Source organism: Ruminococcus flavefaciens ND2009, assembly GCF_000621785.1.
GTDB classification, from domain to species: Bacteria; Bacillota; Clostridia; order Oscillospirales; family Ruminococcaceae; genus Ruminococcus; species Ruminococcus flavefaciens_C.
Genome location: NZ_JHXI01000011.1, coordinates 57672 through 165571 on the forward strand (window position 1 = coordinate 57672; position 107900 = coordinate 165571).

Sequence of the window (107900 nt, forward strand, 5' to 3'; positions counted from 1 at the left end):
ATTATATCATATGATTTTTTGATAATCACATTTTTTCTTTGAATTAGTTAAAAAGCGCACCAAAATGTTATCCGATGCGCTTTATATGTTATAATGAGCTTATCTTTCCGAGCAGGAATTCCTGTATTTTCAGGGCATCATTTGAGGTCAGACCCTCTGTGGACTTGTCAACGTCTCCGTTTACCTTGCCCTGAGTCTTCAAGTGCTTGGAGTCTGAGCCCTTTTCGCCGTATTTATCGGGATTTGCAAGAGCCTGCATAATGAGTATGGCGTCTGCCAGCTCCACCTTGCCGTCGCAGTTGGTGTCACCCTTTTTGCCCCCTGATACGGGAGCGGTAGTAGTGGTAGTAACGGGCTTGGCAGTAGTCGTTGTCGCCTTAGTAGTTGTGGTAGTTGTCGCCTTAGTAGTTGTGGTAGTTGTCGCCTTGGTGGTAGTGGTCGTTGCCTTGGTGGTAGTGGTCGTCGCCTTGGTAGTGGTAGTCGTCGCCTTGGTGGTAGTTGTTGCCTTGGTAGTGGTAGTCGTCGCCTTGGTGGTAGTGGTCGTTGCCTTGGTGGTGGTAGTCGTCGCCTTGGTGGTGGTAGTTGTAGTCTCAGGTGGAGCAGTAGTTGTTGTGGTCGTAGTAGTCGGTGTCGTTGTAGTTGTGGTAGTCAGGGCGGTCTCGCCTATGACCTTGAACTTATAGCCGTAAACAGAGGCAAAGCTCTGTGCGGTGGAGCCTGCATAGCCTGCGATTATGGTATTTGCAGCAAAGCACATCATCTCCAGCTCGCACTCGGGATTGAGCACTGTCACCGTAAGGCTTTTTCTGCCGGTGATATTGGCGATATTGTATTTGAGCTTGAAAGCAGTCATGCCGATATATTCAACATTTTCGGGCACCGTCACTTCCGTGAGACCTGTGTCCTCAAAGGCACTTTCGTTTATCTCCGTAAGAGTTGAGGGCAGTGTCACAGTTTCAAGGTAATTGCAGTCATAGAAGGCGCAGGGGTCAATGACCTGTATTCCCTCCTCTATGACCACAGAGGTTATGCCCTTGAGACCGGAAAAAGCCGAGTCACCAATGACTGTCACGGGCTTACCGTCCACTGCGGCGGGGATACGGATGTCTCCCGAGAGGTCATCGTCGCCGTAAAGGAGTTTCGCTGATGTGTCATCTACTTCAAATGTCATTCCGTCCTTTGTCACGCGGGAGCTCTCTGCCGCGCAAACGCTTTGCTCCCCTGCCCAGGGCGCAGTGCTCACAGGCGAAACGCCTGAAATACCGCATATAGCCAGAGCAAGAGCTGCTGATATGAGTTTGTTGAGTTTCATGATTTACCTCCTTAAAAATATTGGCTGTCAAGCAATTATATTAATGTTGCGGCAACAGCCGCCTTACGGCGGTGTTGAGCTTACATTATATTATAACAGAACAGGCTGCTGATTGCAACAAAAAAAGCCACAGCACCTTCGCGGCTGCGCGAGGCGGCTATGGCTTTACATTTCATAGATTATCTGGTAGAATTCTTCGCATAGACAGACAGTATCTGAGAAGCGTCCACCGCATTCACAGCCTCGTCGCCGTTGACATCGGCTTTTGTCCGCTGTACAGCACTGAAGGTCGAAGGCTTTCCCGAGCCCGTGGCAGCATAGTCCGCCAGCACCAGAGAAGCGTCCACCGCATTCACCTTTGAATCGCCGTTTACATCGCCGCTGTCCTTTGCTGAGATAGCCTCGGGATGAGCCACTGTGGTATCTATGAATAGCTGTGCCCAGTGAAGCTTTCCATCGGACTCTGCAACACCGACTCCTATGTACTTGTACTCCGGTTTTAGAATACTATCTCTATGGTCTTCAGAATTCATCCAGCCGTTCACCACCATCTCGGGAGTAGTCTGTCCTTTGGCGAGATTTTCGCCGATACTGCTCCATTTGATACCCAGCTGGCTGAATAAAGCAGTTATGCCGCTTCCGTCGGGACGGGCATGGCCCATGCTTACGGTGATCTCATCAGCTCTGATAGCGGCAGCCCGGCTAAGCCTTGGGAACATTTTCAGCTCGCCGAGACCTCTCTTACTTCTCTCCTGATTAACAAGGCGGACGACCTCGGCGATATAGCCTGATGTGTCCCTTGCTGTGACCGTTCTGTTGGTCACAGGTATTGCCGCCAGTTCGGTTGAAACTGCATAGGCTCTCATCTGAGCTGTTGCAGCAACAGCCATGACAGCAGCGCTGAGCAGAGCGATCATCTTTTTCATACTAAAACCTCCTTTTGCCGCGGCAGAAAACTGCCGTAAACAAAAACTTAGTAAAACGATATCTGAACATATTATAGAATATAAGCGAAGCGTTATGCTATAATCGCCCGATTGCAGGGAGCAGATCTCTGATCTGCGTATCTGCAAGGGCTTTTTGATAGTTTATAATGAATGCTTTGCATTCATTATAGCATAAAAGCGAAGCGTTATGCTATAATTGCCCGATTGCAGGGAGCAGATCTCCGATCTGCGTATCTGCAAGGGCATTTTGATAATTTATAATGAATGCTTTGCATTCATTATAGCATATAGCACTGTGCAAGTCAACAATTCTGCGAATTTTGAAGTATTTTCCACAAAGAGCAGCAACAACACTGAGCACAATAGACAAAGGACCGCACCAGAAGGTACGGTCCCAGTCTGAAAACATCAAAGTAATATAATTACTTGATCTCGATTGTAGCGCCAGCCTCTTCAAACTTAGCCTTGAGCTCGTTAGCCTCAGCCTCAGAAACGCCTTCCTTGATAGCCTTAGGAGCAGCCTCAACTACTTCCTTAGCCTCCTTAAGGCCAAGACCGAGAACTTCCTTAGCAACCTTGATAACAGCCATCTTAGCGTCACCGAAGGAAGCAAGGATTACGTCGAACTCTGTCTTAGCAGCAGCAGCGCCGCCTGCAGCACCGCCAGCAGCAGGAGCAGCAGCGATAGCAGCTGTTACACCGAATTCCTCCTGGATTGCGTCTACAAGCTCAGAAAGCTCGAGAACTGAAAGAGTCTTGATATCTTCAACAAATTTTGTGATCTTCTCAGAAGCCATGATAATAATCTCCTTTTTAATAATATTTGCCCTTGTGGGCGTTTTGATTTAAGCCGCGGAGCATATCTCCGCAAATGTGTTGTGAAGGTTCAGGCAGCTATCAAGCAGCTTCCTCTTCCTTCTTCTTGTCTGCAACAGCGTTGAGTGTAGCTGCCAGCTTCTGAAGGGGACCCTGCAGAGAGCCAACGAGCTGTGCGAGAAGGGTATCCTTTGAAGGGATCTTGGAAAGAGCAACAACTCCAGCCTGATCGTAAACCTCACCCTCAACGTAGCCAGCCTTGAGATTGAACTTGTCGTCGCCTGCATTCTCAGCGAACTTACCGAGGATTCTTGCGGGAGCAGTCTGATCGTCGTTGGAAACAGCGAGAGCAGTTGTGCCGTTGAGAGACTCTTCAAAGCCCTCGATACCGCATTCCTTGAAAGCACGGAGAAGCATTGTGTTCTTCTCTACGAAGTAGTTGACGCCGGCCTCACGGAGCTCCTTTCTGAGCTTGGTATCCTCCTCAACGGTGATACCCTTGTAATCAACGAGAACGCCTGAAACAGAGTTCTTGATGATCTCGGTGAGCTTCTCGACCTTTGCCTTCTTAGCTTCGAGTACTGCATTGCTTGGCATAGTGTGTATTCACCTCCGAATGAATTATGATCGTATTCAGAGAGCAATAAAAAACGCCCATTCCGACAGCGCAGAATGGACAATGATACTTCTATCAATTGCTATTCCTCGGCGGGACTTACTGAGCTTTCGCTCTGCCAGCTGTCTTTAGAATACGATGCTGTTTTTCACAGCTTGATTATTATACCACACTATTTTTACTTTGTCAAGGGCTTTTGCGGATTTTTTCGGAAGTATACAAAAAAAGCTCCCGACCTGGATGTCGGGAGCCTTCGGGATACTTTGGGTTCTGTTATCAGCAGGAGTGCTGCTGGAAGAGCTCTCTGTACTGAGCACCGCATGAGCACTCGTATACACGGTAGATGTATACTGTGCGGTTTCTTACTTCGGTCCTTGTGCCGATGTATCTCATATTGTGAACGCTTGCAGCGTTTGCTGTGATAGCTGTACCGCTGTTTGTAAATGACTTGGAGTTAGCTGCTACTGTACCGCCTGCTCCGAGGAGTGTGAATGCCATTGCGAGTGCTGTTACCTTTTTGATTACGTTTTTCATTTTCTTCTTTTCCTTTCGTAATAGAGATTTTTGTAGTTTCTACAGCTTTTTTGCTGTATTTACCTTACATTCTCTATTATACTCACGAGCCGTCTTTCCTCAATAATTCGGGAGTGAAAAGGCTGAAAAACGGAGTGAAAGGGAAAAAGAAGACTATATGGCATAAAAAGCGGCATACCCATAAGACAGATACCTATATAGAAGTTTTGCCCCTGAGTGTTACAAAGCACTCAGGGGCATTGTGCATATTTATGTTGCTAAGCTAAATCAGAATTTATTTGAAATAAGCGGTATCAAACTCCTCACCACTGTTCAGCTTATCCAGTAATTCCAGCAATCCTTTCTGACCATGAATCTCCATCCATTCGCTGACTTCATGTTTCGCATTCAGATAGCGGAAACGCCTGTCCTCTATAGGATCTGCATAAAATTCAGAACCTGTATCCATATCTTCAAGAGGAACTGTGTTTTTTCCGTTATTAGTCTGTTCAATCCATGCATCCAGCCCATATTGCTCACGAAAATCATTTTGCGTGGCAAGTCCCTCATCAAACCATGTGGGAATACTTTTCAAGGCTTTCATATTCAGGCGAGTATGCAGCTCTGCATGAGTTAATTCATGTGCTATGATGTCGATATTCAGGTATTCATCTGAAACAGAAATGTAGTTTTTCTTCGCATATGAGGTTCGCGTATCATGATCTCCGCCGAGCTTTGAAAGGAGCTTATCATCATCGCAGATAATTATGATCGTTGTATTTGTTTCGGTGCATTGTAATTCTCCGAAAAATGCTCTGTCCCGTTCCAATGCTTCTTCCGTGAGCAGAATCGCATCTTTGATATTACCGGAATAGTTTTTGTTCACATAGATATGATCTGCTGCTTTTTCAAAGGAACTGCGGTATGGAACTGTCATTCGATAGCCTAAAGGCGTAAATTGAAAAAAACAGACAGCCGCCAGCAACACCAGCAGTATCAAAGAAATACAACAGCATATTATGATTTTCTTCTTTGATTTCACTTTCATGTTCATTTCTCCTGTAATTCCGATTTTTGTCAGTAACAATTATAGCACATCATCTCTGTACTGTCAATAAAAACGCCATAGTACTTCTGACTGTAAATCAGAAATACTATGGCTTAAAACTTCTATATGAGTATCTTTCTTAAGGGCACGCCGCTTTTTCTTATTCGATTATGTCCGACACTACCTTGCCGCCTTTTTCAGCGTACATCACAGGGAAGTAGTTACCTATGCTCACCCGCTTGTTAGGGAGAAAGGTATGCTTGCCTGTCTGGAGCTGTCCCCTGCTGTCAGTGAACTGATAGTCGCAGACGCACTGTGTAAAGCCGTCGCGTCCGCCGCCCTTTATGCCCACGTTTGTGATAACGCACTGGGTCTGTGTGCCGTTCTTTATGAGATAGCCCTGAACGCCGCGCTTCAGCATCATCTTTATGACGAGTATGATACCCAGGAGAGCAGAAACAGCAGCACCTGCAAACATAAGTATACCCGCCAGCTTATCGGGCTTTCTGTATACCTCGAAGGGATTGCTCTCGTTTACGTAGCACTTATAGTGCTCACCCACGAATGTGGACTTTCCGCCGATACCATTGGAGATACGGGCGTTGATAGTCTTGCCCTCGGAGTTTACGTAGTCAACATTGACCTCGCTGGTGTTGCCGACTCTTACATAGTCCGTAACAACGCAGTCCGTAAGCACTCCGCCCTCTGGGACAGTCATGGAATTGAGCGCCATGAATATGAGTGCTCCGGGTATCATCAGGATAAGTATGAGTCCGATGAGTATGGGACCTGCCAGTGAATCTTTTTTCATAATAGTTCCCCCTTGAAAAAAATAAGATAATTCAGCTTGCGCTGTAAACATATTAATATAATACATCATTCAGTGAGATTTGTCAATAACTATTATTATTTTTGTACAAAACATAAATCATAATTTGCCGCTGAGCGAGCGGCGGCGCTAAGACGTCCGTGTATCAGCGAAAGGGCAGTTGCTCCTCGACACGGGGAGTGCTTTGGCAGCTGATATAAATCATAATTTTGCATTATGTAGGGGACGGCGTCCTCGACGTCCCACAAAATTCGTATTATAGTGGCGACTATCATCCGCTCAACCAGGGGACGCCTTCTCTTACAAGGCGTCCCCTCTCCCAAAACAGTCCACCGGACTGTTTTGGGATTCACCCCTTGCGAGGCGCCTGACGTAATAAGGGGCTCTGCCCCTTGACCCCCGCCAGAGGCGCTGCCTCTGGACTCTGCCAAAGGAACACAGTCCCTTTGGAATCCCATTCATAGTTGCCGCAAGGTATTACGATAAATTATGATTTTTCTCAGCAAACCCAACATATAAAATGCCCCCGAGCTTTTGAACGCTCAGGGGCAAAAATTCTGTATGATTATCCGTCTGATGCCGCAGCCTAAGATATTACTTCTTGAGAGCAGCCTTTACTGTCTTTACGATGTTCTCGGCAGAGAGGCCGAACTCCTTGAGCAGGTCTACTGCGGGACCTGAGTGACCGAACTCGTCGTTTACGCCTATCTTTACAACGGGAACGGGACAGCACTCTGTAACTGCCTCAGCAACTGCTGAGCCAAGACCGCCGATGACGCTGTGCTCCTCAGCTGTTACGATGAGACCTGTCTCCTTAGCGCACTTGCAGATGAGCTCCTTGTCAAGGGGCTTGATAGTGTGGATATTTACCACTCTTGCAGAAATACCCTCAGCCTCGAGAGTCTTTGCAGCCTCTACAGCCTCGTTTACCATGAGACCTGTTGCAACGATGGTAACGTCCTTGCCGTCCTTCATGACAACGCCCTTGCCAAGCTCGAACTTGTAGCTTGCAGCGTCATTGATAACGGGCACAGCAAGTCTGCCGAAACGCATATAAACGGGACCGTTGAAGTCCAGAGCAGCCTTTACGGCAGCCTTAGCCTCTACGTCGTCGCAGGGGTTGATGATAGTCATGCCGGGGATAGTTCTCATGAGAGCAATATCCTCATTGCACTGATGTGTAGCACCGTCCTCACCAACGGAGATACCTGCGTGTGTAGCGCCGATCTTTACGTTGAGGTGGGGATAGCCGATGGAGTTTCTTACTATTTCAAAAGCTCTGCCTGCTGCGAACATAGCGAATGTGCTTGCGAATGGGATCTTTCCGCAGGTAGCAAGTCCTGCGGCTACGCCCATCATGTTAGCCTCAGCGATACCGCAGTCAAAGAAGCGGTCGGGATAAGCCTTCTTGAAAATTCCTGTCTTTGTTGCAGCAGCAAGGTCTGCATCGAGAACTATCAGGTTCTTATATTCCTCGGCAAGCTCCTTGAGAGCCTCGCCGTAGCTTTCTCTGGTAGCCTTTTTGATAACATCTGCCATTATATTAGTCCTCCAATTCCTTTAACTGCGCATTAAGCTCTGACATAGCCTGGTCATACTGCTCCTTGTTGGGAGCTGTACCGTGCCAGCCTACCTGATTTTCCATGAATGAAACGCCCTTGCCCTTAACGGACTTCTGAATGATAGCCACAGGCTTGTCCTTTACGGACTCAGCCTCTGTGAAGGCTCTGTCGATGTCATCGAAATCATGAGCGTCCATAGTGATAACGTGCCAGCCGAATGCTGCGAACTTATCTGTGATAGGCTCGGGTGAGCATACCTCAGTGATAGGTCCGTCGATCTGGAGACCATTGTTGTCAACGATAGCCACAAGGTTAGTCAGCTTCTTGTGAGCTGCGAACATAGCAGCCTCCCATACCTGACCCTCCTCGATCTCACCGTCGCCGAGGATAGTGTATACCTTGTATGACTTGCCGTCGATCTTTCCTGCAAGAGCCATGCCGCAGGCTGCGGAGATGCCCTGTCCGAGAGATCCGCTGGACATATCAACGCCGGGGATATGGATACAGGGGTGACCCTGAAGGAGAGCACCGATATGACGGAGAGACTTCAGCTCCTCCTCGGGGAAATAGCCCTTCTGAGCCAGTACCGAGTAGAGAGCGGGAGCTGTATGACCCTTTGAGAGTACAAGACGGTCTCTTTCGGGAGCGTCGGGGTTCTTGGGATCGTTGTTCATCTTGTTGAAGTAAAGATATGTCAGGGTATCGCTTATAGACAGCGAACCGCCGGGATGACCCGACTTAGCGTTATAGGTTCCCTCGATAACGCCCATTCTAACCTTGCAGGCTGTTTTCTGCAATTCCTTTTTAAGCTTTGCGTCCATATTGACCTCCATGATTTTATTTAACGGCTTCTGCCGCGATCAGTTTGTATCAGTTGTTAGTTTTTAGTTGTTAGTGCTTAGCTATGCGCTAACAGGTAACTACTAACCACTTTTTTATTAAACGAGTAACTTGACGAATAATTATCAGCAATTACCCGTATTAACCGATATAATTTGCTATCTCATCAACATCTGTCAATCCAGATTTCATGCATTTATACACTATTTCAAACGCACTATAAGCTCTGTGAACTTCATAACGACCATTTTTGTTATAAAATGCAGCCACTAAATCTGGGTTGCTTTCTTCAAGAGTTAGTGCATAAGAATTTCGCAGTGATTGATTTGTGCACATTTTGAACTTACTATCTGACAACAAGAACTCGACCAATTTCCTTTTTGATTCGGCTAACAATGCATTCAACTTCTCAGTCTGTTCACTTAAATACCGATTATAGATTTCGTCTGTGTCATCAGTACCATAAGAATTAACCATTGATATCAACGCGATTTCAGGTTCATTAATTCTTTCTTGTTCTTCTATCCATTTTTCTTCAATGTTAATTGAATAGCAAGAGTTTTCGCACTCTATAAGACACGTTAATCTATATGGTCTATCGAAATCATAAGATCTTATGCCATCATTGTACTTTTCAATCCGTGCCTTCAATTCATCATCCAATTCAATATCTATTGAATCAATAGTTTCTTCCGTAATAAGATACTTTTCAAAATCATAAAAGAAGTATTTATAAAAGACAATTCCTACATTTTTGATTTTTATAAACTCGACGAACTCGTCCAAGCTTATATCTAAAACAAATGGTCTGCGGCAGTTTTCATTGTTCAAATAACGGATAGGTATTACATTATTTGAACTGAATACTTCTCTAAGTTTTTCTTCGCTTATCACATAATCACCCCATTGTTTCTCAATATGACTTGACAATCAAGGCTTGGCTCTATGCACTAATAACTAATCACTATCCACTTAATAATTATAGCGCAAAAAAAGTCGCATTGCAAGACTTTTCTTGCTCACTATCTGAACAGCATCATCACCAGCACTATCATATAGAAGATGAAGAACCCCGTGCACACCACCGCAGGAAATGCTATGAGCATCTTGTTCTGCTTTTCGTGGAGGGTACCTCTTATCCTCAGTGCCTTGATAAGGAAGAGTGCTGCTCCCCACATGGGGAGAGCCCAGATGGCAAGTCCCAGCGTTGCGATGTCGCTGAGGGTAAAGTTTGCCGTGCTTCCCGAGCTGATGCCGCTTACGCTGCTGTATATGAGCAGCGCAAGAAGTCCCAGAGCGATAAGTACTCCGATGACATATATGCTTATTGCCGCCTTCTTTTTCATTGTTCTACTGTTTGCACCTTTCGATTATATAGTCTATGAGCTCCGCGACTGCGCCCTCGTCATTGGTGCGTGAGAGCACAAGGTCTGCCTTTGCCTTTACGGAGTCCTCCGCGTTGGCGGGGCAGGCTCCCACATCGGCTCCGACTATCATCTCTATATCGTTGTCGAAGTCGCCGACGGACACGAAGGTACAGCCCTCCATGCCTTTCAGTCTGCGGTATTCCGCCAGAGCGGAGCCCTTGCTCACGCCCTGAGGGAGCATTTCAAGAAAAATATCCGAGGACTTCACAAAATCCACGTCCTCATAAGCCAGCTTCCTTGTAAGGAGCTGCATATGCTCCACGTCCTCGGGAGCAAGTGAAAAAAGCACCTTCAGCCAGCCGCCGTCGCTGATGTCGGCAAGCTCCGCATAGTTGGGAACTATACCGCACAGCCTTGTGTGGAGCTGCTGATAATCCGTATTGCTGAAAACATAGGTGCCCTCGGTCTTCAGCACCTCTCCTCCTGCCTGAGGCATGAGCTCCAGAAGCTCCGCCGTATACTCCTTGGCGCGGAGGGTGAGGGGGTGGGTATAGAGGGTCTCTCCGCTGATATAATCGTGGATAGCCGCTCCGTTGTACATGATTATGGGATATTTCAGCCCGAGAATACTGCGGAACTGGTCAAAGGACTGGATAGTCCGTCCCGTAGCCACAGTGAAGCGTCCTCCCAGCGCCGTAAATCGCTCGATGGCAGAGCGGTCGGCGTCGGTTATCTCCTTGCGGCTGTTGAGGAGAGTGCCGTCCATGTCGCTGAGCAGCACAACTCTCGATATATCTTCAAACAAAGTATCACTCCTACATTTTCTCAAGCTTGTTCAGCACCGAAACGAAGTAATCGGGCAGGTCGCTCTGAAACTCCATGTACTCCCCTGTTGTGGGGTGTACAAAGCCTATTTTACGGGCGTGAAGGCACTGTCCCTCCAGCCCCTTATAGGGCTTGCCGTAGACGTCGTCCCCGAGAACGGGGTGCCCGATATAGCTCAGGTGTACCCTTATCTGGTGGGTCCTTCCCGTTTCCAGTCTCAGCCTTACATGGGCGTAGCCGCCGTACTGCTTTATGACGCTGTAATGAGTGACCGCATTCCTGGAATTCTCCGTGGTCACGCACATCTTCTTGCGGTCGGTCTTATGCCGCCCGATGGGAGCGTCAACAGTGCCCTCGGTGTCCTTGAAGTATCCGCAGGCCACTGCCTCGTACTCTCTTGTGAAGCTGTGTACCTTTATCTGCTCCGCCAGTTTAAGGTGGGAGGCATCGTTCTTTGCGACGATAAGAAGACCGCTGGTGTTCTTGTCGATACGGTGGACTATTCCCGGACGGATAACTCCATTTATGCCCGAAAGGCTGTCTCCGCAGTGATGCAGGAGAGCGTTCACGAGAGTCCCCGTGTAGTTGCCGTGAGCGGGGTGTACCACCATGCCCTTGGGCTTGTTGACCACAAGGAGGTCATCGTCCTCATAGACGATGTCAAGGGGAATGTCCTCGGGAACAGCGTCCATGGGCTCCGGCTCGGGAATGGTGACGGCGATCTCCTCGCCGCCTCTGAGCTTGTAGTTCTTGCTTACGGCTTTGCCGTCGGCGAGAACCAGCTCCTTTTCGATGAGACCCTGTACTGCCGAGCGTGTAAGCTCCGCAATATTGTCCGAAATATACTTGTCTATACGGCTTCCCTTATCCTCGGGAGCAGCCGTGAGAACTGCCTGCTCACTCATTTGTCTCCGCCTTTTCCGCAGCGGCTTTCTTCTTTTTCTCAAGCTTTGGGTCGATGAACACGGCGTACCACAGAAGCAGCACGAATGCCACGGTAACGCATATATCTGCGACATTGAATATGGCAAAGTGGAACAGCTTTATCTCGAACATATCCACCACATACGCATAGCGGAAGCGGTCGATGAGGTTGCCTATGCCTCCTGCGATGAACAGTGCAAGAGCCACGTCCAGCAGCCTGGAACGGCGGAATACCTTGAAAAGCAGTATCGCGCAGCCTATGACCACAAGGGTGGTGAAGCCGATGAGGAACCAGCGCTGTCCCGACATACTTCCAAATATGGCGCCGTCATTTTCGAGATAGGTAAGATCCACGATCTTACGGCTGCCTATATGGATAAAGTCCATTGAGCCCACAGGCTTCAGTTCATGGACAGCCCAGTATTTCACAAGCTGGTCAGCCCCGATGAGAGCCACGACCATTACCGCAAGAAATATTGCCATATTGTTTTATCCTTTCAATAAGACTGCCTGCCGACCGAGATAGCCGACAGGCAATATAATTACATTTTAAGCTTCTACAGCTATTGCGCATCTCTCACAGAGAGTGGGGTGATCGTGGTTTGTGCCGACGTACTTGCTGTAGCACCAGCAGCGCTCGCACTTTTCGCCCTCTGCCTTAGCCACCTCGAATGTGGTCTCGGCGCCGGATTTCTCCACCTCAACTCCCGAAACGATCAGTATATCCTTGAGCTGGTCAGCCAGTGAAGCGTATCTGTCATAGTCAGCATCGCTGCTCTTTATGATGATCTTAGCCTCAAGAGACTTACCGATAGTCTTGGCGTTACGAGCCTCCTCCAGAGCCTTGTTGGCTCCGAGACGGGTATTGTAAATAAACTCCCACTTGTCCTTGAAGTCGGCACTGAACTCTATACCGCTCTTCTCAGGCATCTGGTTGAGGAATACGCTCTGCTTGTCGTCGCCTGCGGAGTGGGGCATGAACTGCCATATCTCCTCGGCTGTGAATGAAATGATAGGTGCGGCAAGTCTTGTGATCGCACTGATTATGCGGTACATTGCCGTCTGAGCTGCGCGGCGGAGAACAGAGACCTCCTTCTCGCAGTAAAGTCTGTCCTTGATGATGTCAAGGTAGAAGTTGGACATATCTATTACGCAGAAGTTGTGGAGAGCGTGGAATGCGATATGGAAATCGAAATCATCATAGCCCTTCTTAACTGCATCGATGAGGTTATCCAGCTTCATGAGCGCCCACTTGTCAAGCTCTGTGAGCTGATCGTCGGAAACGCTGTCCTTATCGGGATCGAAGCCTGCGCCGTTGCCCAGGTTGCCCAGAATGAAACGGGCAGTATTTCTTATCTTCTTGTAAGCGTCGGAGAGCTGGCTGATAATGGGCTTTGAGATACGGATGTCGCTGTGATAGTCAGAAGAAGCTGCCCACAGACGGAGTATATCCGCACCGTACTGATCGATGATCTCGCTGGGATCGATACCGTTGCCCAGGGACTTGTGCATTGCCTTGCCCTCGCCGTCAACTACCCAGCCGTGGGTGCAGACTGCCTTGTAGGGTGACTGTCCCTTGTATACAACTGATGTGAGGAGCGATGACTGGAACCAGCCTCTGTACTGATCTGCGCCCTCAAGATAGAGATCGGCAGGCCATGAAAGACTTGGGAAGTCCTTGCCCTCCATAACAGATGTGTGAGAAACACCGCTGTCGAACCAGACGTCCATGATGTCATATTCCTTTGTGAATTCACCGCAGCCGCACTCGCACTTTACACTTGCGGGGATAAATTCGCTTGTATCCTTTGTCCACCATGCGTCGCTGCCCTCCTTGCGGAAGAGCTCAGAAATAGCGGAGATAGTCTCGTCGTTGCAGATGGGCTTGCCGCAGTCCTTACAGTAAACAACAGGGATCGGAACGCCCCATGTTCTCTGACGGGAGATACACCAGTCGCTTCTGTCGCGCACCATGCCCTTTATTCTGTCCTCGCCCCACTCAGGGATCCACTTGACAGACTCGATAGCCTTGACAGCCTCATCCTTGAAGCCGTTTACTGAGCAGAACCACTGCTCTGTAGCTCTGTAGATGATAGGGCTGTTACATCTCCAGCAGTGAGGATACTGGTGGACGATCTTCTGTGTAGCCAGCATAGCGCCCAGCTCTGTCAGCTTTGCAGCGATAGCCTTGTTAGCCTGATCTGTGTCCATGCCCTCGAACTCGCCAGCCTCGGCGGTCTGCTTGCCCTTTGCGTCAACGCAGACGATTATGCCGATATCGTCGTAGTTCTTGCACACCTCAAAGTCCTCGACACCGTAGCCGGGAGCTGTATGTACGCAGCCCGTACCGCTTTCAAGAGTAACGTGGTCGCCTACGATGATGGGTGAGAGACGGTCATAGAGGGGGTGCTTTGTCTTCATGCCCTCAAGCTCTGCACCTGTGAAGATATGGTCTGTTGTGTACTCGGTGATGCCCGCAGTCTCCATAGTGGTCTTTACGAGCTCCTCAGCCATAACGTAGTATTCGTCGCCTACATGGACGAGAGTGTAGTTGTACTCAGGTCCCAGACAGATAGCCAGGTTGCCGGGGATAGTCCATGTGGTAGTTGTCCATATAACGAAATAGATCTTGGAAAGGTCAAGTCCCAGGCCTGTGAAGATGCCCTTGTCGTCGGTGACATTGAACTTGACATAGATAGAATAGCAGGGATCGTTTGAATACTCGATCTCAGCCTCAGCCAGAGCTGTATTACAGTCAGGACACCAGTAAACAGGCTTTAAGCCCTTGTACATATAGCCCTTCTTTACCATAGAGCCGAATACCTCTACCTGCTTTGCCTCATACTCGGGACGGAGTGTGAGATAGGGGTAGTCATAGTCGCCCAGTGAGCCCAGTCTCTTGAAGCCCTTCATCTGGTTTGCGACCTGTTCCATAGCGTATTCGCGGCAGTGCTTTCTCAGGTCTACCGCAGGGATAGCGCCGTTCTCAACGCCGATAGCCTTCATAGCCTTCAGCTCGATAGGAAGTCCGTGAGTATCCCAGCCGGGAACGTAGGGCGCACAGAATCCGTTCATATTCTTATACTTCACGATGAAGTCCTTGAGGGACTTATTGAGAGCGTGACCAAGGTGGATCTCGCCGTTAGCATAGGGAGGTCCGTCATGGAGAATATAAGAGGGCTTGCCCTTGTTCTTCTCTACCATCTTGTAATAGAGGCGTTCATCTTCCCATCTCTTGAGAGTATCGGGTTCTCTCTTGGGCAGGTTTCCTCGCATGGGGAATTCTGTCTGCGGTAAATTAAGGGTACTGTTATAATCCTGTGCCATACTATCTGATCTCTCTTTTAAAAGCTCAGAGAGATCCTCCTTTCGATCTTATTGATTATTGATTATTCCTCGGATTCGCCTGCAACTGCTGCAGCGATCTCCTCAGCTGTCTGAGCTTCCTCAGCAGCGCCTGTAGCCTCGTCGAAGGTCTCGGGCATAGAGGAAATGAGCTCAAGGTGGCTCTTGTACATATCGAAGAGGCTCTTCTTGAAGTCAGCTACCTGCTGCTGAGCCTCGATGAGGGCTTCCTTCTCCTTGGCGATCTCCTCGCGGTTCTTCTCCATAGCCTCAGCGTGCTGACGGACAGCCTCATCCTCAAGAGCATCTGCCTTAGCCTGAGCCTCAGCGATGATCTGCTCAGCCTTCTCGTTAGCGTCGTTGAGTACCTGGTGGCCCTGCTTCTGGGCACCGAGAAGAGCGTCCTTGAGAGCGTCCTCATCTCTCATATACTCTCTTACCTTGTCAGCAAGCACCTGTATCTTGCTGTTTGCCTCAGCGCGCTCGCGCTCCATTTCGTCAAGCTCAGCCTCCAGCTGTGAGAGGAACTCGTCGATCTCCTCCTGCTTATAACCAAAAGCTGCCTTTTCAAATCTCTTATTTCTAACGTCCTTTGAAGTTATCATTTCATTCACCTCTAAATATATTTTCTCAGATTAATGTGTATGCGGCCTTTTTTCGTCGAGCCGTCTATACGGGAAAGTACAAATCTTCCGCAGCCTCTGACAGAGAGAATATCCCCCTCCTTCAGTTCATGAGAGACCGAGGAAACTGTAAAATGATTCACATCCACCTTATCAGAGCGGATAAGCACCGCCGCCTTCTCACGGCTTAGATGAGCCGCGAGCCCCACTGCGCAGTCAAGGCGCAGAGAAGCGACAGTTCCGCTTATTTCCTGAAACTTCTGAGCATTTTCAAGTCTGAAGGGTTCATCATCGGTAAGCTTCACACCCACCCGTCCTATCTTGGTGACAGAGCTGCCGATGAGTCTTGCCGCCACGTCCGTGACGAATGCCTGTGCCACGCCCTCGCCGACTACTATATCGCCGATGACCTCACGCCTGAGCTGCTGAGCCATAAAGGAGCCGAGAAAGTCCCTGTGGGTCAGCTTATCCTCGGTACGGTAGGTGAAGGTAAGGCATTTCATGGGGAACTCCTCGGTGATATAGTCGGCGTAATAATCGGGAAAGACAGCCAGTATCCTGCGTCTTGCGTCCTCATATCCGCCGTAGAGCATATACCCCAGGGCGCCTGTATTTCTCCTGCACCATGCCTCGGCGACGGAGCACTGTCTCTCGTCGAGGAAGGAGGAGAACTGAGCCGTTCCGTCCCTTTCACAGAGGGCTGTCATATCCTCGAGCCTTGCGGCAAAAAGCTTATCCGACCTGTCGTCCATCAGATGAATACGCCGTTGTTCTCCAGCTCACCGACGAGGTCTTCGCCGATAAATCCGACATTATAAGGAGTAATGATATATGTCAGGTTAGCAACGGGCTTGAGGCTTCCGCCGTTTGCATATGCAACGCCTACGAGGAAGTCGATTATTCTTCTCTTGTTTTCGGGAGAAGCTGTCTCAAGGTTGAGAACTACAGTCTTCTTGGCGATAAGATGATCAGCGATCTGCTTTGCATCTGTGAATGCTGAGGGCTTTACCAGAACCACCTGGAGCTGTGCTGTGGTCTGGATATTAACGACCTTGTTCCTTCTGCCTGTGCCTGCGCTCGCGCCCTCATTTACGGGAGCATCGTCCTGATCGGAAGGTGAGAAACTGCGCTCACGCTCGTGACGTACCGGAACATCAGCGTCAAAATCGTCGTCCTCTGCAGCAAAGAAAAATTCCTTAATGTTCTCAAAAAGTTTCATCTTAATACTCCTTCTCCGCATTATTTATATTTTATATCTCTTCACAGGATCAATGCGGAGCATCCCGTGTTGATGTTCAGCGTTCCGCTGGAAATTACTTTGAATAGTCTCTTGCGCCGAAGAGCCCCGTGCCTATGCGCACCAGTGTTGAGCCGTATCTTATCGCTTCGGCGTAATCGTGGGTCATGCCCATTGAGAGGGTATCCATTCCCTCATACCGCGAGGAGACGCTGTCATAGAGCTCCTTCATCCTTCCGAGGAAGATGTCGCTGTCGGAGGGCGGCGGTATGGTCATGAGACCTCTTATCCTTATGCCCTCAAGCTCTCTGAGCTCCTCAATAAGCTGATCCAGTTCTGCGGGAGCAACGCCGCTCTTGGAGTCCTCTCCCCCTATGTTGACTTCGCAGAGGATGTCCATGACCCTGCCGTTCTTAACGGCAAGGCGGCTGATCTCCTGTCCCAGCTTCAGGCTGTCCACAGACTGTATCATGCTCACACTATTTATAATGTATTTTACCTTGTTTGTCTGAAGATGACCGATAAACTGCACCTCAGCCGATCTGTCATACTGTTCCGCTTTAGAGAGGTACTCCTGCACCCTGTTCTCGCCCAGAAGATCAATACCAAGCGATACAGCGTGGTTTATTGCCTCGGGAGCCACTGTCTTTGTGACAGCCATGATGCGGATATTGTCGTCGGGGCTGCGGTACTTAGCCTTTGCCTCGGCACATCTCTCTCTTATTATGCGCAGATTCTCGTCGATATAAGCGAGATCGTTACTGCTCATCATCTTTATCGACCTCCTCGATCATAATATCGTCATATAGGGCAAGGAACTCCTTATCGCCCGTGATCTCAGAAAGGACGTAGTCGCTTCCCTCATATATAACGTTGATCTTCTTGAACAGGACCTGTTCTCCTTCGCGGATATAGACGCCCTTCCATGTGGAGGTCTTTGTCTGCTCATTGCCCTGATCGTCGGTGACGGTCTCGGTGACGTCCTTGAAGCGGATAGCCTCACGGGGCACCTTGAGTCCTGTAAATTCGCCCTTGATGAGCTCGACGCGCTCAGCTCTGTGCTGTACCAGATCATAGTTGAACTTGTCGCAGAAGATGATAATAACGCTCCTTGTTGAGCTCTCATCGCGGATATCGGTTATCTGTGCGGGATATGACTCCGCAGCGGAGTCGAACCTGAGCCTTACGCTGTCACCGATAGCGTACTCCTTGCGGGAGTTGTCGGCAACAAGGGCAAGATACCAGCCATAGCCGTCAATGAGCTTGCCCACAACATTAGGGGCAGTGGACTTCTTGTCCTCTATGCTGTCTATCTCCGAGGCGGTGAGCTTATCAAGACCTGCTGTGGTGAGCTTGTCCTCATAGCCGTCGCAGTAGCTGGCGAAATACGCCGAGCGGGGAGCCTGTATCTGCTCCTTTGAGACCACGGATCTGGCGTCAAGCTTTGTGATCTCAGCCTCTATGTCCGAGATCTTCTGATTGAAGTCCCGGACCTCGTTGGTAATGATCTGGTAGGTACTGAGCTGTACGAGGAGATCGTCCTTGACTTTCTCAAGCTCATCGTAATCGCCTGTATCCCTGTAGTAGATAAGGCTTCGGTAGCTTGTATCTATGCTCTCTGACAGACTTGCAGGCTGAGCGGATTCAAGTGTACCGGGATTCTGTATCTTTTTCAGGATATTCAGTTCGTTTTCCAGCTTAGCCTTTTCGCGCTTGATGCTCAGCTGCTCGTCGTCGGGATAGGCTTCGGCGATAATGGTATCGCTTCCCACCTTGCCTCCGTCGGCAACATTATAGCTGAGAACGCCGTTCCCGCTGTAGAGAAGGATCTCCTCGTCCCTGATGAACACGCCCTTGTACTCCTTTGAGGAGACCGCAGAGGCTGTCAGGGCAGAGACCGTATCACTTTCCCTGTTTCGGAAGTTATAGACTATGCTGACAAAAATTATCAGAAGCAGCACCAGCACCACATTTCGCAGTGTTTTTACCAGGAAGCTGCCTTCCGACTTGGTAAATCGCATTCAGACCACCCTTAGTCGTTTTTCTCGGAAGCGTCGAGGATAGATACTGCTCTTGCAGGAATGATGGTTGAGATAGCGTGCTTGTAAACGAGCTGCTGCTTTCCGTCGCAGTCAAAGATGGCAACGTAGCTGTCGAAGCCTCTTACCATTCCCTTGAACTGGAAGCCGTTGGTGAGGATGATAGTCACCATGATCTTGTCTTTTCTGCACTGATTGAGGAACACGTCCTGCAGATTGATAGTTTTGTTCATACACATTCTCCTTTTTTATTTGTTTGCGTGAAGAAATCTGTGGGTAAAATGTTTTGTCAAATATACCGCATAGAAATACACACAGTACATTATATCACATTTCCAGGTATTTGGCTATAGTTTTTTTGCATTTTTCTAATATTTCATTCTTTTTATTAAATCCGTCCATCATTATCCACTCTATACGGTCATTTCGTCTGAACCATGTGAGCTGACGCTTGGCGTATCTCCGCGTTTCCTGTTTGATAGTGGCAATGCAGTCCGCAAGGTCTGCCTCCCCCTCGAAGTATGGGATAAGCTCCTTATAGCCGATGGCGTTGGCGGCGGTCTTCATGCCGCTCTCCTGCCAGAGGGCGCGGGCTTCCTCCACAAGACCTGCCTTCACCATCTCGTCCACACGCAGGTCTATGCGGTCATAGAGGGTCTGCCTGTCGGTGTAGTTAAGCCCGATAATAAGGGACTCATAGGGACTTTCCACGGTTTTGCTCTCTTTTTTCAGCTCGCTGAATTTCCGTCCCGTAACGTGACAGACCTCCATAGCGCGGACCACTCTCACCAGATTATTCGGGTGTATGCCCTCTGCGGCTTCGGGGTCAAGCTCCGCAAGACGGGCGTGAAGGGCTTCGTTGCCATGCTCCTTTGCGAAGGCGCAGAGCTCCGCGCGGTAAGCCTCATCGCTGCCGCCCTCGGAGAACTGAACATTCTCCAGCAGAGAGTCCACATAGAGCCCCGTTCCCCCCACGATAATGGGCAGCTTTCCCCGTGAGAGTATATCCACTATCTTCTCATTTGCCAGCTTCACATAGTCAGCGGCACTGAAGCTCTCTCCCCTGTCAAGGAAGTCCATGAGGTGGTGGGGGATCCCATGTTTTTCGGCTTCCGTGGGCTTTGCGGAGGCTATGTCCATGCCCTTGTATATCTGCATGGAATCGGCGGAGATGACCTCTCCGCCGTATATCTTCGCCAGCTCAACGCCCAGCCATGTCTTGCCCGATGCCGTAGGTCCGACCACCGCCAGCACAAAGGGCTTTTTATTTTTTTCGTTCATTATCGACTTCTCCCGACTGTATACGCTTTATCATTCCGGCTGTACCCGCTTTTCTGACGGCTCTTTTAATTATGATCGCCGCAATTACGATCACCGCAAACAGTATAAACGCCGCAGGCACCAGAACCATCATGAAATATGGCGGTCCTGTATTTACTTCGCAGGACAGACTGCTGCCGTTTGCTTCTATTCTGTAATAGGCAGGTGTATTAAAATGCACCGCTTCAACCCCTGATACATCTGTCACTCCGAGGATATTGCCCTCCTTGTCACAACAGGCAACTTTTATCCTGCGGAAGTGATTGAAAAGCTTGTTGTTTTCTTCATTCAGCTTAAAACTGACGCTTGAATGCTCCGAAAGGTCTGCTTTCTCAAAAACGGCACAGTTATGCCGCAGGAGCATACTTGTATAGCCGTCTTCTTCATATACTGCAAGTCCGCAGTCTTTTTCCACGCCAAGCAGCCTTCCGTTCTCCTCATTGAAGCAGGCGGCATACTTGTCGTTCTTTTTATCCTTTACAAGTATATCCGCAAAGGCTGTGCCCTCGGGCACATTTTTCAGCACGATGTCCTGACTGCGTGTATCAACGTCCCATGCAAAGGCACTGATACCGCCGAAAATGCACATAAAAGTCATGCAATATACCGCAATTAGTGCTTTGATTACCCGTTTCATAGTATATTTTACTCTTCACTATCTGACGCTTCAGACTTTTTTCTTTCCTTGACTGCGATGTCGATAGCTGTTACAAGGAGGATAGCTCCTAATACTCCGGGCAGTACAACTCCCCAGAAGAAGGTCAGCTTTATGTGCGTATCAAGTTCAACCTTGCTGCCGTCCGCCTTTATGGTGTACTCAGGTCTGCCGAACAGCGCGCTTTTCACCTCAGCCTCATCGGTGATACCGAGGATATTGCCGTCTTTATCGCAGTAAGCCACCTTTATATGGTGAATATGGTCAAATATGTCATCATCTCCTGTTTCCAGTCCGAGACAAGCATGGTTGTCCGCTGAGTCGGGAGACAGCTTGTATTCTTCCAGCACTGCCAAGCTATGCCTCAGTATCAGACTTGCATAGCCGTCCTCGTTATACTTTGCGAGTTCGCAGTTTTCATCAAGTTCCAGTGTAGGTGCAAAAGATACATTGACAGCTCCATCAGGGTACCTGTGCCAGTCTTCCTTTACAAGTATATCCGCAAACTCAGTTCCCGCGGGAACCTCGCCGAACTTCATTTTAAGATGAGATGAATCGACAACATATCCGTCAATGTAATTATAGAAGCTGAAAATTCCCAGACCGACCGCCAGTAATAACGGGATAATAACTTTTACTGCTTTTTTCATATTATGCTCCTTATGTTCTCTTGAACTGATGTGAGATATTGCTCTTTGTCATGGTAAACATCACGGGTCTGCCGTGGGGGCAGTGACGTATACGTTCATCGAAGTAGACCTGCTCCGCCAGGGACTGAAGCTCCTCAAGGCTGTTCTTGTCGTTGCCCTTTATTGCCGATTTGCAGGCGACTGTGTGGAGCATATCGTCCAGCACATGGGACTGGGGGTCGTGGCTGTACATACGGAGATTATTGGCTATCTCGGAGATTATGTCCTCCATGTCCAGCTCCATAATGAAGGTGGGCACAGCCGTCGCCACTGCGCAGGGCTTCTCCGAGAAATCAAAGGTAAATCCCAGGTCCGCAAGGAGCTCCTGATTTGTTTCGAGGGCGCTGAACTCGTCCCCTGTGAGGAGGACTCTCACACCCGTAAGGAGCTGCTGACTGTACTGGCGGCAGTTGCGGCTTTTCAGGCGCTCGAAGATTATGCGCTCATGGGCGGCGTGCTTATCTATCATTATCATGGTATCATCGCCCAGCTCCGCGATAACGTAGAGCCCGAATGCCTCGCCGATAACGCGTATCTTCGGCTTTTCTGTCCAGACCGACTCCTCGGGAGCCTTCTCCTCCGGGGGCTGCTGTACGGGAGCTGCGGTGAACGCCTGCTGTGTGATGTAGCTGAATCCCTCCACGGGCTTGGGAGGTTCCACAGGCTCGGGAACTCTCTCGGGCTCACTTACGGGCTCGGGAGCTGTAATGCTCACTGGAGCCGCAGTCTCCGCAGGCTTCTCATAGACGGGAGCAGTGTACTGCACGGGCTCCGGTTTGTCATAGGCAGGGCTGGGAGTAATATCCGCCGTGTAGGGCTGTTCCTCAGCCGCAGTATGCTCCGCCGCGGGAGCCGTATGAACGGGAGGGGCTTCCTCCGCCATTTTCTGCTCTGTTTCCTCTATCTTGTCAACGGGAGTGAACAGGAATTCCTGCTGCTTCATCTCCTCCTGCTCGGGAGTAGCCTTTGTCCAGTCCGCATGGGGCTTCAGCTCGAACTCATAGATGAGACCGTCCTTCATCATGGCGTTCTTCACTGCGAAGTAAATAGCGTCCGAGACGGACTTCTCGTTGGTGAAGCGCACCTCAGCCTTTGTGGGGTGGATATTAACGTCCATGGCGCTGGGGGCTAAGTCCACAAGGAGAACGCAGGCAGGGAATTTTCCCGTCATTATCATGTTGGTATAGGCGTTTTCCAGAGCTGCGGAGCAGAGCCTTGAACGGACGTATCTGCCGTTTACGAAGAAGTTCTGGAAGGCGCGGTTGTTCTTGGAGTAAAGGGGCTTTATGACGTAACCGCCCACCTTTACGCCCTCGTACTCATAGTCCACGGGAATGAGGTCACGGGCAAAGTCTCTGCCATAGACCGCATAAACAGCCGAAAACAGCTCTCCGTCGCCGCTGGAGTTGAACTCCGTGCGGTTGTCGCGGATAAAGCGGAAGGCTATATCCGGGTGGGACATGGTTATCTTCTGGAGGATATTGCTGACCGCGTTCGCCTCGGTGACGTCCTTTTTCATGAACTTCCGCCTTGCAGGCACGTTATAGAAAAGGTCGCGGATAATTACCGTAGTACCGTCGGGACAGCCGCTCTCCTCGTGAGACTTCTCCACGCTTCCCTCGATGGTATAGAGAGTTCCGTACATCTCCTCACGCTGCTTTGTCATTATCTCCACGCGGGCGACTGCCGCAACGGAGGCAAGTGCTTCACCGCGGAAGCCCAGAGTGATGATATTGTCAAGATCCTCTTTTTCTCTTATCTTGCTGGTGGCATGGCGAAGGAACGCCTTGGGAACATCCCCGAAGGACATTCCGCAGCCGTCATCGGTGACGCGCATATAGGTAGTTCCGCCGTTTTTTATCTCCACTGTTATATGCCTTGCGCCCGAGTCTATGGAGTTCTCCACAAGCTCCTTTATTACCGACGAGGGGCGCTCGATGACCTCGCCTGCGGCGATAAGCTCTGATATTTCCTTGCTAAGGACGTTGATAGGGGGCATTGTTTACTTCCTTTCCGAATTGCAGCAGCTCAGACCAGCTTTACCCTTTTGGGAGTGAGTATCACTCCGCCGTATTCGATATGCTCGGCGGTATAATCGGCTGTGTCCATGCGTCCGAACTGCTTTTCCGATACGATGGCGAATGGACAGGCACTTGGAACAGCGCCCTCCCTTATATCCATTTCGGGAGTGATGCCCTCGCCCAGCTCCAGCTCAGTCTGCATAGTGCGTGTCTTCGGCAGTATCCAGAGCTTTGTGGCTATTGCCTTCAGCTTCTCAACTGCTTCCTTTTTGTAGGTATCTCCCTCAACGTGGACCTCCTCCTGAGGTATCAGCAGAGTAAAGATATACTCACCGCGGATGGGCTCCTCGTTGGTGATGAAGCCGCGTACTCCGGAAAAGCCGTCATATTCAAAGCGCATCTGCTTATAGTCGTTGGAAGCGTCCTCGTCGTAGCCCAGCTCGAAGTCCTCCTCCAGCTTTTTCTGGTTCCAGTCCATTATATCCTCCATGGACTCGTTTTCGTAGCCTTTAAGTCCGCTCTTGAATTCAAGCCCCGCGTGCTTGATGTAAGCGGTGAGCTCCTTCATATTGTCAAAATCCAGCTCTGCACGGCTGAATTCCATTATCATCGAAAAATATGCAGGCATAATTGTCACCTCAGATTTAATTCATAATTCATAACGCATAATGCATAATGCATAATTACATTTTCTTTATAACAAAGAAATTAAAAAACAGGCGGCTTTACAGGCAGCACTGAAAAAACAAGCTTGCAGGTCTCACAGTACCATGCTTCATTTTCCTCTGAAAGCTTAGCTTCATTACGTTTCATTTTTCCAATATCCTTTTCGTCAGTCCATACAAGGTCTGACGCAGCAATTGGATTAAGCAGGCTCGCCTTAGACCTTATCCTGCCTTTTTGCATCTTGTTTCCACAATATCTGCACTCCATGCCGTTCCCTCTTTCTTACGGGCGGATAGTATCCGCCCCTACTGTATAGCCTTCAGCATATCCCTGAGGAGCTCGCGGCACTCGCCGTCGGTGAGCTCGTCGATATTGGTCTTTTCCAGCATTTCCAGAGCTGCTTCCCTGCCCAGACTGCCGAAGCTTATCTGTCCCGACTCCTCGCGGACTGCCGCAGAGCGCTCTGCCTGATGAGCCTTTTCCATCTCCTCAAGGAGCTCCTTTGCCCTTGCGACTACCTTTGAAGGCAGTCCTGCCAGCTTTGCAACGTCAACGCCGTAGCTCTCGTCCACTCCGCCGCGGACTATCTTTCTCAGGAAGCGTATGGTGCCGCCGTGCTTGTTTACGGCGATGCTGTAGTTCTTCACGCCCTCCAGCTCGTTCTCCAGACCTATGAGCTCGTGGTAGTGGGTGGCGAAAAGTGTCTTGCAGCCCAGCTTCTTGGAGTTGCATATATACTCCGCAACTGCACGGGCTATGCTGACGCCGTCAAAGGTGGAGGTTCCCCTGCCCACCTCGTCAAGGATAACAAGACTGTCCTTGGTGGCATTTTTCAGTATATCCGAGACCTCGCTCATCTCCACCATGAAGGTGGACTGTCCTGCGGTAAGGTCGTCGGAGGCGCCCACACGGGTAAATATCTTGTCCACCACGGAGATCTTAGCGGAATCCGCAGGCACGAAGCTGCCTATCTGCGCCATGAGGACTATGAGAGCTGCCTGACGCATATATGTGGATTTACCCGACATATTGGGTCCCGTGATTATGGACATACGGTCCGCCTTGTTGTCTATGTAAAGGTCGTTTGGCACGAACATCTCATCGGTGAGCATGAGCTCCACGACGGGGTGTCTGCCAGCCTTGATGTCGATAGCGCCGTCAATGGCAATATCGGGCTTGACGTACTGGTTGCGCAGGGCGACGTCCGCAAAGGAGCAGAGCACGTCCACCGAGGCAACTGCCGAGGCTGTGCGCTGGACCGCTTCCAGCTTGGTAGCCAGGAAGTCCCGTACCTCCGCAAAAATATCCGCTTCCAGCGAGAGAGCCTTGTCCTTGGCACCGAGAATGGCATTTTCCGCGTTTTTCAGCTCCTCGGTGATGAAGCGCTCGGCGTTGGCAAGGGTCTGCTTGCGTATCCAGCCCTCGGGGATAAGGTCATAGTAGGAGCGTGTTACCTCCAGATAGTAGCCGAACACGCGGTTGAAGCCTATTTTCAGGTTCTTTATGCCTGTGGCTTCCTTCTCGCGCTGCTCTATCTCGTCGATAATGCTCCTGCCGTTGTTCATTATGTGACGGAGCTCGTCAAGCTCCTTGTTGAAGCCCTCCTTGATGACTCCGCCGTCCTTTACGGAGATAGGCGGCTCGTCCATAATGGCGTTCTCCACCAGATTCACCAGCTCGTCAAGGGTGGATATCTCGCTGTTATACTTTGCCAGCAGCTTTGAGTCGCTGAGCTTTTCCAGCTCCTGCTTTATCAGCGGAAGCTGCTGTGCTGTAGCGGAAAGGGACTTTAAGTCTCTTGGATTTGCGCTCTTGTACATGACCTTGGTCATAAGGCGCTCAAGGTCGTACACTCTGTCCAGCAGGTCGGTGAGGTCTGCCAGAACCACGCTCTTGCGGTAGAGCGACTCAACCGCGTCAAGTCTCTCGATTATCCTTGCAGGGCTTTTCAGAGGCTGCTCTATCCAGTTTTTAAGCAGTCTCCTGCCCATTGAGGTCTTGGTGGAGTCCAGCACCCACAGCAGTGAGCCCTTTTTCTCCTTGCTGCGCAGGGTCTCCGTAAGCTCCAGATTGCGCCTTGCATTGAGGTCAAGCCCCATGAAGGCGTCGCCGCTGAGGAGCTTCAGCTCCGTAAATCTCGATACCGAGGACTTCTGTGTATCGTTGATGTAGTCGAAGAGTCCGCATACTGCCGCGCAGTCCGCACCGTCCTCGCTTATACCCAGCTCTGCCACGGACTTCACGCCGAATACAGCTGCGGTCATGTCACGTCTTGCGGAGGGAGTGAAGCAGATAGTGTCGCGGAGGGTAACAGCGCAGCTGAGCCTTACCTTCACGAACTCCGCCGCATTTTTCAGGGACAGGAAGTTCTGGGGGAAGATTATCTCCGCAGGCTGACAGCGTGAGAGCTCGTTGATGACGCCTGCCTCAAGGTCCTTGCCCTCGAAGAAGCTCAGTGCAGCCTCACCTGTGGAAAGGTCCGCAGAAGCCACGCCGCAGGTCTTTTCCTCCTCGTCGTAGTATATGCTGCAAATGTAGTTGTTGCTGCCGTCGTCCAGCATACTGCTCTCGGTAAGGGTACCGGGAGTAACTACGCGGATAACGTCGCGGACTACAATACCCTTGGTCTCGGCAGGGTCGGTGAGCTGTTCGCAGACAGCCACCTTGAAGCCCATGTCAATGAGCCTCTTTATGTACATATCCGCCGCATGATAGGGAACTCCGCACATGGGAGCCCTCTCCTCCAGACCGCAGTCCCTGCCCGTCAGGGTCAGCTCCAGAGCCTTTGACACCGCAACAGCGTCGTCAAAGAACATTTCGTAGAAGTCGCCGAGACGGAAGAACAGCACGCAGTCCTGATATTTGTCCTTGACCTCGAAGTACTGCTGCATCATGGGGGATATTTTACTTCTGTCGATTTCCATTGGTTTTGCTCCTTTACACAGGTTTATAGAATTATTATTTCGGGGCAGCTGCGGCAGTATTTTATTCGCCTCCGCAGATCTGCCCGCGGCTTTTTTATCAGTGACAGCCTGCACATGAAGCGCAGCTTCCCGAGCAGCCTGCCTCGGGTATCTGGCAGGTATCGGGGTCCTCGCCGTTTGCACAGAGCTGGATTATCTGCTGCATATTTGTGACCAGCTTCTCAAGAGCCTGCTGAGCGCCTGAGAACACCATCATTCTGGGGTTGCTCATCACCTTCTTGTAGACAGCCTTCAGCTCTGAGTCAAGAGCCTTTATCTCGTCGGAGTCTGGCTCCTCGGAGCTCATGGCTGTACCCAGATTTATGCGGAGGTCCTCAAAGTGAGCGATGTCCTCCTGAAGCTCGGCATCGTTGTCGTTAGCCTGCTTTGCCAGCATATAAGCTGTGTACCTGTCATCCTGCTGAAGAGCCTTTCCAAGCTCTCTTGTCATTTCCATAATATCCATTTCTTTTTTCTCCTTAAAATTGATTATATCAGGCAGTTCTCTGCCATTTTGCGTTTTAATCCTGTCCTCAGCCCATGTAGTCCAGATAGAGTCCCTCTTTCTCGTCAATGGTGCCGTCCGAATGGCAGAACCATGAGGTCACACCTGTTTCGTAATCCGACTGGTAAGCGGACACATGATCCATGTACTTTATGCCCTTTTCCTCCAGAACAGTGTCATAAGAGGGAGTATTCTCGTCCAGTGTGAATTCATAGTTATCCACCGACTTCACGGTGCCGTTGTCCCATTCAAGATATTCTATATCAGCCGCACCCATGTGTCCCCAGATCATAACGAGCCTTCCTGTATTCTCGTCATATCCGAAAGCGGTATGGCCGCCGCCGATAAGACCGCAGTCCTTTATCTCACCCTCGCTGTCAAGGGTAAAAACATTTACCTGATAGTCCGCCTCGCAGGTGCCGCGCTTGAATATAAGCTCGGGTATGCCGTCAACGTCAAGGTCGCGGAATGCAAATTCAATGCTTGCGAGACCGTCATTTTCCGCCGCTATCCTGTCAAACTCGGACTTGATGAAGCCCTCATAGATAGCAGGGTACATATCCATCAGTCCACCTGCGGAAACATTTCCGCCGGGCTCTGTAGTTGTCTCAGCTTCCGTTGTCACCTCTGCTGTGGTCGCCTCGGCAGTTGTCTCTGCGGTTTCCGTAGTTTCAGCGGCAGCTGTTGTCTCAGCGGTCGTTGCAGTCCCGGGCTCCTTTGCGGATGAGCTGTCAGCCTCGGGCTTTCCGCAGCCTGCCAGCACAACTGCTGTCAGGCATAACATAGCAAGTATCTTTTTCATATTATTCTCCTGAAAGTTTTCGTTTTATTCGTAAGACAAAGGGCACCGACGGGCAGCGGTCAGGCTTCCCAGCCAAAAAATTCAAAGCCGAAACCGTCTTTTTCCTCAGTCTTGCCGGTATTGGGATCAATGTATGAAGACTTTATATCGTCGTCCTTTCCGACTATGCTGACATAGGGAAGGTATTTGCAGCCGCCCTCCGCCATAACGTCCTTGGTGACGGTATTCTCGTCGCGGTCGAATTCGGCTGTGTCATCAATGCCGACGCTGCCGTCGGACAGGACGAGATGGTGGATACCGATATAGTCGGGCATTTCATATATAAGCGCAAGATCGCCTGCGTCGCTCGTACAGCCCCATGCAGCAGGACTGGGACCGAAATAGCCTACCTCCTGTACCTCACCGTTCTCATCGCAGGCATACATTCCAAGGTTTCCTTCGATCTTTTCTCCCATGTATTCTTCGTCATAGCTCAGCACAAGCTCGGGAACGCCGTCTGCGTCCATATCATAGAGAGTATATGAAATTCTGATCTCGCCGGTCTGATAATCTGCGAGCATATCATATTTCTCCTGTATCATGTTCTTGTAAGCCTCGGGGTACATAGTCTCTCTGTCCCCTGCTGCCGCGCTGCTTTCGGGCTCTGTAGTTGTCTCCGCCTCTGTGGTGACCTCTGCTGTGGTCACCTCGGCAGTTGTCACTGCTTCAGTAGTCTCGGCGGCAGTAGTAGTCTCTGTCTTCTTTTTGGACGAGCCCCCCGACTCGTTCTTTCCGCAGCCTGCAAGCAGTACTGCTGCAAGACATGATAATGCGATCACTCTTTTCATAACGCAACCTCCTGTTTATCCCTTTATTTTTCCTGTAACAGCCCAGTTCATAGAGCCTGTTATCTCCACGTCCACGAACTGTCCGATAAGAGAGCTGTCTCCCTCGAATTCAACTATGATGAACTCACTGCTCTTGCCTGTGAGCCAGCCATTCTTTTTCTTGGCTGTATCGTCCGCAAGGACTCTCATGGTCCTTCCCACAAAGCGCTTATAGTGCTCTGTGGACACCTCTCTCTGAACCTCCAGCAGCTTTCTCATTCGCCTGCCCTTTTCCTCCTCGGAGGTGCCGTCAGCCATTGTTGCTGCGGGAGTTCCCGAGCGCTTTGAGTAGATGAAGGAGTAGATATTATCGTACTTCACACGCCTTATTATGTCGAGGGTGCCTTGGAAGTCCTCGTCGGACTCGTCGGGAAATCCCACGATAAGGTCGGTGGTAAGCGAGAAGCCGGGGGCGCGGCTGCGTATCATGTCCACTATCTCCATGTACTTTTCCACGGTGTAGCGGCGGTTCATGCGTCTGAGCACCTCGCTGCTGCCGCTCTGGACAGGCAGGTGCAGGTGCTTTGCCACCTTTTCGCAGTCGAAAATGGCATCGATGAGCTCCTTTGAAGCGTCCTTGGGGTGAGATGACATGAAGCGTATCCAGAAGTCCCCCTCTATCTCATTGAGACGGCGGAGCAGCTTGGGGAAGTCCATGTCCTCCTCCAGATCCTTGCCGTAGGAGTTGACGTTCTGTCCCAGCAGCATTATCTCCTTGTAGCCGCTCTTTACCAGCTGACAGACCTCAGCCGCAATGTCATCGGCACGTCTGCTGCGCTCCCGTCCGCGGACGTGGGGCACTATGCAGTAGGTGCAGAAGTTGTTGCAGCCGAACATTATGGGCACCGATGCCTTGAAGCTGCTGTCGCGTACCTGCTCCACCACCTCGGAGAAGTCATCATACTCGCTTATATCCGCCGAGAACTCAGCTCCGCGGAGAGCCTCCAGCAGCAGCCTCGGCAGGGCGCTTATGGCAGAGGTGCCAAGAACTATATCCACCTGCGGATAGGACTTCTTTATCTTCTCGGCGATGTGGCTCTGAGCTGTCATGCAGCCTGCTATGCCGATGATGAGTGAGGGCTTCAGCTCCTTCAGCTTCTTCATGCTGCCCACGATGCCGAAAACTCTGTCCTCGGCGCTCTCGCGGACGGCGCAGGTGTTGAGTATGATCAGGTCAGCCTCATGCTCGTCCTCGGTAAAGGAGTATCCCATCTGTCTCAGCAGTCCCTTTATCTTTTCTCCGTCGGAGACATTCAGCTGACAGCCGAAGCTCCTGATGTATGCTTTCGGCTGATCATCGCCGATAATTTCCTTTATTTCGCTGATAGCCGCGGTATTGTCCTTCAATTCGCAGACCATCTCCTTCCGTGAAAATCCTTTAATGAATTATTATACCATATTTTCAGGAACTTTTCAAGTGCGCAGCACCGAGGTTAACAATATATATTTTTTTTAAAAAAGCGAAACCTTTTCTGTCTCTGCGGTGTATTATATTCAGATAGCCGCAAAAGGAGGACTTTTACCATGAATTTACTGAAAAGAGCAGCCGTGCTCATAGTTTCCATAGCCGCAGGCTTGTGCCTGTTCATACTCATCGGCTTCCTGTCGGACAGGTGGACCATGCACCGCCTCAAGCAGACCGATGCAGACAGAAAAGCTACTCTTGAACTGGCGGAGAAGGCTGTAAACGGTGCCTTTGCCAACATAAAGGACATTGCGGACAGCGGTGAGAGCGAAGACTACGCCCCATTCAAGGACGCCTCCCCGGTTGACGCTGTGTTCGAGGAAGAGATCACAAAAGACGGCAGAGGACCCTATTACGCCATATATCTGCACTTCCTCGGCAATGACAGCGATGATATTTACTGCACCATGCATTACTATCCCGTGAAGAAGGACGCTGCCGAGCACACCTGGTACAGTGAGGAGCATTTTATCCTGCTGGAAAATACAAGCGAAGGATCCGAAAAGGAGACAGCGAAGCTTCTCGGCACTGCCCGTTCCGACAAAGCCTACAAGGAGATAGCCGACGGCGCATGGCTCCGCGATTGGAGCCCCAGGACTCCCGATGAAGATGTCATGTATATCATCTCCGTAAAAGCAAAGCAGGATTAAGATTATTTTAAGCTTCCGGGTGTATCATGTAATATGTGAAAGTGTATTTTCACATTTTCCCGAAAGGAGCAATATCTATGCCCGATCTAAGAAAACTGGCAGCACTCATGGCTGCCCCCGTTATAGCAGCCGCTTCACTTTTCTCATGCAGCAATAACAAGCCCCCTGCCGACGCAAAGGAATTCAAGGTAGACTTCATCGACGTAGGCAAGGCAGACGCAATGGTCCTCCAATCAGAGACAGGAACAGTGGTCATCGACTGCGGAGAAAAAGGCGACGGAAAAAAGATAGCCGCCATACTTGACGAAAGCGGCAGGACTTCCATAGATTACCTCATCATCACCCATTTCGACAAGGACCACGTCGGCGGTGCCGCAAAGGTGCTCAACAATTTTGAGGTAAAGAACGTCCTGACTCCCGACTATGACGGAACGACCGACGAATACGATAAATTCTGCAAGGTGCTGGAGGAAAACGGAGTTTCCCGCACACGGCTTACAAGCGATATGACCTTCACTCTTGATGATGTGAAATACACGGTCTATGCGCCTAAGAAGTCCTCTTACGGTGACGGCGACAGCGACGAAAATGACTTCTCACTGGTCACCAAGGCGGTACACCACAAAAACACCCTCCTCTTTACGGGAGACGCCATGGAGGAGCGCCTTGACGAGATAATGGACATCGGCAAGTGCACTCTGCTGAAGATACCCTATCACGGCAGAAATCTGGACAATCTCGGTGATTTTCTCAAAGCTTCCTCTCCCAAGTGTGCAGTGGTCTGCACAGACTCAAGCACCTACTCGGGAAAGGTGCAGGATATGCTGTCGGATATGAAGATACCCACCTATTCCACCTGCTTCAACGGCAATATCACCGCCGTCAGCAATGGTGCATCCATAGAGTTCACCACAGAAAAGGGCGGAGCAGCGTAAGCTGAGAGTTGACAGATACAGCCCAACGCAAACAAACAAGACGCTTTATAACGTTCCATATACAGTAATTTTGCCCCGAAGTATTTCAAAGTACTTCGGGGCATTGTGTTTATTAGTATAAATCGGAATTTACATTTGTAGGGGACGCCGCCCTCGGCGTCCCGTTGGGCGTGTAATATATCTCGCGGGACGTCGAGGACGCCGTCCCCTACATTAGCTAACGGCTAAGGGCTAATGGCTCAAATCATAATTTAGCTCCGCAAAATTATGATTTACGTCAGTATTCTTTCTGCAATTTAGTGAAATGTACTCTTGCATTACTGCTTCATTTGTGATATAATAAATTGTAAGTGTGCATTTTTGGCAGTAAAAGGCGCTGCCGGCACAAATATTATTTATGAAAAGAGGAAAACAAATGCCTGCAAATATTGTAGTCGGAACTCAGTGGGGAGACGAAGGAAAGGGTAAGATCATCGACATCCTTGCTTCCCGTGCAGATGTTGTTGTACGTTCACAGGGCGGCAACAACGCCGGTCACACTGTAGTAAACAACGGCGAGGTCTATAAGCTCCACCTTGTACCCTCGGGTATCCTTTACCCCAACGCCCTCAATCTTATCGGCGCAGGAGTTGTTCTTGACCCCAAGGACTTCATCGGCGAGCTTGATAACCTGGAGGCAAGAGGTATAAAGACTCAGGGTCACCTCAAGGTTGATCCCCGTGCTCAGATAGTTATGCCCTGGCATATAGCTCTGGACGGTCTCTCAGAGGCTTTCCGCGGCGGCAAGGACATCGGTACCACCAAGAGAGGTATCGGTCCCACATACATGGACAAGTATGAGCGCTGCGGTATCCGTATGTATGACCTTGTTCACCCCGAGGTACTGGCTGAGAAGATACAGTCCACAGGTAAGCTCAAGAACGAGATCATCACCAAGGTGTACGGCGGCGAGGCTTTCGACCTTGACGCTGTTACAAAGGAGTACACAGAGTACGGCAAGAGACTTCTCCCCTACATGGATGACGTTTCCGTTCTTACCTTTGAGGCTCACAAGGCAGGCAAGACTATAATGTTCGAGGGCGCTCAGGCTACCCTTCTGGACATCGACTTCGGCACTTACCCCTATGTTACTTCATCTCACCCCCTGTCAGCAGGCGTGTGCGTAGGTACAGGCGTTGGTCCCAAGGTCATCACAAACATCATCGGTGTTGCCAAGGCTTACACCACCCGTGTAGGCAAGGGACCCTTCCCCACAGAGCTTGATGACGCTACAGGCGATCAGATCAGAAACGTCGGCGGCGAGTTCGGCACCACCACAGGCAGACCCAGAAGAACAGGCTGGTTCGATGCAGTTATCGTCCGCCACTCGGTAAGAGTAAACGGTCTTGACAGCCTGGCTATCAACAAGCTGGATACTCTTGCAAACATCGACACTCTCAAGATGTGCGTGGCTTATAAGAAGCCCGACGGCAGCGTTATCAAGGAGTTCCCCCCCACACTGGAGGAGCTTGAGGGCTGCGAGCCTATCTATGAGGAGTTCCCCGGATTCAGCGAGGACATCTCAAAGTGCACAAGCTTCGATGAGCTCCCTGCAAACTGCAAGAGCTACATCGCCCGTCTCGAGGAGCTGGTAGGCTGCCACGTAAGCATGGTAGGTATCGGTCCCGACAGAGCACAGATCCTGGAAAGATAAAAGAATACCATCGAACAGCCGCTTCGGCGGCTGTTCGTTTATAATGATATGTAACAAGGGGGTAATATCATGAAGTTCAGAAAAAGCGCCGCAGCAGCTCTGATAGCAGCAGCACTGACAATGACAGCAGCATTTCCCGCAGGAGCAGCTACAGTAAACGAGCTGCCCGCAGCAGTCACCGTATCCGACAGCACGGAGGACATCCCGCACATAAAGACCGAAGCCGAGGCTGAAAAATACTTCATTCAGCAGTTCAAGGCTCATACGGAGCATATCGAGTTCTTTATCACCGAGCCTGAGGACAACGACTACAAGAGGATCAACGACAGGATCTTTGCCCCTCTGGATCATTATAATGGCAAAGCCGATGAGGGCTTCTATCTGTCCATGGAGGCGACCCGCTCAAGCTCTGCACTTCCTACAAAAGACGGCATCCGTGTCATCTGCGACAGCACCTTCATCACCACCCCCGAGCAGGAGACTCAGGTAACAGAGGAAATGGAAAAGCTCCGCAGTACAGACGGCTTTCAGGCAGCCTGCTCAGCAAGTATCTATGACAGGATACTCTGGGCTTATGACTATGTGTCGGAAAATATGGTCCTCACCGACGATCTCTCGGACCAGAGCCACAGCTCCGCATACAGCGCCCTCATAAACGGCGAAGCCAATGAACAGGGACAGATACACCTGCTCATCAGACTTCTCGGAGAGCTCGGCGTTGCGTGTGCGCCCTATGCCACCAATCTGAACTCACTTACCAATGACTCTCTTGACGCCCACTTCATGGCTATGGCAGAGATAGACGGCAAGAATTACTTCCTTGACCCTGTCTGGGACAAGAAGCTGGAAGATACAGGTCACAACTTCTTCCTGAAGGGCTATAACGACCTTGACAGCGAAAACGGCGGCAGGGAGGATCTCACCCATATACACCTTTTCCAGATATTCAGTTTCGGTGAAGAAGTCCCGCTGGAAGAGTCAATGAAGGAGCTCGGAGTCGCCCCCTCTGCCTATCCCGGATCCGAATATCCCCTCGGCGACGTAAACGCCGACGGTTTTATAAATTCCGTGGACGCATCAAATGTACTCGCCGAATACGCAAGACTGTCCACAGGTGACCGCATCGGCTACTTCAAGGACAGCCGTAAAAAGGCAGCCGATGTAAACAAAGACGGCAGCACAGACGCTGTTGACGCCTCACAGATACTCTCCTACTATGCCTATGCCGCAACAGCTCACGGCGAGTCCATGAGCATCGAGGAGTATCTCAGCTGAAACAGCGCTTCCGAAAGGAGGTAAGATCATGAAATTCAAGGCAATGGCAGCTGCGGCTGCAGCGGCGCTGACCCTGTTATCGGCGGCGGCTGCACCCTTTTCCGCTTATGCAGCAGTTCCCTCAGTGCCTGATGTGACACTGGAGATAACAGCCTCATCAAAGGAGGACGCTGCTGTACAGATGCGCAACGCCATCAAAGCCCGCCAACCCTCATTCAACGTCACCTTCACCATGGACGTGGAAAAGGCGGATCTGGATGAACTCAGCTCTAAAATGATGTATAACGCCTTCGCCGAAACAGGTGTGGGAACTGAGGGCGACTATCTCAGATTTGCAATAAAGGGATACAGTTGTAGTGCAAAAAGCCGGGGCTTTACCTATATCCTCGATTATGAGGTGAGATACTACACCACCGCGGATGAGGAAAAAAAGCTCACTCAGGAGTTAGATGCTCTTGTGAAGGAGCTTGACCTTAACAGCCTTTCCGACTACGCCAAGATTCGCGTCCTTTACAAGTATGTCACCTCAAATATCGAATACTCAAAAGATCTGAGCGACCCCTACGTCTACTCCGCATACAGCGCCATATTCAACCATCATGCGGTATGTCAGGGCGTTACCCAGCTTCTTTACCGCCTGTACAATGACAACGGCATACCCTGCCGTATCATCGCAGGCAAGTCCCACGACTATACAGGTCAGAACGAGGACGGCTACCATGTGTGGCTCATTGTAAAGCTTAACGGAAGCTATTATCTCCTTGACCCCACCTGGGACCTTAAATACAAGGGCAGGAGCTTCCACTATTTCCTCAAGGGCAGCAGTGATTTTGATTCGGATATTCCCTCACAGGCTCACTTTGCCCAGAATGACAACGGTTATTCCTTCCCCGATTATAATTCCGCTGAATTTACGGCACAGTATCCTGTGAGCCGCACCCTCTTTCCCGAGCCCTCCTGCACTCTCGGCGATATAAACGGCAGCGGCTCAATAGACGCTCTTGACGCTTCCATGATACTTATGGAGTACGCCCGTACAGCTTCAGGCAAGCTGTCGTCATTCACCACAATACAGTTCATATATGCGGACGTTGACCACAACGGCAAGTCAGACGCTCTGGACGCATCAAAGGTACTGGCATACTACGCCGCAAGATCCAGCGGCTATCAGCAGTCCCTGAATGACTATATTAAATCTCATTGAACGAGGTGTTAGATATGTATGATGAAAACAATCTTACAGGCGGTCTGCCCGAGGAGATAGACTATACCCCGAGCACACCGAAAAAAGAAGGTCCCACAGGAGTTTCCGCACCTGTACTCGACGACTTTGAGTATGCGGCACCCTCATCGAAGAAGGAGGGTCCCACAGGAGTAGCTGCTCCCGTGCTGGACGATATGGGCGGATATACTCCCGCAAGCGAGAAGAAGGGCGCCCCTACAGGCGTTTCCGCTCCCGTCCTTGACGATAATATCCCCTACGTCAGCGAAAAGAAAGGAGCTCCCACAGGAGTATCAGCTCCCGTCCTTGATGACAATGTTCCCTATACACATAACAAGCTCGTTCTCTCCGACGAGGATATAATCAGCGGACTCACCCCCGACCTCAGGGCAAGATTTGACGCTCTCCCTGCCGACAAACAGCAGCAGATAATCGACATGAGAAGGACTCAGCTTGGCGCAGTAGCTCCTCCCGCGGAGATAACAGCTCCCGTCCTTGACGAGGACAACTATACTCCTCCCCCGAAGAAGGAGGAGCCGAAGCAGCCCGAGGCACCTGTGACAGCACCTGTACTTGACGATGAGCCCGAGCTGCCTAAGTATCAGGCGAGATACGTTGACGAAGACCTTGAGAGAGCCAAGGCAGAGGCTGCAAAGAAGGCTGTCTCCGCACAGCTTGTATCCGAGCAGAAGGACTCAAAGGCAAGCCTTCAGATGATGCTCCAGCTGAAGGAGGAGGCAAGACAGGCAAGCGCACAGAAGGGCTTCAAGGTGACTATAGTCATTGCGATCATGGGCGTCATAGCCGCAGTGACATTCTTCCTGCTCTATGCGGGGCTTCTTGGTCTTGGCTACAAGAACGGACTTGACGGCTTCAGCGGAGTCATCTCCAATTCAGCAATATATATCGCAGTTGCAGTTGCGCTGTGTTCACTTCTCCTGCTGACAGGAGCAGGCGGCTGCAAGTCGCTGTGCACATTCGTACTCCTGCTGTTCGGCATAATACAGCTGTTCCCGGGAATACCCATGATACCCCAGCACAAGGGCAGCATGGCGCTGGCAGGCGGTCTCTACGCAGTATCGCTTGCGCTTACAGTTGTATGCTTCTTCCTGCTCTGCGGAAGCGAGGACGTCGGAAACTTCTTCAACAGGAACAAGGATATAAATTCAAGGCACTCATATTAAGCTTGGATAAATCATAATTTTGCGAAGCAAAATTATGATTTGAGCCATTAGCCCTTAGCTGTTAGCTAATGTAGGGGACGCCGCAGCTAACAGCTGCACGTACCCTCTGTCAGCTTTGCTGACATCTCCCTACACCGTAGGGAGTCACTCGGCGTCCCACGAGATATATTACACGCCCAACGGGACGCCGAGGGCGGCGTCCCCTACAAATGTAAATTTTGATTTATCTTAACAAGAAAGTCCCTGAGCGAACAGCAGCGCTCAGGGGCTTTCATTTATGCTTCTTCTTTTTTTATCCTGAAAATTGCTCTGAGAAGTCCCGAGATGAACTTAGGGCTCCTTATGACGACTATCTTCAATATGTACTCCCTCCTTTGATGAACTATAATATTATATTCATCAGAGGAGTTTTTGTTACTTCTTCTTTATGGGAGTCAGTATCACAAGGGCAAGTCCGTCCTTTATGCGGAGGGAAGCCTCATTGTCCGTTATCTCATTGCTTACGCCTATGGGGAAGGACTGCACCATGCGGTAGTCCTCAAGGGGGTACTTTACGCCGCGGAGATACTCGATACCCACGCTCTCGGTCATGGCAAATACTGACAGATAAACGCCGTCCCCCGACTTCTTGTAGGTGACCTCGCCCTCGTCCGCCTCCTGTATCAGCATACGGCTGCTGCCCTGTATCTCAAGGCTGCACCCCTGCTGGAGGGCATAGACCATAGTCTGGATATTGGCGAAGCTGTGCTCGGGACGGTCTCCGCCGAGAGCACCGTAGAGGTCGATATTGGTATAGCCCATCTCTATGGCTTTCTTGACAGCCATGAGGGTGTCGGTGTCGTCCTTTTCGGGTACGCTTCTGAGAACCTCTACTCCCACAGGGAGCTCCTCGCCGTAGGAATCAAAGTCTCCCACTATCATATCGGGGAGTATACCCAGCCTTACTGCGTGTCTGTAGCCGCAGTCGGCGCAGATGTAATAACTGTACCTTGCCCAGAAGGCAGAGTCCTTATACTTCTCCAGGTCGGGCATATCGCCGCCTGCAAATATAGCGCATCTGTTCATTTCAGCTCCCACTCCTTCAGCTGTTTAGCTTCTTCATACATAGTTTTATAGCTCTCATGGCGGCTGCGTGAGATCTCTCCACGCTCAACCGCCTCAACTACGGCACAGCCCTTTTCGCAGAGGTGTGCGCAGTCGCGGAAACGGCAGTCCTCCGTAAAGGGAGCGAACTCGCGGAAACAGCCGGCAAGCTCCTCCTTGCGGATAATGTCGTATCTGTTTGTCTCAAAGGTGGAAAATCCCGGGGTATCTGCTATATAACCGCCGCCGCTGAGCTTATAGAGCTCCGCATGGCGTGTGGTATGTCTTCCTCTGCCCAGCTTGCGGCTTATCTCACCCGTAGCGATATTCAGTGAGGGGTCCACCGCATTGAGCAGTGTAGACTTTCCTGCTCCCGAATTGCCTGTAAAGGCGCTTATCTTTCCCCTGAGCAGCTGTCTTACTGCCTCAACTGAGGCTTCGTCATCGTAATTGACCTCAGCCACCTCTATGCCTATTCCGCCGTATATCTCATGGACGGGACGGCTGTCCCCCAGGTCTGCCTTGGTGATGACCACCACGGGGGTGATGTCCTTGTACTCGGCAATGGCGATGAACTTGTCCAGTATGAGATAGTTGGGTGCAGGCTCACAGGTGGAAACGATGAAAATGAGCTGGTCAAGGTTGGCGAGAGGAGGTCTTATGATACAGTTCCTGCGGGGAGCTATCTCGGTGATGACCCCGTCCTCCAGTGTGACGTTGTCGCCCACGCATGGACTGATACCTCTGTTGCGGAAAACTCCTCTTGCCTTGCACTCGCATATACCGTCAGGGGACTCTACTGTGTAGAGTCCCCCTAAGCATTTTATTATAAGTCCGCTGTACCTGTCAGCCATCAGTTCCAGATCCAGTTATTGTTCTCGTCCCAGTAACCGTTTACGCCTGGCTCATAGAATACCCAGCCGCCGTTTACCCAGGTACCGAGTATGCCGTCTGCATCTGTATAGTAGTACCAGATACCGTCACGGGTAAATCCGTTTACACCCTCCTGGTGATCGTTCTGAGGAGGATCGGTGTTATGAGGCTGCTCAGTCTGCGGCTGAGGTGCCTCCGTCGGAGGATCTGTTTCAGGCTGCGGGAATCCGTTTACTGCCTGGAATGCACCGTAGATGTCCTCGGAGTTTGTGGTGTACTTGCCTGTTGCGAAGTTGAAGGTATAGGTTCCGAGAACTGCGTTCTGCTGTGTGCTGAGGTTTGTAAGACGAGCTCTTACGGATACGTTCTGTCCAGAGCCGTCAAGAGTCATGGGAACACTGCTCATATCAGGACAAATGATATATCCTGAGGACTGTGCTGTTGTCTTGCCCTTGTCGTCTGTGAGGATAAAGTCGATGCTGAAGCGTCCGTTAGCGTCCGAAGGAAGCGGGATAGTGATGTCTACCTTACCGTCGGGGATAGTACCGTCGCTGACATAGAGCTTGATAGTGGAGCCGCCCTCGATCTTGGTGCCCTTGGGAGGATCCTGCTCAACGACCTTGTCCTTCTTCTCATATGAGGGGATAGCCTCTGTCTCTACCTTCAGGTTCTTATAGCCTGCTCTCATGGTAGCATCGTCGATAGTAAGACCAACGTAGTCCTCCATCTCGAACTGCTCTGCATTAGCGCCCATGCTGACGTAGAGTATTACAGTTGAGCCCTTGTGTACTTCAGTACCCTCTTCAGGCTCAGACTTGATAACATAGTCCTTGGTGACTGTGCCGTGTGACTGTTTTCGTATATCCGCAACGATGCCGCGCTCTGTGAGCTGAGCCTTTGCGATCTCAACGTTCATATTCGCGACACGGGGCACCTCTACTGTCTCCATACCCATACTGAGTGTCACCTTGCAGACATCGCCCTTGCTGAATATATCGCCGGGCTCGATACCCTGCTTGATGATCGAGTTCTCCTCAGCCTCGTTGTACTCGGTTCCCTCGATCTCAAACTTGATAACGTTACCGTAAGCTGCAACAGCCTGGTTATAGTCCCAGCCGTAGAGGTCGGGCATAGTCTTGTCTCCGTTCTTGAGACCGCCCTTGAGGAGTCCGCTGAGGAGAGTAACTACGAATATTACCGCAACGATGATAACAACAACGACAACAGCGGTAAGAACAGGAACTACCAGTGAAGAGCGCTCCTCCTCTTCCTCCTCATCGTCCTCATCATCGTAATCAGCGTCATAATCCTCGGGGTAGGCGTCATTGTATCTCTGTGATACAGCGCCTGCTGAGGAACCGCCGCCTGCTGCCATAGCAGCTGCGCCTGCGCCCGCACCCACTGCCGAAGCAGCCTTTGCAGCATAGGCATTAGCCACCTCCTGGCGGCTCTCGGACTGTACCTCAGTGCCTGCGGACTGGTCGAGGATCTCATCGTTAGCGTCCTCGTCGTCCTCTGTATAGTAACCGAAGGTGATATGGGGATCAGCCTTGAAGGCTTCGATGTCGCTTATCATCTCGGCTGTGGTCTGGTATCTGTCCTCGGGAGCCTTTTCCATAGCTCTGAGAACTATCTCCTCAAGGCCGTCGGGAATATCGGGGTTGATAGCCCTGGGGCGCTCGGGAATGTCGTGCATATGCATAACGGCGATAGCAACGGGGTTATCGCTGTCGAAGGGCTTTCTTCCCGTGAGCATCTCGTACATCATAGCGCCCACTGAGTAGATGTCGCTCTTGGCGTCGGTAACGTTGCCGCTTGCCTGCTCGGGGCTGATATAGTGAACGCTTCCGATGGCCTGATCGGTTGCGGTCTTGCCCTCCTCACGGGCGAACTTGGCAATGCCGAAGTCCATGACCTTGATAGTGCCGTCCGTGAACATCATTATGTTCTGGGGCTTTATATCGCGGTGAACGATGCCCTTGTCATGAGCGTGCTGGAGTGCGCGGAGGATCTGTATCACGAAGTGTACCGTATCCTTCCATGTGAGGACCTTTTCCTCCTCGATGTACTCCTTGAGGGTGATACCGTCGATGTACTCCATGACGATATACTGTATCTTCTCCGAGAAGCCCACATCGTATATCTTTACGATATTCGGGTGGGAAAGAACTGCGATAGCCTTGGATTCATTTCTGAAGCGGCGCAGGAACTCCTCGTTCTCAGCGAATTCCTTCTTCAGAATCTTAATGGCAACGGTTTTGTTGTCGATAACATCGACGCCCTTGTACACTTCAGCCATGCCTCCGACGCCGATAAGCTCGGTTATCTCATATCTTCCGTCGAGCTTTTTGCCAATATTCTTATCCATTTCCTTTCCTCCTGCGTTAGTCAGAAATTACCGCGACAGTCACATTATCGCGGCCGCCCTTGCGGAGCGCTAATTTAATAAGTTCGTCTGCAACGTCATCGAAATCGGAATTGAGGATGACGCTGTATATTTCATCGTCGCCGCAGTAGCCCGAAAGGCCGTCCGAGCACAGCAGCAGACTGATCTTGTCCTCATAATCAAGCATAAAGGTATCCGTCAGAACGGTTTTTTCGACGCCTACCGCTCTCACCAGCATATGCTTCTGAGGGTGTACCTCCATTTCCTCCTCGGTTATCTTGCCCTGTTCAAAGAGCACCGAGGCGACATTGTGGTCAGTGGTTATTTTTACAAGTCCCGTATCGGTGATGAGATAGGCTCTGCTGTCACCGACGTTGGCAATGAAGGCGGTTTTCTTAGTGACGAAGGCAGCTACGCAGGTGGTGCCCATGCCGAAATTCTTGAAGTCGAATCTCGCCCGTGTATAGATCACGGAATTTGCTGCCGATATCGAGGAGATAAGGAGCTTGCGGATATCCTCGTCGCTGAGACTTTCCTTATAGTCAGCCGAAAAACGCTGGAAGAATTCTTCTATCGCGAGCGCACTTGCTTCCTTGCCGGCGCGTTCGCCCCCCATGCCGTCGCACACGACGGCGAGAACATTGTGGCCGAAGTATTCGCATCTTACCGCGTCCTGATTTTCCTCGCGTTTAAGACCGATATCCGTGCCATAGCGAAATCTCAAGTATCCGCACCCCCATTCTTTCTGTTCTGTTCAGCCGCGTCCCGTCTCAGCTGACCGCACGCAGCCTCAATATCGCTTCCGAGAGTTCTTCTCACGGTAGCGTTTATCCCCCGTCTGCCCAGCTGCTTCGCGAATTCAGCAACACCCGAGCGGACCGTCCGATAATTTCGTTCCCTAACCTTATTGACGGGGATAAGGTTCACATGGCAGTTCATACCGCGGAGGAGAGCCGCAAGGGTATCCGCATCCGCAGGTGATGAATTGACGTTGTCGATAACGGCGTACTCAAAGGTAATGCGCCGTCCCGTCTTATCTATATAGTACCGGCAGGCCTCCATAAGGCTGTCGATATCATATTTTCTGTTTACGGGCATGATCCTGCTCCGTCCCTCGTTGTCCGCACAGTGGAGGGACACCGAAAGGGTGAGCTGGAGCTTCTTATCCGCCAGCTCATATATCCGCGGAACGATACCGCAGGTGGAAAGCGACACATGGCGAAGGCTCATATCGTTGCCGTCCTTGTGGGACAGCAGCGCCAGGAACTTCATCACGTTGTCAAAGTTATCGAGAGGCTCGCCTATACCCATAAGCACCACTCCCGAGACCTTTTTCCCGGAATCACGCTCGGCCTCGTAGATCTGCATAAGGATCTCCGAGGCAGCCAGGTCTCTGACATAGCCTGCAATGGTGGAGGCACAGAAGTTACAGCCCATTTTGCAGCCCACCTGAGTGGACACACAAATGCTGTAGCCGTAGCTGTACTCCATGAGCACAGTCTCGACAAAATTCCCGTCAGAAAGCCTATAAAGATATTTTACCGTATTATCTATAGCAGATTCAAGCTTTTTCTGTATAAATAGTCCATTTATACAAAATTTTTCTTTCAGAGCACTGCGCAATTGGACAGATATATCAGTCATTTTATCAAAATCGAAGACTCTTTTAACATGAAGCCACTGGAATATCTGCTTTGCACGGAATTTTTTCTCGCCCATAGCCGTAAGAGCTTCCGTCAGTTCTTCAAGATCAAGACTGAGAATATCGACTTTTTCCAATTTATCACCCTACTTTTTCCTGAATTTTGCTATAAAGAAGCCGCTGCCGAAATCAGGCGGCATAAGTGTAGCCATAGTGCCGAAGCTCCTGCCCATCAGCTCGGGCAGCTCCACAGCCTCCACCTCGGGATGCTCGCGGAGAAGTCTCTCGCAGACCTCCTCATTCTCGGCTCTCCTCACCGTACAGGTTGAGTAGACCAGAGTGCCGCCTGTTTCGAGATAGTTCAGCGCATTACACACTATTTTATATTGTATGTCGGGGAGCCCCGCAAAATCCGAGATGTCCTTGTATTTTATCTCGGGCTTGCTGCCGATGACTCCCAGTCCCGAGCACGGGACATCACAGAGTATCTTTGAGAACTCAGGCAGCCCGGGGTTGAACTTAGCAGCGTCCCCTGCCGCTGCCCTTATATTGGTGAGGCCAAGTCTCTCAGCGCCTCTGCGGATAAGCTCCGCCCTCTTTTCGTGGAGGTCGAAGGCGTATATCTCGCCCCTGCCGCCCATGAGCTCAGCCATAGTGAAGGTCTTGCCGCCGGGAGCGGCGCATATATCCAGCACCCTGTCCTCCTCCGTGGGAGCAAGGCTCAGACAGCACAGCTGTGAGGCAAGTCCCTGAACGTGGAACCAGCCCTTGCGGAAAGCTTCCGTAGAAGCCGCGTCGCCGCTGCCGATACTGTAGCAGCAGTCCATGACCTTTTCCGCCCCCATGCCCTCAAGGGCACCGAGCAATTCTTCCTCTGTACATCTAATCGAATTCATGCGGATATATGTGACATTTTTTTCCAGAGAAGCCGCCAGGAATTTTTCCGCAGCCTCGCTGCCGTAATCCGAGCTGAGGCTCCTTACCAGAGCCCCGGGAGCGGAGTACATAACGGACAGTGCTTTTTCCCTGTCTTTGGGCAGCTTTATCTCCCTTCCGCCGCGAATGAAGTTTCGCAGCACCGCATTGACCATGCCCGAAGCGCTGGTCTTGCGGAATTTCTTTGCAAGTGCCACGCTCTCGCTGACCGCCGCATTATCGGGAACGCTGTCCATATACATAATCTGATAGATACCGCAGCGCAGTATGTTCAGAATGATACTGTCGAGCTTGTTTATCGGACGCGAACTGAGACCGCCGATGATGTGATCCAGGGTCAGCTTCCGCTCAATGACTCCGTAGTAGATGGCGGAGCACAGCTTCTTCTCCCTGCCGTCAAGGTCGGAGTTCCTCAGACCGCTGTCCAGCTGTAGATTTGAATAGCTGCCGCTGCCGAAGGTCTTATCCAGCAGCTTAACAGCCAGGTATCTTGCATCGCCCATTATCTTCTTCTGACTGCCATAATGAGCCTGAGGAGCTGGATCATTGACGACACAAGGCTTGTAACATAAGTGAGAGCAGCCGCTGTCAGCACCTTCTTTGCAAGGGGCACCTCGCGGAGCTCAAGGATATTGTCCTGCTCAAGGGTCTTGAGTGCTCTGCTGCTGGCGTTGAACTCGCAGGGCAGAGTAACTATCTGGAATACCACCACAGCCATAAACAGCGCGATGGAAAGGTATATCAGAGAAGTACCTATAGTAAGGCTGCTGAGCAGTATACCGATCACAAGCACGATATACCACAGCCTTGAACAGAAGTTGGTTATGGGAACCAGCTTTGACCTCCAGATAATAGGTCCGTAGTTCTCAGCGTGCTGGCAGGCATGACCGCATTCATGTGCGGCAACGCCGATGGCAGCAACGGAGCGCTCTCCGTAGACTGCGTCCGAAAGCCTTACTACATTTGCAGTGGGATCGTAGTGATCCGTGAGTCTTCCTTTTATATGCTCTACCTTAATGTGGTAGAGACCGTTTGAATCAAGTATGAGCCTTGCCACCTGATCGGCGGTAAGACCTCTTGAATTGCCCACCCTGCTGTACTTGCTGAAGGTGGAGCTTACGTGTATCTGTGCAAGCAGGGGAAGTATCATCATAGCCAGCATGAGCAGGATATCCAGCAGATATTCTCTGCCCGTTGAGCGTGTACCGTAGCCGTAATAGCCGTAATATCTTGCGGCAGCTGTTGCCATACTGATCATATACATAGAACTTCCTCCTTATCCGAGGATCTCCCCCTCAGTGAGCTTCCTGCCCCTGAGGAAATCCTCTGTCTTCATACGTTTCTTGCCCTCGGGCTGCACCTCGGTGAAGATGACTGCCCTTCCGTCGCCGCATTTTACCGCAAAGCGCTTCGTATCCACCACAGAGCCGTTCTCTGCGCTGTCGAAGCTGCCATCAGCGATAATTGAAGCGAAAACCTTCAGGCGCTTGCCCTCCAGCATAGTAAAGCCTGTAACGCCGCGGATGGTGTTGTGTACCTCCGCCGCTGTCTTTGAGAAGTCCAGAGCGCTCATCTCCTTGCGTATCATGGGAGAATAGCAGCTCAGACTGTCGTCCTGCACCTCGGGAGAAAGGCTTCCCTTTTCCAGTGCATCTATGGTCTCTGCAAGGACCTCTCCGCCCATTGCGGAAAGTCTTGCATAGAGCTCCTCAAAGGTCTCGTTCTCGCCTATGGGAGTTGCTCTCTTTATGAGCATATCGCCCGTATCAAGTCCCTCGCTCATCTGCATCGAAGTGACGCCTGTCTCCTTCTCGCCGTTGAGGAGCACCCAGTTTATAGGAGCCGCTCCCCTGTACTTGGGCAGGAGCGATGCGTGGATATTGATACAGCCGTATTCCGGCAGCTCCAGTATCTCCTTAGGGAGTATCTGACCGTATGCCGTTACGACTATGAGGTCGGGAGCTATCTCCCTCAGCACCCTCATGGACTCCTCTGCGTCCTCGCCCTTTCTCAGTGACAGGGGCTGGTACACAGGTATATCGTATTCCAGAGCCGCAGCCTTGACGGGAGTAGGTATGAGCTTATAGCCGCGTCCCTTGGGCTTGTCGGGCTGGGTGAACACCGCCGCCAGCTCATGTCCGCTCTCAGCGAGAGTGCGCAGACAGGGAACGGCGAAATCGGGAGTTCCCATAAATACTATCTTCATTACTTGCTCTCCTCGGGAACAAAGAATTCCTCCACTATCTCAGTGAAGATGTGACCGTCAAGGTGGTCGTTCTCATGGCAGGTGCACTGTGCGCCCAGCTCGGTGAAATCGCGCTCGAACCAGTTGCCGTTCCTGTCCTGAGCCTTCAGGTGGCACTTTGCAGGCCTTGTAACATATCCCCACACATTGGGGCAGGAAAGGCAGCCCTCCTGAACGCGCTGCTCTCCCTCCTTCTGACTTACCTCGGGGTTGATAGCCTCAATGATGTCGTTCTCATCAAGGTGCATGATGAATATCCTGCGGCAGATGCCTATCTGGGGAGCGGCAAGACCCACGCCCTCAGCCTTGTTGAGAGTCTCGTGCATATCGTCCAGGAGCTGAGCCAGCTTCTCGTCAAACTTATCCACAGGCTTGCAGACCTTGTGGAGTATCTCGTCTTTATCGGTTAAAATTCTTCTAAGTGCCATTCGATCATATCCTTTTGCATTTCAGACGCCCACATCGCCGTTCATATCGGCGTAGAGGGACGTATTTCTCATTTCCTTCAGTTTTGCCGACTCTGTGAGGATACCGCTTATAAATCCTCTCATCTCGGCGGTGTTCTTGCATTTCATTATAATGCGGTAGCGGTACTTCCCGTTTATCCTGCCGTAGGAGCAGCGGACGGGACCCAGCACTCTCACGGGAGTTTTGGGCTGTATCTCCCTGAGTCTGCCGTTCATGAGCCTCAGCACAGCCTCCGCGCCCAGTCTGACGGTGATGTCCTCATTTCCCGAAAAGCAGAAAATGCACATATCGCAGAGGGGCGGGAATATCATAGCGCGGCGTATAGCTATCTCCTCGCTGTAGAAGCCCTTGTAGTCCTGAGCCGCCGCCAGGTTCATGATATAATGCTCGGGGATAAAGGTCTGGAGTATCGCCCTTCCCCGGCTGCCGCCGCGTCCGCCTCGTCCCACCACCTGAGTGATAAGGGAGAAGGTGCGCTCATAGCTGCGGAAGTCGCCTGCATACAGCGCCTTGTCCACAGACAGCACACCCACCAGAGTGACATTGGGGAAATCGAGTCCCTTGCCTATCATCTGGGTGCCTATCATTATATCGTACTTTCCCTCGCGGAAGTCGGTGAAGTTCTTCTCGTAGGAATACCGTGAAAAGGTAGTATCCGCGTCCATGCGGAGCACTCTTGCCTTGGGAAAGAACACTGAGAGCTCCTCCTCCAGCTTCTGAGTGCCGAAGCCCATATTTTTCAGGCGCTCCGAGCCGCAGGACGGACAAACCGTCACGGGGTCACTGACGTAGCCGCAGTAGTGGCACATCAGCTTGTTGTTTTTCTTGTGGTAGGTCAGCGGCACCGAGCAATTGGGGCAGTACACGGGCTGATAGCAGTCACAGCAGCTTATGATGGTGTGATAGCCGCGCCTGTTGAGCAGCAGTATGGACTGCTCGCCCTTTTGCAGGTTGGCGTTTATCTCCTCAGCCAGTCTGCGGCTGAATTCCGTTCGGTTGCCCTCTCCGCGCTCAAGGTTCATATCTACTATGCTCACCTCGGGCAGGGGCGCATTGCGGTACCTTTCCTTCATCTCAAGGAGCCTGTATGCTCCCCTTTCGGCGAGGTAATAGCTCTCGATGGAAGGAGTTGCCGAAGCCAGAAGCAGTGACGCACCGTGGAAGGCACAGCGCTGCTTGGCGATGTCATGTGTGGTATATCTGGGTGAGCTGTCCGACTTGTAGGAGCGCTCGCCCTCCTCATCAATAATGATGAGTCCTATATTGTCAAGGGGCGCGAAAACGGCGCTTCTCGTACCGATGACGATGTCCGCGTCGCCCCGTTTAATCCTCTTGTATTCGTCAAGTCTCTGTCCCAGTGACAGACCGCTGTGTATGACAGCGACTCTCTCTCCGAACATTGACCTGAAGCGTTTCAGTATCTGCGGCGTAAGCCCTATCTCGGGGATAAGGAGCATAGCCTGTCTGCCGCTTTTCACGGTATCATCTATGAGCTTTTCAAAGACCGAGGTCTTGCCGCTTCCCGTGACGCCGTGTAGCAGGAACACCGCAGGCTTTCCCGTGGTCATCTGCCCGAATACTGCGTCCCTCGCCCTCTGCTGCTCGGCAGAGAGGACAATATCCTCGGGACGTCTCACCTCGTCGGAGAAGTCCTCCACCCTTCTCAGCACCTCCGCCTCGTACTCCTCGGCGGCGCCGTTTGCGCAGAGTCTTTTCACCACAGCCTCGGTGACGCCGCACATATATGCAGCCTCCCTGACCGCAGCCGCTCCGAACTCCGATAGGAAGTCCGCAACAGTTTTCTGCTTGGGTGTGAGGTCAAAGTCCTCGGGTGTGCTCATATACTTATCCGTAAGGCGTACCATTCTCACTGCCGCGTCGCCCACAGCCTGCCTGAACACGTTATCCGAGTCAAGGGCGCCTGCGTCGCAGAGCTCGTCGGTGAGCCGCCTTCCGTTGTCGATGATGTGCTTCTCCACAGCCTCATTGAGAGCCTTGCTGCCCTCGGTGCAGGACAGCACCTGAAGGAACTCAGCCGCCTGAGGGCTGAGGGAAGAAATGTCCGTGAAATTCTTAACAAGCCTGAACGTCTCCTTGGCGCTGACGCTCATGGCAGGCGGAAGCATGGCTTTTACCGCATCAAAGTAAGTGCAGAAGGTCTGCTCGCGGAGATAGAAGGCAAGTCCCAGAAGCTCCTCCGAGACCACGGGAGCCTCGTCCACCAGCGAAACCAGGGACTTGAGCCCCTTTGTATCGCCCTGTGAGAGCTTCATGACAACACCTATCCTGCGTTTGTTCCCTCTGCCGAAGGGTACCAGCACCCGACAGCCGCAGGCGATAGCCGCCGCAAGCCTGTCGGGGACTGCATAGCTGAACAGCATATCGAATGAATAGGCTGTTCCGCTGACTGCGGTCTCCGCAATAAGGGACATTACTCGTTAGTCTGGGGAGCAGTGCTCACTATCTTGCACTTGCCGCTTGCAAGCTCCTCCACAGCGGTCTTGACGGGCTTCTCCTCGATAGTCTCATTGTTCTCGTAAAGCTCCTCAGTGATCTGTCTTGCGCGCTTCGCAACAGCGATAACGAGCGAATAGCAGCTCTCGTTCTTTGTGATGATCTGGTTTACTGCTGGTCTAAGCATTCTTTAACACCTCTTCTATAATATCGCCCGAAAATTCAGCCCTGAGCTTTTCCGCACGCATAACTGCGAAGAAATCGCTCACGGCGTCCTCAAGGGCGTCGTTGACAATAACGTAATCGTATTTGGGAGCCTGTTCTATCTCCCATGCAGCCTGTGAAACGCGCTTCTCGATGACCTCATCGGTCTCTGTGCCGCGCTTTTTCAGTCTGCGTCTAAGCTCTGCAACAGAAGGGGGCAGAACGAAGATGAAAATAGCGTCGGGACGCTTCTCGCGGACCTTCATAGCACCCTTTGTCTCTATCTCAAGGACCACATTGAGTCCCTGCTCAAGGCGGTCATCAACCTCACTCATGAGAGTGCCGTAGAGATTATCGCAGTACTCTGCGTACTCAATGAACTTGCCCTCTGCGATCCTCTGCTCAAAGTCCTCCCTTGTGAGGAAGTGGTAGTTCACACCGTCCACTTCGCCCTCGCGGGGAGCTCTTGTAGTAGCAGAAACTGACAGTGCAAAGCTCTTGTCCTTGAACACCTCTGCCAGTATAGTGCCCTTTCCGCAGCCCGAGGGAGCGGATAATACAATAAGTCTGCCCTTATTCATCGTCGTCGGAACCTCCTGAACCGTTTATCCTTGCTGCAAGAGTCTCGGTGATAAGTGAGGACAGGATTATATGACCGCTGTCCATTATCATGACGGCTCTTGTCTTTCTTCCATAGGTAGCGTCCACAGCTCTGCCGTCGTCGCGCGCCTCCTGAACAAGGCGCTTTATGGGCGCTGATTCGGGGCTTACCACGGCGACTATCCTCTCTGAGGACACCATGTTTCCATAACCTATATTTATAAGCTTCATAGCGCTTACTCTATATTCTGGATCTGCTCGCGGATCTTCTCGATCTCTGCCTTCATATCAACAACTACCTTTGTGATATTCAGATCCTGAGCCTTTGAACCGATGGTATTGACCTCGCGGTTCATTTCCTGAACGATGAAGTCCAGCTTTCTTCCCACAGCCTCGTCGCCTGAGATCATAGCCTCAAGCTGAGCGATATGGCTCCTGAGACGGACAGTCTCCTCGTCAACAGCGATTTTCTCGGCGAAAACAGCAGCCTCGGTGAGGACTCTCTGGTCGTCTATATCCTTGCCCTCAAGTACCTCGCTGAGCTTCTTGTAGAGCCTGTTTCTGTAGTTTTCCACGGTAAGGGGAGAAAGCTCCTCCACCTTGCCCACCATAGCGAGGATACCCTCAGCCTTTTCGGTGATGTCATTTTTCAGGCGCTCGCCCTCCACCTGACGCATTTCAACGAAGCGCTGAATAGCCTCGGAAGCTACCTTTGAGACGTCCTCCCAGACCTGCTCCTCATCATCGGGTGTTTTCTGTATATTGAAGATGTCGGGAAGCTTCATAAGCTTTGAAAGGGTGATGTCGTCCTCCACGCCGAGCTCATCTGCGATGCTTCTCAGGGCGTTGACGTAGCCCTCTGCTGCGCCCTTGTTTATAGCGATCTCAGTATCCCTGCCCTCGATATTGTTGATGGTGACGGATACTTCAACCTTTCCCCTTGAGATACCGTTCTTCAGCAGAGCCTTCAGCTTTTCGTCGATATAGCTGTAGGTCCTGGGGACTCTTGAGGAATACTCGTAATATCTATGATTGACGGAACGGATCTCCACGAGGATATCGCGTCCGTTAAGTATCTGCTGCGCTCTTCCGTAGCCTGTCATACTTCTAAGCACCTTATCGCCCGCTTTCTGAATGATATTTTTACGCATAACTATGCTATTATATTATTATAACATCATTCCGCCTAAAATGCAAGCTTTTTTCGGAAAATAATGGGGACTTCTCCCCTATTGGCTGAACCAGTTCAGGCGTCTTTCTTCACTTAAATCACAGCTTAATCCTCGTCTTTTTAAGCAGGTCCTCTCCTTTGCCGCGGTACTGTCTCATTTCCGCCTGTTTTATGGCAGATTCGGCAGTTTTCTTTATCAACTCGCTGTAAATTAACAGCTTTTCATTTAATCTGATGTACCGGCACTTCCCACAAGTCAAACTTGCCTGTATTGTAGAATTTCCCGAATTATTTGCAGTTTGTCCCATTTGCTATTACAACTATTGACTTTTTGCGCTGCCTATTGTATCATTTAAGTAGCAGTAAAGCTTTATGCCGAAAAACTGCAAGGGATATTTGATTTGGAGACTTCCTGCACTGGGTCCCCAACAACTAACTAAGAACGGGAGGAAAACTATGTCTGAAAAGAACAAATTCATCAAACGTGTGGTGAGCCTTTCTGCCGCAGCACTATGTATGCTGACCTCGCTGAAGGCTGCACCGATGGCAAGCCTGACCGCCGACGCTGCCGACTATATGACAGCATTCGAGATAACCGAGAATATGCAGATTGGCTGGAATCTGGGCAACACTCTCGACGCACACGGCGGATTTGCCTCGGGGCTGGCAACCGAGACCAGCTGGGGCAACCCGAAGACCTCAAAGGCTATGATCGACGCCGTAAAGGCAAAGGGCTTCAACACCGTGAGAGTCCCCACCACATGGTACAATCACCTTGACGGCAGCGACAATATCGACCCCCAGTGGATGGCAAGAGTCAAGGAGGTCGTGGACTACGGTATCAGCAACGATATGTACGTTATCCTCAATCTCCACCACGAGGACTGGATAGACCGCGGCGACCTGGGAACCGCCTACGATCAGATGAAGCCCCGCTTCATAAAGCTCTGGACCCAGATAGCCGACACCTTCAAGGACTACGATCAGCACCTCATTTTCGAGGCTATGAACGAGCCCCGTGCAAAGGGTACTTCTCACGAATGGTGGGGACCTCAGCAGAACGAAGTGGACACCATCAACAAGCTGGACGCGGATTTCGTGAACCTCATGAGAAGCTCTTCATCGGAGAACAATAAAAAGCGTCTACTTATGGTGCCGGGCTACTGTGCTTCCGCAGACTCCACCATTTACACAAGGATCTCAGTTCCCAACGATGACCTTGTGGCAGTTTCCATACACGCCTATGTCCCCTACGACTTCACTATGAACACCGCCGTAGGCGACCACAGCACCTTCACGGACCAGTACAAAAACAGTCTCCTTGACACCCTCAACGGACTCAAGAGCACCTTCATCGACAGAGGAGTTCCCGTAGTCATCGGCGAGATGGGCACCTCAAACTTCAACAACACCGAAGCCCGCGTCAAGTGGACAGACACATACATCACCAGAGCCAAGGAGATCGGTATCCCCTGTGTCCTCTGGGACAACAACGTGGTCAGCTCCTCCCAGTCCGCAGGCGAGTGTCACGGCTACCTGGACAGAAACTCCTGTACCTGGTACTCAGTTTCCGAGCCCGTGGTAAACAAGATGATGGAGGTCATCAAAAACGACTCCATTCTCTGGGCAGGCAAGCCAAAGACAGCCACAACCACAACTACCACAACAACATCATCAACTACCACCTCTTCCGAAACAACAACTGCCATGGCTACAACATCTACGACTATCACCCAGCCCATAATCACTGAGCCCATATCCGCAGGCTCGGGAATGAGAGTCTCGGGACAGCAGATACTGGACGCAAACGGAAATCCCTTTATAATGAGGGGAATAAACGTGGCTCACGCCTGGTACAAGAACAATACGGAGCAGTCTATAAAGGCAGCAGCCTCAAAGGGCACCAACACTATCCGCGTAGTCTGCGCAGACGGCGCAAAGTGGGACAAGACCTCAGCCGCCGAGCTGGAGCAGATAATCGGCTGGTGCCGCGAGAACAAGCAGATATGTATCCTCGAAGCCCATGACGCAACAGGCAGCGACAACATTGCTGACATAGTAAAGGCTGCGGAGTACTGGTGCGGGATGAAGGATATTCTCAACAAGAACAAGGACGTAGTTATCCTCAATATCGCCAACGAGTGGTACGGACAGTGGAACAGCGGAACCTGGGCAGAGGGCGCAAAGTCCGCTATAAAGACAGCCCGTGACGGCGGTATCGAGAACATGATAATGATAGACAGTGCCGGCTGGGGACAGTACCCCAAGTCCATCGGCGAAAAGGGCGCAGAGGTATTCGCCTCCGACCCCATGAAGAACACTGTATTCTCCGCACATCTCTATGAGTACGCAGGCGGAAACGCTCAGCAGGTAAAGGAAAACCTCGACTCAGCCCTGAGCTGCGGAGCTCCTGTAATAGTCGGCGAATTCGGCTACAAGCACACCGACGGTGACGTAGACGAGGCAGCTATCATGAGCTACTGCGCAGAGAAGAACATGGGCTATCTTGCATGGTCCTGGAAGGGCAACAGCGGCGGCGTTGAGTATCTCGACCTTTCAAACGACTGGGACGGCAACAGCCTTACCGAGTGGGGACAGATATTCTTTAACGAGATCGCGGGCAAGGCTTCACCTGCCACCAATTACAGCGGCTCGCAGCCTGTTGAGAAGCCTTCCTACGGCGATACCAACTGCGACGGCGTAGTTGAGCTGGCAGACGCAATACTCATCATGCAGAGCCTGGCAAATCCCGATAAATACGGTATCAGCGGCAGTGACAGCAAGCATCTCACAGAAAAGGGCCGCATAAACGGCGACTGTGACACCACCACCGAGGGACTTACCTCAAACGATGCACTGGCGATACAGATGTATCTCCTCCACCGCGTATCAACGCTTCCCACATCACTATGATAACGAAAGACTCCCTTATGCGAAAGTGTAAGGGAGTCTTTTTTCGTTAAAGCATAAAAAAGCTGCACGGAAAAACCGTGCAGCTTTAATATTATCAGTTATACTGATTATGCGTTGGGATTGAGTGTAGGTCTTATGTGGAGGAGGAACTCCTGGATAAAGAGTGCATCGTTAGCAGTCAGACCTGCAGTTGCCTTATCAACGTCACCGTTGATCTTACCCTGATCCTTCAGGTGCTTGCTGTCGCTGCCCTGGAGACCATACTTGTCGGGGTTAGCGAGAGCCTGCATGATGAGGATAGCGTCAGCCAGCTCAACCTTGCCGTCGCAGTTTGTATCGCCCCAGAGTACATCTGAAGGAACTGTTGTTGTTACATTAGGAGTTGTTGTAGTTGTAGTTGTTGTTGTAGGAGGTGTAGTTGTTGTAGTTGTTGTAGGATTATCAGGTGTAACATCGGGATAGAGGAGTGCCATTGTACCATAAGACATAATAGCATCTCCAGCGTGCCAGAATCTGTGATACTGGAACTGGAAGTCCTTGATATCAACTACGCCGTCACCGTTGTTATCTTTACCCTGGCCCTTGTAGTACTTCTCAGCATCCTGATACATACTATCCTGAGCGTACTTGCCGCGGATAGATGAGAATGTAGCGCCGGACTCGAGCTTAGAACCGTCAGGCATTGAGCCCTTGTAGTAAGAAGGAATGTAAACCTTCTCCTCGAATACTCTCTTCAGGCTGGGATTGCAGTCTGTGAATGTGATACCGATATCGTCACGGCCCTCGTTGTACTGAGCTGTGAGGAGCTTGTTAGCAAGACGGAGACCCTTTTCAGCAACTGTTGTGCCGTCATCGCTGTTAGCGAACTTAGGATCAACACCCTTAGCTGCTGCATAGTAGATAAGTGTGTTACAGAGTGAGGATACGCATCCAACGTCTCCCTGGCCGTAACCACCGATTGTGCAGTGGAGCTTCTGGTTGCCGTCTTCGTTATATGTGCCTTCCCAAGTATCGGGAGTGCAGGTGTAGTCTGTATCGTTCTTGCCCCAGTCAAGGGTTGAAGGAATACAGTAAGTGTACTCGGTGCCGTCAGGAGCAACGAAGTCGAAGTGAGTATTCTCCTCGAACCAAGCGATCCATCTCTCCAGAAGCTTATCGAGAGCTTCGTCGAGCTTCAGGCCGCCGTATGTCTGATTTGTAACATCGCCGTCCTTGGATACGATGTAGTACAGCTCAGCAAGACGCTGTGTTGACCATACCTGGTTACCGATCCAGTGGTTGGAACCGGGATCTGCGTATACAGGGTGGGGAACGTAAGCCATCTTATAGAATGTAGCGTGGCCGGAAGGATAAGTCTCATAACGACCTCTCCAGCTGTTTGTACAACCACCGGCGAAGGGTCCTTCTCTTGACTGGAGCCACTGGTACATTTCGATCTGTCTCTTGAGAGACTCCTTATAGTCTTCATCATGACCCTCAGCCTGCATACCGCCGTTGATAGCGCTGTCAGCGAGGAGAGCGTATGCAGCAAGAGGATTCTGATAGAACTGATGTGAGTGTGAGCAGCCGATCTGCCATGCCCATGTGTACTTACCGTAAGAAGCTGTGAGAGCTCCGCCCCAAGCAGTGTACCAGGACATGAGATAGTGCTTGCCTTCCATGCCTGCAGCGGGATCACCGATCTTTGTATCCTCAGCGATCTTCTTGTAGTACTTATCGAACATATCGTTACGGCACTGGTCACCCATCTTACCTGCAAGAGCAGATACAGATGAATCGCCAGCCTTATATCTGTTTGCGAAGTAAACAGCCTGGATTGTACGATCCTCAGCGTCAGGAGCGTTTGTGAACGCATACTGTGCAGGAACCTTGTCCTTACCGTTGAAGATAGCCTTGATACCGTTACCGTTATCCTTATCAGAGCTTTCCATACCCCACTTAAGTTCCTCAAGACAAGGAGCAGGAACTGTCTCGAAACAAGACTCCTGTTCGCCTCTCTGGAAGGTATTGATGAATGTGAACTTGCCCTCACCGGGTGTGTCCTTGCTGAACTCATACCAGTCATCAACGTCAGCCAGCCAGTTCATGAGGTAGTAACCGTTGTCACTGCCGTATGCTGACTTGAATGCGCTGAACATGGGGTTCTCAGCCTTAACGCCGGGCTGCTTTGAAGGATAATCCTCAGGCTTATCACACTCTTCAGCTGTATCAGCCTCGAGCTTTGAAAGCTTCCAGATCGAGCTGTAGTCGATATCGTCTCTGCCTGCTGCCTCGGACCAGCCGGGGATCATAGCTTCCATAGTCTTCCAAGCCTTAGCCAGGTCGCCTGTAGAACCGCTGATCTTGCCTTCCTTAGCGAGAACATCGTGCATAGAAGCCATCCATACGATGTATGACATAGCCTCAGAAGTTGTCTCGTGACCGTAGTCAGGAGCCTCAACGATGAATGTCTCTACTGAATGGTAAGGAATACCGAAACTGCTGCCGCCGTTGTTCTGGCTGCTGAGGTAACCGTTCTTCTGACCGTTAGTGATAACGTCATCATAAAGTGATGAGAACATCTCAGCGTAAGAACCGTTTGACTTTGCTGCCTCAGCTGTAGCTGCTGAAGCCATAGCGGGCATTACTGCTGTTGCGGACATTGCAGCTGCAAGAACGCCAGCTGCGAGAGCCTTATTCTTTTTGCTTATCATTTGTTTTTACCCCTCTCATAATAATATAGTGGTTAAAAAATGGATGATTTGTCTCCGATATGGAGACGCATACGAAAATACTTCGTACACTGTGTGCATTTTCACGCAGACTGCACACAATTCTCAAACTATTTTCAAGATAATTATATTCCACATTTCAGTTTGTGTCAACAGTTTAGATTGTTTTCACATTTGTGCCAAGTCATTTTTGGTGCAATGCACACATTGCCAAAACCATTTTTGTACATTTTGTCTATCCGAAAAATCCCCTCAAAATCGCAATTGTTAACAGAATATTAACCAGTTTCGATTTTAAACTGTTCCTTCAAACATTCATCACACCCACAATATTCTCTCACAAAACACTCACACTTTGGCTATAATATTTAGCTTAGGGCAGTTTTGCATTTTGCAGGCATTATTTCAGTACCATTTCCTGAATTAACATTCTGTTCATATTTTGTTCATCTTGTGTTAATGTTATTCTGCGATAATAAAGCAGTATGCTATGATGGCATAAAAGCACCATGCTTTTACTTTTTTAATTCAGATTTTTCGATCGGAAAGGAGCACCTCATGATTACTATTGAAAATCTTACGAAGTATTACGGCAGCAACCGTGCCGTGAATCATATAAGCTTTACAATAAATGATAATGAGATACTCGGCTTTCTCGGACCCAACGGTGCGGGGAAATCGACCACTATGAACATGATTGCAGGATACCTGCCCATGTCCGACGGCAAGGTGACCATAAACGGCGCCGACGTCACCAAGGAGCCTTTGAAGGCAAAGCGAAACCTGGGCTACCTCCCCGAGATACCTCCCGTATATCCCGACATGAAGGTACATGAATACCTGTCATTCTGTGCAGGACTCAAGAAGGTACCCGTGGGCGAGCGCAAGTCCGAGATAGACCGCGTTATGGGACTTCTCAAGATAAAGGACGTAAAGGGCAAGCTGATACGCAACCTTTCAAAGGGCTATAAGCAGCGTGTGGGCTTCGCACAGGCGCTTCTGGGCGACCCCAAGTTCCTCATACTGGACGAGCCTACCGTAGGTCTCGACCCCAACCAGGTAGCAGAGGTCCGCGAGCTCATCAAGAGCCTGAAGAAGGACCACTCGGTAATATTCAGCTCACATATCCTCAGCGAGGTCAGTGCGGTCTGCGACCGTGTGGTCATCATCAACAAGGGCGACATCAGAGCTATCGACACCATTGAAAATCTGGAGAGATCCTTCACCGTTTCACTCGTCCTTCATATTAAAATAAAGGGCAGCAAGGGTAAGGCAGCCTCTATAATCGAAATGACCAAGGGCGTCAAGGAGATAACCGCCGTTGACGACGAGGGTGAGGGAGTTTACTCCTTTACCGTACAGCTGGAGGGCGACTCCGACAGCGTAAGAGACGCAGTCATGGCTGAATGCCTCAAAAACGGCATCAGCATCATCGAGATATACACCGACAGACCCAACCTCGAAAGCGTATTCATCGAGCTCATCAACCGTCCCGCCAAGAAGGACGGTCTCCGCGAGCTACTTGACGAGATGCCCGATGAGTCCGGCGATAGTGACGAGACCGGGGACGAGGACGAAACAGAAGAAAAGGAGGAAGAGTAATATGTTTCCTATTTATAAAAAGGAGCTGCAATCCTTCTTCTACACTCCTTTCGCTTACGCAATGGCAATGCTGTTCATGCTGCTGTTCTCGCTGAGCTTCTCAACGGGTATCGCAAGGCTCAACGATTCGCACACCTGGGCATTCTCATTCACCGAGATGTTCTACTCCGTCATACTCTACTTCATATTCCTGCTGCCCATACTCACCATGAGGACCTTCGCCGATGAGCGAAAGAACGGCACCGAGGTGCTGCTGATGACCTCACCTGTCAGCACAGGCAGGATAGTCATCGCAAAGTTCCTGGCAAACATCACCGTATACCTCTTCATGCTGGCAGGCACAGTAATCTTCCCCATAATCACCGCCATAAAGGGCGAGGTGGTCATGAGCCAGCTCATATGCGCCTATATCGGCATTTTCTTCTGGGGCGCAATGTACATCGCACTGGGTATGCTCATCTCGGCATTTACCGAAAACTCCATCATCGCCGCCATCATCGGCGAAGTTGTGATGTTTGCACTGCTCTTCGTTGACGATTTTGCCAACACACCATTCATTTCCCAGTACCCTGCGATAAAAAAATTCCTTTACGCATTTGCCGCTCAGCCAAGATTTTCATACTTCTCAGAGGGCTTCATCCGCCTCTCGGATCTGACATTCTTCCTCTCGGCAATAATCGTGCTTCTCATCTGGACTTACATAGCCATTGAGAAAAGACGCTGGAACAGGGGGTAAACTTAAATGGAAAAGCAGAAGAAGAAGAAAAAACTTGACCTTTCCGGCGCATTCGCCTTCATCCTGGCAATACTTGTGCTGGTAATATTCATACCGATAAACCTTATCGTCAGCTACTATGACAAGGGCTTCGACATGACGCCCTCAAAGAAGTACACCCTTGACGACAAGACGGTAAAGCTCATAAATGACAACGCTGACAAGGAGATAGAGCTTTACTTCCTGTACGAGCTGGAGGATCTCCGCACATCTAAACGTAACGACCTCCTCCCCCTCTATCATACTCTCAATCAGCTGAAGGATTTCGACAATATAAAATTCACCAGCTTCGACCCCAATGAGAACGCCACTCTGACCAGATCACTGGATCCCGAGGGAGTTATCGCTCCCGAAATGGGCGACATCATTATAAGATGCAACGGCATCACCAAGAAGGTCAGCCAGTACAAGGTATTCCAGAAGGACGCACAGGGCGTCAATGAGTACGCAGGCGAGCAGCTCATAGACTCTGCCATCGCCACCTGTGTCAGCGGTTCACTCCCCACAGTATACTTCCTGACAGGTCATGGTGAAAAGACCATAGAGAACAACTTCTCTTTCTTCGTCTCCAAGATCAAGGCAAATGATTACGCAGTAGAGGAGCTTGACCTCGACAAGGAGGGCGCTGTACCCTCCAATGCAAAGATAATCTACCTTGCAGGTCCCCAGCAGGACATCACTGCCAAGGAGAAGGACCTTCTTCTTGAGTATGCCGACAACGGCGGTGCTCTCTCCTTCCTTCTTGACCCCTGCGACACCGAGGGACGCTTCTATAATATAGAGGCAGTAATGGAATACTTCGGACTTATCCTTGATTACAACATCGTTACCGAATCAAACTATGAGAATATGCTCGATAACAATGAGGGAAAACAGGTAGAGGAATACTTCCGCGTTGACTATCCCGCAGGCGCAAAGTACAATGACGAGTTCACACAGGACCTCACCTCCGATATCCTCGAGCAGGTATCCGCAGGCAAGTTCGTGGCAGGTATCTACTCCCCCAGAAGCATCACCGAGATCCCTGTTGACAGCTTCCCGGGAGCAGGGTACACCGAGCTCTCATCAGTTGTAAAGAACATCAGCTCCGACAGCGGCTACACCACGATCAGCAAGGCAATGGGCGGTGACGAGATAACAGCCGAACAGGCAGACAATATGCTCACAGGTCTGGATCTTGACTTCGGCTACTATTCATTCAACAAGCAGACAAACGCAAAGATGTTCTGTCTGGGAACCAGCGCTGTCGTTGACGATGCTTACGCCAATATCAGCACCACAGGTACACAGATGCTGGTACTGTTCAGCAACACCTGGCTCTATGACGGCGATGTTCAGTTCGACGTCGGAAACAAGTTCAACTCCTACGATAAGATCACCTTCAAGAACGCCGAGGAAGCCAAGCACACCATGATCATCGTATACGTGATACCTCTGGTAATAGCTGCCATCGGTATAGTTGTATGGCTGAAAAGGAGACACTCCTGATGAAAAAAGCAATTATCGCCCTTGTTGTTCTGATCGTTGCGGCAGTCGCCTCTGTGGGCACGCTGATCGCAGTAAAGAACAGCAAGGAAAAGGAAAAACAGCAGGCAAGCAAGGTGCTTGCGGAGAACGATATATTCCGCTTCGATCCCTACTCTCCCACAAAGATAGTATTCTCAAAGGGAGACGAGACCTACACCGCAGAAAAGAAGGACAAAGTATGGTCGCTGGATAACGGCGAATTCGAGCTGGATCAGAATTACTGCCAGCTCATATGCACCTATCTTTCAGACCTGACCGCCGAGACAAACTACGGCGAGATAACCGACGAAAAGCTTGATATGTACGGCCTCAGAGACACAGACACCATAGAGGTCACAGAACCCTCGGGCACTCACACTATCCACATCGGAAACGAGAGCCCCATGCAGGACTACTACTATGTAACAGCAGACGGCAGAGACAAGGTATTCGCCATTGAATACATGAAGGGCAGCGTTCTCAAGCTGGACAGGCTCCTGCTGAAGAACAAGATGCTTCTCCCCTACGATCTTTACAACATAAAGGAGGTCATCATCAGCAAGGAGGGCAAGACCACCCTCGATGTCAGCTACGATCCGGATACTCAGCAGTGGTCACTGCCCGATGAGTATTCTCTGCTCCAGACCGACCCCACTGCCATAACCGCCAAGCTCAACGGACTTGTCCGTCTTGAGTCTCAGGAAATGCTGGACGAAAAGCTTGAGGATCTTGAGAAATACGGTCTCGACAAGCCCTACGCGGAAATGACCGTAAAGGGTCTGGACGGTACACAGCGTGACCTCAAGTTCTGCTTCAACGACGACTATCCTGATTACTGCATAGTCCTTGTTGACGGTGAACAGGTAGAGCTTTACTACAAGGCAGACCTGGACATCATAGACTATACCGCATATAACTTCATCGTACAGAACTACATCGCAGCCCGTTCCTACAACACAAAGGAGTTCACTCTGAACTACAACGGAAACAACGATGAGTTCAAGGTAGACCTGGACAATAACGAGTGTACGGTAAACGGCAAGAAGATCTCCATTGAATCCACCGAGAACTACCTTGCATTCGATAATTTCTTCAACTCCGTATCCGTACTCAAGCTCACAGGCACAGACGCAGAGGCAAAGCCCGAGCTGAAGGATCCCGAGCTCACAGCAGAGTTCACCTTCACAGAGGGAGATCCCGTAAAGATCGACCTTGTAAAGGGCGAGGGCACAATCTACTATGTATTCCGCGACGGCAAGTACACAGGCGGATATATCGACGAGACGTCCCTCAAGGGAAGAAATTCCCTCGGTGAATTCTACCTGAAGTTCAAGAACATAGCAGGATTTTAAAGCACCGCAGCACAGACGGCGCTGATATAGAAGTTTTTAGCCATAGTATTTCTGATGTACGATCAGAAGTGCTATGGCTTTTCTATTGACAGCGCTGAGAGCCCGAACTATAATCTTTGCTGCATAAATCATAATTTTGCGAAGCTAAATTATGATTTGAGCCCTTAGCCCTTAGCCGTTAGCTAATGTAGGGGACGCCGCCCCCGGCGTCCCGCGAGATATATTACACACCCAACGGGACGTCGAGGACGTCGTCCCCTACAAATGTAAATTCTGATTTATCATTACAATCCAAAAGCCCCTGAGCGTTTCAATTGCTCAGGGGCATAATTTATATATGGGTACGGATCAGTCCTTCGCTTTCTTCTCATGCTGTGAGATTATGAGCCTTATGGAGCTGTACAGATAGGGCTTCAGCTCCACAAGTGAGCAGGGCTCCTTATAAAGAATGACAGAATAACAGGTGGAGCTCACCAGCTCGATTATCATGAACAGCATTATCTCAGGGTCACGGAAGCCGTTCGGCGCCTCCGACAGCATCTTGTAGTAGACCTCGGAGAAGTTCACATCGTCTTCGGAAACGGGTGTGGTTATGGCGTTCTTGAATATGCCCCAGCTGAGGTTTTTCGATATGAAGGTGAGCAGGGACTGGTTATTGTTGAGCTGATTTATGATATTGTCGATTATCCTTATGAGCTTTTCCTCAAAGGGCAGGTCGTTTATACTGTCACCAAGCTCGCTGAGCGCAGTTTTGAAAAGCTGGCTGGACTTGTGGGACACAAGCTTGTTGCGTATATCGTATTTGTCCTTGAAATAGAGATAGAATGTTCCCTTTGCAACTCCTGCCTTGTTCACGATGTCAGTTATGGAAGTCTTGCTGAAGCCCTTTGTGGTAAAGAACTCAAATGCCGTTTTCAGCAGGGAGTTTTCCTTCAGCTTTTTGTTAAGGTCAACCTTTCCCATTTTTACACACCTTTCCTGAGGATGTACGGAACGTCCTTGTTCGTTGCTTTATTCTTTCCGTTTCGTAGTCACATCATAATTATAGCCCGAAAAAACGGCTCTGTCAAGGCTGTAAAATTGACCAACGGTCAATGAAAACCGGGGGAAAATTTGTGCAGTCATACAAAAATATGACCAAAGGTCATTTTTCTTGCTCTGTTGCAGTTGACTAACGGTCATTTTTGTAATATACTAAGGTATATCGAAAGACCGGACGCATATTGAACGTCCGCGGCAAGCTGTGTGCATCTGTTTTTCCCGGCAGATCATCCCATTTTCTCCTAAAGGTATATAACCGGTCGTCCCTCAGATTCGACGAGGGGCAATCTCTTAACAGCACCGCGGATTTTCAATATGCGCCCGGAACAAAATGATAAGAAGGGATGATAAGATGCTTAAATTCGGTGAATGGATAGCCAAGCACAGAGCATTGATACTCATTATCGCAGTGCTCCTGCTTATTCCTTCGGCTATAGGTTATATCAACACCCGAGTGAACTACGATATACTCTCCTATCTGCCAAAGGACATAAATACCATGACAGGTCAGGATATACTCAAGGAGGACTTCGGTCAGGGCGGCTTCTCTCTGGTAATGGTGGAGGGCATGAGCGACAAGGACGTGGCTGAGACTGCCGATAAGATCTCGGCGATAGACCACGTTTCAGATGTTATCTGCTACCAGTCCATGACCGACTGCAAGATACCCATGGAGATACTCCCCGAGAATATCTACGACTTCTTCAACAAGGGCGACACCACCATGATGGCGGTATTCTTCGATGATACCACCTCGGGCGACGGAACACTCGCCGCTGTTGAGGAGATGAGGAACATCACCTCGAAGCAGTGCTTCATCAGCGGTATGTCCGCCATCACTCTCGACATGAAGAACCTGACACAGAGCGAGACCCTCATCTATGCGGTCATCGCCGTTATACTCACAAGCATAGTCCTTACATTGACTATGGACTCCTTCCTCATTCCTCTGTTCTTCATGCTCAGCATAGGCTTTGCGGTAGTGTGGAACCTGGGCTCAAACATCGTTCTCGGCGAGATCTCGTTCATCACACAGGCTCTTGCAATGGTGCTCCAGCTGGGCGTCACCATGGACTACTCAATATTCCTGTGGCACAGCTACAAGGAGCAGCTCACTCACTTCCCCGACAGCAAGCAGGAGGCTATGGCACACGCCATCGCCGCGACTATCACTTCCGTTGTGGGAAGCTCCTTCACTACGGTTGCAGGCTTCCTGGCAATGTGCTTCATGACCTTCACTCTTGGTCTTGACCTGGGAATAGTAATGGCAAAGGGCGTTGTATGCGGCGTTATCTCCTGCGTAACGGTGCTTCCCTCAATGATACTCATATTTGAGAATGCAATAGCAAAGACCTCTCACAGGGACTTCCTTCCCTCATTCAGCCGCACCTCCTCTTTCATAGTAAAGCACTCATGGGTATTCCTTACACTGGGAATAGTCCTGCTGATACCTGCGGTATTCGGCAACAACCATTATGATGTTTACTACAAGCTGGACAGTACTCTACCCAAGACCCTTGACAGCGTCATTGCCAACACAAAGCTGGCTGAGGATTACAATATGAACAGCACCCACATACTTATGGTGGACTCTGACATGAGCGCAAAGGACGCAGACAGAATGCTCAGCGAGATGAAGAAGGTGGACGGCGTTCAGTTCGCCGCAGGCTTCAATTCTCTGGTGGGACCCGCTATACCCGAGGAGGCTGTCCCCGAGGAGATAAAGAGCGTCCTCAAGAGCGATGAGTGGCAGATAATGCTGATAGGCTCAGAATACGAGGTAGCCTCCGACCAGGTAAACGAGCAGGTCACAGCCCTCAACAAGATAGCTCAGAGATATGACCCCGAGGCTATGCTCATCGGCGAGGCTCCTGCCACAAAGGACCTCATCACCATTACCGACAGGGACTTCAAGATAGTGAACTTCCTGTCCATTGCGGCTATATTCCTTATCATAGCCTTTACATTCAAGTCCGTGACACTTCCCGTGATACTGGTCTCGGTAATAGAGCTGGCTATCATGATAAACCTTGGCACCGCCTACTACACAGGCTCAAGGCTGTCCTTCATCGCTCCTATCGTTATAGGAACCATACAGCTGGGCGCAACAGTTGACTACGCGATACTCATGACCACAAGATACCGCACCGAAAGAAGCAGCGGTCAGACCAAGAATAACGCCATCGGTATCGCTCTCAGCACCTCCATAAAATCGGTCATCACCTCGGCGCTGGGCTTCTTCGCCGCAACAGTAGGCGTTGCCCTTTACTCAGACATCGGTCTTATCTCGGAGCTGTGTATGCTCCTGGCAAGAGGCGCTCTCATCTCCATGGTGGTAGTAGTAACCGTGCTGCCCTCAATGTTCATGGTATTCGACAAGCTCATTTGCAGGACCAGCGCAGGATTCTCACCTAAAAGAAAGGTGCAGGGCAAGCGCCGTCATTTATTCGGAACAGTGTGATACAAAGGAGAGATAGATATGAAAAAGCTTAACAAGATACTTACAGCGCTGGTAGCAGCAGCTGTTTCCGCAGGAGCTACGGGCTCTATCGCCTATGCAAAGAATGGCGGCAGAAGCACAGAGGCTCCCCAAAAGTCCGTAAAGACAGCAGCCGACAGCGACACGGGCTCCAGAAAAGCAAACGGTGAGAACGCCTACAAGGACGAGACCGTTTACGTTCTCTGCAACAGCGACTCCTCCGTGAAGAACGTGGTAGTCAGCGACTGGCTGAAAAATGCTCCTGCTATGGTGAACATCTCGGATATATCCGACCTGAGCAATATCGTCAACGTAAAGGGCGATGAGTCCTTTGAGCTCAACGGCGAGGAGCTCACCTGGGAGGCTGAGGGCAGCGACATCTACTACAAGGGCAATTCCGACAAGGACCTCCCCGTGGACGTTACCATGGAGTACTTCCTGGACGGAAAGAAAATGGCTCCCGAGGATATAAAGGGCAAGAGCGGACATCTGGTCATCCGCTGGACATACAAGAACAATCAGAAAGTTACAAAGAATATAGGCGGCGAGAACAAGGAGCTGTATGTTCCTTTCATGGCTGCCAGTGCCGCTGTGCTCAGCACGGACAAATACATAAATGTTGAGGTCACAAACGGCAAGGTCATTTCCGACGGCTCAAAGCTCATCGTTGTGGGCATGGCATTCCCGGGACTGGGGGACAGTCTGGCACTTGACAAGATAGAGGGCATGAGCATTGAGGTGCCCGAAAGCTTCGAGGTCTCCGCAGACGTTACGGACTTTGAGATGAATACCTCCGTGACAGTGGTCTCCAACGAGATATTCTCACAGCTGGACGTTGACAACGCTGCCGACTTCGGCGACCTGAAGGATAAGCTCAAGGAGCTCAGCGACGGTGCGGAGAAGCTCTCCGACGGCACAGCAGCTCTCTATGACGGCATAAAGAAGCTCTCGGGCGGCACAGGAGACCTTACAGACGGTATCGACAAGCTCCTTGCAGGCTCTCTGGAGCTGAAAAACGGCGCCTCAGACCTTGACAGCGGCGCAAAGAAGATAACCGACGGTGCAAAGACTCTCTCCGACTCCACAGGCACATTTGCAAGCGGTCTGGGCAGCGCAAAGGACGGCTCTGCAAAGCTGAAAGACGGTCTGGGACAGGTCAGCACCGGCGCTTCCGATTTATCAAAGGGTCTTGGCAGTGCTAAGGAGGGTTCATCGGCACTGGTGGGCGGCTTCTCACAGGTCACCGCAGGGGCTGACGCTCTCAGCAGCGGACTCAAGGACGCAAAGGCAGGCTCAGACGCCCTTACAGCAGGCTTCAGACAGGTGGACGAGGGCGCAGCAGCTCTCAACGCAGGTGCAGGCACATTTTCGGGCGGCGTAGGCGCTCTCACAGACGGCAGCAAGCAGGTAAAGGACGGCTCCGCACAGCTTTCACAGGGCGCAGCTGCTCTCAGCGACGGAGCTGCACAGCTCAGCACCTCGGCAGGACAGCTTTCAGAGGGGATAACCTCCGCAAAGACGGGCGCTGACTCTCTCTCAGAGGGCATTGGCTCCGCAAAGACAGGCGCAGACCAGCTCACAGAGGGCGCGGCAGCTCTCAGCGAGGGCGCTTCACAGCTGGGCGCAGGCATAACACAGGCAGGGGCTTCCCTTGATACTACTATAGCCGCAAACGAGCAGGCTCTGGCAGCATTGCAGGCATTATACCAGCAGGCTCCCTCACAGGAGCTGGCTGTGGCAATAGGCACATTACAGCAGACCATAGACGGTCAGAAGCAGATCTCAGCTTCCATGGCAGAGGGCGGTCAGCTCAGCGCAGGCGCAGCTTCCGTACAGGCAGGAGCACAGCAGCTCTCGGGCGGTCTGGGACAGCTCGGTGCAGGTCTTGACACTGCACAGAAGGGAGCGTCTGCTTTACAGGGAGGTCTCGGCACTCTGGACGAGGGCGGAAAGGCTCTCTTCGCAGGCGCACAGCAGCTCTCGGGCTCTACCGCACAGCTTTCTAAGGGCGCCGCAGATCTTAACACAGGCGCAGCTGCCCTGGATACAGGCATTGGCACTCTGGCAGGCGGCAGCACTGAGCTCATCGGCGGTCTGGACTCCCTCATAAAGGGAATCACTCAGCTCAGCAGCGGCAACGCTTCCCTGAATGACGGTCTCGGCAAGCTCTCCGCGGGAGCTGTTGACCTGACAGGCGGACTTGGTCAGCTTTCAGACGGCGCTTCCGCACTGGACAGCGGTCTTGCTCAGCTTTCACAGGGCTCATTCACTCTGAACGGCGGTCTGGGACAGCTCTCAGACGGCGCTGCAACTCTGGACGGTGGTCTTGCTCAGCTCTACGGCGGCAGCTCGCAGCTCTCGGGCGGCGCAAAGACTCTCTATGACTCTCTGAAGCAGCTCAGCGCAGGTGCAGCAAAGCTTTCAGGCGGCTCGGGAGAGCTATACAACGGCATAGGTGCCCTCAGCTCGGGCAGCACTGAGCTCATAGGCGGCGTAGGCAAGCTTGAAAGCGGTGCCAAGGAGCTCAATGACGGCATGATAAAGTTCAACGACGAGGGCATTTCCGTGCTCACAGGAGCCGTTGACAAGAACCTCCCCGAGATCATCGACACTCTCAAGGCTCTCAGGGACGCCTCCCGCGACTACAACAGCTATTCGGGCATTTCTGATAAAATGGACGGCAGCGTGAAGTTCATCTATCTCGTTGACGGTACAAAATAAACAAAAACCGAAGCCCCGAAGCATTTTATTCAAAGTGCTTCGGGGCTTTGTTTTGTTTGATTGCTCATAAAAATCATAATTTACATTTGTAGGGGACGCCGCCCTCGGCGTCCCGTTGGGCGTGTAATATATCTCGCGGGACGCCGAGTGACTCCCTACGGTGTAGGGAGATGTCAGCAAAGCTGACAGAGGGTACGTGCAGCTGTTAGCTGCAGCGTCCCCTACATTAGCTAACAGCAATTATAGCATAACATCGCTGCACTATCAATAAAAACGCCATAGCACTTCTGATTTTGCACCAGAAATACTATGGCATAAAACTTCTGTACCAGCGCCTCACTTACGGTGCTGCTTTTTTACTGATCCGCTCATCGGAAGGAGCTTCTGCGCCGGCAGGCTATCTCCGCATACTTCCGCTTGGTGGCGAGACCTCCGCGGATATGGCGCTCCTGCTTGTTTTTCTCCAGCACCTCCTTGACTCTGCGGTAGAGCTGCGGGTCCTCGCGGCGCAGCCTTTCGCTGACGTCTTTGTGAACAGTGCTTTTTGAGATCCCGAACTTATTGGCAGCGCCGCGCACGGTAGCACCTGTCTCGGTAATGTATCTGCCCAGCATGACCGCCCTTCCCTCAGGCTGATCCTTCAAACATATCACCTCTTTCCCTTGCATTTACTAATGTATATGCCAAAGGGTAAGGCGGTAAGAACTCCCGGTTATTTTGCGGAGACTGTGCCCTTCACAGCATATCAGCGCATAAAAAGAAAAAATCCGCAGATAATACTGCGGAAGGAGCTGATAATATGAAGATAACACCCGAGCTTTACAGCGATATGACAAAACAGGTCTCGCCAAAGTCTGATTACAAGGTAAACCTTACGTCCGCCTTTCTTGTGGGCGGAGCTATATGTGCCCTGGGACAGGTCATCATGGAGCTTCTCGAGGCTTACGGACTCGAACACACCGAATCGGGCACATGGACCTCCATAATCCTTGTTGGGCTGAGCGCCCTGTGCACAGGTACGGGCTGGTACCAGAAGCTGGCAAAGCACGCAGGGGCAGGAACTCTCGTCCCTGTCACAGGCTTTTCCAATGCCATAAGCTCATGCGCCATAGAAGCCCGCTCCGAGGGACCCGTCCTCGGCGTGGGAGCCAAGATATTCACCATAGCAGGACCCGTTATCCTCTACGGCTGCTCAGCCGCCACCCTCTACGGAATGATCTATTATTTAGTGGTCAGTTTTTAGTGCTTAGTTGGGACGCCCGTTGGGCGTCCTGCACAGCAAATGCCGCACATTTACGCGCCGTAAGCGATGTACAACTGACATTACTATTAATAGTAAGCGAGTCTGCGAGCGTCAACGCGGTCAGCGGTCAAGTAGACACTGCGCCGATACATAGCATAATATCCGCCGCACATTTACGCACCGTAAGCGATGTACAGCTGACGTTACTATTAACAGTAAGCGAGTTTACGAGCGTCAGCGTGGTCAGCGGTCGAGCTGGCTCAGCTCGAAAAAAATAAGCAGGGCAAATGCCCTGCTTGTTAGATAAACAGATGAAAATAAATATGTGTAGAACAAAAGAAAGGAGACAACAAAACGAGTGTTAATAATTAAGAATTATTTAACACTATAGTTATTATACAGTATTTTCCCTTTCCCGTCAAGCAAATCCACTCACTTTTGTAAAATTGCACAACTTTGAGCAGAATAACTCTGACATTTTTCATAACATTCCTTCAAAAAATACTGACAAGTGTAAAATTTTACAAAAGGAGTCCTTTAAAAAGTCTGACAAAACCTCGCAATATAGGCAATCTGCCAAAAATTAGCCTGATAAATTTGTAACAAAGAAGCAAAAAAGGTGTTTACAAAAAAACAGATTTGTGGTATAATTATTCTCAGTAGTTATACATGGTTAACGCCCACCCCGTTAAGCATCTCTATAACCCAACTTTTTATATTTTTTCAGGAGGTATATTCCTATGGCAATCAAAAGAAAAATGAAAACAATGGACGGTAATAATGCCGCTGCATATGTTTCTTACGCCTTCACGGAAGTTGCCGGTATCTATCCGATCACACCTTCCAGCCCGATGGCAGACTATGTTGATCAGTGGTCCGCTCAGGGTGTAAAGAACATTTTCGGCACTACCGTTAAGGTTGAGGAGATGCAGTCCGAAGCCGGTGCAGCAGGTACTGTTCACGGTTCTCTGAACGCCGGTGCTCTTACCACGACCTATACTGCTTCTCAGGGTCTTCTCCTTATGATCCCGAATATGTACAAGATCGCCGGTGAGCTTCTTCCCTGCGTGTTCCACGTTTCTGCACGCTGCGTAGCTTCTCACGCACTCAACATCTTCGGTGACCACTCAGACGTTTATGCTTGCCGTCAGACCGGTTTTGCAATGCTCGCTGAGACAAATCCCCAGGAAGTTATGGATCTTGCTGCTGTTGCTCATCTCGCTTCCATCAAGAGCCGTGTTCCTTTCATCAACTTCTTCGACGGTTTCCGTACATCACACGAGATCCAGAAGATCGCGATCTGGGATTACGAGGATCTTAAGGAAATGTGCGACATGGACGCTGTAAAGGCATTCCGTGACCGTGCTCTCAATCCTGAGAATCCTACAATGCGCGGTTCTCACGAAAACGGAGATATATTCTTCCAGCACCGTGAGGCTTGCAACTCCTACTACAACGCTGTTCCCGGAATCGTTGAGGAGTACATGGACAAGGTAAATGCAAAGCTCGGCACAGACTATAAGCTCTTCAACTACTACGGTGCTCCCGATGCAGAGCGCGTTATCGTTGCAATGGGTTCTATCTGCGACGTTGCTGAGGAAGTTATCGACTACCTGAACAAGAAGGGTGAGAAGGTCGGTATCGTTAAGGTTCGCCTGTTCCGTCCTTTCTCTGCTGAGAAGCTGGTTGAGGCTATTCCTGCAACAGCAAAGACAATCGCTGTACTCGACAGAACCAAGGAGCCCGGCTCTCTCGGTGAGCCTCTCTACCTCGATGTAGTTGCTGCTCTTAATACTACAGGCAGAACAGGTATCAAGGTTATCGGCGGCCGTTACGGTCTCGGTTCCAAGGATACTCCTCCTGCATCTGTATTCGCTGTATATGCAGAGCTCGCTAAGGCTGATCCCAAGCCTCAGTTCACACTCGGTATCGTTGATGATGTTACAAACCTCTCACTTGCTGAGGAAGACGCTCCCAACACAGCAGCAGAAGGCACTATCGAGTGCAAGTTCTGGGGTCTCGGCGGCGACGGTACAGTTGGTGCTAACAAGGACTCTATCAAGATCATCGGCGACCACACTGACAAGTACGTTCAGGCTTACTTCCAGTATGACTCAAAGAAGACCGGCGGTATCACTATCTCACATCTGCGTTTTGGTGATAAGCCCATCAAGAGCCCTTACTACATAAACAAGGCTGACTTCGTTGCTTGTCACAATCCTTCATACATCCTCAAGGGCTACAAGATGGTAAACGATGTAAAGCCCGGCGGTGTATTCCTTATCAACTGCCAGTGGAAGCCCGAGGAGCTCGATCAGCACCTCTCAGCTGATACAAAGCAGTATATCGCAAAGAACAACATCCAGCTCTATCTGGTCAACGCTATAGACCTTGCACAGGAGATCGGTCTTGGCAAGCGTACAAACACAATTCTCCAGTCTGCATTCTTCTCACTTTCAAAGGTTCTTCCCGAGGCTGAGGCTATCAGCTACATGAAGGAAAAGGCTCAGAAGTTCATGAAGAAGGGTATCGAGATCGTTCAGATGAACGAGAAGGCTATCGACGCAGGCGCAAACGCTTATGTCAAGGTAGACGTTCCCGCTGAGTGGGCAAATGCTGTTGATAACTCCGCACCCGCTAAGCTCGAGGGCCCGGAGAAGCTCGTCAAGATGGTTGAAGGCATCATGAACCCCGTTGGCAAGATGCTCGGTGATACTCTCCCTGTATCTGCATTCTCAGATCACGTTGACGGTACATTCGAGCAGGGTGCTTCCGCTTACGAAAAGCGCGGAGTTGCTGTTATGGTTCCCGAGTGGAATCAGGATACTTGTGCAAAATGTAACAAGTGTTCATTTGTATGCCCTCACGCAACAATCCGTCCCTTCGCTCTGACAGAGGCTGAGGTCGCAGCTGCTCCCGAGAACATCAAGATCGCTCCCAAGCCTATCGCAAAGAGCGATTACAAGTACACTCTCGCTGTTTCCGCTATGGACTGCATGGGCTGCGGCGTATGTATCGGTGTCTGCCCCACAAAGTCACTCAAGATGGTTCCCAGAGAGTCACAGGAGCCTCAGCAGGCAGTATTCGATTACTGTGTTGCTAAGGTAACAGAGAAGGCTGATGTAGCAACTGACGCTAACGTTATCTCCAGCCAGTACAAGAAGCCTCTCCTTGAATTCTCCGGTTCATGTGCAGGCTGTGCTGAGACTTCATATGCAAGACTCATCACTCAGCTCTTCGGTTCAAGAATGTACATCTCCAACGCAACAGGATGTTCTTCTATCTGGGGCGGTCCTGCTGCTACTTCACCTTACACTGTTGATGCAAACGGTCACGGTCCTGCATGGGCTAACTCACTGTTCGAGGACAACGCTGAGCACGGTCTCGGTATGTATCTCGGTCAGAAGGCTATCCGTGAGAGACTCATTGAGGAAGTAAAGGAAATAGCTGCAAGCGACAAGGCATCTGCAGAAGTTAAGGCTGCTGCTGATGAGTACCTCGCAACTGTTAACGATGGTGCTAAGAATACTGCTGCAACTGCTGCACTCGTTGCTGCACTTGAGAAGTGCGACTGCAAGTGCGATAAGAAGGCAGATATCCTTGAGAACAAGAACTACCTCTCCAAGAAGTCCGTATGGATCTTCGGCGGCGACGGTTGGGCTTATGATATCGGATTCGGCGGTCTTGACCACGTTCTCGCTACAGGCGAAGATGTAAACATCATGGTATTCGATACCGAGGTTTACTCCAACACAGGCGGACAGGCTTCCAAGTCCTCCAACATCGGTCAGGTTGCACAGTTCGCAGCAGCAGGTAAGGCAATCGCTAAGAAGCGCCTTGCTGACATCGCTATGAGCTACGGCTACATCTATGTTGCACAGATCGCTATGGGTGCTGACATGAACCAGACACTCAAGGCAATCAAGGAAGCTGAGGCTTATCCGGGTCCCTCACTCATCATCGGCTATGCTCCTTGTGAGATGCACTCTATCAAGGGCGGTATGACTAACTGTCAGTCTGAGATGGAGAAGGCTGTTAAGTGCGGCTACTGGAACAACTTCCGTTATGATCCTCGTCTTGCTGCTGAGGGCAAGAATCCCTTCCAGCTCGACTCCAAGGCTCCCACAGAGTCTTATCAGGACTTCATCATGAACGAGGCTCGTTACAGCGCACTCACACGTTCATTCCCCGATCGTGCTAAGGAGCTGTTCGCGAAGGCTGAGAAGACAGCAGCTAATCGTTACGAGTACCTCACAAAGCTTGCTGAAAAGTAAGAAGCGTTACGATGCACTCGTCCACGTTGACTGTCGCTTACGGCGTTTTAACGTGTAATATGCACATACGAATATAATAAAACTCCCCGATACGGACAAGTATCGGGGAGTTTTTGTATTGTAGGGGACGGCGTCCTCGACGTCCCTTGTATTATTGTTATTCACATCTTCTTATTGTAATAAGCCGTAACCGCAAAATAAACGATAAGAATAAACATCATACAGCAGGTAAGAACAATGCTTACTGTCATGCTGATGAATCTGAACACAATAGAAGCTATCAGCATACTTGCAAGAATAATAAAGAATGAAGCCTTTGCCGATTGAAGCGTTATCTGTTTTTTTCTTTCGTCAACGCTGTTGATGTACATTTCTTTCAATAGCTTTTCGTTCTTGAGCGCTTTCCTGTTTCTGTGTATATTAATCACCGAAATAGCTATCATAGCAGCAAAAAATCCGACTGTACCGTTGCCGTCACGATGATTCGGACTAAATACAACGACAAGAACAGCTCCTATTATCGAAAGGGCTATAAAAAGCCAGTAAATGCAGTTGCTTGTAACAAGTTGTTTTTTGAACTTTTCCATAATTATCCTCCTTAAAGGTTTTCCTCACCCTCGAATATGAACAGTTCCTCGATAGTAACGCCGAAGAACTGCGCCGCTTTGTGGGCAAGAGTGAGGGACGCATTGTATTTTCCGTTTTCCAGTGATATTATAGTCTGCCGCGTGACGCTGAGAGCGTCGGCAAGCTCCTGCTGAGTGACCTTTCTCGCCTTTCTCAGCTCCTGAATCTTATTCTTCAACTGCTCGCCTCCCTTTTTAATGTAAAGTTAGCTTTACTTCTTCTGTGATTATAGTATAGCACGCTTTACATTTTTTGTCAAGCCAGCTTTACATATTTTTATTTTTTAACATAAAATCCTCCCAAAAAACTATAAATTATCTGTATTTTCAGCAGAAGAAGTCAAAAAAGCGCAGAATATCACCACATACTATTGACAAATAGTAATAATTATGTTATAATCAACGTAGAATTTGCGCAATCTCTGAAAATATTTTACAAAGGATATGAACTACAATGAAAAAGACTTTTACCAAGATCGCAGCAACACTTTCAGCAGCTCTGCTCGGCGCACTTCCCATGGCTAACAGCCTTACAGCAAGCGCTGCAACAACAGTTACAAAAACTTACAGAACATACTGGTACTATAGCGGCGGTGCTCAGCAGACCAGAAGAGTCGATGTTGAATTCTTCACAAATAAGCCTCTGTATCTTCAGGGCAGTGCAAGAACAACAGGCTGCCTCAACGGCTGGATGGACTTTGAGACAGGAAGCGGATCACAGTACGGCGCTCTCCACTACAAGCGCTGGAAGACCAATAACATCACTTCAGGTGTAGGTATAATGTTCAAGACTGTTACAGAGGTCCAGACATCATCAGGTCTTACATATAACGATCTTATCGGCAGATGTGATATCACAGCATATGATGCTTATGACCATGTAATTCCCAATGTATCATACAGCTTCTCAGCCAATACATACCTTGTTGGCGATATCAACGGTAACGGCGTAGTAAACTCCACTGACCGCACACTGCTCAATAGAATAATCAAGGGCCAGTTTGCACCTACAACAGGTACTGAGATCTACGCTTCAGATATCGACGGTGACGGCGATCACGATCAGACAGATTTACAGTTCCTCGATGGCTATCTCAACGGATGGTACACACTTACACAGATCCAGGCATAAGATAATTGCACATACGATAAAAAAAGGGCGATAAAGTATTTATCGCCCTTTTTAATACAGTAAACAGGTACATATCTATATACACACCGCCAGCCATAATGAGATATTATTCTCACTTTGGCTGTTTTTTTATTATCTCAGAATTTCTTTTCCTTCTGTATTTTATCCGTTTTATTATATATAGTATCTGCCAGAAAATCATTGCAGGGAAAACAGGCACAAGGCAGCCGAAAACAAGAATGCCGTTCCAGGAAAAGGTGTCCCAGAAAGCCTCTGCTCCGTACCAGGTATCGCCCATAAAGCTGAAACCATCTGACATACTGTTTATGGAAGATATTATCAACAGCACAAACGGCAGGAATGACAGTATAAAGCTCATCAGATAGAGCCCTGATACAGGCTTCTTCCCTGTCTCTGCACGTTTCCTGAGCCTCCACGAGACCAGCACTGCGGACAGGCCTGCCAGCGACACAAAGGTACACCAGTATGGCACCACTGTTATGACATCGTCAATATAGCACGGTCCCTTCTCAAGCCCGTACCAGATATACAGCACCGCAGATATGGATAAAACAGTGCATAAGCCGAATATGGCAAGCAATGCCTTTTCATATTTTTTCATATTATCAACTCCTTTACGTGTCAGTCGCCTTTTTGTACTTCACTGTCATGATGCCATAAAGCACCTGCCAGAACAGCATAAACGGAAAAATCGGGATAAGTATACAGCCCAGAAGTATACCGTATAAAACTATAGTTCCCCAGAGCACGCTCCGGTCGAAGCCGCCGCTGACTGCGCCTGCGATACCTACTATGAGCAGCACTGCTAAGGGCAGAAAGCTGAGCAGGAAGCTCACCTTATAAAGCTTTGATATGGGAGCCTTCCCCGCCTCTCTGCGCTTCCTGAGCCTCCATGACACCAGCACGCCGATAACACCGAAAACTCCGCCGAACATAAGGTAATATGGCAGAACCTCCTCAAAATTATCAAGATATCCGATACCTTTCCCGAGCATGAAAAATGAAATCAATAAAAATGCAAGTGATAAAACCGTACAGCTGCCGAATACAGCTATAAGTATCTTCTCGTATTTTTTCATAAGCTCAGCTCCTTTCAGCCTTCAGGCGTTTCCTTGCTTTGATCCTTCTGACGATGTAGAACACCTGCCAGAAAACGCAGAACGGGAACACGGGGATAATAATGAACACAAGCCCCATAATCATAAATGCGTCCTCAAAGGCTTCCCAACCGTAGCTTACCGACCACAGGAAGTAAAATCCAGCCTTCATGCAGTAAGCCGAGTAAGCCACCAGCAGCACAAAGGGGATAAACGAGCAGATGAAGGACACTGTGTAGCCCCTTGATATTTCCTTTTTGCCGCTGTTTCTGCGCCTGCGGAGGAGAACCGACATGAGCACTCCGATCTGTGCAAGAACGCATATTACGACCAGCGCTCCCCATGGTGACATATAGGCAAGTCCGAAGTAGTCGGGCAGCGGTGCACGGAAGCGGTCCAAGACAGCGTCCGCAATACACCTTAATATGAAAACGATGATACCGCCTGCCGCGGTGTAAAGAATTATCTTTTCAGCCTTTTTCATAACATCGCTCCCCTTTCCGAGGTGCCGCCTGCACCTCCTCTGTTGTACTCATGATACCACAGAAAAGGAGGATTTTGAAGATGTCACCCGTCACTTCCGCAGTGACATCTGTCACTAAAAAAGCGCCTGTACTGTGAAAGCTCACAAATACAGGCGCATTTCTTTGTGTAAAACGCGGAACTTCCGAAAAACTTTTCTGTTATACAACTGTTTTCCGTTGTTTTGAGTGCCATTCCGCACTACTTATGAGAGCAGCTTTTTTCTGTGCCTCGCCGTCAGGCGACACCAAAACTTTCAACTCTAAACTCTCAACTTTCAACTCATTACTGCTTTATTCCCCATATATTTGCAGCGTAGTCCGCGATAGTGCGGTCGGAGCTGAATTTGCCCGAATTGCACATATTCAGCCACTGCTTGCGGGCGAAGGCGTGTCTGTCAGCGCTGTAGTCCTTTATGCAGCGGAGCTTGGTCTCAACGTAGTCCCTCATATCGCCCAGGAGGTAATAATGGTCGGGAGCGTGCCAGCTTGCACCGTCAAGGAGAGCGGTGTAGAGCTCGCGGAAATCGCCGCTTCCCCCGTCGGAAACGGTGCCGTCAATAAGTGATGATACCACCTTTTTCACCATGGGGTCATTGGCGAAAATGCTTCTGCTGTCATACTCGGGAACTATCTTCTCCAGGTCCTCAACACGGGCACCGAAGATGTAGTTGTTCTCCTCCCCTGCCTCCTGAACTATCTCGATATTGGCGCCGTCAAAGGTGCCGAGGGTAACAGCGCCGTTGAGCATGAGCTTCATATTGCCTGTGCCGCTGGCTTCCGTACCTGCTGTGGAGATCTGCTCGGAGACGTCAGCCGCTGCCACCAGCTTTTCGGCGTAGGACACGTTATAGTTCTGGACGAATACCACCTTTATGAGGTCACGGGTATCGGGGTCTGAGGAGACTATCCTGCCCACCTCGTTGATGAACTTTATTATCGCCTTTGCGCGGCGGTATCCCGGAGCGGACTTGGCTCCGAAGATGAAGGTGGTGGGAGTAAAGTCCTGAATACTGCCGTCCTTTATGCCGTAGTAGATCCACAGGATAGAGAAGGCGTTGAGGAGCTGTCTCTTGTACTCGTGAAGGCGCTTTATCTGAATGTCGAAAACAGTATTTGCATCGGTGTCTATGCCGTCATGAGCCTTTATAAAGTCTGCAAGCTGCTGCTTCTTGCCCTGCTTGATGTCGATGAAGCGGCGGAGCACATTTTCATCATCGGCAAACTTAACCAGCTCACGGAGTCTGTCAAGGACATTTATCCAGTTATCATCCCCAAGAAGCTCAGTGATAAGAGAGGAGAGCTCCCTGTTGCAGAGGGCTATCCAGCGGCGCTGAGTGATACCGTTGGTCTCGTTGCGGAACTTCTCGGGCGCAAGGCTGAACCAGTCCGCCAGCACGGAATCCTTGAGTATCTGGGTGTGTATCTCCGCAACGCCATTGATGTGGCTGGAAGCATAGCACGCCATATCCGCCATGTGGATAAGGTCTCCCTTGATAATCTTTATGCGGTCGGTCTTTTCCTTCTGTACGCCTGCTGCGTACATATCTGCGATAAGGGCTTCATTTATCTGTATGATTATGCTGTATATCCTGGGGAGAAGCTCCTCCACCAGATCGGTGCGCCACTTTTCAAGGGCTTCCTGCATAACGGTATGATTGGTATAGTTGAATATCTTTTTCGCCATTTCAAGGGCTTTTTCAAAGGTGAATCCCTCGTTGTCCACCAGCTGTCTTATGAGCTCGGGGATAGAAATAACAGGGTGGGTATCATTGAGCTGAACTGATATATAGTCCGCCAGGTTTTCCAGAGTACCGAAGCGAGCCTTGTGCTTCCTGATAATGTCCGTGAGAGACGCACAGCTGAAGAAATACTGCTGCTTCAGACGGAGCTTCTTTCCCTCGTCGGTATCGTCATTGGGATAAAGCACACGGGAGATGTCCTCGGCGTATATCTTCTCCCTTGACGCCTCAAGGTAGTCCTGCTTGTTGAACAGGTCAAAGTCGAACTCCTTCACGGGCTCAGCCTGCCACAGCCTGAGAGTTCCCACATTCTCGGTGCGGAAGCCGAATACAGGCATATCGTATGGCACAGCCTTCACGGTCTGACCGCTGTACTCGATAAGGACAGTGTCCTCGTCGCAGCGCACCGACCACGGGTCACCATAGCGTGTCCAGTCGTCGATGTCCTCCTTCTGGAAGCCGTCCTCGATGGACTGCTTGAACAGACCGTACTTGTAGCGTATACCATAGCCGTCAAGGGGCAGAGCCAGAGTTGCGGCGCTGTCAAGGAAGCAGGCTGCAAGACGTCCCAGACCGCCGTTTCCGAGAGCGGCGTCCTCTATCTCCTCAAGGCTTGCAAGGTCGATACCCAGCTCCCTGAAAGCTTCGTCCACCTCGTCATAGATACCCAGCACCAGCAGGTTATTGTAGACTGCCCTTCCCACCAGGAACTCCATAGACAGATAGGCAGCGCGGCGCTTTGAAAGGTGCTGCTGACGGGCGTTATCCCAGCGGTCGGCAAACATCTCCATAACTGTCTTACCCAGTGCGTCGTGAAGCTGCTGCGGCGACGCAGACTTTATATCCTTGGGAAGCTTCCCCGTAAATTTCTCAATAAACAATTCCTTGTCCATATACCCTTCTCCTTTAGAATACTCGTTCAACCTCATCCATCACAATGTCTGTGGAAACGTCCTCAAATCTATCGAAGACCTCCTGAGATACCCTGCCCACTGTGAGGCTGCAATAATAGCCAAGCTCTCCGCGCTTGCGTCTTTTATCGCGTGATCTGTACATATCCAGTCCATCTGGTATTTCCATACCGTCGGTGATATACAGTTTTGCTCTGACATAACCGTCGTTGTCGATAAACGCCTGCAGGAACTCCTCATATGTCATATCGGCAGAACACTCAAACGGCAGAGCTGTGCCTACCACATTTCTCAGATTTACCTTGCAGCCGGGAACAAGCTTCCGATACAGCTCTCCTGCTTCCTCATTGAACCGCTCCCGATACTTCACGAAAAGATAACTGTCCGTAGTCACAACGTCTGTATTTTCATTGACATAGATATCGAATTCGGTGCCGTCGCTGCAGCGCAGTCCATAGTAAACGCTCATAGGATCGCTGGGGTAGCGGCCGATGATATGCTCTGTGCCGTCTTCATCATATACTTTCTCGGGCCACGACTCCCAGCAGAGAAAACGTGATATGACCTCGAAGTCAATGCCGTATTTCTCCCCGACCTTGCAGATGCCGTTCCACTCCGCCTCGGGTATCTCCTCACCGTAGGAAGTATAGTGCTTCTGAACAGCTGCCTCAGTCTGAGCCTCGGGAGCCTTGTCTGACTGACCGCTGTTTTCTCCGCTTTTATTGCCTGCTGAGGTATTTCCTGCGGAAGCTGCCACAGTCGTCGTTTGTGCAGTTGTTGCTTTTGAAGTTGTCCTTTTTGCAGCAGTAGTCACTGCGGTTGACGAAGCTTCCGCAGCAGTTGTCTCGGTTGTAACAGCGCTTGTTACGGAAGTGGTCTCTGCTTCGTCTGAAGCCTGTTTTTCATTTCTGACCGAACCGCATCCCGTGAAAAACAATAATGCAGCAAGTGCTATAACGTGTTTCTTCATCTATTATACCACCTGTTCAGTTTCTTTATTTTCTTAGCCAGCTCGGGTGTGAAGTCCTCCTTCTTCGTGCGGAACTGCCAGTTGCCGCCCAGAGTCGAGGGAGTATTCATCCTGCCCTCCTTGGGACTGTCAAGGAAGTCCTGTATCTGAGCCGCAGCCACCTGCGCCACGCTTCCCCATGCCGCACGAATGACCGCCGCAGGGATGTCCTTCTTCCTCTTGACGTTCAGATACTTCATGGCGAACTTCAGCGACTTCTTGTCCAGAGTGTCTACCCAGCCGATAAGGGTCTCGTTGTCGTGAGTGCCCGTATATGCGAAATAATTGGTGCTGCTGTAATTATGGGGCAGATACTCGTTCTCGCCGTCGGAAAACGCGAACTGGAGCACCTTCATGCCCGGATAGCCGCACTTGTCCAGCATTGCCCTTACCTCGGGAGTGATGAAGCCCAGGTCCTCGGCAATGATGTTGAGCCTGCCCAGCTTCTCCTCAGCCAACTTGAAAAGCTCATAGTCGGGACCCTTCTTCCACTCGCCCACGGTAGCGTCCTCGTTGCCGTAGGGAATGGCGTAATAGCTCTCGAAGCCGCGGAAGTGGTCAATGCGAACAATATCGTAGAGCTTCGCAGCCGCGCCGATACGGTCTATCCACCACTCATAGCCTGTTTTCTTATGGTAGTCCCAGTTGTAGAGGGGATTGCCCCAGAGCTGCCCCAGAGGTGAGAAGCCGTCGGGCGGACAGCCTGCCACAGCGGTGGGACGGCGCTTTCTGTCAAACTGGAAAAGCTTCGGCGACGCCCACGCCTCAACGCTGTCCAGAGCGCAGTAAATGGGAATATCGCCTATTATCTCGATACCGTTGTCGTTGGCGTATTTTTTCAGTTCCCTCCACTGTCTGCTGAACTCGAACTGTATGAACTTATTGAAGCCGATGTCCTTTTTCAGCTCTTTTTTCGCAGCTGCCACAGCCTTGGGACGGTGCATTGCTATATCCTCGTCCCACTCATACCAGGGCTTGCCGTCATAGCGAAATTTCAGCGCCATGAACAGGGCGTAGTCCTCCAGCCATTTCTTGTTCTCCTCGCAGAATTTCCTGTATTCGGGAAACTTAGCTGGCTTGAAGCGGTCATAAGCCATTCTCAGCACATCAAAGCAGTGGTCGTACTGAAGGCTGTAATCCACCTTGTCCCTCTCGCTCTCCCAGTCATAGGAGGCGAACTCGTGGTGCTCAAGGAGACCGTCTCCCTCCAGCACCTCAAAGTCGATGAAGTAGGGATTGCCTGCCTTCACGGAGAAGGACTGATAGGGCGAATCGCCGTAGCTTGTGGGCGAAAGGGGCAGTATCTGCCAGCATTTCACCTCTGCGGCTTTGAGGAAGTCCACGAACTCAAATGCGGCTCTTCCCATTTTGCCAATGCCGTACTCCGACGGCAGGCTGGATATATGCATAAGTATGCAGCTTTTACGCATATGCTTCAACTCCGTTTCGTAACTGTATAATCTCCGCAAAAGCGCCGATAATACACACAGGAGGTGTTATCATGAAGCTTTCGCAGCTTTTCTTCTCGTTTCTCATGGGCTATTTCAGCTACAGTCTCATAGAGATACTGCTCCGCGGCTATACACACTGGACCATGTGTCTGACAGGCGGAGCCGTGCTCACACTGCTCTGCGCCGTCAACAGCCGCCCTGCCATGACGCTTATCAGGAGCTGTCTTGCGGGCTCGCTCCTCATAACCGCCATAGAGTTCACTGTGGGATTTTTCGACAATATCATTATGCACTGGAACGTGTGGGATTACTCGGATATGCCCCTGAATTTTCTTGGACAGGTCTGTATCCCCTTCTCCTGCTTCTGGTTCATACTGTGCATACCTGCCCGGGGGCTCTGCCTTGCAATGAACAGCCGCTTCGCAGGTAATGTGTACAAAAAGGCTGTTCCGATAGCCTCAGAACAGCCTTTGTGATCAATAGTTCTTGTTGGGATCCGCATTAAAGAAATTATTACTGCTTTCTGTATAATAATCATTGGGTTCAAGGGACATGAAGTCCTCGTCCTCGATGTCGGGGAGCCTTGCACCGCAGCGTCCGCAGAACTGGAAGCGCTCATTGACCTCAGCATCGCACTTGGGGCAGATCTTATAGCCTCTTATGCCGTTGAGCTCAAATCTCATCTTCTTGATCCTTCTGCGTCTTGTGTCAATATCGTCGCAAAGTACCTTAAGAGCTGCCGGGTCCTCGCCGGGATTCTTGTAGTATCTCTTTCCGATGTCGGTAAAGATCTCTACTATCCTTTCTTCCTCATAAAGGATCTTCCTTTTGAGGTTATTTGCCTCAGAGATGCTTTTTGCTTTTTCGGATACACCTCTGCTTGCGTCATTAAATTTATCGAGAATACCCATTTTCCATCACTCCTGTCGAATATTTTCTCGTTAAATATTGCACTTCTATTATACAACACCAATCGGAATTGTGTCAAGAGTTTTCATAATAAATTTAAAAAGCAGCCTCTGTTTTGTGCAATACTCACATTTCGGCTATATCATTTTCGGTAAGCTGAATAATACCGCCCCTGTTGAGGGCTTCCGAAGCCTGTGCATTGTCGTCCACACGGATAACAAATGACACCGCTCTGTCGGAAGTTCCGAGGAATGAGTACATATACTCAACGTTGACATTATCCTGACCCAATACGTCCAGAACGCGGCTGAGCTGACCGGGAGTATCGGGAATGGAAATAGCAAGCACCTCTGTCACGTTTACTGCAAAGGAAGCCTCCTTGAGTATCTCCACCGCCTTTTCGGTATCGTTGGCGATGAGTCTGATTATGCCGAAATCAGCGGTATCCGCAAGGCTGAGGGCTCTCAGGTTGACGCCGCTCTCCTTGATTATGCGCATAACGCCTGCCGCCTGATTTGGTCTGTTATCCACAAAAACTGAGATCTGTTTTACATTTGACATACTTTCTTCCTCCTTTTCGCTGTGTCCACGGGAGAAGCCTTACGCCTTCTTCTTGTCTGAGGTCTTGGGCTTGTCCTCATACATAACGAGAACAGAGAGCTCGTCCACATACTCGTTTACATGGGTCTGTGCGTCGTGACAGAGTCCCGATGAGGTGCTGAACTTGATGTCGATGACGTCAACACCGGCGATGAACTGATTGAGCTCATTCTCAAAAGCCGCAAATCTCTGGTACTTCTCCTGCTCGGGCATATAATTTGTGGAAAATAGCTTTATCTTCATAAATGTACCTCCTGAATGGTAATTGATACCCTATCCCCCCGGTATCAGTCGTGGAGCTTTCTCTTGTCGATGACTCTTACCGCCTTGCCCTCGCTTCTTATGATGGACTTGGGAGATACCAGATGTACCTTGGGATTGATGCCCAGCATGGTCTTGATAGCAACGGCAAGATCGTGCTCCTGCTTCTGCATATCCTTGACCTTGTCCGAGAACTGGTCGGGGTTCATCTCTACGCTGATGTCGAGAGTATCGGTATTGTTTACGCGGTCCACCTCGATGAGGTAGTTGGGTGAATAGCCCTGCTCGATGAGAACTGTCTCGATCTGTGAGGGGAATACATTTACGCCGCGGATTATCATCATATCGTCGCTTCTGCCCATGGGCTTAGCCATCTTGATGAGAGTTCTTCCGCATGAGCACTTCTTTCTGCTGAGGACGCAGAGGTCCCTTGTGCGGTAGCGGAGAAGGGGGAAGGCTTCCTTGGTTATGCTTGTGAATACCAGCTCGCCCACCTGTCCCTCGGGGAGCACCTCTCCTGTCTCGGGATCAATGATCTCGGGAATGAAGTTATCCTCGTTGATGTGCATACCGTTCTGCTCCGAGCACTCAAATGCAACACCGGGACCGCTGGACTCTGTAAGTCCGTAGATATCGTAAGCCTTGATACCCAGCGACTTCTCGATGGTACGGCGCATTTCCTCGGTCCAGGGCTCTGCGCCGAAGATACCTGCCTTCAGCTTTATATCGTCGGGAGTAAGTCCCATTTCCTGAAGTGTCTCGCCGATGTACGCCGCATAGGAAGGAGTACAGCAAAGGATAGTTGCACCGAGGTCACGCATAAACTGTATCTGTCTCTCGGTATTTCCCGAGCTCATGGGGAGGGTCAGACAGCCTACCTTGTGTGAGCCGCCGTGGAGACCTGCTCCGCCTGTGAACAGTCCGTAGCCGTAAGCCACCTGACATACGTCATTTTCGTCGCCGCCTGCGGCAGTGATAGCTCTTGCACAGCAGTCCTCCCACATATCAACATCTTTCTGTGTGTAGAAGGCAACTACTCTCTTGCCTGTTGTGCCGCTGGTGGAATGTATCCTTACGCACTCGCCAAGGGGCTTGGCAAGAAGTCCGTAAGGGTATGCCTCTCTGAGATCTGCCTTACTGAGGAAAGGAAGCTTGTGAAGGTCATCCGTTCCCTTGATGTCCTCGGGCTTAACGCCCTTTTCGTCCATGAGATCGCGGTAGTACTTAACGTTTTCATAAACGTGCTTTACCTGTGCAACGAGACGCTCGTCCTGGAGCTTTTTCATATCTTCCCGTGACGCACATTCGATCTCCTTGTTCCAATATTTTTCCATTGGACTTCATACTCCTTTGATTTGGATTTTTTATGTGAAGTTTATTATGTTCAAGTTTTTAGTTGTCAGAGCTTAGTGCTTAGTTTAGAGATCATAGAATTGATCATTTTGCCGATCTCATCACATAATCCCAATGCAGTTTCAGCGCTTTCCGAAGAAAAATATCCGAGTTCGATACATATGAGCATCTGTGTTTCAAGCTCAAATTTTGATCCTCTTGCGATAGAAAGGTAATGTACGAATTCTTTTGCCGTACTCCTGCCTTGACCTTCTGCAATATTTGAAGGAATAGATATTACCGCCCGCCTCATTTGCGAATCAAGAGCATATAACTCCTTCCGCGGCAAAGCTTCAAGAAGCAGGTAAACAGCTCTGACTAATTGCATGGACTTCTGCCATACTATAAGCTCGCGATAGCTATTCATGATCTCTCCCCCGACTCTAAGCACTGATCACTATGCACTATGCACTGATCACTTAGCAGCCTTTCCCAGCTCGAATGCCTTCTTGTTCAGCTCAAGGAACTTGGGCGGTACGCACTGCTCAAGTGCCTTCTGCCACAGCTCGTCGGGATAGTCCATACGGGAAGCAAGTACGCCCATGAGGACAACGTTTGAAGCCTTTGCGGTACCTGCCTGCTCTGCCAGTGAGAGAGCGTCAACTGCTACCAGCTCGACGCCTGCTGCCTTCAGCTTCTCAACAAGATTCTCGGGGTACTGTGCTGCACCTGTGATAACGGGCATAGGATCTATCTGCTGTGTTGAGGTGATGAGCTTGCCGCCCTTCTTGAGATAAGGAAGGCATCTTGCAGCCTCAAGGAGCTCGAAGGAGATGACAGCATCTGCCTCGCCCTTCTCGATAACGGGAGAATATACCTTCTCACCGTACTTTACATATGTTACAACGGAGCCGCCTCTCTGCGACATTCCGTGTACCTCGCTTACCTTTACGTCATAGCCCTGTGCAAGAAGCACATTTCCCAGAAGTCTTGAAGCGAGAAGCGAACCCTGTCCGCCTACGCCGACTATCATGATCGATTTAGTTTCCATTTTATATTACTCCTTAAAAGTTTATTGTCAGTTTTCTCTGCCGAACTTTATGAATGTTCCGACAGCGCCAATTGCTGCGAAAAGGTAGTTCTCAGCCAGTGAAGCCACAAATCTTCCCTTTGCGCCGACGGCTGAAAGTATATCGCCGAAGTTGTCCCAGCAGTTGCCGAAGGTGGGGGTTGTATCTCCGCCGAGAATGCTCTTGTAGTAGGTATCGGATAAACCGTATGAATCAAATGCCTTGGTGAGCTCCTTGGCTTCCTCAATGGCGTCCACAAGGGCGAAGGTCCATGAGATCTTTACGGAGAAGTATACCGCTATGACCATAACTATTCCGCAGATTATGAGACCGGTCTTGGCACTGAGCCAGCTTTTCCCGGTCATGAGCTTGTAGCCGAAGAAGATACATATCGCCATAACCGCTCCGCAGAGAGCCGCAATGAAGCCGAATCTTGCCACAAGTATCATCAGCAGCATACCGGGTATGGCACCGATGACCGCTCCGAGGATGCCCTTCAGCATAGCTGTGAAGTCTGAATCGCTGCTTCCTGCGGACCTCATCACCATTGAGTCGGTGGAGTTGTAGTTATTATAGGGATTGTATCTGTAAGCATCGCTGCCATAGCCGCTCTGTGCGTTTCCGTAGCCTGCCGGCTGATTACCGTAGCTGCTCTGCTGTCCGCCATAGCCTGAAGACGGCTGTCTGTAGCCGCCGCTCTGCTGCTGACCATAGCTGTTCTGCTGCGCTCCGTAGCCCTGCTGAGGGGACTGCGGTGCGGTCGGCGCTCCGTAACTATTGCCGCGCTGACCGTAGTTCATACGGCGCGGATCGTATTTGTAATCGTCGCTGGAATAGCCCATATCGTTGACCTTTACAGGCTGAGGTGCAGGCTGCTGTGGCGCGGACTGCTGTCCGTAGCTGCTCTGCTGTGCTCCGTAGCCTGTGGACTGCGGTGCTGCTGACTGTGTGGACTGCTGTCCGTAGCCGCCCTGCTGTACTCCGTAGCCTGTGGACTGCGGTGCTGTTGACTGTGTTGACTGCTGTCCGTAGCTGCTCTGCTGTGCTCCGTAGCCTGTGGACTGCGGTGCTGCGGGCTGTGTGGACTGCTGCGATACGGCTTTATTTTCACCAAGCTGTCCGAAAGCGCTGTTCATCTGATCCAGCGCGCTGAGTATATCATCAGATGTGCTCCTCGGCGCACTTGCCGGAGCAGCTCCTGCGGGATCGTAAACGCTCTGAGCTCCCTGCGCAGCCCCGTGATTGCCGCTCAGGTCATTCATGCCGCTGATCCCCGTCATAAGGTCGTCCATACCGTTATCCTCCTATATCACTGCGCGATGATCTCAAGATCGCCGTCCACAAAGCCTATGGCGACGCCCTTTGCCCCCTTGATAACATCGGCATATTTTCCGTTTGCGAGGTACTCCTCAGCCATTTCCTTAAACAGCTCCTGAGCGTGAGACCAGCCTGTGTCCTCCTCGTCTGAGGTATCCACCGTGAAGATATTCTCGCCGCTGCTCCAGACCTCCTCGCAAGCCCACTCGCCTTCCTTGTCCTCGGGGTCGAAATCCCCGGCAGCAACCAGCTGTACGCCGTAGATGTGGTCCTCGTCAGACTCCTCATATAAATTGAAGCAGTAAGCCTGAGTACTCTCGGGCATTTCGTTATTCTCGAGAAGGTCGTCCAGCCAGTGGGCGAATTCCTCATATATCGGTAACTGTATCATCTTTTTTCCTCTTTGTCTTCTTAAATCTGAAAAGTTCAAGCTTTCCGCACCTGGGGCATTCATAGATGCTTACTGTAAGAGCTCCCGACAGGAGATTGTCCCAGTCGCCTATTATGAAGCCCGTGCGTCCAAGCTGTATTCGCTTCGTTCCCATGTACTTCATCTGTACATTGCAGTAAGGACAGTATATTGTTCTGATCTTCATAGCTATTCTCCGTTATTTGCTGTGTGGCATTATATTTCAAACAGATCGTTTTATGAGGAACGCTGTGTAAACTCCGCGGTGCAGGTTCGGGACGTCGGGGACGCCGTCCCCTACATATTATTCGATAGCACCCAACTTGCACTGCTCCTGGCGGAGTGCCTCCGCTCCCAGCATGGTCAATGCAGTTCAACCCCTTGATTTTTCTTATTCAATAGCGCCTAACTTGCACTGCTCCTGGCATATTCCGCAGCCTACGCACTGTGTATGGTCGATGACTGCCTTGCCGTCACGCATGGATATTGCAGGACAGCCCAGCTTCATACACATCTTGCAGCCTACACACTTGTCTGCATTCACCTTGAGAGGCGGATTGTGCTTTACATACTTGAGAAGTGCACAGGGACGGCGGGAAATAATTACCGATGCCTCATCCGCAGCAAGCTCCTCCTTGATAGCTGCCTCTGTCTCCGCAAGCTTGTAGGGGTCTGTGACTCTTACGCGCTTGATTCCGATAGCCTTGCACAGCTCCTCCAGATTTACGGCAGCAGCAGGATCGCCCTTCAGGTTCTTTCCTGTGGTGGGGTTCTGCTGATGACCTGTCATGCCTGTGATGGAGTTGTCAAGTATGATAACTGTTGAATTTGAATTATTGTAGGCGATATTTACCAGACCTGTCATACCGCTGTGCATGAAGGTGGAATCGCCGATAACTGCCACGCTCTTGTGCTCGGACTCCGCTCCGCGAGCCTTGTTGAAGCCGTGGAGACCCGAAATGGAAGCGCCCATGCAGATAGTTGTATCGATAGCGTTGAGAGGTGCGGCAGCTCCGAGAGTGTAGCAGCCGATGTCTCCCGATACGGTAACGCCCAGCTTCTTGAGGCAGTAGAACAGTCCTCTGTGGGGACATCCTGCACACATTACGGGAGGACGAACAGGGATATTGTCCTCAAGGGCAACGAAGTCCTTCTTCTCGCCCAGTATCTTCTCTGCGATAACGGACTGGGGAAGCTCGCCGATATAGCCGAATATCTCCTTGCCCTTTACGTTGTTTACACCGATGTTGCGGCAGTGCTCCTCGATTATGCCGTCAAGCTCCTCGATGACGTAGATCTGCTCGTACTTCTTTGCGAAGTCCTGAATGAGCTTCTCGGGGAGAGGATTTACCATGCCCAGCTTCAGCACGGAAGCCTTCTCACCCAGAGCTTCCTTAACGTACTGATAGCAGGCGCCGTTGGTGATAACACCGAACTCAGCCTTGTCGGAGAGCTCCACTCTGTTGAGGGGAGAGGTCTCTGCGTACTCGATGAGCTTCTTTGTGCGCTCCTCAACGAAAACGTGTCTGCCCTTTGCGTAAGCAGGCATCATTACGAACTTTGAGGGATTCTTTTCATAGTCCTTGAGGGGAAGCTCCTGACGGTCCTCCATCTCAACTATGCTCTGTGAGTGAGCAACTCTTGTGGACATTCTTACTATAAAGGGAGCGTCAAACTTCTCTGAGAGCTCAAATGCCAGCTTGACGAACTCCTTACATTCTGTAGAGTCGGAGGGCTCCAGCATAGGCACCTTTGAAGCGATAGCATGGTGACGGCTGTCCTGCTCGTTCTGTGAGGAGTGCATACCCTGGTCGTCGGCAACTGCGATGACCATACCTGCGTTGACGCCTGTGTAGCCTGCTGTGTAGAGGGGGTCTGCGGCAACATTGAGACCAACGTGCTTCATTCCGCAGAAGCTTCTTGCGCCTGCGATGGAAGCTCCCAGAGCAGTCTCCATAGCTACCTTCTCATTGGGCGCCCACTCTGCGTAGACCTCATCGTACTTTGCCACCTCTTCGGTGATCTCCGTGGAGGGTGTTCCGGGATAGCTTGATACTACCCGACATCCTGCCTCGTATAAGCCTCTTGCAAAGGCTTCGTTTCCAAGCATAAGTTTCTTCATTTTATGTATATTCCTTTCATGTTATTTAGCATATTGATGTTTTTCCGTCGGGCAAGCCGAGGGAAGAAATACGTTCCAGCCGTGTGACATAGCTTCGCTCGTCACACTACTTTTCAGGGGAGACGCTGTCTCCCCTCGCACACCCCTCTGCTCAAGGGAGAGCCTCCCTTGAGAATCCCGATGCTGCGGCTGCGCCGCTTTTTGTTATTGATTAAAGTTCACGGCTTTCAGCCACTGTGCCACGCCGTCCTCATCGCAGGTGCCGATGATATGGTCGGCGGCAGCCTTCACCTCGTCCCTTGCATTGCCCACGGCGACCTTTATATCCGCCTGTGCAAACATGGGCAGGTCGTTGAGGTTGTCCCCGAAGGCGACTACCTCGTCAAAGCCGTATCTCTCGCGGAGATACTTCACTCCGTTGGCTTTTGACGCCTTATGGGAGAAAAGCTCCAGATACCACTTGTCCTCGTAGGTGTCCTTATAGAAGGCGCAGTCCAGTCCCTCTATGCCATCTGCCGCCTGCTTTACGGGATAAAGCCTGTCATGGTCTCCCGTGGTGGTGAGGTACACCACCTGGCTGTCGGCGTGGTCTATGAGCCTGTCGTACTGCACGAATGGCTTGTTGTAGCGGTTTTTGCGGACCTCCGCAAAGCTTCGCATGACAGCCGTAGTGATCTCGGAATAGCAGCAGGTCAGCACTCCGCCGCATATCTTGTACATGAAGCAGCGGACGTCATTCTCCTCGAATGCCCTCAGTGCTTCATGGGACGCGGACACGGGAATGAACTCGTTCTTTACGAATTCTCTCCTGTCCCTGTCGTATATGCTTACGCCGTTCATAAGTATGCAGGGCACACTTATTTTCAGCGGCGCTGTGATATGGACTATGGAGTATGGTGAACGGGCTGTGGCAAAGGTAAAATACATCCCCTCCGAGATCAGCCTGTTGAGAGTATCTGCGGTCCCGGCGGTGACGATACCCGAGGAATCCAGCAGTGTACCGTCAAGGTCTGAGATATAGAGCCTTTTCAAATTATGACCTCACCTCCCGAATCATCACATAGATACTCATAATAGCATTATAACATATTTTAAGAGAAAAGTGAAGATTAAATTTTTACCTTGCCTGCAATTTGTCTATTCCGACGGAATTAGGGCGCTGCGAATGTAAATACTGCATAATCTTACGCCCTCGGAGCAAAAAAATACCCCGTCATCGCTGACGGGTGAGGGGAGCCCCCTACGGCTGAATCGCGGCAAAAAAAATACCGAGCCATAGTTTCAGGCTCGGTAACCAGCTTTTGCCGCAAGTGAAAGTACACGGAAGGGATGTGTATATATGAAAGTTATTTGATCTCAAGTCTCTTGGAAACGGGCTCCTCGGGCTTCTTCTTCGGGAGCTCAAGTGTGAGGATTCCGTTCTTGTATGCCGCGCTGATAGCCTCTGTGTCCACATCGGAGACGTCGAAGCTCCTCTTGTATGAGCCGAAGGTGCGCTCGCGGCGGATATAATTGCCTTTTTCGTCCTTCTCATCGTTGTTTGTACTGTGCTCCGCAGCTATGGTGAGCTGTGTGCCGTTGATGTCAAGCTTGATGTCCTCTTTCTCGAAGCCCGGAAGCTCCGACTCCATAACGTACTTGTCTCCGTCATCGCGGATGTCGGTGCGGCAGGAGTTTATCGGCATACTGTCGCCGAAAAAGTTATTGTCAAAGTCATTGAATGCGTCCCAGAGGCCGAAGCCTGTTCTTCCGAAGGGTGTAAGTCCATACATCATAAGTCATACCTCCAATTTGGTTTCATATTTATCCGTGAGTTTATTCTATGCAGTTTTCCTCATTATATGCACTTTCCATCGGTATCGCTTCCTTTCGTTTCATTGTCTATATGATACTGCCGTTTTTTGAAAGGAATATCACAGGTATGTGACAGGACAATGAAAATTAGCACTCTCAGGTCGAGAGTGCTAATTTGTCGTTTTTCAGAATGTATCGGAGAACCATTCGTAGACTTCGTTGAGGTCTTCATTGCCTGTGGCGACATCTGTCATGCAGGTGCTTGCGTGGAAAGCCACAGTTTTCAGCTTGCCGTCATTGTCGTAGTACAGCCCGTACCAGCGCTCCTCGGGAGCCTCCACAGTGGGAAGCGCTTCGGGATATTCAAGCTCTCTGCCCTCGGCTCCCGAAGCTTTTGCAAGCATGGTATACGCTTTTTCAAGGGCTGCCTTGTCACAGTTCTTCACAAGCCTGATGTCATCGTCAAGGGCTCCTGAGGCGAATTTCTCACTGAGGCTGTCAATTCCCATGGTGCAGACCTCGTCCGTCATCGCCCTGTAGTAGTTGCCCGCACTGTCACAGAAGGTAAGCTGATACGCGCCTTCAAAGCTGTAGGTGTACATGAATGTTATATCGGGCATTTTTATCTCTCTCGGCTCCTCGCTCCTGCCGCAGCCCGAAAAGCAGCCGATGAGCAGTACTATCGCCGAAAATGCTGCCAGTGTCCGTTCCATAGTGTCCCCTCCTTGACTGAACGTTTTCTATATATAAGTGCGTTTCAGAGGGGCATTTCGTCACTTTTTTCCGAAACTTTGTATGAATGAACAAAACAAAAGCGCCGATTTTGCACATATTGCACTATCGGCGCCTGTATTCAGATGTATGCCTGCTTCTTCAGCAGGGCTGTAATGGTCCTGCCGATAATGGCAAAGTAGTTTATGTCCGTCACCGACCACTTCTTGAAGCGGTCTATGTAGCAGAAGGAAATGACTCCCTTCACCATGCTGTCCTCGGTCATGAGGTACTGGACTGCGCCGCCGATATGCTGGGCAGTGAGCTGCCCGAAGGCGTTGTCGTCACGCCCCTCAAGCTCGTTGACGTTGTCTATGACGAATATGCCGTCTCCCGAAAACCTGTCCGTATAGTCGTTTTCAAAGAGGTAGGCGGCGTTTTTGGAGGCAGCATTTCCGCAGCTCAGGGTAAGTCCCATATCACTGCCCGAGAATACGCATATATCGTCAAGCCCGAACTTGCTCCTGACCTGCTCCAGCAACACTGACATATCGGGAACTCTGCCAAGCACAAGGCTCTCGCAGAGACCGCTGACAAAGCCGAGCTTCTCCGAGGACTCGCCCTTTCCGCTGAGGAAGGCTATCTTGCCCCCTGCGTCCCGCTCTACGGGACCGTGCTTCTCCACATCATAGATGACATAGCGGTTCTGTCCCTTTTCCTGGGCTATGAGAAGCGCCTTGTCCGCCTGCATGAAAAGCTCGTCATAGCTGCGGCTGTCCACGGGATAGGTGGATATGCCCATTGAGCAGGTAAGGCGGAAATTCTGGAAGCGGTCCGCAAAGGCGAACTCCGTATTTGTCCTTATGGCGCGGAGTATCCCTCGCAGGTCCTCCTCGTCACGGGTGTCCTCAAGGACTATGAGGAAGCTGCCGCCGCTTATCCTGCCTGCAACACCGCGGCTGCCTGTCTCGGTCTTGATTATGCGGGCGACGGTGTATACCACCTCGTCGCCGAAAAGATGTCCGTAGACGTTGTTTATCTCCGTGAAGTTGTCAATGTCCAGCACCACAAGATTTACCCTGTATGAGGGCCTTTCACCCAGTATCTTCTGAGCTACTGAGGTGACTGCGGTCTTGTTGAGAAGTCCCGAAAGAGCGTCACGGTTGGCTTCAAGGGCAAGATTTACGTCCTTGCTCTTGCTTCGGGAGGTGACCACGGAGATAATTCCGCTGACCTTGCGGCTGTCGGGAGAGTCATACCGCGTTATGCCGCGGAAAAGGCACATCTCCCTGGTCTTGCCGCCTGTCAGTACGGAGGTCTCGAACTCGTAGTCAAAGCGGTAGACTCCGCTGCTGATGTCCCTGCACAGGGAGTTGAATATCTCGATATACCGCGGCATAACGCTGCCGCTGTCAATAGCGTTCTTCCGCCATGTCTCCAGCTCCTCGTCGGTGAGGACTATCTCGCGGAAGCAGTCGAACATATATATCTTGATGCGCTTGGTCTCGAAGCTGTACTCAAAAGCAAGGTCGGATATGAGGCTCAGCACATGGCGGTACTCGCTGAGCTTCCGCTCCCTGCCGAATGCAAGTCTTTCAAGAGACTCAATATCGCTGAAGGTCATGCTGTAGAGGGGCTCTGTCCCCTCTGCCATTCGGAGCTTCACGGAAGCCAGTATCCAGCGGTAGACGCCGCTGACGCCCTTCATGCGTATGACGGTGCTCTTTATCTCGCCCACTGCCGCGTTCTCCACGCAGTCAAGTATCCTGGGGTAGTCCTCGTCACAGATAGTTCGCCTGATGGAATAGGTGACGTCGTTGCCGAAAAACGTGAAGAACGCCTCGTCACCGCTCTGGGTGTGGAGACTTCTGTCAACCACGGCTCTGCCTATGACGTAGAGGTCGCTGCTTATCTGTCCGCCGCTCATATACTGTCCTCCTTTCCTCCGTGCTTTCAGTAACTCAGAGTATTATATCCTCGAATTTGCCCCGTATCGCCTTCACCAGCTCCTGAGGTGAGAGGCGTATCTGTGTGCCTATGCGTCCGCCGCTGATGTAGAACAGGGGAAGCTCCTCTGCGGTACGGTGTATCACCGTCATGAACTGCTTCTTCATGCCGATAGGGGTGCAGCCGCCGCGGACGTAGCCCGTTATCTTGGTGATGTCTTTGACATGGAGCAGCTCCACGGACTTCTCCCCCACGCTCTTTGCCGCCTTTTTCAGGTCCAGCTCCAGAGCTACGGGCAGCAGGAAGCAGTAATAGCTTCCGCTCTTGCCCTGTGCCACCAGTGTCTTGAAGGTCTCATCAAGGGGCTGTCCCAGCTTCTCAGCGGTGTGTATGCCGTCGATGAACTCCTCGCACTCGTAGGTCTGCACGGTGTATTCTATCTTGCTTTTATCCAGAAAACGCATTGCGTTGGTCTTTAGTTCCTTGCCCATTGTTTTTCTCCCACTGTCTTATCTCAGTCCACATACCAGAAATTCACCATATCATAAAGGTATATCTTCCCCCTTGACGGCACCTGCACCAGCGCATTTGCCGCAAAATACAAGTCGCCCGTACAGGTAATTATACTCAGAGCTCCGAAGATCGCAGGCGGAGACCAGTGAAAGATCAGACCGGCGACCAGCGGAAGTGCTCCCAGCAGCAAAAACGGCAGCATCAACATAAAAAGATACCTCTTTTTGCTCATATGCTCGGGAGACATTGCAAAAAGCAGTCCGTTTCCTACATATATATAGGACTCCTCTTTGAAGCATACAGCGTGGATGTATTCATGGGGGATCATAAAAACAAATGCAAGCATTGCAGCCACGACTCCCGCAATGCTGAGAAGCTCCCTGCCGAAGGTATTTACAAGAAGTATCAGGAACAGATAGCCAAGAACGCAGGAGATCAGTGTCATCACCAGAGTGAGAACCGCAAGATTATCTATCTTCTTTATCCTGTGTGCTCCCGATATCATTTCGCCCTTTGGCAACGACTTCGGGTCATTATTGTATTTTCCCATGAACTTTATCTTCATATATTTCTCCGTATAACAAATAAAACCATGGGCGGATAATATCCGCCCTTACTCGGGACGCCGGGAGCGGCGTTCCCTACTTTTTGCTAAAAACGCAGCCGCAGTAATTCTGACGGTACAAGCCGTACTGCCGCGACAGCTCTATGGAGTGCTTATAGCCCTCATGCTTCTTGAAATCTGAGAAAAGATAGGGCACTCCGCATTCCTCCTGCACCTGCCCTCCGCACTCGTTGATAAAGGCGCAGTCCTTGTGAGGACTTATGGTAAGGGTGGTGGTGAACATATCACAGCCCAGCTCCTTCGCCTTTGCTCCTGCCTTCCTCAGCCGGTAGGCTATGCACTTTTGGCAGCGCTCTCCCCTCTCGGGAAGGTCCTCAAGTCCCTTTGCAAGCTCGTAGAACGGCGCAGGGTCATAGGGCTCTTCCACCACCTCTATGCTCATTTCCATCTCCTTTACCAGCCTTTTCAGCTCGCTGAGACGGAAGCTGAACTCCTCCTCGGGAGCTATGTTGGGATTGCAGAAATACAGCGTTATACGGAAGTATTTGTCCAGCACCGTAAGTGTGTGGCTGCTGCATGGCGCACAGCAGGCGTGAAGCAGCAGCGACGGTCTCTCGCCGCTCTTTTCAAGCTCTGACAGCTTCCTGTCAAGGAGCAGACCGTAATTGGTCTTTGCCTGACCTGCCATTACTTGTCCTCAAGCTTTTTCAGTGCCTTGAGCTCCTCGCGGTTCACCTTTATCTCGGTGTCCTTCAGCAGCTTTACCTCGCTCCTGTCAAGAGTTACTGGCACCTCGGACTTGTCGGTCTTTACGCGGAGCTTTCCTGTGATGAGGTTCACGTCCTCCACTCTGCCCTTGTCGCCGTCGGGAGTAACTACGATAGCGCCCATTTTAGGCGTTATCTTCAGCAGTGCCTCATAGGCGTTCTGCTCGTTTTTCAGGCAGCACATGAGCCTGCCGCAGGTTCCCGAGATCTTTGTGGGGTTCAGGGAAAGTCCCTGCTCCTTTGCCATTTTTATGGAAACAGGCTGGAAGTCGCCCATATATGCCTTACAGCAGAATTCCCTGCCGCAGATGCCAAGTCCGCCCAGTATCTTTGCCTCGTCGCGGACACCTATCTGACGCAGCTCTATCCTTGTTCTGAAAACCGCTGCCAGGTCCTTGACCAGCTCGCGGAAGTCCACACGGTTCTCGGCTGTGAAGTAGAACAGCAGCTTATTGTTGTCAAAGGTGCACTCAACGTCCACCAGCTTCATATCCAGCTTGCGGAAGGCTATCTTCTCCTCGCATATCCTGAATGCGTCCTTCTCGCGCTGCTTGTTCTTCTCCAGGGTCTTCATATCGTTCTCGTCCGCAAGCCTGATTATGGGCTTGAGGGGGGAAGAGATCATCTCATCGTCGATCTGACGGTTGGCGATGACTACCTCTCCGCACTCCACGCCGCGGACTGTCTCGACTATGGCGCGGTCTCCCACCTGTGCATTGATATTGCCCGGTGAGAAGTAGTATATTTTTCCTACGCTCTTGAAGCGTACTCCGACTATTTCCTTCATAAAAGCTCCTATCTGAAAGTCTGTGCGACTATATCCATTATCTCAGCCCCGTACGCCGTGAGCGCAAGGGGTATGCTGACATTGCTCTCCACTGCTGCCCACGCCTTTTCAGTGCGCTCGTGGAGCCTTGCTGCCTGCGACGGGGTAACGGTCTGTGACAGCGCCTTTGCGGCAGCTCCCGAACAGCCTATGACTGCGGCATTCCTGTCCCTTGACAGTACGGCTGCATCGCGGAAAAGCCTGTCCAGCATGGAAAGCACCTCCCTGACCTCCTCTCTTTCCTTTCCTGCGGAAAAGAGTTCGGCAGCCAGAGCATACTCGTCCTTCCTTATTATACTATCAGCGATGGCTTTTGTCAAATCCACCCGCTTTCTCAGCTCCTCGTCGGTGATGTAGCTGCTGCACATACCAACGTTGCCGTGGAAGCAGTCCACAGCGGCTCTTATGTCCTCGCTGTCATAGCCCATATCCGTCAGAGCCTGTGCAGCCTCCTCCTCGGTGCAGAGCGATGTGCTGAAGCACACGCAGCGTGAGATTATAGTGGGGAGGAATTCCGACTTTGAGGCGCAGGTGAATATGAAATAGGCGTAATCAGGGGGCTCCTCAATGAGCTTGAGCAGGGTGTTCTGTGTTCGCGTGTCAACGTTGTGGCAGTCCGCAAAGATGTAGACCTTGCAGCCGCTGCTGTTGTTGGGCTTCACATAGGCGTCGGCGATTATCTCGCGGGCGGTCTTTACGCTGTAGCCCCCCAGCTTTCCCGTCTTTTCGGGATATATCACATCGGGGTGTATATCCTTTTCCACGTTCATGCAAGCGTTGCACTCTCCGCAGGGTACGCCCTCATGAGGGAATTCGCACATCAGCGCCTGAGTGTAGTACTTCGCCATGAGCTTCCTGCCTGTGCCCTTTTCTCCGCATATCATAACGGAGTGGGCTGTCCTGCCGCTCTGTGCCATTCCCGCAAGGGCGTCAAGAAGCTGTCTGTTTCCGTATATTTTCTTCATGCTCAGTCCTTTTCAAAGGGAAGTCTGCTCTTGCCGCGGACCATGAAGGGAACTGCCCTCTTGTGGCAGCAGATATGGTTCACGGTCTCCTCGCCGCCGTACTCGCCGTCCCTTGTCCATGAGAAGGGCTTGTCGGAGAGGTTGGTGATAGTGACCTCGTTGGTGCGGAAGAAAACGATATTCTTGTCGGTCATGTCGTTCTTCAGAAGGGCAAGGGCTGTCTTTCCAAGCTCTGCGGCGTTCTTGGGCTTCCTTATGAGAGTTACCTCGAATATTCCGTCGTCAAGGAGAAAGTTCTTCATGTTTATCATTCCTGCTACGGAGGCGGTATTGGTGACCATGCCGTATACGAAGTCGCCCTCTATGGTCTTGTCCTTATACTCTATGCGCATGGGCTTTGCCTTTATGCTGCCCAGGTGAGCAGCTCCCCCTGCGATGTAGGCTGCATGGCCGAATACGTTCTTGACCTTCTGCGAGGTCTCGTAGGTGATGTTGGTGAAGGCGCCGAATGCCGCAACATAGGAGAAATAGCTGTCGTTGAAGCCCCCTACGTCACAGAGTACGGGCTTGCCGTGAGTGATGACCTTCGCTGCCTTCAGCTGGTCCGAGGGAATGCCAAGGCTTTTTGCAAAATCGTTGGTGGAGCCCGCAGGCACATAGCCTATGGGTATCTTCTTCTCACAGCCCATAACGCCCTGCAAGCACTGGCTTAGGGTACCGTCGCCGCCTGCTACCACAAGAAGGTCATAGCCCTCATTGCAGGCGTAGACTGCCTGCTCCACGGCGTCAGCGCCGCTCTGGGTGGTGTGGACGGTGACCTCATAGCCCTCCTTCACGAATTCGTCTATTATTATGCCCAGCTTCTTGCTGATAACTGCTTTTCCTGCCACAAGATTGACAACAAAATATATCCTTTTCATGATAATTCTCCCTATATGACTCAGCGGACAGATGATACTGCCCGCTGACTTTTCTTATAATGTCTTTATAAACTCTGTGATGGACTTGGGTGTTTCCTTGGCGGTCGATGTATATGCGTAATAGGCAAGTATTCTGGAAGCGTCCAGGGAATCTATCTTGCCGTTGCTGTCAATATCGGCTGCCTTGCGCTGTGCGTCGCTGAACTCGCCCTTGCCGTCGCCGCTGGAGGTCCTTGCATACTCTGCAAGCACGTTTGAAGCGTCAACAGCATTTATCTTGCCGTCGTTGGTAACGTCACCGAGAGTGAACGCAGGTGTTGCCTCTCCTGCTACCTTCTTGTAGGTAGCAAGTGCTATTGCAGGGTATGAGTCCTTATCGCTGAGACCGTTGAAGGTCTGTGACAGGAGACCGCTGTCGTTGCGGAGCCTGCCTATCTTTTCAAGGATAGCGGCTGCGTAGGCGATATGTCCCTTCTGGTTGGGGTGAACGTCGCCTGTCTTGAGAGAGCCTGTCTGTATATCAACGAAATAGCTTGCATTGCCGGGAGCGCTGGTGGAGACCTCCTTCTCCTGTGAGGTGAACTGTGACTTAACATCAACTACCTCGATGCCGTCAATGGCATTGAGCTTTGTGTCATACTCGTTCATCAGAGTCTCGCAGCGTCCTCTCAGCACGCTTATGAAGGTAGCATAGTTGGACTGCTTGCCGTAGGTCTTCTCCACATATGAGGGCTGGAGCTGTAAGGGCTGGTAGATATTGGTGACAAGTATCCTTGTGTCAGGATTTATTGCCTTTATGTCTGCAACTGCCTTTTTAAGGTTGGGAATGGTCTGCTCATCGAATGTGCCGCCGTCATCGTAGATAGCTGAGAAGGCTGAGCCTATCTCGTTTGTGACCTCAAGCTTTGCGTTGTAGCCGCCGTTGTTCATGTAGTCCATGAGGCCGCCTTTTTCCTTGATGTTGAGCATTTCCATCAGGTCTGTGAGAGAGGGCTTTTCGGGAATGTCAGCCTTTGTATAGCCCTCATTGAGGAACTTCTGTGATTCCTTTTTAGCCGCATATTCAAGAAGTGACCTGGAAAGGGCGTGCATGATGTCATTGCCGCCGACAGAGATGACTACCACCTCGGAATCGGCTACTGCCTTCTTCTGTGTGTCTGTCAGGTTCTCAACGGACTGAACCAGGTCGGCTGCGTCATAGCCGGAAACCGCGTAGTTGGACACCTTGCAGCCGAGGTAATCGCCGCATATCTCGCCGAAGTTGTGGGCAACACTGCCGCTGCGGAGACCGCCTGCGCCTATGCTGTCACCGAATATGACTATCCCCGACTTGCTGTCTGCTGCTTCAGCTGTAAACAGCGAAGGTGCTGATGTGAGTGCTGTTATGCTCATTGCTGCCGCAAGGACAGCTGAAAATGTCTTCTTCATGGTATTCCTCCTCCGACTGCTTTGCAGTCAATCATAATATATACTGTTCTGTGTTCCGTGTCAACAGGTAAATAATGTTCAGATATCATACCCAAGATCGCGGAGATACGCTTCATATGCCTGACGCAGCTTTCTTTCGTAGGCTGCTCCGCGGAGAGCACCTCTGAAGGAAAAAGCCGAATGCACAGGCACTATCTTGTTTGCGGCGCACCATGCCTTTTCAAACTCCTCGGGACTGAGCTTTTCCCTCGGACCTGCTTCGCGCCTTACGGCAGCAAGCTCGGATAAGCTGACATTTGCCATATCCTTTTCCAGCTCATCGGCGATATCACCGAAGCTGCTCTCGTAAAGCACATATCCGCACCTTACGCACTTTTCCTCGCTGCTGTCATTTTTTGCTCCGCAGGACGGACAGCGCTGCTTCATTACTTTGCGCCCTCCATGATGGACCTGAGCAGTGCGTCGTTCCAGGTGAGCTTGCTTCTGTTGAGAAGTCCGAAGCTGGAATCGCCGTTCATCTTGCCGTTGTCCCATACGAAGCACTTTATTCCCTGCTCCTTGGCGTGGCTGATGTAGTACTGATAGTAGGCGGTGCGCTCTGACTCTGAGGCTGAGTTCACACAGCCGAACTCGTCGATGATGACGGGTATCTTCTTGTCTATGAACTTGCGCTTGAGCTCCGCGAACTTGGCATCTATCTCGCCCTTGCCGCTCTCGGTGAAGGTCTTCTCGGAGCCGTCGGAGAACTTCCAGGGTGCATAGTAGTGAACGGAAAGGATAACATTTCCGCCCCTGGGAACCGACATCTCGTTGAGGGCGATGGTGTCTGCGGAAGCCGCATAGGTGGTGACGATAAGTGTTCTTGCCGCATTATTGCCGCCGCTTGCACGGACGGTATCAACGAAGTCCTTGGCATAACGGTTTATTACCGAGCGCTCGTCGGCGGTTCCGCCCATCCACTCCATAGAGGAGCCGACTGTTCGGGGCTCGTTCATGCCCTCAAAGATGAGGCGGTCGTCATAATTTGCAAAGCGGCCTGCTATCTGCTGCCATATGCTCTTGAGACGTTCGCTGTCCTCTGTGTAGGAGCTTGACTTGGGATCGAACCAGATGTAGTCATCGTGGTGCATATCAATGATGACGAAAAGCCCTTCCTTGTATGCGTAGTCAACTACCTCCTGTACACGGTCAAGCCATTCCTTCTGTATAGTGGTGTCGTCCATGTGCTCGCCCCATGTGACAGGTACTCTTACGGCATTGAAGCCTGCCTTCTTGACTGCCTGGATTATCTCCCTGCTGGTCTTGGGGTTGCCCCAGCCTGTCTCGGTGTCGATGCCGGATCTGCTGGTGTTATAGCTGTCAAGGCTGTTGCCCAGGTTCCAGCCCACCTTGATGGCATCAACTATCTCCTGTGCCGAGCGGAAGCCAAGCTCTGAGGCTGCTGCAGCTGAGGTAGTTGTTGTCGATGTGTCTGAGGGAACTGCTGCCGCTGTGGTAGCAGGTGGTATATAGCCTATCTGCTGGCTGTACCTGACGCTTACGCTGTCAAGTGTGATCGTGGGCTGCTCGCTCCACCAGTAGCCCAGCATGAGCTCATTGTTCTGTGCGTAATATGCCTTTGCGGCGTTGGGTACGAACCAGGTCAGGGAAAGGCTCTGGCTGTCGGTAAACACCGCTGTGTCCACGGACTGATAGGAGCCCGCCGACGAATTGAGCCCGAAAGCGCCTGTAAACTTTCCGAAGCCGCCTCCGGAGCTTATATTGAAGGTCACTGTCTCGGGGATATTGCCCTCGGGAATGAAGTCAAGGGGCACGCGGATAGTGTTGTCCTCATCGGCATAGCCCACGCTCTTTCCTACCTGGGCGTCGGCAGTGCCGTCCACGGGAACGTTCCTTGTCCTGTCAAAGGTACAGATAACGTTCTCTATCCTTATCTTTTCGCTGTTTCCCCACCAGTAGCCGAAGAGCACCTCTCCGTTGGCACCGATATAATCGGTGAGCTCCTCGGGAACATTCCAGGTTATCTCTCCGTAGCTTCCCTGGGTCGGGAAAGTCATATCCGGTGACTGATACCAGTAATCGTTTGTTTTTGCAGGGCATTCGTCGGCTACGGATATACCGAATCCGCCCTTGAAATCTCCGATATTCCCCCCGTCATCGGAATAAATGGTGAAGGTGAATGACCTTATCTTGTCCCCCTCTTCGATAAGGTCTGCAAGCGGGAATTTTGTCGTATTGCTTCCCGATGCCTTTCCAATAGTTCTGTCTGCGGTCAGCTGTGAGCCAAGAGTCGCCGAAACGGTCTCAACTGGGCTTATATGCTCGGTCGCCATCTCTGTAGTTTCCTCCTCGGTTTTTGCAGTCGTGATGCTCGCAGCCGCCGTCTCTGTTTCTTTTTCCGACACAGCCGAAGAACCACCCTTCTTCGCGCAGGACACCGACGTCAGCAGCATTGCCGCCGCAGTGAAGAGCGCTAATGTATTTTTCTTCATTTTTTATGTCCTTTCCTCATTGCCTGATCGAAAGATCAGAAAACATAATCCAAAACACTATTTATAATTATAACACGCCCCGCTCATCTTTGCAATACCTGTTTTTTACTAATATAGGTGTCCCGGGGCTGATTTTTTTATGAATATGCCGATATTGTCCCTCGTTCTGCCCGCTAAAGATGACAGAACAGTGAAATTCGGTGGTGAAACTGTGTAGTTTTGTAAAAGAATTGATTACATTTCCCGCTTCGGCTTGACAAAACTTTTCCGCTTGTGTATAATAAATATAAGCTGAGCGAAGAGCACTGCTTCGCATTTAAACAAAAAACGGTTATATATGAAAGGACGCAAAACTATGAGCGATTTCAGAAAAAAAGCCATCGCACTGGCTTCAGTTGCCTGTATGGCACTTACATCAGTCGTTTCCTGCTCAAGTGACTCAAAAAAGAGCGGCACAGACGCTAATACCTCCACTGCCGCAGGTACTACAGCAGCAGGCGGAAATTCAAACAACAACGCTACAAACGCTGGAGGCTCAGCCACCGGCGCAGGCGACGATTTCGCCAACATCCTTGACGAGAACGGTCAGGTAGTAGTTACTCCCTTCCAGTCAGGTGATTCATCAGAGCTGGGCATAACTCCTCCCGACGACGGTGTAGACCTCAACTCGGCAGACCCCGTTTCCACAGAGGCTGCAACAGAGATCGTCGAGGTCACAGAGGCCAACGGCGAGAAGGCTACCGACGCAGCAGGCAAGGTCGTTACTCAGATCGTTACAAAGCCTACCGAGGCTTCTTCCGCTGATAACTACAAGAGCAAGACTGCTTCCAAGTATGTACTCTGGATCGACATCTCAAAGGATTCAGACTATATCTTCAATGACCAGTTCATCAAGGTCACATTCAAGCTCAAGGACAATATTCCCAACAAGGACTACGCTGTAAGATTCAACCCCGACCTCTCAAGCGTTGCAGGTCATTCCGTAACTCCCGATAAGGTCGTTCAGGGTACTATCAGAGTAGGCGGCAATATCGAAGCTCAGAACGTTTCATCCGAAACAGGCTTCGTAGCTTACGGTGACAACGTTTCTGCCAAGCCGGGCGATACTGTTGACTACTACATCAACCTCAAGAACAACCCCGGTCTCGCAGCTATCCTCGTATGGGTATACTACGATTCAAACGCTATGGAGGTACAGAGCATCTCTCCTGCCGGCGAATTCGCAGATTTCGCAAAGAAAGCAAAGCCAAGAACAGGCTCAAAGCCCGAATAAACACATTAAAGCTCCCGTTCTGCGGGAGCTTTTTTATTTTCCCGGAAAAATTTCAAAAAGGGCTTGACAAATGTAAATATAGCTGATATAATATAATCATACCAAACATATAGGAAATATAGTAGAACTTGAGAGGTGCCGTTATGGACTATCTTTATCTTAGGCGATGTTGACCCTGTCAATGTCATTTCAACAGTTCAGTGAATATTATTATTTTGTAAAGGAGATATTATCATGAAAGTTTATAAGAAGATCACAGATCTCATCGGAGGCACACCCCTTCTGGAGCTCACAGCTCTTGAGGAAAAGAATGAGCTGGGCGCTACAGTCCTGGCTAAGCTTGAATACTTCAACCCCGCAGGAAGCGTAAAGGACAGGATCGCAAAGGCTATGATCGATGACGCCGAGGCTAAGGGTCTCCTCAAGGAGGGCAGCGTTATCATCGAGCCCACCAGCGGTAATACAGGTATCGGTCTGGCTTCCGTTGCTGCTGCAAGAGGATACAGACTTATCATCACAATGCCCGAGACCATGAGCATCGAGCGCCGCAACCTCATGAAGGCTTACGGTGCAGAGCTGGTCCTCACAGAGGGCGCTAAGGGCATGAAGGGCGCTATCGCAAAGGCTGAGGAGCTGGCTCAGGAGATCAAGGGAAGTTTTATCCCCTCTCAGTTCACCAATCCCGCTAACCCCGCTATCCACGAGAAAACTACAGGCGTCGAGATCTGGGACGATACCGACGGTAAAGTGGATATTTTCGTTGCAGGCGTCGGTACAGGCGGTACCCTCAGCGGTGTAGGCGCTTACCTCAAGTCCAAGAACCCCGATGTAAAGGTAGTTGCAGTTGAGCCCAAGAGCTCTCCCGTGCTCTCAGAGGGCACAGCAGGTCCCCACAAGATCCAGGGTATCGGCGCAGGCTTCGTTCCCGACACTCTCAATACCGATATTTACGACGAGATAATCCCCGTTGCAAATGAGGACGCCTTCGAGACAGGCAGAGCTATCGTAAGAAATGAGGGCGTACTGGTAGGTATCTCCTCAGGTGCGGCTGTATGGGCTGCTATCCAGCTGGCTAAGCGCCCCGAGAATAAGGGCAAGACCATCGTTGCTCTCCTTCCCGATACAGGCGAGCGCTATCTGTCAACTCCTATGTTTGAATAATACCTCGTTTTTTCGCCATATACAACAACCGTCAGCCGCTGCACCTGCAGCGGCTGATCTTCGTAAGGACATAAAAAAGGCGGCTGATGCCGCCGTTTCTGTTATGCTGTGCCGCAATTATATGCAGTAATCGCCGCCCATTGATGAGTTCTTGTCTATGATGTCCTGTATGGTCAGTCCGTCAAGATAATCGGTAATGGCTGAGTAAAGCCCCTCCCACACAAAGAGAGTGGAGCAATCACCTGCTCTGGGACACTCGTTGGGCTCGAACTCCAGACAGGCTACGGGAGCAAGGCTTCCCTCGGTAGCTCTCAGTATATCGCCCACGGTTATCTCCGATGCCTTTCCTGCCAGCATATATCCGCCCTTGTTGCCGCGGTTTGTTCTGAGAAGTCCCGTCTTGTTCAGCAGGGGGACTATCTGCTCAAGATATTTCTTTGAGATGTTCTGACGCTCCGCCACGTCCTTCAGCGATATATAGCCTTCCTCATGATGAATAGCCAGATCGTACAGCATTCTCAGCGCGTACCTGCCCTTTGTTGATATTTTCATCATTTCACGTCCTTTCAAGCAGGTTATGGTCAAGTGTTATTCTATTATACCATAGGTTTAGTATGTTTTGCAAGTGTTTTCTGTTTTTTATTTATACGGAACTGCTATACTAACATCTTGACATTTTATATCCATCTGTGCTATACTATATTTGCTTATATAAAAAAATACGCCGTATATCGGCTTGAAATTATCCGGAGGATAGAAAAATGAAAACTTCTAAGCTTTATGCTTTCCTGTTTGCAGCTGCTGTAATGGCTTCTGCCGCAGCAGGATGCAGCGATTCAAATTCAGATAAGAATGAACCCGCAGCTCAGCCTGCCGCTACTGTTGCTACCGAAAACCTCGAAGCTCTGGAGCCCCCTGTTGAGCACGGTCCCGCAGGTGAGAACCAGGTAGAGGCTGAGATAGGCGCAGAGGTAAATGCAAATGACACAGGCTTCACACTCAACGGTGTTATCGACGGCGGCCACAACGATGACGGTACAAAATGTCTTTACTTTGATATTACCCTCAGAAACGAGACCGATACCGCTTATACTCTCAGCACACTCAATAACTTCTACATCATAGACGGCAACGGCGAGGAGATCTATTCCGATGTCCGCTCACAGCTCTATGCAAACAAGAACTTCAACTCTGAGAAGTATTTCGCTGACCCCTTTGACATTCCCTCGAACGGTCAGTTCAGCGGTGTTATCGGCGGATATACCGTAGATCAGGGACTCAACGAGTTCACTCTCTGCTTCTTCCCCACCGGAAACGACCCCCGCGCAAAGGAGACCGTTTTCCAGTACCACATCACAGAGGCGGATATTAAGGCTGCCGACAGCTCACTGAAAAAGTAATATAAAAAGCACAGCGGTGCTTATGCAGAAATTCTGCCCCTGAACGTTTTATTGCGCTCAGGGGCTTTGTTTTTATTCAACTACACAGATAAATCGGAATTTACATTTGTAGGGGACGCCGCCCTCGGCGTCCCGTTGGGCGTGTAATATATCTCGCGGGACGCCGAGGGCGGCG

Annotated in this window: 104 protein-coding genes; 21 read left to right on the top strand and 83 right to left on the bottom strand. The window is 50.7% G+C overall.

All coding sequences use genetic code 11. The annotated features are described in order from the left end of the window. Positions 1 to 88 precede the first annotated feature (88 nt). From T488_RS0103225 to miaB, 32 genes are all read right to left on the bottom strand, one after another. Complete coding sequence (locus tag T488_RS0103225; protein ID WP_028519552.1) at positions 89 to 1312, bottom strand: leucine-rich repeat protein; 1224 nt, start codon at positions 1310 to 1312, stop codon at positions 89 to 91. 179 nt (positions 1313 to 1491) lie between these two features. Beyond that, positions 1492 to 2238 (bottom strand): CAP domain-containing protein, encoded by a 747-nt coding sequence (locus T488_RS18555; protein ID WP_051536231.1) that lies wholly within the window; start codon positions 2236 to 2238, stop codon positions 1492 to 1494. Positions 2239 to 2681: 443 nt separating this feature from the next. Continuing rightward, positions 2682 to 3056: a 50S ribosomal protein L7/L12 gene (rplL, locus tag T488_RS0103235; RefSeq protein WP_019679085.1), complete on the bottom strand. Its 375-nt coding sequence runs from the start codon at positions 3054 to 3056 to the stop codon at positions 2682 to 2684. A gap of 100 nt (positions 3057 to 3156) precedes the next feature. Continuing rightward, positions 3157 to 3672, bottom strand: a complete 516-nt coding sequence (gene rplJ, locus T488_RS0103240) for a 50S ribosomal protein L10 (RefSeq protein WP_028519553.1) — start codon at positions 3670 to 3672, stop codon at positions 3157 to 3159. Positions 3673 to 3967: 295 nt separating this feature from the next. After that, positions 3968 to 4225 (bottom strand): hypothetical protein, encoded by a 258-nt coding sequence (locus T488_RS0103245; protein ID WP_028519554.1) that lies wholly within the window; start codon positions 4223 to 4225, stop codon positions 3968 to 3970. Between the two features lie 274 nt (positions 4226 to 4499). Further along, positions 4500 to 5252, bottom strand: coding sequence for a hypothetical protein (locus T488_RS0103250; RefSeq protein ID WP_028519555.1), 753 nt, complete (start codon positions 5250 to 5252; stop codon positions 4500 to 4502). 160 nt (positions 5253 to 5412) lie between these two features. Next, positions 5413 to 6063, bottom strand: coding sequence for a hypothetical protein (locus T488_RS0103255; RefSeq protein WP_028519556.1), 651 nt, complete (start codon positions 6061 to 6063; stop codon positions 5413 to 5415). A 612-nt stretch (positions 6064 to 6675) separates the two neighbouring features. Continuing rightward, positions 6676 to 7620, bottom strand: a complete 945-nt coding sequence (locus tag T488_RS0103260; RefSeq protein WP_028519557.1) for a transketolase family protein — start codon at positions 7618 to 7620, stop codon at positions 6676 to 6678. 4 nt (positions 7621 to 7624) lie between these two features. Next, entirely contained in the window at positions 7625 to 8464 is an 840-nt protein-coding gene (locus T488_RS0103265; protein ID WP_028519558.1) for a transketolase, read from the bottom strand. A gap of 160 nt (positions 8465 to 8624) precedes the next feature. Next, positions 8625 to 9377, bottom strand: coding sequence for a hypothetical protein (locus T488_RS0103270; protein ID WP_028519559.1), 753 nt, complete (start codon positions 9375 to 9377; stop codon positions 8625 to 8627). A 128-nt stretch (positions 9378 to 9505) separates the two neighbouring features. After that, positions 9506 to 9829, bottom strand: coding sequence for a hypothetical protein (locus T488_RS0103275; protein ID WP_028519560.1), 324 nt, complete (start codon positions 9827 to 9829; stop codon positions 9506 to 9508). 4 nt (positions 9830 to 9833) lie between these two features. Continuing rightward, entirely contained in the window at positions 9834 to 10655 is an 822-nt protein-coding gene (locus tag T488_RS0103280) for a Cof-type HAD-IIB family hydrolase (protein WP_028519561.1), read from the bottom strand. Between the two features lie 10 nt (positions 10656 to 10665). Continuing rightward, positions 10666 to 11580 carry an RluA family pseudouridine synthase gene (locus T488_RS0103285; RefSeq protein WP_028519562.1) on the bottom strand — a complete coding sequence of 305 codons (915 nt, stop codon included), beginning with the start codon at positions 11578 to 11580 and terminating at the stop codon, positions 10666 to 10668. After that, on the bottom strand, positions 11573 to 12082 hold the full coding sequence (lspA, locus tag T488_RS0103290) for a signal peptidase II (protein WP_028519563.1): 510 nt from the start codon (positions 12080 to 12082) through the stop codon (positions 11573 to 11575). The genes T488_RS0103285 and lspA overlap by 8 nt, the downstream gene beginning before the upstream one ends. 66 nt (positions 12083 to 12148) lie before the next feature. Then, positions 12149 to 14926 carry an isoleucine--tRNA ligase gene (gene ileS / locus T488_RS0103295; RefSeq protein ID WP_028519564.1) on the bottom strand — a complete coding sequence of 926 codons (2778 nt, stop codon included), beginning with the start codon at positions 14924 to 14926 and terminating at the stop codon, positions 12149 to 12151. 62 nt (positions 14927 to 14988) lie between these two features. Next, positions 14989 to 15549 carry a DivIVA domain-containing protein gene (locus T488_RS0103300; protein ID WP_028519565.1) on the bottom strand — a complete coding sequence of 187 codons (561 nt, stop codon included), beginning with the start codon at positions 15547 to 15549 and terminating at the stop codon, positions 14989 to 14991. Between the two features lie 11 nt (positions 15550 to 15560). Then, positions 15561 to 16319, bottom strand: a complete 759-nt coding sequence (locus T488_RS0103305; protein WP_028519566.1) for an RNA-binding protein — start codon at positions 16317 to 16319, stop codon at positions 15561 to 15563. After that, the gene (locus tag T488_RS0103310) at positions 16319 to 16786 is read right to left on the bottom strand and encodes a cell division protein SepF (protein ID WP_028519567.1); all 468 of its coding nucleotides are present in this window, start codon (positions 16784 to 16786) and stop codon (positions 16319 to 16321) included. Before T488_RS0103310 ends, T488_RS0103305 begins: the two co-directional genes overlap by 1 nt. Positions 16787 to 16880: 94 nt before the next feature. Further along, on the bottom strand, positions 16881 to 17576 hold the full coding sequence (locus T488_RS0103315; RefSeq protein ID WP_028519568.1) for a YggS family pyridoxal phosphate-dependent enzyme: 696 nt from the start codon (positions 17574 to 17576) through the stop codon (positions 16881 to 16883). Further along, positions 17563 to 18825: an HlyD family efflux transporter periplasmic adaptor subunit gene (locus tag T488_RS0103320; protein ID WP_028519569.1), complete on the bottom strand. Its 1263-nt coding sequence runs from the start codon at positions 18823 to 18825 to the stop codon at positions 17563 to 17565. Before T488_RS0103320 ends, T488_RS0103315 begins: the two co-directional genes overlap by 14 nt. Positions 18826 to 18836: 11 nt before the next feature. Beyond that, positions 18837 to 19076: an RNA chaperone Hfq gene (hfq, locus tag T488_RS0103325; RefSeq protein WP_019679069.1), complete on the bottom strand. Its 240-nt coding sequence runs from the start codon at positions 19074 to 19076 to the stop codon at positions 18837 to 18839. Positions 19077 to 19170: 94 nt separating this feature from the next. Next, positions 19171 to 20124 carry a tRNA (adenosine(37)-N6)-dimethylallyltransferase MiaA gene (gene miaA, locus T488_RS0103330; RefSeq protein ID WP_028519570.1) on the bottom strand — a complete coding sequence of 318 codons (954 nt, stop codon included), beginning with the start codon at positions 20122 to 20124 and terminating at the stop codon, positions 19171 to 19173. Further along, positions 20108 to 20761 carry a hypothetical protein gene (locus T488_RS0103335; protein WP_028519571.1) on the bottom strand — a complete coding sequence of 218 codons (654 nt, stop codon included), beginning with the start codon at positions 20759 to 20761 and terminating at the stop codon, positions 20108 to 20110. The genes miaA and T488_RS0103335 overlap by 17 nt, the downstream gene beginning before the upstream one ends. Positions 20762 to 20808: 47 nt before the next feature. Next, complete coding sequence (locus T488_RS0103340) at positions 20809 to 21468, bottom strand: hypothetical protein (protein ID WP_028519572.1); 660 nt, start codon at positions 21466 to 21468, stop codon at positions 20809 to 20811. A 10-nt stretch (positions 21469 to 21478) separates the two neighbouring features. Further along, positions 21479 to 23506 (bottom strand): DNA mismatch repair endonuclease MutL, encoded by a 2028-nt coding sequence (gene mutL, locus T488_RS0103345; RefSeq protein ID WP_028519573.1) that lies wholly within the window; start codon positions 23504 to 23506, stop codon positions 21479 to 21481. Between the two features lie 29 nt (positions 23507 to 23535). Then, positions 23536 to 24156, bottom strand: coding sequence for a hypothetical protein (locus T488_RS0103350; protein WP_028519574.1), 621 nt, complete (start codon positions 24154 to 24156; stop codon positions 23536 to 23538). An 80-nt stretch (positions 24157 to 24236) separates the two neighbouring features. Further along, on the bottom strand, positions 24237 to 24461 hold the full coding sequence (locus tag T488_RS0103355) for a PF20097 family protein (RefSeq protein WP_028519575.1): 225 nt from the start codon (positions 24459 to 24461) through the stop codon (positions 24237 to 24239). A 38-nt stretch (positions 24462 to 24499) separates the two neighbouring features. Further along, the gene (gene mutS, locus T488_RS0103360; protein WP_028519576.1) at positions 24500 to 27118 is read right to left on the bottom strand and encodes a DNA mismatch repair protein MutS; all 2619 of its coding nucleotides are present in this window, start codon (positions 27116 to 27118) and stop codon (positions 24500 to 24502) included. A gap of 97 nt (positions 27119 to 27215) precedes the next feature. Further along, positions 27216 to 27623, bottom strand: a complete 408-nt coding sequence (locus T488_RS0103365; protein ID WP_028519577.1) for a YlbF family regulator — start codon at positions 27621 to 27623, stop codon at positions 27216 to 27218. A gap of 67 nt (positions 27624 to 27690) precedes the next feature. After that, positions 27691 to 28464: a hypothetical protein gene (locus T488_RS0103370; RefSeq protein ID WP_028519578.1), complete on the bottom strand. Its 774-nt coding sequence runs from the start codon at positions 28462 to 28464 to the stop codon at positions 27691 to 27693. Between the two features lie 59 nt (positions 28465 to 28523). Further along, entirely contained in the window at positions 28524 to 29291 is a 768-nt protein-coding gene (locus T488_RS0103375) for a hypothetical protein (RefSeq protein WP_028519579.1), read from the bottom strand. 15 nt (positions 29292 to 29306) lie between these two features. Continuing rightward, entirely contained in the window at positions 29307 to 30677 is a 1371-nt protein-coding gene (gene miaB / locus T488_RS0103380; protein WP_028519580.1) for a tRNA (N6-isopentenyl adenosine(37)-C2)-methylthiotransferase MiaB, read from the bottom strand. A 177-nt stretch (positions 30678 to 30854) separates the two neighbouring features. Between miaB and T488_RS0103385 the strand changes: the two genes are divergently transcribed. From T488_RS0103385 to T488_RS0103410, 6 genes are all read left to right on the top strand, one after another. After that, positions 30855 to 31445: a hypothetical protein gene (locus T488_RS0103385; protein ID WP_028519581.1), complete on the top strand. Its 591-nt coding sequence runs from the start codon at positions 30855 to 30857 to the stop codon at positions 31443 to 31445. A 77-nt stretch (positions 31446 to 31522) separates the two neighbouring features. Beyond that, positions 31523 to 32380, top strand: coding sequence for a ComEC/Rec2 family competence protein (locus tag T488_RS18560; protein WP_051536234.1), 858 nt, complete (start codon positions 31523 to 31525; stop codon positions 32378 to 32380). 415 nt (positions 32381 to 32795) lie between these two features. Next, positions 32796 to 34073, top strand: coding sequence for an adenylosuccinate synthase (locus tag T488_RS0103395; RefSeq protein ID WP_028519582.1), 1278 nt, complete (start codon positions 32796 to 32798; stop codon positions 34071 to 34073). A 69-nt stretch (positions 34074 to 34142) separates the two neighbouring features. Beyond that, complete coding sequence (locus T488_RS18565; protein ID WP_028519583.1) at positions 34143 to 35348, top strand: dockerin type I domain-containing protein; 1206 nt, start codon at positions 34143 to 34145, stop codon at positions 35346 to 35348. A gap of 28 nt (positions 35349 to 35376) precedes the next feature. Beyond that, entirely contained in the window at positions 35377 to 36552 is a 1176-nt protein-coding gene (locus T488_RS0103405) for a transglutaminase domain-containing protein (RefSeq protein ID WP_028519584.1), read from the top strand. A gap of 14 nt (positions 36553 to 36566) precedes the next feature. Beyond that, positions 36567 to 37754 (top strand): hypothetical protein, encoded by a 1188-nt coding sequence (locus T488_RS0103410; protein WP_028519585.1) that lies wholly within the window; start codon positions 36567 to 36569, stop codon positions 37752 to 37754. Positions 37755 to 38029: 275 nt separating this feature from the next. Here the strand turns inward: T488_RS0103410 and spoVM are convergent, their stop codons facing one another. From spoVM to T488_RS19770, 16 genes are all read right to left on the bottom strand, one after another. Next, positions 38030 to 38113 (bottom strand): stage V sporulation protein SpoVM, encoded by an 84-nt coding sequence (spoVM, locus tag T488_RS20320; RefSeq protein ID WP_431767941.1) that lies wholly within the window; start codon positions 38111 to 38113, stop codon positions 38030 to 38032. Between the two features lie 55 nt (positions 38114 to 38168). Then, positions 38169 to 38819 (bottom strand): thiamine diphosphokinase, encoded by a 651-nt coding sequence (locus tag T488_RS0103420; RefSeq protein ID WP_028519586.1) that lies wholly within the window; start codon positions 38817 to 38819, stop codon positions 38169 to 38171. Then, positions 38816 to 39691 (bottom strand): ribosome small subunit-dependent GTPase A, encoded by an 876-nt coding sequence (rsgA, locus tag T488_RS0103425; RefSeq protein ID WP_028519587.1) that lies wholly within the window; start codon positions 39689 to 39691, stop codon positions 38816 to 38818. The genes T488_RS0103420 and rsgA overlap by 4 nt, the downstream gene beginning before the upstream one ends. Next, positions 39691 to 42078: a Stk1 family PASTA domain-containing Ser/Thr kinase gene (gene pknB, locus T488_RS16860; protein ID WP_051536235.1), complete on the bottom strand. Its 2388-nt coding sequence runs from the start codon at positions 42076 to 42078 to the stop codon at positions 39691 to 39693. Before pknB ends, rsgA begins: the two co-directional genes overlap by 1 nt. 16 nt (positions 42079 to 42094) lie before the next feature. Beyond that, entirely contained in the window at positions 42095 to 42820 is a 726-nt protein-coding gene (locus tag T488_RS0103435) for a Stp1/IreP family PP2C-type Ser/Thr phosphatase (protein ID WP_028519588.1), read from the bottom strand. Continuing rightward, positions 42817 to 43875 (bottom strand): 23S rRNA (adenine(2503)-C(2))-methyltransferase RlmN, encoded by a 1059-nt coding sequence (gene rlmN, locus T488_RS0103440; protein WP_028519589.1) that lies wholly within the window; start codon positions 43873 to 43875, stop codon positions 42817 to 42819. Before rlmN ends, T488_RS0103435 begins: the two co-directional genes overlap by 4 nt. A 9-nt stretch (positions 43876 to 43884) precedes the next feature. After that, a complete protein-coding gene (rsmB, locus tag T488_RS0103445; RefSeq protein ID WP_028519590.1) occupies positions 43885 to 45177 on the bottom strand; it encodes a 16S rRNA (cytosine(967)-C(5))-methyltransferase RsmB in 1293 nt (430 codons plus the stop codon). Continuing rightward, entirely contained in the window at positions 45177 to 45938 is a 762-nt protein-coding gene (locus tag T488_RS0103450) for a zinc metallopeptidase (protein ID WP_082320424.1), read from the bottom strand. The genes rsmB and T488_RS0103450 overlap by 1 nt, the downstream gene beginning before the upstream one ends. Positions 45939 to 45950: 12 nt before the next feature. Then, positions 45951 to 46880: a methionyl-tRNA formyltransferase gene (fmt, locus tag T488_RS0103455; protein ID WP_028519592.1), complete on the bottom strand. Its 930-nt coding sequence runs from the start codon at positions 46878 to 46880 to the stop codon at positions 45951 to 45953. Then, complete coding sequence (gene def, locus T488_RS0103460; protein WP_028519593.1) at positions 46880 to 47347, bottom strand: peptide deformylase; 468 nt, start codon at positions 47345 to 47347, stop codon at positions 46880 to 46882. The genes fmt and def overlap by 1 nt, the downstream gene beginning before the upstream one ends. A gap of 21 nt (positions 47348 to 47368) precedes the next feature. Continuing rightward, positions 47369 to 49819, bottom strand: coding sequence for a replication restart helicase PriA (priA, locus tag T488_RS0103465; protein WP_028519594.1), 2451 nt, complete (start codon positions 49817 to 49819; stop codon positions 47369 to 47371). Continuing rightward, on the bottom strand, positions 49819 to 50028 hold the full coding sequence (gene rpoZ, locus T488_RS0103470) for a DNA-directed RNA polymerase subunit omega (protein WP_028519595.1): 210 nt from the start codon (positions 50026 to 50028) through the stop codon (positions 49819 to 49821). Before rpoZ ends, priA begins: the two co-directional genes overlap by 1 nt. Continuing rightward, positions 50021 to 50626 (bottom strand): guanylate kinase, encoded by a 606-nt coding sequence (gmk, locus tag T488_RS0103475; RefSeq protein ID WP_028519596.1) that lies wholly within the window; start codon positions 50624 to 50626, stop codon positions 50021 to 50023. Before gmk ends, rpoZ begins: the two co-directional genes overlap by 8 nt. Then, positions 50619 to 50876: a DUF370 domain-containing protein gene (locus T488_RS0103480; RefSeq protein ID WP_028519597.1), complete on the bottom strand. Its 258-nt coding sequence runs from the start codon at positions 50874 to 50876 to the stop codon at positions 50619 to 50621. Before T488_RS0103480 ends, gmk begins: the two co-directional genes overlap by 8 nt. Positions 50877 to 50881: 5 nt before the next feature. Continuing rightward, the gene (locus T488_RS0103485; RefSeq protein ID WP_028519598.1) at positions 50882 to 51760 is read right to left on the bottom strand and encodes a YicC/YloC family endoribonuclease; all 879 of its coding nucleotides are present in this window, start codon (positions 51758 to 51760) and stop codon (positions 50882 to 50884) included. Between the two features lie 154 nt (positions 51761 to 51914). Beyond that, the gene (locus T488_RS19770; RefSeq protein WP_028519599.1) at positions 51915 to 52124 is read right to left on the bottom strand and encodes a hypothetical protein; all 210 of its coding nucleotides are present in this window, start codon (positions 52122 to 52124) and stop codon (positions 51915 to 51917) included. A 148-nt stretch (positions 52125 to 52272) separates the two neighbouring features. On the opposite strand from T488_RS19770, the gene T488_RS20060 reads away from it, so the two are divergent. Beyond that, positions 52273 to 54729: a cellulase family glycosylhydrolase gene (locus T488_RS20060; protein ID WP_051536237.1), complete on the top strand. Its 2457-nt coding sequence runs from the start codon at positions 52273 to 52275 to the stop codon at positions 54727 to 54729. A gap of 107 nt (positions 54730 to 54836) precedes the next feature. Here the strand turns inward: T488_RS20060 and T488_RS16875 are convergent, their stop codons facing one another. Further along, entirely contained in the window at positions 54837 to 57422 is a 2586-nt protein-coding gene (locus tag T488_RS16875) for a glycoside hydrolase family 48 protein (protein ID WP_051536239.1), read from the bottom strand. Between the two features lie 576 nt (positions 57423 to 57998). On the opposite strand from T488_RS16875, the gene T488_RS0103510 reads away from it, so the two are divergent. The 4 genes from T488_RS0103510 to T488_RS0103525 are packed head-to-tail and all read left to right on the top strand — an operon-like array spanning position 57999 to position 62675. After that, positions 57999 to 59042 carry an ABC transporter ATP-binding protein gene (locus T488_RS0103510; protein WP_028519600.1) on the top strand — a complete coding sequence of 348 codons (1044 nt, stop codon included), beginning with the start codon at positions 57999 to 58001 and terminating at the stop codon, positions 59040 to 59042. A gap of 1 nt (position 59043) precedes the next feature. Next, the gene (locus T488_RS0103515; protein ID WP_028519601.1) at positions 59044 to 59778 is read left to right on the top strand and encodes an ABC transporter permease; all 735 of its coding nucleotides are present in this window, start codon (positions 59044 to 59046) and stop codon (positions 59776 to 59778) included. A 6-nt stretch (positions 59779 to 59784) separates the two neighbouring features. Beyond that, positions 59785 to 61305, top strand: a complete 1521-nt coding sequence (locus T488_RS0103520) for a Gldg family protein (RefSeq protein WP_028519602.1) — start codon at positions 59785 to 59787, stop codon at positions 61303 to 61305. Next, the gene (locus tag T488_RS0103525) at positions 61305 to 62675 is read left to right on the top strand and encodes a DUF4340 domain-containing protein (protein ID WP_028519603.1); all 1371 of its coding nucleotides are present in this window, start codon (positions 61305 to 61307) and stop codon (positions 62673 to 62675) included. Before T488_RS0103520 ends, T488_RS0103525 begins: the two co-directional genes overlap by 1 nt. 348 nt (positions 62676 to 63023) lie before the next feature. Here the strand turns inward: T488_RS0103525 and T488_RS0103530 are convergent, their stop codons facing one another. Further along, the gene (locus tag T488_RS0103530; RefSeq protein WP_028519604.1) at positions 63024 to 63638 is read right to left on the bottom strand and encodes a TetR/AcrR family transcriptional regulator; all 615 of its coding nucleotides are present in this window, start codon (positions 63636 to 63638) and stop codon (positions 63024 to 63026) included. A gap of 430 nt (positions 63639 to 64068) precedes the next feature. Here T488_RS0103530 and T488_RS0103535 point away from each other — a divergent pair, with 430 nt between their 5' ends. Both T488_RS0103535 and T488_RS0103540 read left to right on the top strand, forming a co-directional pair. Further along, positions 64069 to 66177 (top strand): efflux RND transporter permease subunit, encoded by a 2109-nt coding sequence (locus T488_RS0103535; RefSeq protein WP_028519605.1) that lies wholly within the window; start codon positions 64069 to 64071, stop codon positions 66175 to 66177. An 18-nt stretch (positions 66178 to 66195) separates the two neighbouring features. Continuing rightward, positions 66196 to 68916, top strand: a complete 2721-nt coding sequence (locus T488_RS0103540) for a hypothetical protein (protein WP_028519606.1) — start codon at positions 66196 to 66198, stop codon at positions 68914 to 68916. A 368-nt stretch (positions 68917 to 69284) separates the two neighbouring features. Here T488_RS0103540 and T488_RS0103545 read toward each other — a convergent pair whose 3' ends face one another. Continuing rightward, on the bottom strand, positions 69285 to 69560 hold the full coding sequence (locus tag T488_RS0103545) for a sporulation transcriptional regulator SpoIIID (RefSeq protein ID WP_028519607.1): 276 nt from the start codon (positions 69558 to 69560) through the stop codon (positions 69285 to 69287). A 36-nt stretch (positions 69561 to 69596) separates the two neighbouring features. Between T488_RS0103545 and T488_RS20230 the strand changes: the two genes are divergently transcribed. The 3 genes from T488_RS20230 (at position 69597) to nifJ (ending at position 74433) form a co-directional block, all read left to right on the top strand. Next, positions 69597 to 69719 (top strand): hypothetical protein, encoded by a 123-nt coding sequence (locus tag T488_RS20230; RefSeq protein ID WP_278245057.1) that lies wholly within the window; start codon positions 69597 to 69599, stop codon positions 69717 to 69719. Next, the gene (locus T488_RS0103555; protein ID WP_028519608.1) at positions 69716 to 70159 is read left to right on the top strand and encodes a SpoVA/SpoVAEb family sporulation membrane protein; all 444 of its coding nucleotides are present in this window, start codon (positions 69716 to 69718) and stop codon (positions 70157 to 70159) included. Before T488_RS20230 ends, T488_RS0103555 begins: the two co-directional genes overlap by 4 nt. Positions 70160 to 70905: 746 nt before the next feature. Then, positions 70906 to 74433 (top strand): pyruvate:ferredoxin (flavodoxin) oxidoreductase, encoded by a 3528-nt coding sequence (gene nifJ, locus T488_RS0103560; RefSeq protein WP_028519609.1) that lies wholly within the window; start codon positions 70906 to 70908, stop codon positions 74431 to 74433. Positions 74434 to 74594: 161 nt separating this feature from the next. Here nifJ and T488_RS0103565 read toward each other — a convergent pair whose 3' ends face one another. Beyond that, complete coding sequence (locus T488_RS0103565; protein WP_028519610.1) at positions 74595 to 75020, bottom strand: hypothetical protein; 426 nt, start codon at positions 75018 to 75020, stop codon at positions 74595 to 74597. 11 nt (positions 75021 to 75031) lie between these two features. Beyond that, positions 75032 to 75238, bottom strand: coding sequence for a helix-turn-helix transcriptional regulator (locus T488_RS0103570; protein ID WP_028516074.1), 207 nt, complete (start codon positions 75236 to 75238; stop codon positions 75032 to 75034). A 275-nt stretch (positions 75239 to 75513) separates the two neighbouring features. Here T488_RS0103570 and T488_RS0103575 point away from each other — a divergent pair, with 275 nt between their 5' ends. Beyond that, entirely contained in the window at positions 75514 to 76191 is a 678-nt protein-coding gene (locus T488_RS0103575; RefSeq protein ID WP_028519611.1) for a dockerin type I repeat-containing protein, read from the top strand. Positions 76192 to 76303: 112 nt separating this feature from the next. Here T488_RS0103575 and T488_RS0103580 read toward each other — a convergent pair whose 3' ends face one another. From T488_RS0103580 to malQ, 6 genes are all read right to left on the bottom strand, one after another. Continuing rightward, entirely contained in the window at positions 76304 to 76813 is a 510-nt protein-coding gene (locus T488_RS0103580) for a hypothetical protein (protein ID WP_028519612.1), read from the bottom strand. 13 nt (positions 76814 to 76826) lie between these two features. Continuing rightward, a complete protein-coding gene (locus T488_RS0103585; protein WP_028519613.1) occupies positions 76827 to 77291 on the bottom strand; it encodes a hypothetical protein in 465 nt (154 codons plus the stop codon). Positions 77292 to 77295: 4 nt separating this feature from the next. Continuing rightward, the gene (locus T488_RS0103590) at positions 77296 to 77793 is read right to left on the bottom strand and encodes a hypothetical protein (protein ID WP_028519614.1); all 498 of its coding nucleotides are present in this window, start codon (positions 77791 to 77793) and stop codon (positions 77296 to 77298) included. Between the two features lie 323 nt (positions 77794 to 78116). Continuing rightward, positions 78117 to 80465, bottom strand: coding sequence for a glycogen/starch/alpha-glucan phosphorylase (locus T488_RS0103595; RefSeq protein WP_028519615.1), 2349 nt, complete (start codon positions 80463 to 80465; stop codon positions 78117 to 78119). A 13-nt stretch (positions 80466 to 80478) separates the two neighbouring features. Next, positions 80479 to 81453 carry a hypothetical protein gene (locus T488_RS0103600; RefSeq protein WP_028519616.1) on the bottom strand — a complete coding sequence of 325 codons (975 nt, stop codon included), beginning with the start codon at positions 81451 to 81453 and terminating at the stop codon, positions 80479 to 80481. Continuing rightward, entirely contained in the window at positions 81450 to 82961 is a 1512-nt protein-coding gene (gene malQ / locus T488_RS0103605; RefSeq protein ID WP_278245058.1) for a 4-alpha-glucanotransferase, read from the bottom strand. Before malQ ends, T488_RS0103600 begins: the two co-directional genes overlap by 4 nt. A gap of 32 nt (positions 82962 to 82993) precedes the next feature. On the opposite strand from malQ, the gene T488_RS16880 reads away from it, so the two are divergent. Beyond that, a complete protein-coding gene (locus T488_RS16880) occupies positions 82994 to 83419 on the top strand; it encodes a putative ABC transporter permease (protein ID WP_051536241.1) in 426 nt (141 codons plus the stop codon). On the opposite strand, the gene T488_RS0103615 is transcribed toward T488_RS16880, so the two are convergent. From T488_RS0103615 to T488_RS18580, 23 genes are all read right to left on the bottom strand, one after another. Further along, positions 83420 to 83854, bottom strand: coding sequence for a zinc ribbon domain-containing protein (locus T488_RS0103615; RefSeq protein ID WP_028519618.1), 435 nt, complete (start codon positions 83852 to 83854; stop codon positions 83420 to 83422). It abuts the gene before it with no gap. A gap of 124 nt (positions 83855 to 83978) precedes the next feature. Beyond that, positions 83979 to 84413, bottom strand: coding sequence for an amino acid-binding protein (locus T488_RS0103620; RefSeq protein WP_028519619.1), 435 nt, complete (start codon positions 84411 to 84413; stop codon positions 83979 to 83981). A gap of 39 nt (positions 84414 to 84452) precedes the next feature. Next, a complete protein-coding gene (locus tag T488_RS0103625) occupies positions 84453 to 84695 on the bottom strand; it encodes a hypothetical protein (protein ID WP_028519620.1) in 243 nt (80 codons plus the stop codon). 44 nt (positions 84696 to 84739) lie between these two features. Continuing rightward, complete coding sequence (locus T488_RS0103630; protein ID WP_028519621.1) at positions 84740 to 86047, bottom strand: phenylacetate--CoA ligase family protein; 1308 nt, start codon at positions 86045 to 86047, stop codon at positions 84740 to 84742. 65 nt (positions 86048 to 86112) lie between these two features. Beyond that, the gene (locus tag T488_RS0103635; protein WP_028519622.1) at positions 86113 to 86472 is read right to left on the bottom strand and encodes a four helix bundle protein; all 360 of its coding nucleotides are present in this window, start codon (positions 86470 to 86472) and stop codon (positions 86113 to 86115) included. A gap of 48 nt (positions 86473 to 86520) precedes the next feature. Beyond that, on the bottom strand, positions 86521 to 87096 hold the full coding sequence (locus tag T488_RS0103640; RefSeq protein ID WP_028519623.1) for an indolepyruvate oxidoreductase subunit beta: 576 nt from the start codon (positions 87094 to 87096) through the stop codon (positions 86521 to 86523). Positions 87097 to 87123: 27 nt separating this feature from the next. After that, a complete protein-coding gene (locus tag T488_RS0103645; protein WP_028519624.1) occupies positions 87124 to 88407 on the bottom strand; it encodes a DUF308 domain-containing protein in 1284 nt (427 codons plus the stop codon). A gap of 17 nt (positions 88408 to 88424) precedes the next feature. After that, positions 88425 to 88823 (bottom strand): hypothetical protein, encoded by a 399-nt coding sequence (locus T488_RS0103650; protein ID WP_028519625.1) that lies wholly within the window; start codon positions 88821 to 88823, stop codon positions 88425 to 88427. Then, positions 88801 to 89028, bottom strand: a complete 228-nt coding sequence (locus tag T488_RS0103655; protein ID WP_028519626.1) for a hypothetical protein — start codon at positions 89026 to 89028, stop codon at positions 88801 to 88803. Before T488_RS0103655 ends, T488_RS0103650 begins: the two co-directional genes overlap by 23 nt. Before the next feature lie 204 nt (positions 89029 to 89232). Then, positions 89233 to 90963, bottom strand: a complete 1731-nt coding sequence (iorA, locus tag T488_RS0103660) for an indolepyruvate ferredoxin oxidoreductase subunit alpha (protein WP_028519627.1) — start codon at positions 90961 to 90963, stop codon at positions 89233 to 89235. A gap of 204 nt (positions 90964 to 91167) precedes the next feature. Beyond that, a complete protein-coding gene (locus T488_RS0103665; protein ID WP_028519628.1) occupies positions 91168 to 91995 on the bottom strand; it encodes a Cof-type HAD-IIB family hydrolase in 828 nt (275 codons plus the stop codon). A 314-nt stretch (positions 91996 to 92309) separates the two neighbouring features. After that, the gene (locus T488_RS0103670; RefSeq protein ID WP_242838296.1) at positions 92310 to 92738 is read right to left on the bottom strand and encodes an Hsp20/alpha crystallin family protein; all 429 of its coding nucleotides are present in this window, start codon (positions 92736 to 92738) and stop codon (positions 92310 to 92312) included. 204 nt (positions 92739 to 92942) lie between these two features. Continuing rightward, on the bottom strand, positions 92943 to 93470 hold the full coding sequence (locus T488_RS0103675) for a hypothetical protein (protein WP_028519630.1): 528 nt from the start codon (positions 93468 to 93470) through the stop codon (positions 92943 to 92945). Between the two features lie 140 nt (positions 93471 to 93610). Continuing rightward, positions 93611 to 95395 carry a sensor domain-containing diguanylate cyclase gene (locus T488_RS0103680; protein ID WP_028519631.1) on the bottom strand — a complete coding sequence of 595 codons (1785 nt, stop codon included), beginning with the start codon at positions 95393 to 95395 and terminating at the stop codon, positions 93611 to 93613. A gap of 34 nt (positions 95396 to 95429) precedes the next feature. Continuing rightward, on the bottom strand, positions 95430 to 95906 hold the full coding sequence (gene ybaK, locus T488_RS0103685) for a Cys-tRNA(Pro) deacylase (protein ID WP_028519632.1): 477 nt from the start codon (positions 95904 to 95906) through the stop codon (positions 95430 to 95432). Between the two features lie 23 nt (positions 95907 to 95929). Further along, a complete protein-coding gene (locus T488_RS0103690) occupies positions 95930 to 96493 on the bottom strand; it encodes a metalloprotease family protein (RefSeq protein WP_028519633.1) in 564 nt (187 codons plus the stop codon). 76 nt (positions 96494 to 96569) lie between these two features. Next, entirely contained in the window at positions 96570 to 97181 is a 612-nt protein-coding gene (locus tag T488_RS0103695; RefSeq protein WP_028519634.1) for an epoxyqueuosine reductase QueH, read from the bottom strand. Further along, on the bottom strand, positions 97181 to 98047 hold the full coding sequence (locus tag T488_RS0103700) for a PSP1 domain-containing protein (protein WP_028519635.1): 867 nt from the start codon (positions 98045 to 98047) through the stop codon (positions 97181 to 97183). Before T488_RS0103700 ends, T488_RS0103695 begins: the two co-directional genes overlap by 1 nt. 8 nt (positions 98048 to 98055) lie before the next feature. Further along, positions 98056 to 99051, bottom strand: a complete 996-nt coding sequence (locus T488_RS0103705) for an ATP-binding protein (protein ID WP_028519636.1) — start codon at positions 99049 to 99051, stop codon at positions 98056 to 98058. 2 nt (positions 99052 to 99053) lie between these two features. Continuing rightward, on the bottom strand, positions 99054 to 99971 hold the full coding sequence (locus T488_RS0103710) for a diacylglycerol/lipid kinase family protein (protein ID WP_028519637.1): 918 nt from the start codon (positions 99969 to 99971) through the stop codon (positions 99054 to 99056). 54 nt (positions 99972 to 100025) lie between these two features. Beyond that, positions 100026 to 101399, bottom strand: a complete 1374-nt coding sequence (locus tag T488_RS18575) for a GDSL-type esterase/lipase family protein (RefSeq protein WP_028519638.1) — start codon at positions 101397 to 101399, stop codon at positions 100026 to 100028. A gap of 78 nt (positions 101400 to 101477) precedes the next feature. Beyond that, a complete protein-coding gene (locus T488_RS0103720; protein WP_028519639.1) occupies positions 101478 to 101825 on the bottom strand; it encodes a hypothetical protein in 348 nt (115 codons plus the stop codon). Next, on the bottom strand, positions 101825 to 103891 hold the full coding sequence (locus tag T488_RS18580; RefSeq protein WP_051536242.1) for a cellulase family glycosylhydrolase: 2067 nt from the start codon (positions 103889 to 103891) through the stop codon (positions 101825 to 101827). Before T488_RS18580 ends, T488_RS0103720 begins: the two co-directional genes overlap by 1 nt. 355 nt (positions 103892 to 104246) lie before the next feature. Here T488_RS18580 and T488_RS0103730 point away from each other — a divergent pair, with 355 nt between their 5' ends. Both T488_RS0103730 and cysK read left to right on the top strand, forming a co-directional pair. Continuing rightward, a complete protein-coding gene (locus tag T488_RS0103730; RefSeq protein ID WP_028519640.1) occupies positions 104247 to 105164 on the top strand; it encodes a cohesin domain-containing protein in 918 nt (305 codons plus the stop codon). Positions 105165 to 105398: 234 nt separating this feature from the next. Then, positions 105399 to 106325, top strand: a complete 927-nt coding sequence (gene cysK, locus T488_RS0103735; protein WP_028519641.1) for a cysteine synthase A — start codon at positions 105399 to 105401, stop codon at positions 106323 to 106325. Positions 106326 to 106442: 117 nt separating this feature from the next. On the opposite strand, the gene T488_RS0103740 is transcribed toward cysK, so the two are convergent. Continuing rightward, on the bottom strand, positions 106443 to 106877 hold the full coding sequence (locus T488_RS0103740) for an RrF2 family transcriptional regulator (protein ID WP_028519642.1): 435 nt from the start codon (positions 106875 to 106877) through the stop codon (positions 106443 to 106445). A gap of 209 nt (positions 106878 to 107086) precedes the next feature. On the opposite strand from T488_RS0103740, the gene T488_RS0103745 reads away from it, so the two are divergent. Then, positions 107087 to 107725 (top strand): DUF4352 domain-containing protein, encoded by a 639-nt coding sequence (locus T488_RS0103745; protein ID WP_028519643.1) that lies wholly within the window; start codon positions 107087 to 107089, stop codon positions 107723 to 107725. Positions 107726 to 107900 lie beyond the last annotated feature (175 nt).

Bases quoted from the DNA above. Each gene is read 5' to 3' on its own strand.
- T488_RS0103395 (WP_028519582.1), top strand. From the start codon at position 32,796: ATGCCTGCAAATATTGTAGTCGGAACTCAGTGGGGAGACGAAGGAAAG.
- T488_RS0103420 (WP_028519586.1), bottom strand. From the start codon at position 38,819: ATGAACAGATGCGCTATATTTGCAGGCGGCGATATGCCCGACCTGGAG.
- T488_RS0103680 (WP_028519631.1), bottom strand. From the start codon at position 95,395: ATGAGCGGCGGACAGATAAGCAGCGACCTCTACGTCATAGGCAGAGCC.
- fmt (WP_028519592.1), bottom strand. From the start codon at position 46,880: ATGAAGATAGTATTTATGGGAACTCCCGATTTCGCCGTTCCCTGTCTG.
- T488_RS0103630 (WP_028519621.1), bottom strand. From the start codon at position 86,047: ATGGAAAAATATTGGAACAAGGAGATCGAATGTGCGTCACGGGAAGAT.
- T488_RS0103670 (WP_242838296.1), bottom strand. From the start codon at position 92,738: ATGATGTATGGACTTACACCCTTCGGAAGAACAGGCTTCGGCCTCTGG.
- T488_RS0103710 (WP_028519637.1), bottom strand. From the start codon at position 99,971: ATGAAAAGGATATATTTTGTTGTCAATCTTGTGGCAGGAAAAGCAGTT.
- T488_RS0103375 (WP_028519579.1), bottom strand. From the start codon at position 29,291: ATGAAAAGAGTGATCGCATTATCATGTCTTGCAGCAGTACTGCTTGCA.
- T488_RS18580 (WP_051536242.1), bottom strand. From the start codon at position 103,891: ATGAAGAAAAATACATTAGCGCTCTTCACTGCGGCGGCAATGCTGCTG.
- T488_RS0103690 (WP_028519633.1), bottom strand. From the start codon at position 96,493: ATGAAGATAAAGTTCATGGGAAAATACAATAATGACCCGAAGTCGTTG.
- def (WP_028519593.1), bottom strand. From the start codon at position 47,347: ATGGCACTTAGAAGAATTTTAACCGATAAAGACGAGATACTCCACAAG.
- T488_RS0103730 (WP_028519640.1), top strand. From the start codon at position 104,247: ATGAGCGATTTCAGAAAAAAAGCCATCGCACTGGCTTCAGTTGCCTGT.
- T488_RS0103310 (WP_028519567.1), bottom strand. From the start codon at position 16,786: ATGAAACTTTTTGAGAACATTAAGGAATTTTTCTTTGCTGCAGAGGAC.
- mutS (WP_028519576.1), bottom strand. From the start codon at position 27,118: ATGGAAATCGACAGAAGTAAAATATCCCCCATGATGCAGCAGTACTTC.
- T488_RS0103615 (WP_028519618.1), bottom strand. From the start codon at position 83,854: ATGGGTATTCTCGATAAATTTAATGACGCAAGCAGAGGTGTATCCGAA.
- T488_RS0103525 (WP_028519603.1), top strand. From the start codon at position 61,305: ATGAAAAAAGCAATTATCGCCCTTGTTGTTCTGATCGTTGCGGCAGTC.
- pknB (WP_051536235.1), bottom strand. From the start codon at position 42,078: ATGGATAAGAATATTGGCAAAAAGCTCGACGGAAGATATGAGATAACC.
- T488_RS0103705 (WP_028519636.1), bottom strand. From the start codon at position 99,051: ATGAAGAAAATATACGGAAACAGACAGCTTCTTGACGCCCTTGCGGGA.
- T488_RS0103740 (WP_028519642.1), bottom strand. From the start codon at position 106,877: ATGAAAATATCAACAAAGGGCAGGTACGCGCTGAGAATGCTGTACGAT.
- T488_RS0103480 (WP_028519597.1), bottom strand. From the start codon at position 50,876: ATGAAGCTTATAAATATAGGTTATGGAAACATGGTGTCCTCAGAGAGG.
- T488_RS18555 (WP_051536231.1), bottom strand. From the start codon at position 2,238: ATGAAAAAGATGATCGCTCTGCTCAGCGCTGCTGTCATGGCTGTTGCT.
- T488_RS19770 (WP_028519599.1), bottom strand. From the start codon at position 52,124: ATGGGACAAACTGCAAATAATTCGGGAAATTCTACAATACAGGCAAGT.
- ileS (WP_028519564.1), bottom strand. From the start codon at position 14,926: ATGGCACAGGATTATAACAGTACCCTTAATTTACCGCAGACAGAATTC.
- gmk (WP_028519596.1), bottom strand. From the start codon at position 50,626: ATGAATAAGGGCAGACTTATTGTATTATCCGCTCCCTCGGGCTGCGGA.
- T488_RS0103580 (WP_028519612.1), bottom strand. From the start codon at position 76,813: ATGAAAAAATATGAAAAGGCATTGCTTGCCATATTCGGCTTATGCACT.
- T488_RS0103510 (WP_028519600.1), top strand. From the start codon at position 57,999: ATGATTACTATTGAAAATCTTACGAAGTATTACGGCAGCAACCGTGCC.
- hfq (WP_019679069.1), bottom strand. From the start codon at position 19,076: ATGAACAAAACTATCAATCTGCAGGACGTGTTCCTCAATCAGTGCAGA.
- mutL (WP_028519573.1), bottom strand. From the start codon at position 23,506: ATGCCCCCTATCAACGTCCTTAGCAAGGAAATATCAGAGCTTATCGCC.
- T488_RS0103385 (WP_028519581.1), top strand. From the start codon at position 30,855: ATGAATTTACTGAAAAGAGCAGCCGTGCTCATAGTTTCCATAGCCGCA.
- T488_RS0103640 (WP_028519623.1), bottom strand. From the start codon at position 87,096: ATGGAAACTAAATCGATCATGATAGTCGGCGTAGGCGGACAGGGTTCG.
- T488_RS0103575 (WP_028519611.1), top strand. From the start codon at position 75,514: ATGAAAAAGACTTTTACCAAGATCGCAGCAACACTTTCAGCAGCTCTG.
- T488_RS0103370 (WP_028519578.1), bottom strand. From the start codon at position 28,464: ATGAAAAAGATACTTGCTATGTTATGCCTGACAGCAGTTGTGCTGGCA.
- T488_RS0103700 (WP_028519635.1), bottom strand. From the start codon at position 98,047: ATGAAGGAAATAGTCGGAGTACGCTTCAAGAGCGTAGGAAAAATATAC.
- T488_RS0103315 (WP_028519568.1), bottom strand. From the start codon at position 17,576: ATGATGAGCAGTAACGATCTCGCTTATATCGACGAGAATCTGCGCATA.
- T488_RS0103585 (WP_028519613.1), bottom strand. From the start codon at position 77,291: ATGAAAAAATACGAGAAGATACTTATAGCTGTATTCGGCAGCTGTACG.
- T488_RS0103535 (WP_028519605.1), top strand. From the start codon at position 64,069: ATGCTTAAATTCGGTGAATGGATAGCCAAGCACAGAGCATTGATACTC.
- T488_RS0103520 (WP_028519602.1), top strand. From the start codon at position 59,785: ATGGAAAAGCAGAAGAAGAAGAAAAAACTTGACCTTTCCGGCGCATTC.
- T488_RS0103305 (WP_028519566.1), bottom strand. From the start codon at position 16,319: ATGGACGACAGGTCGGATAAGCTTTTTGCCGCAAGGCTCGAGGATATG.
- T488_RS0103250 (WP_028519555.1), bottom strand. From the start codon at position 5,252: ATGAAAGTGAAATCAAAGAAGAAAATCATAATATGCTGTTGTATTTCT.
- ybaK (WP_028519632.1), bottom strand. From the start codon at position 95,906: ATGGGCAAGGAACTAAAGACCAACGCAATGCGTTTTCTGGATAAAAGC.
- T488_RS0103340 (WP_028519572.1), bottom strand. From the start codon at position 21,468: ATGAAAAAAGCAGTAAAAGTTATTATCCCGTTATTACTGGCGGTCGGT.
- rpoZ (WP_028519595.1), bottom strand. From the start codon at position 50,028: ATGCTTAGACCAGCAGTAAACCAGATCATCACAAAGAACGAGAGCTGC.
- T488_RS0103405 (WP_028519584.1), top strand. From the start codon at position 35,377: ATGAAATTCAAGGCAATGGCAGCTGCGGCTGCAGCGGCGCTGACCCTG.
- T488_RS0103515 (WP_028519601.1), top strand. From the start codon at position 59,044: ATGTTTCCTATTTATAAAAAGGAGCTGCAATCCTTCTTCTACACTCCT.
- T488_RS0103255 (WP_028519556.1), bottom strand. From the start codon at position 6,063: ATGAAAAAAGATTCACTGGCAGGTCCCATACTCATCGGACTCATACTT.
- miaA (WP_028519570.1), bottom strand. From the start codon at position 20,124: ATGAACGAAAAAAATAAAAAGCCCTTTGTGCTGGCGGTGGTCGGACCT.
- T488_RS0103300 (WP_028519565.1), bottom strand. From the start codon at position 15,549: ATGATAACTTCAAAGGACGTTAGAAATAAGAGATTTGAAAAGGCAGCT.
- T488_RS0103625 (WP_028519620.1), bottom strand. From the start codon at position 84,695: ATGAAGATAAAGCTATTTTCCACAAATTATATGCCCGAGCAGGAGAAG.
- T488_RS0103355 (WP_028519575.1), bottom strand. From the start codon at position 24,461: ATGGAGTGCAGATATTGTGGAAACAAGATGCAAAAAGGCAGGATAAGG.
- T488_RS0103745 (WP_028519643.1), top strand. From the start codon at position 107,087: ATGAAAACTTCTAAGCTTTATGCTTTCCTGTTTGCAGCTGCTGTAATG.
- rsmB (WP_028519590.1), bottom strand. From the start codon at position 45,177: ATGGGCGATGCAAGATACCTGGCTGTTAAGCTGCTGGATAAGACCTTC.
- T488_RS0103695 (WP_028519634.1), bottom strand. From the start codon at position 97,181: ATGGCAGGTCAGGCAAAGACCAATTACGGTCTGCTCCTTGACAGGAAG.
- T488_RS18565 (WP_028519583.1), top strand. From the start codon at position 34,143: ATGAAGTTCAGAAAAAGCGCCGCAGCAGCTCTGATAGCAGCAGCACTG.
- T488_RS0103635 (WP_028519622.1), bottom strand. From the start codon at position 86,472: ATGAATAGCTATCGCGAGCTTATAGTATGGCAGAAGTCCATGCAATTA.
- rplL (WP_019679085.1), bottom strand. From the start codon at position 3,056: ATGGCTTCTGAGAAGATCACAAAATTTGTTGAAGATATCAAGACTCTT.
- T488_RS0103620 (WP_028519619.1), bottom strand. From the start codon at position 84,413: ATGTCAAATGTAAAACAGATCTCAGTTTTTGTGGATAACAGACCAAAT.
- T488_RS0103265 (WP_028519558.1), bottom strand. From the start codon at position 8,464: ATGGACGCAAAGCTTAAAAAGGAATTGCAGAAAACAGCCTGCAAGGTT.
- lspA (WP_028519563.1), bottom strand. From the start codon at position 12,082: ATGGCAATATTTCTTGCGGTAATGGTCGTGGCTCTCATCGGGGCTGAC.
- T488_RS0103335 (WP_028519571.1), bottom strand. From the start codon at position 20,761: ATGACTTTTATGTGCATTTTCGGCGGTATCAGTGCCTTTGCATGGGAC.
- T488_RS0103600 (WP_028519616.1), bottom strand. From the start codon at position 81,453: ATGAAGAAACACGTTATAGCACTTGCTGCATTATTGTTTTTCACGGGA.
- T488_RS16875 (WP_051536239.1), bottom strand. From the start codon at position 57,422: ATGATAAGCAAAAAGAATAAGGCTCTCGCAGCTGGCGTTCTTGCAGCT.
- T488_RS0103540 (WP_028519606.1), top strand. From the start codon at position 66,196: ATGAAAAAGCTTAACAAGATACTTACAGCGCTGGTAGCAGCAGCTGTT.
- T488_RS0103650 (WP_028519625.1), bottom strand. From the start codon at position 88,823: ATGATACAGTTACCGATATATGAGGAATTCGCCCACTGGCTGGACGAC.
- T488_RS0103410 (WP_028519585.1), top strand. From the start codon at position 36,567: ATGTATGATGAAAACAATCTTACAGGCGGTCTGCCCGAGGAGATAGAC.
- T488_RS0103590 (WP_028519614.1), bottom strand. From the start codon at position 77,793: ATGAAAAAGGCTGAAAAGATAATTCTTTACACCGCGGCAGGCGGTATC.
- T488_RS0103365 (WP_028519577.1), bottom strand. From the start codon at position 27,623: ATGGATATTATGGAAATGACAAGAGAGCTTGGAAAGGCTCTTCAGCAG.
- T488_RS0103530 (WP_028519604.1), bottom strand. From the start codon at position 63,638: ATGGGAAAGGTTGACCTTAACAAAAAGCTGAAGGAAAACTCCCTGCTG.
- cysK (WP_028519641.1), top strand. From the start codon at position 105,399: ATGAAAGTTTATAAGAAGATCACAGATCTCATCGGAGGCACACCCCTT.
- T488_RS0103645 (WP_028519624.1), bottom strand. From the start codon at position 88,407: ATGGACGACCTTATGACGGGGATCAGCGGCATGAATGACCTGAGCGGC.
- T488_RS0103225 (WP_028519552.1), bottom strand. From the start codon at position 1,312: ATGAAACTCAACAAACTCATATCAGCAGCTCTTGCTCTGGCTATATGC.
- T488_RS0103275 (WP_028519560.1), bottom strand. From the start codon at position 9,829: ATGAAAAAGAAGGCGGCAATAAGCATATATGTCATCGGAGTACTTATC.
- T488_RS0103245 (WP_028519554.1), bottom strand. From the start codon at position 4,225: ATGAAAAACGTAATCAAAAAGGTAACAGCACTCGCAATGGCATTCACA.
- T488_RS20230 (WP_278245057.1), top strand. From the start codon at position 69,597: ATGCCAAAGGGTAAGGCGGTAAGAACTCCCGGTTATTTTGCGGAGACT.
- T488_RS0103555 (WP_028519608.1), top strand. From the start codon at position 69,716: ATGAAGATAACACCCGAGCTTTACAGCGATATGACAAAACAGGTCTCG.
- T488_RS0103285 (WP_028519562.1), bottom strand. From the start codon at position 11,580: ATGAGTGAGCAGGCAGTTCTCACGGCTGCTCCCGAGGATAAGGGAAGC.
- T488_RS0103720 (WP_028519639.1), bottom strand. From the start codon at position 101,825: ATGAAGCAGCGCTGTCCGTCCTGCGGAGCAAAAAATGACAGCAGCGAG.
- T488_RS18575 (WP_028519638.1), bottom strand. From the start codon at position 101,399: ATGAAGAAGACATTTTCAGCTGTCCTTGCGGCAGCAATGAGCATAACA.
- rsgA (WP_028519587.1), bottom strand. From the start codon at position 39,691: ATGGCTGACAGGTACAGCGGACTTATAATAAAATGCTTAGGGGGACTC.
- T488_RS0103655 (WP_028519626.1), bottom strand. From the start codon at position 89,028: ATGAAGATCAGAACAATATACTGTCCTTACTGCAATGTACAGATGAAG.
- T488_RS18560 (WP_051536234.1), top strand. From the start codon at position 31,523: ATGCCCGATCTAAGAAAACTGGCAGCACTCATGGCTGCCCCCGTTATA.
- T488_RS0103320 (WP_028519569.1), bottom strand. From the start codon at position 18,825: ATGCGATTTACCAAGTCGGAAGGCAGCTTCCTGGTAAAAACACTGCGA.
- T488_RS0103260 (WP_028519557.1), bottom strand. From the start codon at position 7,620: ATGGCAGATGTTATCAAAAAGGCTACCAGAGAAAGCTACGGCGAGGCT.
- priA (WP_028519594.1), bottom strand. From the start codon at position 49,819: ATGTCCCTTATTGCGGAGACCGCAGTCAGCGGAACAGCCTATTCATTC.
- T488_RS20060 (WP_051536237.1), top strand. From the start codon at position 52,273: ATGTCTGAAAAGAACAAATTCATCAAACGTGTGGTGAGCCTTTCTGCC.
- iorA (WP_028519627.1), bottom strand. From the start codon at position 90,963: ATGAAGAAACTTATGCTTGGAAACGAAGCCTTTGCAAGAGGCTTATAC.
- rplJ (WP_028519553.1), bottom strand. From the start codon at position 3,672: ATGCCAAGCAATGCAGTACTCGAAGCTAAGAAGGCAAAGGTCGAGAAG.
- T488_RS0103675 (WP_028519630.1), bottom strand. From the start codon at position 93,470: ATGGAACGGACACTGGCAGCATTTTCGGCGATAGTACTGCTCATCGGC.
- T488_RS0103350 (WP_028519574.1), bottom strand. From the start codon at position 24,156: ATGCCTGCATATTTTTCGATGATAATGGAATTCAGCCGTGCAGAGCTG.
- T488_RS16880 (WP_051536241.1), top strand. From the start codon at position 82,994: ATGAAGCTTTCGCAGCTTTTCTTCTCGTTTCTCATGGGCTATTTCAGC.
- T488_RS0103450 (WP_082320424.1), bottom strand. From the start codon at position 45,938: ATGTATATGATCAGTATGGCAACAGCTGCCGCAAGATATTACGGCTAT.
- T488_RS0103565 (WP_028519610.1), bottom strand. From the start codon at position 75,020: ATGGAAAAGTTCAAAAAACAACTTGTTACAAGCAACTGCATTTACTGG.
- T488_RS0103595 (WP_028519615.1), bottom strand. From the start codon at position 80,465: ATGGACAAGGAATTGTTTATTGAGAAATTTACGGGGAAGCTTCCCAAG.